The sequence below is a fragment of the Streptomyces sp. NPDC053076 genome (assembly GCF_044546845.1).
Classification (GTDB): domain Bacteria; phylum Actinomycetota; class Actinomycetes; order Streptomycetales; family Streptomycetaceae; genus Streptomyces.
On sequence record NZ_JBITZL010000007.1, the window covers coordinates 1 to 113,146 of the forward strand.

96 protein-coding genes, 11 tRNA genes, 1 other RNA gene, 1 pseudogene and 2 riboswitches (1 of these 111 cut by a window edge) are annotated in these 113,146 nt (G+C 71.4%); of the genes and pseudogenes, 49 read left to right on the top strand and 60 right to left on the bottom strand.

The window, feature by feature from the left end; genetic code table 11:
- Positions 1-503: 503 nt before the first annotated feature.
- Positions 504-1,052: a MarR family winged helix-turn-helix transcriptional regulator gene (locus tag ACIGYR_RS26275; RefSeq protein ID WP_391845622.1), complete on the bottom strand. Its 549-nt coding sequence runs from the start codon at positions 1,050-1,052 to the stop codon at positions 504-506.
- A 134-nt stretch (positions 1,053-1,186) separates the two neighbouring features.
- On the opposite strand from ACIGYR_RS26275, the gene ACIGYR_RS26280 reads away from it, so the two are divergent.
- The gene (locus ACIGYR_RS26280) at positions 1,187-2,452 is read left to right on the top strand and encodes an MFS transporter (protein ID WP_399604158.1); all 1,266 of its coding nucleotides are present in this window, start codon (positions 1,187-1,189) and stop codon (positions 2,450-2,452) included.
- 74 nt (positions 2,453-2,526) lie between these two features.
- Here ACIGYR_RS26280 and ACIGYR_RS26285 read toward each other — a convergent pair whose 3' ends face one another.
- Both ACIGYR_RS26285 and ACIGYR_RS26290 read right to left on the bottom strand, forming a co-directional pair.
- The gene (locus tag ACIGYR_RS26285) at positions 2,527-4,173 is read right to left on the bottom strand and encodes a SpoIIE family protein phosphatase (protein WP_399604108.1); all 1,647 of its coding nucleotides are present in this window, start codon (positions 4,171-4,173) and stop codon (positions 2,527-2,529) included.
- A gap of 131 nt (positions 4,174-4,304) precedes the next feature.
- Complete coding sequence (locus tag ACIGYR_RS26290) at positions 4,305-5,684, bottom strand: NAD(P)/FAD-dependent oxidoreductase (protein ID WP_399604106.1); 1,380 nt, start codon at positions 5,682-5,684, stop codon at positions 4,305-4,307.
- A 375-nt stretch (positions 5,685-6,059) separates the two neighbouring features.
- Between ACIGYR_RS26290 and ACIGYR_RS26295 the strand changes: the two genes are divergently transcribed.
- Both ACIGYR_RS26295 and ACIGYR_RS26300 read left to right on the top strand, forming a co-directional pair.
- Positions 6,060-6,836 (top strand): TetR/AcrR family transcriptional regulator, encoded by a 777-nt coding sequence (locus ACIGYR_RS26295; RefSeq protein ID WP_399604103.1) that lies wholly within the window; start codon positions 6,060-6,062, stop codon positions 6,834-6,836.
- A 186-nt stretch (positions 6,837-7,022) separates the two neighbouring features.
- Positions 7,023-8,915 carry a sigma-70 family RNA polymerase sigma factor gene (locus tag ACIGYR_RS26300; protein WP_399604100.1) on the top strand — a complete coding sequence of 631 codons (1,893 nt, stop codon included), beginning with the start codon at positions 7,023-7,025 and terminating at the stop codon, positions 8,913-8,915.
- On the opposite strand, the gene ACIGYR_RS26305 is transcribed toward ACIGYR_RS26300, so the two are convergent.
- Both ACIGYR_RS26305 and ACIGYR_RS26310 read right to left on the bottom strand, forming a co-directional pair.
- On the bottom strand, positions 8,902-12,705 hold the full coding sequence (locus ACIGYR_RS26305) for a BTAD domain-containing putative transcriptional regulator (protein WP_399604097.1): 3,804 nt from the start codon (positions 12,703-12,705) through the stop codon (positions 8,902-8,904). The genes ACIGYR_RS26300 and ACIGYR_RS26305 overlap by 14 nt on opposite strands.
- 140 nt (positions 12,706-12,845) lie before the next feature.
- Positions 12,846-14,921: an asparagine synthase-related protein gene (locus ACIGYR_RS26310; RefSeq protein WP_391845634.1), complete on the bottom strand. Its 2,076-nt coding sequence runs from the start codon at positions 14,919-14,921 to the stop codon at positions 12,846-12,848.
- A gap of 724 nt (positions 14,922-15,645) precedes the next feature.
- On the opposite strand from ACIGYR_RS26310, the gene ACIGYR_RS26315 reads away from it, so the two are divergent.
- The 4 genes from ACIGYR_RS26315 to ACIGYR_RS26330 all read left to right on the top strand — a co-directional run bounded on the left by ACIGYR_RS26315 (position 15,646) and on the right by ACIGYR_RS26330 (position 20,680).
- The gene (locus ACIGYR_RS26315) at positions 15,646-17,073 is read left to right on the top strand and encodes an MFS transporter (RefSeq protein WP_391845636.1); all 1,428 of its coding nucleotides are present in this window, start codon (positions 15,646-15,648) and stop codon (positions 17,071-17,073) included.
- 169 nt (positions 17,074-17,242) lie between these two features.
- On the top strand, positions 17,243-18,460 hold the full coding sequence (gene lhgO, locus ACIGYR_RS26320; protein WP_399604155.1) for an L-2-hydroxyglutarate oxidase: 1,218 nt from the start codon (positions 17,243-17,245) through the stop codon (positions 18,458-18,460).
- Between the two features lie 34 nt (positions 18,461-18,494).
- Entirely contained in the window at positions 18,495-19,322 is an 828-nt protein-coding gene (gene trmB, locus ACIGYR_RS26325) for a tRNA (guanosine(46)-N7)-methyltransferase TrmB (protein ID WP_399604094.1), read from the top strand.
- Positions 19,323-19,363: 41 nt separating this feature from the next.
- Positions 19,364-20,680, top strand: coding sequence for a PrsW family intramembrane metalloprotease (locus tag ACIGYR_RS26330; RefSeq protein WP_399604092.1), 1,317 nt, complete (start codon positions 19,364-19,366; stop codon positions 20,678-20,680).
- 178 nt (positions 20,681-20,858) lie between these two features.
- Here ACIGYR_RS26330 and ACIGYR_RS26335 read toward each other — a convergent pair whose 3' ends face one another.
- Both ACIGYR_RS26335 and ACIGYR_RS26340 read right to left on the bottom strand, forming a co-directional pair.
- On the bottom strand, positions 20,859-21,803 hold the full coding sequence (locus tag ACIGYR_RS26335; RefSeq protein WP_399604088.1) for an aldo/keto reductase: 945 nt from the start codon (positions 21,801-21,803) through the stop codon (positions 20,859-20,861).
- A gap of 111 nt (positions 21,804-21,914) precedes the next feature.
- A complete protein-coding gene (locus ACIGYR_RS26340; RefSeq protein ID WP_399604085.1) occupies positions 21,915-22,949 on the bottom strand; it encodes a M23 family metallopeptidase in 1,035 nt (344 codons plus the stop codon).
- Between the two features lie 7 nt (positions 22,950-22,956).
- Positions 22,957-23,126, bottom strand: a riboswitch (cyclic di-AMP (ydaO/yuaA leader).
- A 308-nt stretch (positions 23,127-23,434) separates the two neighbouring features.
- Between ACIGYR_RS26340 and ACIGYR_RS26345 the strand changes: the two genes are divergently transcribed.
- A tRNA-Met gene (locus ACIGYR_RS26345) sits at positions 23,435-23,508 on the top strand.
- A gap of 149 nt (positions 23,509-23,657) precedes the next feature.
- On the opposite strand, the gene ACIGYR_RS26350 is transcribed toward ACIGYR_RS26345, so the two are convergent.
- Entirely contained in the window at positions 23,658-24,791 is a 1,134-nt protein-coding gene (locus tag ACIGYR_RS26350) for a dihydrofolate reductase family protein (protein WP_399604083.1), read from the bottom strand.
- 79 nt (positions 24,792-24,870) lie between these two features.
- On the opposite strand from ACIGYR_RS26350, the gene ACIGYR_RS26355 reads away from it, so the two are divergent.
- Together ACIGYR_RS26355 and ribA are read left to right on the top strand one after the other, a co-directional pair.
- Positions 24,871-25,404: a MarR family winged helix-turn-helix transcriptional regulator gene (locus ACIGYR_RS26355; RefSeq protein WP_399604080.1), complete on the top strand. Its 534-nt coding sequence runs from the start codon at positions 24,871-24,873 to the stop codon at positions 25,402-25,404.
- 99 nt (positions 25,405-25,503) lie between these two features.
- On the top strand, positions 25,504-26,184 hold the full coding sequence (ribA, locus tag ACIGYR_RS26360; protein ID WP_399604077.1) for a GTP cyclohydrolase II: 681 nt from the start codon (positions 25,504-25,506) through the stop codon (positions 26,182-26,184).
- 23 nt (positions 26,185-26,207) lie between these two features.
- Here the strand turns inward: ribA and ACIGYR_RS26365 are convergent, their stop codons facing one another.
- Together ACIGYR_RS26365 and ACIGYR_RS26370 are read right to left on the bottom strand one after the other, a co-directional pair.
- Entirely contained in the window at positions 26,208-27,638 is a 1,431-nt protein-coding gene (locus ACIGYR_RS26365) for a DHA2 family efflux MFS transporter permease subunit (RefSeq protein ID WP_399604074.1), read from the bottom strand.
- 9 nt (positions 27,639-27,647) lie between these two features.
- Positions 27,648-28,280: an NADPH-dependent FMN reductase gene (locus ACIGYR_RS26370; protein WP_399604071.1), complete on the bottom strand. Its 633-nt coding sequence runs from the start codon at positions 28,278-28,280 to the stop codon at positions 27,648-27,650.
- A gap of 203 nt (positions 28,281-28,483) precedes the next feature.
- Between ACIGYR_RS26370 and ACIGYR_RS26375 the strand changes: the two genes are divergently transcribed.
- The 3 genes from ACIGYR_RS26375 (at position 28,484) to ACIGYR_RS26385 (ending at position 30,418) form a co-directional block, all read left to right on the top strand.
- Positions 28,484-29,170: a TetR/AcrR family transcriptional regulator gene (locus ACIGYR_RS26375; protein ID WP_399604069.1), complete on the top strand. Its 687-nt coding sequence runs from the start codon at positions 28,484-28,486 to the stop codon at positions 29,168-29,170.
- A gap of 134 nt (positions 29,171-29,304) precedes the next feature.
- Complete coding sequence (locus ACIGYR_RS26380; protein WP_399604067.1) at positions 29,305-29,757, top strand: DUF3237 domain-containing protein; 453 nt, start codon at positions 29,305-29,307, stop codon at positions 29,755-29,757.
- 82 nt (positions 29,758-29,839) lie between these two features.
- A complete protein-coding gene (locus tag ACIGYR_RS26385; RefSeq protein WP_391845658.1) occupies positions 29,840-30,418 on the top strand; it encodes a TetR/AcrR family transcriptional regulator in 579 nt (192 codons plus the stop codon).
- Positions 30,419-30,620: 202 nt separating this feature from the next.
- Here ACIGYR_RS26385 and ACIGYR_RS26390 read toward each other — a convergent pair whose 3' ends face one another.
- The 6 genes from ACIGYR_RS26390 to ACIGYR_RS26415 all read right to left on the bottom strand — a co-directional run bounded on the left by ACIGYR_RS26390 (position 30,621) and on the right by ACIGYR_RS26415 (position 37,385).
- Positions 30,621-31,571, bottom strand: coding sequence for an STAS domain-containing protein (locus ACIGYR_RS26390; protein WP_399604065.1), 951 nt, complete (start codon positions 31,569-31,571; stop codon positions 30,621-30,623).
- Positions 31,572-31,963: 392 nt separating this feature from the next.
- Positions 31,964-32,036 (bottom strand) — tRNA-Lys (locus ACIGYR_RS26395).
- Positions 32,037-32,135: 99 nt separating this feature from the next.
- Positions 32,136-33,659 carry an amino acid permease gene (locus tag ACIGYR_RS26400; protein WP_399604062.1) on the bottom strand — a complete coding sequence of 508 codons (1,524 nt, stop codon included), beginning with the start codon at positions 33,657-33,659 and terminating at the stop codon, positions 32,136-32,138.
- A gap of 146 nt (positions 33,660-33,805) precedes the next feature.
- Entirely contained in the window at positions 33,806-35,971 is a 2,166-nt protein-coding gene (locus tag ACIGYR_RS26405) for a DEAD/DEAH box helicase (protein WP_399604060.1), read from the bottom strand.
- Positions 35,972-36,257: 286 nt separating this feature from the next.
- On the bottom strand, positions 36,258-36,794 hold the full coding sequence (locus tag ACIGYR_RS26410) for a hypothetical protein (protein WP_399604058.1): 537 nt from the start codon (positions 36,792-36,794) through the stop codon (positions 36,258-36,260).
- Between the two features lie 240 nt (positions 36,795-37,034).
- Positions 37,035-37,385, bottom strand: a complete 351-nt coding sequence (locus ACIGYR_RS26415; protein WP_391845668.1) for a metallopeptidase family protein — start codon at positions 37,383-37,385, stop codon at positions 37,035-37,037.
- A gap of 84 nt (positions 37,386-37,469) precedes the next feature.
- On the opposite strand from ACIGYR_RS26415, the gene ACIGYR_RS26420 reads away from it, so the two are divergent.
- The 6 genes from ACIGYR_RS26420 to ACIGYR_RS26445 all read left to right on the top strand — a co-directional run bounded on the left by ACIGYR_RS26420 (position 37,470) and on the right by ACIGYR_RS26445 (position 40,663).
- Positions 37,470-39,059, top strand: a complete 1,590-nt coding sequence (locus tag ACIGYR_RS26420) for a metallophosphoesterase (protein ID WP_399604057.1) — start codon at positions 37,470-37,472, stop codon at positions 39,057-39,059.
- A gap of 80 nt (positions 39,060-39,139) precedes the next feature.
- Positions 39,140-39,212 (top strand) — tRNA-Glu (locus ACIGYR_RS26425).
- Between the two features lie 36 nt (positions 39,213-39,248).
- A tRNA-Asp gene (locus ACIGYR_RS26430) sits at positions 39,249-39,323 on the top strand.
- Positions 39,324-39,347: 24 nt separating this feature from the next.
- Positions 39,348-39,421: transfer RNA gene (locus ACIGYR_RS26435), tRNA-Phe, on the top strand.
- A 97-nt stretch (positions 39,422-39,518) separates the two neighbouring features.
- Positions 39,519-40,205: a histone deacetylase gene (locus ACIGYR_RS26440; RefSeq protein WP_399604054.1), complete on the top strand. Its 687-nt coding sequence runs from the start codon at positions 39,519-39,521 to the stop codon at positions 40,203-40,205.
- A 137-nt stretch (positions 40,206-40,342) separates the two neighbouring features.
- Positions 40,343-40,663: a hypothetical protein gene (locus ACIGYR_RS26445; protein ID WP_391845672.1), complete on the top strand. Its 321-nt coding sequence runs from the start codon at positions 40,343-40,345 to the stop codon at positions 40,661-40,663.
- Here the strand turns inward: ACIGYR_RS26445 and ACIGYR_RS26450 are convergent.
- Complete coding sequence (locus tag ACIGYR_RS26450) at positions 40,660-41,733, bottom strand: ABC transporter permease (protein ID WP_399604050.1); 1,074 nt, start codon at positions 41,731-41,733, stop codon at positions 40,660-40,662. The genes ACIGYR_RS26445 and ACIGYR_RS26450 overlap by 4 nt on opposite strands.
- Before the next feature lie 88 nt (positions 41,734-41,821).
- Here ACIGYR_RS26450 and hrpA point away from each other — a divergent pair, with 88 nt between their 5' ends.
- The 3 genes from hrpA to ACIGYR_RS26465 all read left to right on the top strand — a co-directional run bounded on the left by hrpA (position 41,822) and on the right by ACIGYR_RS26465 (position 46,708).
- The gene (gene hrpA / locus ACIGYR_RS26455) at positions 41,822-45,766 is read left to right on the top strand and encodes an ATP-dependent RNA helicase HrpA (protein WP_399604047.1); all 3,945 of its coding nucleotides are present in this window, start codon (positions 41,822-41,824) and stop codon (positions 45,764-45,766) included.
- 95 nt (positions 45,767-45,861) lie between these two features.
- Positions 45,862-45,936 (top strand) — tRNA-Asp (locus ACIGYR_RS26460).
- 580 nt (positions 45,937-46,516) lie between these two features.
- Positions 46,517-46,708 carry a DUF6274 family protein gene (locus ACIGYR_RS26465; RefSeq protein ID WP_391845678.1) on the top strand — a complete coding sequence of 64 codons (192 nt, stop codon included), beginning with the start codon at positions 46,517-46,519 and terminating at the stop codon, positions 46,706-46,708.
- A 459-nt stretch (positions 46,709-47,167) separates the two neighbouring features.
- Here ACIGYR_RS26465 and bldC read toward each other — a convergent pair whose 3' ends face one another.
- Positions 47,168-47,374 carry a developmental transcriptional regulator BldC gene (gene bldC, locus ACIGYR_RS26470; RefSeq protein ID WP_003949541.1) on the bottom strand — a complete coding sequence of 69 codons (207 nt, stop codon included), beginning with the start codon at positions 47,372-47,374 and terminating at the stop codon, positions 47,168-47,170.
- A gap of 518 nt (positions 47,375-47,892) precedes the next feature.
- Positions 47,893-48,735: a hypothetical protein gene (locus ACIGYR_RS26475; RefSeq protein WP_399604043.1), complete on the bottom strand. Its 843-nt coding sequence runs from the start codon at positions 48,733-48,735 to the stop codon at positions 47,893-47,895.
- 200 nt (positions 48,736-48,935) lie between these two features.
- Here ACIGYR_RS26475 and ACIGYR_RS26480 point away from each other — a divergent pair, with 200 nt between their 5' ends.
- Positions 48,936-50,042, top strand: coding sequence for a Leu/Phe/Val dehydrogenase (locus ACIGYR_RS26480; RefSeq protein WP_391845682.1), 1,107 nt, complete (start codon positions 48,936-48,938; stop codon positions 50,040-50,042).
- Positions 50,043-50,332: 290 nt separating this feature from the next.
- Entirely contained in the window at positions 50,333-50,581 is a 249-nt protein-coding gene (locus ACIGYR_RS26485; protein WP_143640034.1) for a DUF3073 domain-containing protein, read from the top strand.
- Positions 50,582-50,647: 66 nt separating this feature from the next.
- Here the strand turns inward: ACIGYR_RS26485 and purM are convergent, their stop codons facing one another.
- The 5 genes from purM to ACIGYR_RS26510 form a co-directional block, all read right to left on the bottom strand.
- Positions 50,648-51,718: a phosphoribosylformylglycinamidine cyclo-ligase gene (gene purM, locus ACIGYR_RS26490; protein WP_399604039.1), complete on the bottom strand. Its 1,071-nt coding sequence runs from the start codon at positions 51,716-51,718 to the stop codon at positions 50,648-50,650.
- A 42-nt stretch (positions 51,719-51,760) separates the two neighbouring features.
- On the bottom strand, positions 51,761-53,290 hold the full coding sequence (purF, locus tag ACIGYR_RS26495) for an amidophosphoribosyltransferase (RefSeq protein ID WP_391845686.1): 1,530 nt from the start codon (positions 53,288-53,290) through the stop codon (positions 51,761-51,763).
- 201 nt (positions 53,291-53,491) lie between these two features.
- The gene (locus ACIGYR_RS26500; RefSeq protein WP_399604037.1) at positions 53,492-53,926 is read right to left on the bottom strand and encodes an META domain-containing protein; all 435 of its coding nucleotides are present in this window, start codon (positions 53,924-53,926) and stop codon (positions 53,492-53,494) included.
- Between the two features lie 56 nt (positions 53,927-53,982).
- On the bottom strand, positions 53,983-54,780 hold the full coding sequence (locus ACIGYR_RS26505) for a sterol carrier family protein (RefSeq protein ID WP_399604035.1): 798 nt from the start codon (positions 54,778-54,780) through the stop codon (positions 53,983-53,985).
- Between the two features lie 10 nt (positions 54,781-54,790).
- On the bottom strand, positions 54,791-55,429 hold the full coding sequence (locus tag ACIGYR_RS26510; protein ID WP_391845692.1) for a TetR/AcrR family transcriptional regulator: 639 nt from the start codon (positions 55,427-55,429) through the stop codon (positions 54,791-54,793).
- A 96-nt stretch (positions 55,430-55,525) separates the two neighbouring features.
- Here ACIGYR_RS26510 and ACIGYR_RS26515 point away from each other — a divergent pair, with 96 nt between their 5' ends.
- Complete coding sequence (locus ACIGYR_RS26515; RefSeq protein ID WP_399604033.1) at positions 55,526-56,983, top strand: MFS transporter; 1,458 nt, start codon at positions 55,526-55,528, stop codon at positions 56,981-56,983.
- Positions 56,984-57,172: 189 nt separating this feature from the next.
- On the opposite strand, the gene purL is transcribed toward ACIGYR_RS26515, so the two are convergent.
- From purL to purS, 3 genes are read right to left on the bottom strand one after another with little or no spacing between them, the layout of a single operon-like run.
- Positions 57,173-59,431, bottom strand: a complete 2,259-nt coding sequence (gene purL, locus ACIGYR_RS26520; RefSeq protein ID WP_391845694.1) for a phosphoribosylformylglycinamidine synthase subunit PurL — start codon at positions 59,429-59,431, stop codon at positions 57,173-57,175.
- On the bottom strand, positions 59,428-60,132 hold the full coding sequence (purQ, locus tag ACIGYR_RS26525) for a phosphoribosylformylglycinamidine synthase subunit PurQ (RefSeq protein WP_399604030.1): 705 nt from the start codon (positions 60,130-60,132) through the stop codon (positions 59,428-59,430). The genes purL and purQ overlap by 4 nt, the downstream gene beginning before the upstream one ends.
- Positions 60,129-60,392, bottom strand: coding sequence for a phosphoribosylformylglycinamidine synthase subunit PurS (gene purS, locus ACIGYR_RS26530; protein WP_014673609.1), 264 nt, complete (start codon positions 60,390-60,392; stop codon positions 60,129-60,131). The genes purQ and purS overlap by 4 nt, the downstream gene beginning before the upstream one ends.
- Before the next feature lie 311 nt (positions 60,393-60,703).
- On the opposite strand from purS, the gene ACIGYR_RS26535 reads away from it, so the two are divergent.
- The 8 genes from ACIGYR_RS26535 (at position 60,704) to ACIGYR_RS26570 (ending at position 65,227) form a co-directional block, all read left to right on the top strand.
- Positions 60,704-61,021, top strand: coding sequence for an Lsr2 family protein (locus ACIGYR_RS26535; protein WP_391845697.1), 318 nt, complete (start codon positions 60,704-60,706; stop codon positions 61,019-61,021).
- Between the two features lie 167 nt (positions 61,022-61,188).
- Positions 61,189-61,260 (top strand) — tRNA-Gly (locus ACIGYR_RS26540).
- An 80-nt stretch (positions 61,261-61,340) separates the two neighbouring features.
- Positions 61,341-61,413, top strand: a tRNA-Gly gene (locus tag ACIGYR_RS26545).
- A gap of 127 nt (positions 61,414-61,540) precedes the next feature.
- Positions 61,541-62,479 (top strand): ABC transporter ATP-binding protein, encoded by a 939-nt coding sequence (locus ACIGYR_RS26550; RefSeq protein WP_399604027.1) that lies wholly within the window; start codon positions 61,541-61,543, stop codon positions 62,477-62,479.
- Positions 62,476-63,255 carry an ABC transporter permease gene (locus ACIGYR_RS26555; protein ID WP_399604025.1) on the top strand — a complete coding sequence of 260 codons (780 nt, stop codon included), beginning with the start codon at positions 62,476-62,478 and terminating at the stop codon, positions 63,253-63,255. The genes ACIGYR_RS26550 and ACIGYR_RS26555 overlap by 4 nt, the downstream gene beginning before the upstream one ends.
- A gap of 17 nt (positions 63,256-63,272) precedes the next feature.
- Positions 63,273-64,517, top strand: a complete 1,245-nt coding sequence (locus tag ACIGYR_RS26560) for a sensor histidine kinase (RefSeq protein ID WP_399604022.1) — start codon at positions 63,273-63,275, stop codon at positions 64,515-64,517.
- Positions 64,514-65,128 (top strand): response regulator, encoded by a 615-nt coding sequence (locus ACIGYR_RS26565; RefSeq protein ID WP_399604020.1) that lies wholly within the window; start codon positions 64,514-64,516, stop codon positions 65,126-65,128. Before ACIGYR_RS26560 ends, ACIGYR_RS26565 begins: the two co-directional genes overlap by 4 nt.
- Positions 65,129-65,151: 23 nt before the next feature.
- Positions 65,152-65,227 (top strand) — tRNA-Gly (locus ACIGYR_RS26570).
- Between the two features lie 389 nt (positions 65,228-65,616).
- Here the strand turns inward: ACIGYR_RS26570 and ACIGYR_RS26575 are convergent.
- The 6 genes from ACIGYR_RS26575 to ffs form a co-directional block, all read right to left on the bottom strand.
- On the bottom strand, positions 65,617-66,516 hold the full coding sequence (locus ACIGYR_RS26575; RefSeq protein ID WP_399604017.1) for a phosphoribosylaminoimidazolesuccinocarboxamide synthase: 900 nt from the start codon (positions 66,514-66,516) through the stop codon (positions 65,617-65,619).
- Positions 66,517-66,588: 72 nt separating this feature from the next.
- On the bottom strand, positions 66,589-68,085 hold the full coding sequence (locus ACIGYR_RS26580; protein ID WP_399604014.1) for a N,N-dimethylformamidase beta subunit family domain-containing protein: 1,497 nt from the start codon (positions 68,083-68,085) through the stop codon (positions 66,589-66,591).
- Between the two features lie 226 nt (positions 68,086-68,311).
- On the bottom strand, positions 68,312-70,336 hold the full coding sequence (locus ACIGYR_RS26585; RefSeq protein ID WP_399604011.1) for a hypothetical protein: 2,025 nt from the start codon (positions 70,334-70,336) through the stop codon (positions 68,312-68,314).
- Positions 70,337-70,642: 306 nt separating this feature from the next.
- Positions 70,643-71,926, bottom strand: coding sequence for a phosphoribosylamine--glycine ligase (gene purD, locus ACIGYR_RS26590; RefSeq protein ID WP_399604008.1), 1,284 nt, complete (start codon positions 71,924-71,926; stop codon positions 70,643-70,645).
- Between the two features lie 89 nt (positions 71,927-72,015).
- Positions 72,016-74,400, bottom strand: a complete 2,385-nt coding sequence (locus ACIGYR_RS26595; RefSeq protein ID WP_399604005.1) for a DNA polymerase III subunit gamma and tau — start codon at positions 74,398-74,400, stop codon at positions 72,016-72,018.
- 53 nt (positions 74,401-74,453) lie between these two features.
- Positions 74,454-74,552: signal recognition particle sRNA small type (gene ffs / locus ACIGYR_RS26600), an RNA gene on the bottom strand.
- 120 nt (positions 74,553-74,672) lie between these two features.
- Between ffs and ACIGYR_RS26605 the strand changes: the two genes are divergently transcribed.
- A tRNA-Ser gene (locus tag ACIGYR_RS26605) sits at positions 74,673-74,760 on the top strand.
- Positions 74,761-74,822: 62 nt separating this feature from the next.
- On the opposite strand, the gene ACIGYR_RS26610 is transcribed toward ACIGYR_RS26605, so the two are convergent.
- From ACIGYR_RS26610 to ACIGYR_RS26670, 13 genes are all read right to left on the bottom strand, one after another.
- Positions 74,823-76,103, bottom strand: coding sequence for a tyrosine-type recombinase/integrase (locus tag ACIGYR_RS26610; protein WP_399604003.1), 1,281 nt, complete (start codon positions 76,101-76,103; stop codon positions 74,823-74,825).
- A gap of 78 nt (positions 76,104-76,181) precedes the next feature.
- Positions 76,182-76,400, bottom strand: a complete 219-nt coding sequence (locus ACIGYR_RS26615; RefSeq protein ID WP_043382239.1) for an excisionase family DNA-binding protein — start codon at positions 76,398-76,400, stop codon at positions 76,182-76,184.
- Between the two features lie 199 nt (positions 76,401-76,599).
- Positions 76,600-77,835, bottom strand: coding sequence for a DUF3631 domain-containing protein (locus ACIGYR_RS26620; RefSeq protein ID WP_399603999.1), 1,236 nt, complete (start codon positions 77,833-77,835; stop codon positions 76,600-76,602).
- On the bottom strand, positions 77,832-78,251 hold the full coding sequence (locus ACIGYR_RS26625) for a hypothetical protein (protein ID WP_399603996.1): 420 nt from the start codon (positions 78,249-78,251) through the stop codon (positions 77,832-77,834). Before ACIGYR_RS26625 ends, ACIGYR_RS26620 begins: the two co-directional genes overlap by 4 nt.
- On the bottom strand, positions 78,248-79,174 hold the full coding sequence (locus ACIGYR_RS26630) for a bifunctional DNA primase/polymerase (RefSeq protein WP_399603993.1): 927 nt from the start codon (positions 79,172-79,174) through the stop codon (positions 78,248-78,250). The genes ACIGYR_RS26625 and ACIGYR_RS26630 overlap by 4 nt, the downstream gene beginning before the upstream one ends.
- Before the next feature lie 90 nt (positions 79,175-79,264).
- The gene (locus tag ACIGYR_RS26635; protein WP_399603990.1) at positions 79,265-79,576 is read right to left on the bottom strand and encodes a hypothetical protein; all 312 of its coding nucleotides are present in this window, start codon (positions 79,574-79,576) and stop codon (positions 79,265-79,267) included.
- 219 nt (positions 79,577-79,795) lie between these two features.
- Entirely contained in the window at positions 79,796-81,910 is a 2,115-nt protein-coding gene (locus tag ACIGYR_RS26640; protein WP_399603987.1) for a hypothetical protein, read from the bottom strand.
- Between the two features lie 2 nt (positions 81,911-81,912).
- Positions 81,913-83,541: a hypothetical protein gene (locus ACIGYR_RS26645; RefSeq protein ID WP_399603985.1), complete on the bottom strand. Its 1,629-nt coding sequence runs from the start codon at positions 83,539-83,541 to the stop codon at positions 81,913-81,915.
- Positions 83,542-83,612: 71 nt separating this feature from the next.
- Positions 83,613-83,915: a hypothetical protein gene (locus tag ACIGYR_RS26650; protein ID WP_399603982.1), complete on the bottom strand. Its 303-nt coding sequence runs from the start codon at positions 83,913-83,915 to the stop codon at positions 83,613-83,615.
- A gap of 27 nt (positions 83,916-83,942) precedes the next feature.
- A complete protein-coding gene (locus ACIGYR_RS26655) occupies positions 83,943-84,281 on the bottom strand; it encodes an RRQRL motif-containing zinc-binding protein (protein WP_399603979.1) in 339 nt (112 codons plus the stop codon).
- The gene (locus tag ACIGYR_RS26660) at positions 84,281-85,288 is read right to left on the bottom strand and encodes a DUF2637 domain-containing protein (RefSeq protein ID WP_399603976.1); all 1,008 of its coding nucleotides are present in this window, start codon (positions 85,286-85,288) and stop codon (positions 84,281-84,283) included. The genes ACIGYR_RS26655 and ACIGYR_RS26660 overlap by 1 nt, the downstream gene beginning before the upstream one ends.
- A complete protein-coding gene (locus ACIGYR_RS26665; protein ID WP_399603974.1) occupies positions 85,285-85,818 on the bottom strand; it encodes a hypothetical protein in 534 nt (177 codons plus the stop codon). Before ACIGYR_RS26665 ends, ACIGYR_RS26660 begins: the two co-directional genes overlap by 4 nt.
- Positions 85,815-86,072: a DUF6284 family protein gene (locus ACIGYR_RS26670; RefSeq protein WP_399603972.1), complete on the bottom strand. Its 258-nt coding sequence runs from the start codon at positions 86,070-86,072 to the stop codon at positions 85,815-85,817. Before ACIGYR_RS26670 ends, ACIGYR_RS26665 begins: the two co-directional genes overlap by 4 nt.
- 645 nt (positions 86,073-86,717) lie before the next feature.
- Between ACIGYR_RS26670 and ACIGYR_RS26675 the strand changes: the two genes are divergently transcribed.
- Positions 86,718-88,100, top strand: a complete 1,383-nt coding sequence (locus ACIGYR_RS26675; protein WP_399603970.1) for a hypothetical protein — start codon at positions 86,718-86,720, stop codon at positions 88,098-88,100.
- Here ACIGYR_RS26675 and ACIGYR_RS26680 read toward each other — a convergent pair.
- Entirely contained in the window at positions 88,097-88,999 is a 903-nt protein-coding gene (locus ACIGYR_RS26680) for a phosphotransferase enzyme family protein (protein ID WP_399603968.1), read from the bottom strand. The genes ACIGYR_RS26675 and ACIGYR_RS26680 overlap by 4 nt on opposite strands.
- Positions 88,996-89,448 carry a GntR family transcriptional regulator gene (locus tag ACIGYR_RS26685; RefSeq protein WP_399603965.1) on the bottom strand — a complete coding sequence of 151 codons (453 nt, stop codon included), beginning with the start codon at positions 89,446-89,448 and terminating at the stop codon, positions 88,996-88,998. The genes ACIGYR_RS26680 and ACIGYR_RS26685 overlap by 4 nt, the downstream gene beginning before the upstream one ends.
- 503 nt (positions 89,449-89,951) lie before the next feature.
- Positions 89,952-90,133: riboswitch (cyclic di-AMP (ydaO/yuaA leader) on the top strand.
- A 7-nt stretch (positions 90,134-90,140) separates the two neighbouring features.
- On the opposite strand from ACIGYR_RS26685, the gene ACIGYR_RS26690 reads away from it, so the two are divergent.
- From ACIGYR_RS26690 to ACIGYR_RS26705, 4 genes are all read left to right on the top strand, one after another.
- A complete protein-coding gene (locus ACIGYR_RS26690) occupies positions 90,141-90,413 on the top strand; it encodes a hypothetical protein (RefSeq protein WP_399603963.1) in 273 nt (90 codons plus the stop codon).
- Positions 90,414-91,221: 808 nt separating this feature from the next.
- Positions 91,222-91,863, top strand: a complete 642-nt coding sequence (locus ACIGYR_RS26695) for a hypothetical protein (protein ID WP_399603960.1) — start codon at positions 91,222-91,224, stop codon at positions 91,861-91,863.
- Positions 91,826-92,995 (top strand): helix-turn-helix domain-containing protein, encoded by a 1,170-nt coding sequence (locus ACIGYR_RS26700; RefSeq protein WP_399603958.1) that lies wholly within the window; start codon positions 91,826-91,828, stop codon positions 92,993-92,995. Before ACIGYR_RS26695 ends, ACIGYR_RS26700 begins: the two co-directional genes overlap by 38 nt.
- A gap of 242 nt (positions 92,996-93,237) precedes the next feature.
- A complete protein-coding gene (locus tag ACIGYR_RS26705) occupies positions 93,238-93,957 on the top strand; it encodes a DUF3800 domain-containing protein (RefSeq protein ID WP_399603956.1) in 720 nt (239 codons plus the stop codon).
- A gap of 774 nt (positions 93,958-94,731) precedes the next feature.
- Here ACIGYR_RS26705 and ACIGYR_RS26710 read toward each other — a convergent pair.
- A pseudogene (locus tag ACIGYR_RS26710) lies at positions 94,732-95,145 on the bottom strand (hypothetical protein); the annotation flags it as partial.
- 116 nt (positions 95,146-95,261) lie between these two features.
- On the opposite strand from ACIGYR_RS26710, the gene ACIGYR_RS26715 reads away from it, so the two are divergent.
- Positions 95,262-96,359: a DUF1152 domain-containing protein gene (locus tag ACIGYR_RS26715; RefSeq protein ID WP_399603954.1), complete on the top strand. Its 1,098-nt coding sequence runs from the start codon at positions 95,262-95,264 to the stop codon at positions 96,357-96,359.
- Positions 96,360-96,474: 115 nt separating this feature from the next.
- Here ACIGYR_RS26715 and ACIGYR_RS26720 read toward each other — a convergent pair whose 3' ends face one another.
- The 6 genes from ACIGYR_RS26720 to ACIGYR_RS26745 all read right to left on the bottom strand — a co-directional run bounded on the left by ACIGYR_RS26720 (position 96,475) and on the right by ACIGYR_RS26745 (position 104,327).
- The gene (locus ACIGYR_RS26720; RefSeq protein WP_399603951.1) at positions 96,475-97,065 is read right to left on the bottom strand and encodes a hypothetical protein; all 591 of its coding nucleotides are present in this window, start codon (positions 97,063-97,065) and stop codon (positions 96,475-96,477) included.
- Positions 97,066-97,536: 471 nt separating this feature from the next.
- On the bottom strand, positions 97,537-97,890 hold the full coding sequence (locus tag ACIGYR_RS26725; protein WP_399603950.1) for a hypothetical protein: 354 nt from the start codon (positions 97,888-97,890) through the stop codon (positions 97,537-97,539).
- Between the two features lie 35 nt (positions 97,891-97,925).
- Positions 97,926-98,801, bottom strand: a complete 876-nt coding sequence (locus ACIGYR_RS26730; protein ID WP_399603947.1) for a hypothetical protein — start codon at positions 98,799-98,801, stop codon at positions 97,926-97,928.
- A gap of 237 nt (positions 98,802-99,038) precedes the next feature.
- The gene (locus ACIGYR_RS26735; RefSeq protein ID WP_399604153.1) at positions 99,039-100,820 is read right to left on the bottom strand and encodes a copper resistance CopC/CopD family protein; all 1,782 of its coding nucleotides are present in this window, start codon (positions 100,818-100,820) and stop codon (positions 99,039-99,041) included.
- Positions 100,821-101,122: 302 nt separating this feature from the next.
- Complete coding sequence (locus tag ACIGYR_RS26740) at positions 101,123-101,710, bottom strand: GNAT family N-acetyltransferase (RefSeq protein WP_399603945.1); 588 nt, start codon at positions 101,708-101,710, stop codon at positions 101,123-101,125.
- Complete coding sequence (locus ACIGYR_RS26745; protein ID WP_399603942.1) at positions 101,703-104,327, bottom strand: penicillin acylase family protein; 2,625 nt, start codon at positions 104,325-104,327, stop codon at positions 101,703-101,705. Before ACIGYR_RS26745 ends, ACIGYR_RS26740 begins: the two co-directional genes overlap by 8 nt.
- 254 nt (positions 104,328-104,581) lie before the next feature.
- Between ACIGYR_RS26745 and ACIGYR_RS26750 the strand changes: the two genes are divergently transcribed.
- Together ACIGYR_RS26750 and ACIGYR_RS26755 are read left to right on the top strand one after the other, a co-directional pair.
- Entirely contained in the window at positions 104,582-105,169 is a 588-nt protein-coding gene (locus ACIGYR_RS26750; protein ID WP_391845724.1) for an HhH-GPD-type base excision DNA repair protein, read from the top strand.
- Positions 105,170-105,251: 82 nt separating this feature from the next.
- Positions 105,252-105,977, top strand: a complete 726-nt coding sequence (locus tag ACIGYR_RS26755; protein WP_399603938.1) for an HdeD family acid-resistance protein — start codon at positions 105,252-105,254, stop codon at positions 105,975-105,977.
- Between the two features lie 133 nt (positions 105,978-106,110).
- Here the strand turns inward: ACIGYR_RS26755 and ACIGYR_RS26760 are convergent, their stop codons facing one another.
- Positions 106,111-106,446 carry a hypothetical protein gene (locus tag ACIGYR_RS26760; protein WP_399603936.1) on the bottom strand — a complete coding sequence of 112 codons (336 nt, stop codon included), beginning with the start codon at positions 106,444-106,446 and terminating at the stop codon, positions 106,111-106,113.
- Between ACIGYR_RS26760 and ACIGYR_RS26765 the strand changes: the two genes are divergently transcribed.
- The gene (locus ACIGYR_RS26765; RefSeq protein ID WP_399603934.1) at positions 106,445-106,570 is read left to right on the top strand and encodes a hypothetical protein; all 126 of its coding nucleotides are present in this window, start codon (positions 106,445-106,447) and stop codon (positions 106,568-106,570) included. The genes ACIGYR_RS26760 and ACIGYR_RS26765 overlap by 2 nt on opposite strands.
- A 21-nt stretch (positions 106,571-106,591) precedes the next feature.
- Here the strand turns inward: ACIGYR_RS26765 and ACIGYR_RS26770 are convergent, their stop codons facing one another.
- Positions 106,592-108,172 carry a helicase HerA-like domain-containing protein gene (locus ACIGYR_RS26770; RefSeq protein WP_399603932.1) on the bottom strand — a complete coding sequence of 527 codons (1,581 nt, stop codon included), beginning with the start codon at positions 108,170-108,172 and terminating at the stop codon, positions 106,592-106,594.
- A gap of 113 nt (positions 108,173-108,285) precedes the next feature.
- On the opposite strand from ACIGYR_RS26770, the gene ACIGYR_RS26775 reads away from it, so the two are divergent.
- On the top strand, positions 108,286-108,582 hold the full coding sequence (locus ACIGYR_RS26775) for a type II toxin-antitoxin system VapB family antitoxin (RefSeq protein ID WP_004943146.1): 297 nt from the start codon (positions 108,286-108,288) through the stop codon (positions 108,580-108,582).
- A gap of 97 nt (positions 108,583-108,679) precedes the next feature.
- Entirely contained in the window at positions 108,680-109,315 is a 636-nt protein-coding gene (locus ACIGYR_RS26780; protein ID WP_399603928.1) for a LytR C-terminal domain-containing protein, read from the top strand.
- Between the two features lie 178 nt (positions 109,316-109,493).
- Here the strand turns inward: ACIGYR_RS26780 and upp are convergent, their stop codons facing one another.
- On the bottom strand, positions 109,494-110,129 hold the full coding sequence (gene upp / locus ACIGYR_RS26785; protein WP_399603924.1) for a uracil phosphoribosyltransferase: 636 nt from the start codon (positions 110,127-110,129) through the stop codon (positions 109,494-109,496).
- A 95-nt stretch (positions 110,130-110,224) separates the two neighbouring features.
- On the opposite strand from upp, the gene ACIGYR_RS26790 reads away from it, so the two are divergent.
- The 4 genes from ACIGYR_RS26790 to ACIGYR_RS26805 all read left to right on the top strand — a co-directional run bounded on the left by ACIGYR_RS26790 (position 110,225) and on the right by ACIGYR_RS26805 (position 112,171).
- Positions 110,225-110,470, top strand: a complete 246-nt coding sequence (locus ACIGYR_RS26790; RefSeq protein WP_391845737.1) for a hypothetical protein — start codon at positions 110,225-110,227, stop codon at positions 110,468-110,470.
- 304 nt (positions 110,471-110,774) lie between these two features.
- On the top strand, positions 110,775-111,302 hold the full coding sequence (locus tag ACIGYR_RS26795; protein WP_391846278.1) for a hypothetical protein: 528 nt from the start codon (positions 110,775-110,777) through the stop codon (positions 111,300-111,302).
- Positions 111,303-111,361: 59 nt separating this feature from the next.
- A complete protein-coding gene (locus tag ACIGYR_RS26800) occupies positions 111,362-111,874 on the top strand; it encodes a nucleoside deaminase (RefSeq protein WP_399603922.1) in 513 nt (170 codons plus the stop codon).
- A gap of 212 nt (positions 111,875-112,086) precedes the next feature.
- A tRNA-Ser gene (locus ACIGYR_RS26805) sits at positions 112,087-112,171 on the top strand.
- Positions 112,172-112,260: 89 nt separating this feature from the next.
- Here the strand turns inward: ACIGYR_RS26805 and ACIGYR_RS26810 are convergent.
- Complete coding sequence (locus ACIGYR_RS26810) at positions 112,261-112,848, bottom strand: hypothetical protein (RefSeq protein ID WP_399603917.1); 588 nt, start codon at positions 112,846-112,848, stop codon at positions 112,261-112,263.
- An 85-nt stretch (positions 112,849-112,933) separates the two neighbouring features.
- Positions 112,934-113,146, bottom strand: the 3' end of a protein-coding gene (locus ACIGYR_RS26815; RefSeq protein ID WP_399603915.1) for a tyrosine-type recombinase/integrase. 1,065 nt of this gene lie beyond the right edge of the window; 213 of the gene's 1,278 nt are visible here — the last part of the coding sequence; the start codon falls outside the window, past its right edge; it ends in the stop codon at positions 112,934-112,936.

The following is a 113,146-nucleotide window of genomic DNA, read 5'->3' on the forward strand; positions in this document are numbered from 1 at the left end:
TCTGGCGTTGATTTTTGGCACGCTGTTGAGTTCTCAAGGAACGGTCGCTTCCTTTGTACTCACCCTCTCGGGCTTTCCTCCGGGCTTCCCTTCGGCGTTTCCGACTCTATCAGATCTTTTCTCGATCCGATTTCCTCGGTGCTTTCCAGGTTCCCGCTTTCGCGTTTCCCTTTCCGGCGGTTCCGACTCTATCAGATCCTTTCGGCGTCTGACTCCCAGTCAGGGGGGCTTGTCTTCCCGGCCCTTGGGCCGTTCCGACGTCTCAAACCTTAGCGGATCCGCTCGGCGATTCCCAATCGGGCCCACCGGGCTTCCATTCGAATTGAATTCGGGCAACGCCGAATACAACCCGTCCGGGAGATCGTGCTGATGGTGTGAGGGGTGCCGCTCGAGGCGGCTGAGGTGCTACCGGAGAACCGTTACGGCTCCGCGGCAACCCGAAGAACTCTACGGAACGGACAGGGGCGTGTCAACACCCTCCTGTCAACATCTTTTGTGCGGGCTCAGTCCAGGTCGCTGAGCCGGCCACCGGCGTCCGGCTGGGCGTGCTCCACCCTGCGCAGGAGGCGGGTCAGTACCTCGCCGAGCACCGCGCGCTCGGCGGGTGTGAGGTCCTGGAGGAGGTCCTCCTCGAAGACCGTCGCCAGGCGCATGGCCTCCAGCCACTTCTCGCGTCCCTCAGGGGTCAGCTCCACGATCACCCGGACGCGGTTGGACTCGTCCCGCTCCCGGGTGACCAGCCCCTCGGCGACCATGCGGTCGATCCGGTGGGTCATCGCGGCCGGAGTGAGGCCGAGCCGCTTGGCCAGCTCGCTGGGGCCCATGCGGTACGGCGCGCCGGAGAGGACCAGTGCCTTGAGGACCTCCCACTCGGCGTTGCTGATGCCGAGGTCGGCGGTCTGGCGGCCGTACGCGACGTTCATCCGGCGGTTCAGCCGGGACAGCGCCGACACGATCTTCTCGACCTGGGGGTCCAGGTCCTGGAACTCGCGCTGGTAGGCGGCGATCTGTTCTTCGAGTGTCGGCTCCGGGACGCCGCGGGTGTCGGCCATGGGCGCAGTATGGCACGCGACCCCTTTGCCTCGAAGTCCTTCACTGTGTACTCTTTAGCTTCGAACTTTAGCTTCGAAGTCTTCAGGTCTAACTAGTGAGAGAGGTGAACGTGACCAGGGCGAGGGGCGCGGCGATGCGCCGGATCCACGTGGGTAACGCACTCAGCGCGTTCGGACTGGGCTTCACCGTCCCCTACCTGTACGTCTACGTGGCGCAGGTGAGGGGTCTGGGGTCCATGACGGCGGGGCTCGTCCTCGCCGTCTTCGCCGTGGCCGCGTTGATCGTGCTGCCGTTCGCCGGCCGGGCGATCGTGCGGCGCGGCCCCCTGCCGGTCCTGCTCGCCGCCCTGGTGACCGCCGCTCTGGGCGCGCTGAGCCTCGGTCTGGCGGGCGGTGCCGCGACCGTGCTGCTGTCCGCGGCGGCGCTCGGTGCCGGGCAGGCCGTGATGCAGCCGGCGCTGGCGACGATGATCGTGGACTGCTCCACGGCGGACACCCGCTCGCGTGCGTTCGCCATGCAGTTCTTCCTGCAGAACCTGGGCCTCGGTGTCGGTGGCCTCATAGGCGGCCATCTCGTCGACACCACCCGCGTGTCCTCGTTCACCCTGTTGTTCGCGATCGAGGCGGCGATGTTCCTGCTGCTGGTCGTGGTGATGGCGACCGTGCGGATGCCGCACTCGCCCCGTATGGAGGACGCGCCCGCGGCCTCGGCGAAGGGCAGCTGGAAGCGGCTGCTCGGCAACCGGGCGATGGTGCAGCTGTGCGTGCTGGGCTTCGTGCTCTTCTTCGCCTGCTACGGCCAGTTCGAGTCGGGGCTGAGCGCGTACGGCGTCGAGGCCGCCGGGATCTCCACCTCCGCCCTCGGGACGGCGCTGGCCGCGAACACGCTGATGATCGTGGTCGCCCAGTTCGCCGTGCTGAAGCTCGTGGAGCGGCGTCGGCGGTCCCGGGTCATCGCCGCGGTCGGACTGATCTGGGCCGTGGCCTGGCTGGCCGCCGGGTACGCGGGGCTCGGGCACGGCAGCCAGGAGATGGCCACGGCCGCCTTCGTGTCGACGTACGCGCTGTTCGGACTGGGCGAGGCGATGCTGTCGCCGACGGTCGCCCCGCTGGTCGCCGATCTGGCGCCAGAGGGCATGGCCGGGCAGTACAACTCGGCCTTCGCGCTGGTCAAGCAGTTGGCGCTGGCGGTCGGACCGGCGGTGGGCGGTCCCCTGGGTGCCTCACTGCACGGACCGTACGTCGTGACCTTCCTGCTGTTCTCGCTGGGGATCACCTTCCTGGCGCTGCGACTGGGGCGACAGCTCACCGCGGTGCAGGACCGGCCGTGGCTGGCGCGTGGGACCCGGGTGGTCACGCGCGGCGGCGCGGCTGCGGAGCCGGTGACCGCGGAGGCGTAGCGCACCCGGTACGAGGCGGGCTGGGGGTGGGTATCGCTTGCCCGCCCCGGCCACGGACCGCGCCCCGACGGCGCCTACCCCTTCGGCAACACGAACTCGCACCACACCGCCTTGCCGCCGCCGGGGGTGCGGCGGCTGCCCCAGCTGGAGGCGATCGTCGCCACGATCGCGATGCCCCGGCCCGACTCGTCGCCGGGCTCGGCGCGGCGGCGTCTCGGCAGGTGGTCGTCGCCGTCGGTGACCTCGACGATGAGGCGGCGGTCGGTGCGGCGGAGTCTGAGGCGCATGGGCGGGGTGCCGTGCTGGAGGCTGTTGGCGACCAGTTCGCTGGTGGCGAGGACGCCGAGGTCGTGCAGTTCGACGGGGAAGCGCCAGCTGGTGAGGACGCCGGAGGCGAAGGCACGCGCGCGGGGAGCCGCCTCGACGCCGCCGAGGAGTTCCAGGGCCGCGTTGCGGAAGAGATCGCCGTCGGGGCCCGTACGCGCCGGGTGCTGGAGGACGAGGACGGCCACGTCGTCGTCGTGGTCGGCGGTGACGCCGGCCGAGCGGACCAGGCGGTCGCAGACGACCTGTGGGGTGCCGGTGGCGCCGGCGAGGGCGCCTTCGAGCTTGGCGATGCCCTCGTCCAGGTCGGCGTCGCGGCGCTCGACCAGACCGTCGGTGTAGAGGACGGCGGTGGCGCCGGGGCCGAGGGCGACGGAGCCGGAGGCGTGGATCCAGCCGCCGGTGCCGAGCGGCGGGCCGGTGGGTTCGTCGGCGCGGGCGACCGTGCCGTTCTCGTCGCGGACCAGGATCGGCAGATGGCCGGCGGACGCGTACACCAGGCGGCCCTCGTTCGGGTCGTGGACGGCGTAGACACAGGTGGCGATCTGGTTGGCGTCGATCTCGCCGGCGAGGCCGTCGAGCAGCTGGAGCACCTCGTGCGGGGGCAGGTCGAGACGGGCGTAGGCGCGGACGGCCGTGCGGAGCTGGCCCATGACGGCCGCCGCGCGGACGCCCCGTCCCATGACGTCGCCGATGACGAGGGCGGTCCGGCCGCCGCCGAGGGTGATCACGTCGTACCAGTCGCCGCCGACCGCCGCCTCGGTGCCGCCGGGCTGGTAGGTGGCGGCGATACGCAGGTCGTCGGGCTGCTCCAGCTCCTGCGGGAGCAGGGAACGCTGGAGGGTGACGGCCGTCTCGCGCTGGCGGCGCTCGCTGGCGCGCAGGCGCTCGGCGGCCTCGGCGTGGTCGGTGACGTCCGTGGCGAAGACCAGCACCCCGGCGTCGCGGTCGTCGTCCTCGGCGACGGGGGTGCAGGTGAAGGTGTACGAGCGGCCGTCGACGGCCTTGCGGGACTTCAGGGTGCGGGGCTTGCCGCTGCGCAGCACCTGGTCGAGGAGCGGCAGCAGGCCCAGTGCGACGAGTTCGGGCAGCGCGTCACGGGCGGGTGCGCCGGTGGGCCGGACGCCGAAGGCCGCTGTGTAGGCGTCGTTGACGTAGGTGATGCGGTGGTCGGGGCCGTGGACGAGGGCGACGAGGGCCGGGACGCGGTCCAGGACGACACGCGCGGGTAGTTCGTCGACGGCGGGCACCGGGGTCTTCTCGTCGGCGGACTGTTCGGCGCGGGCCGCGGGCACGGAGCCTTCCCGCCGCCGGTCCGGGGGGACCGGGGTCTCGGTCCGTGCGGCGGCGCGGCGCTGCGTTCCGGGGAGACGGGCGCTCCAGCGCGTGAAGTTCACTGTGGGGAAAGCCTCGTGGGTGCGGTGGGCGGGCGGGCGGCCCGTCCGAGGATGTGGGGCAGTCTGGCAGGGTGCGGGCCGCGGCGACATCCGTCAGACGCCTGGGCGGTCCGCGTAGTTCCTGGGTCCGGTCAGGACGACCCCTTCGGGTCGTCGGAGGGGCTGTGAGGAGGCTTTCCACCGGCCGCCAGTTCGAACTCCGCGCGGGGATGTTCGAGCGAACCGAGCGAGACGATCTCCCTTTTGAAGAGCCCGGCGAGAGTCCATTCGGCGAGCACCCGGGCCTTGCGGTTGACGGTGGGCACCCTGCTGAGGTGGTACACGCGGTGCATGAACCAGGCAGGGTAGCCCTTCAGCTTGCGTCCGTAGACCTGCGCGACACCTTTGTGCAGGCCGAGGGAGGCGACGGAGCCGACGTACTTGTGCGCGTACGTCCGCAGGGGCTCGCCGCGCAGGGCGTGGACGATGTTGTCGCCGAGGACCTGGGCCTGGCGGACCGCGTGCTGGGCGTTGGGGGCCGTCTCCGTGCCGGGTTCGGCGGCCGTGACGTCGGGTACGGCGGCGGCGTCGCCCGCGCCCCAGGCGTGTTCCGTGCCGTCGACGGTCAGCTGGGCCGTGCAGCGGAGCCGGCCGCGCTCGGTGCGCGGCAGGTCGGTCGCGTCGAGCAGCGGGTGCGGTTTGACCCCGGCGGTCCACACGACCGTACGGGTCGGGAAGCGCTGGCCGTCGCTGAGTACGGCGACACGGTCGGCGCAGGACTCCAGGCGGGTGTCGAGCAGCACCTGGATGTTGCGGCGGCGCAGCTGGGTGACGGTGTAGCGGCCCATCGCCGCGCCGACCTCCGGGAGGATGCGGTCGGTGGCCTCCACGAGGATCCATTTCATGTCCTCGGGCCGGACGTTGTGGTAGTACCGCGCGGCGTAGCGGGCCATGTCCTCCAGTTCGCCGAGGGCCTCGACGCCCGCGTAGCCGCCGCCGACGAAGACGAAGGTGAGGGCGGCGTCGCGGAGGGCGGGGTCCCGGGTGGAGGACGCGATGTCCATCTGTTCGATGACGTGGTTGCGCAGACCGATGGCCTCCTCGACGGTCTTGAACCCGATGCCGTACTCGGCGAGGCCGGGGATGGGCAGGGTGCGGGAGACCGAGCCGGGGGCGAACACGAGTTCGTCGTAGCCGAGGAGTTCGGCGGACCTGCCCTCCTCGGCGGTGGCGAGCGTGGTGACGGCCGCGGTGCGCACCGCGTGGTCGATGGACGTCACCTCACCGATGACGACGTGACAGCGGTCCAGGACGCGGCGCAGGGGTACGACGACATGGCGCGGGGAGATCGAGCCCGCGGCGGCCTCGGGAAGGAAGGGCTGGTACGTCATGTAGGGGTCGGGAGTGACGACGGTGATGTCGACCTCTCCCCTCCTCAGCTCGGCCTTCAGCTTCCGCTGGAGACGCAGGGCCGTGTACATCCCGACGTAGCCGCCGCCGACAACCAGAATGCGCGCACGTTCCTTCACCATCCCATGACGCACCCGGCGCTGTTGTTTGTCCACAGCCCCGGCAATTTGTGTGACCGGCGGCCGGGTGCGCGCACGGCCGGCCCCGGTGTTCTTGCAGGACGAAAGGGGGCAGGTCAGCAGGGGCGGACGACAAGGTGAGAAGGGAGGGAATCGGGACGTACACACCGCGTACTCCGATCGGGGGGCGCACTGTACGGAACCTGCCCCTTCTGAATTGACTTCCTCTCAACTATGTTCGTGTGTCGACGGGGTGTAGGGGATGTGGTCGGCCGGGTCCGCGACGGGCGGGTTCGGTCGGGACCGTGGCCAGTTCCGCGCACTTCGAAATCAGTGGCGGGGAGTCTCCGGGGGGAGACGTCATTACCGGGGGAACACATGCATGTTCAGGACACGCATTGGGCATCTGCAGCCGCCATCGCGCACGGTGGCAAAGCGATGGGCGCGGCGGGCGGCAACGGACGTGCCGACGGGGCGCGTACGGCTCCGCTGCGGGTGGACGCACAGCGCAATCTGGAGCACGTGCTGCGCGCGGCGCGTGAGGTGTTCGGCGAGCTGGGGTACGGCGCGCCGATGGAGGACGTGGCGCGCCGCGCCCGGGTCGGGGTGGGGACCGTGTACCGGCGCTTCCCCAGCAAGGACGTGCTGGTCCGGCGGATCGCGGAGGAGGAGACGGCGCGGCTGACCGAGCAGGCGCGGACGGCGCTCGGGCAGGAGGACGAGCCGTGGTCGGCGCTGTCGCGGTTCCTGCGGACGTCCGTGGCGTCGGGGGCGGGGCGGTTGTTGCCGCCGCAAGTGCTGCGGGTCGGCTCCACCGGTTCGGACGAGGAGGGCTTTGCCGGGGCCGCCGAGGCCGCCGAGGAGATTCGGGTGCCTCAGCAGCGGGTGCAGCCGGGCGACGGTGAGCTGCGGCTGGTGGCGGACGGGGCCGCGGTGGCCGACGACGCCGGGGCCGGGGCGCTGCTCGAAGTGGTCGGGCAGTTGGTGGAAAGGGCTCGGGCGGCCGGTGCGCTGCGGGCGGACGTGTCCGTGGGGGATGTGCTGCTGGTGATCGCCACGGCGGCGCCGTCCCTGCCGGATGCGGCGCAGCAGGCGGCGGCGTCCACGCGGCTGCTGGACATCCTGCTGGAGGGGCTTCGGTCCCGGCCGGCGTAGGTCCCAGCCGGCGTAGCTCGCGGCCCGCAGTGGTGCGCTCGGGACGTTCGACGGCGTTCGAGGCGCGTCGGGGCAAGTCCGCTCGGATGAGTGGATGCGGTGTGCAAGGGGGCTTTCACCGAAAGCCGTTGTGGCACGCTGAGCCGGTGACGGGTTGGGCTGGGCCGGTGTCGGGGGCTGTCCGCGATGAAGGTTGACGGGTGGGACGGGCCACGCGATGACGAGGGGAACCAGGAGACTCGCGAACTGACGTCGCCCCAGGTACCGAAACAAGGCGGGCGCCCGGCGTCCTCCGGCCCCGCCGGGAGCGTGCCGGCCCAGCGCGAGGGAAGCGTGCTGCCACCGCCCCGGGAGATGCCGCCCGCCGACGGTGAGCTGATCGCACGGATGCGCGCCGGTGACGACTCGGCCTACGAGGAGCTGTACCGGCGGCACGCCGACGCGGTACGGCGCTATGCGCGGACGTGCTGCCGGGACGGTCACACCGCCGACGACCTCACCGCCGAGGTGTTCGCCCGCATGCTGCAGGCGGTGCGCGGCGGGTCCGGGCCCGAACACGCCGTACGGGCCTATCTGCTGACCTCCGTACGGCGCGTCGCCGCGCACTGGACCAAGTCGGCCCGGCGGGAGCAACTCGTCGACGACTTCGCCCTCTTCGCCCAGCAGGCCACGCGGGCCACGGAGGCGTCCGACGACGACTCGCTCGGTCTCGGCGCCGACGTGCGCGCCCTGCACGAGGCCGAGCAGTCCATGGCCCTGCGGGCCTTCCGCTCGCTGCCCGAACGCTGGCAGGCCGTGCTGTGGCACACCGAGGTGGAGGACGAGTCCCCGAGCGAGGTGGCCGTCCTGTTCGGGCTGGACGCCAACGGCACCCGGGTGCTCGCCAGCCGCGCGCGCGAAGGGCTGAAGCAGGCGTACCTCCAGGCCCACGTCAGCGACAGCCTCGCGCACGACGAGGAGTGCGCCCGGTACGCCGACCAGCTGGGCACCTACGCCCGCCGCAAACTGCGCATCCGGGCCGAGCGGGGCCTGCGCAAGCACCTGGAGGAGTGCGCCAGGTGCCGGCTGGCGGCGGCACAGATCGAAGAGGTCGCGAGCGGCATCCCCGGCGTCGTCCCGGTCGCGGTCATCGGCTGGTTCGGTGCCGCCGGATACGCCAAGGCGCTCGGGATCGTGGCCGGCGGCGCCGGCGCGGGGGCCGCCGCCGCGGCCGGCGGGTCGTCCGGCGGCACGGGAGGCGCGGGCGGGGCCGCGGCCTCCGAGGGGCTCGGCGCGCCGGTGAAGGCCGGCATCGCCGCCGGCGTCGTCGCGGTGGCCGCCACCGCGGTCGCCCTGGCCCTGGTGAACGACGGCCATCCGCCGAAGGCGGTCGCCAAGCCGTCGCCTTCCGCGCCGGTGGTGCGGCCCGAGACACCGCCGCCATCACCACCGCGGCACCAAACTTCGCCGGCGCCCGTGGTCCACGCCCCCGAACCGGCATCGGCCCCGAAGCCCGTCCCCACCCCGACACCCACGCCGACGTCCGAGCCGAAGCCGCCGCCCAAGGCCACGCCGACGCCGCCCCCGGCGCCCACACCCACTCCGAAACCGGCACCCAGACCGAAGCCGACGCCCACTCCGACGCCCACTCCGCCGCCCGCACCCGCCGTCTACGAACTGAGCGACTTGCGCTTCGACGCCGACGGCGACGGCACCGAGCCCGAGATCGTCCTGCGCGGGAGCAGCTGGGTGTGGCAGCGGTACGGCATGTCGATCGGCGGCAAGCAGTACGTGCGCGGGGCCACCGTCGACGGCGAGTCCTCCGTCACCATCTCCCTCAACCGGCAGTGCACCGCGTACGACGCACTGGCCGGCGTGGACGACATGTCGCTCGGCCTCGGCAAGGTCTCCTTCGCCGTCTACGCCGACGAGGTCCCGCTGTGGCGGTCCGGCACGGTCAGGGGCCACGACCAGGCCGTCCCCGTCCATGTGAACCTCACCGGCCGCAGGACCGTACGGCTCGTGGCGGAACCGCACGGCGACGCCTTCGACCGGGCGGCACCGGCGGACTGGGCGGAGTCCCGGTTCACCTGCCGGTAGACGGCCGCTGCTCACCCGCCGGCGGTCGGTCCCGGCCGGTCTCGGCGGCCGCCGTCGTGGCGCTCAGCTCCCGCAGGACGTCCGCCACGCCGAGGGAGGCGCCCCGGGCGCGCTCGGCGGCGTACCGGTCGGCCGGGAGGGCCGCGCGGGCGCCGGCCTGCACCCGGGCGGCCTCGCCGCGCTCCGGCTCGGACCTCCCGCGGCCCTCGCGCCAGTGGTCCGCGGCGGCGTAGAGCCGGATCGCGCCCGGCAGGTCACCGAGCCGGGCCAGCAGACCGGCCGCCACGTCCACCAGACCGGCCGTGATCGACTCGGCGCACCTGTGGGCCACGGCTTCACGCAGGGCCCCCGCCAAGACCGGTATCCCGTGCGCCGGGCCCGACTCGTCGGCCGCGAGCAGCCCCTCGACCATCCGCTGGAGCGCCACGAACTGCGGGGGCGGGGTACCGTCCCCGATCACCGCTCGGGACGCCTTGCTCAGCTCGCGGGCGCGGGCGGTCTGCCCGTCGTGCAGGGCGATGAGAGCGCGCAGCAGCAGCACGAAGGCCCGTGACTCCGGTACCGCGTGCCGGTCGGCGGCCGTCTCCGCCTCGTCCAGGGTGACCAGCGCGGCCTCCCGGTCCCCGCGGCGGTAGGAGATCTCGGCGAGCCGGGCGAGCAGGAACGGCGCCTCGGCGCTCGCCCCCACCTCGTGGGCGAGGCGCAGCGCTTCCTCGTACTCGCCGCGCGCCTCGTCGAACCGGCCGCGCGCCATGGCCGCCTCTCCGGCGGCGCTGCACACCTGCGCCCGCATCCAGCGGTCGCCGACGCGTCGGCTGAGCATCCGCAGCTCGGCCAGGTCCTCGTCCACGCCCTGGAGGTTGCCGGGCGAGTCGACGGTCACGTGGGTGCGGTACATGAGGGCGACGGCGACCTCCCAGTCACCGCCGTATCCGCGGGCGTTGACGACGGCCTTCGCCATGGCCGGGAGGACGTCCACCGGGCCGCCCAGATAGTAGGTGGTCAGCGGCCAGACGATGCCCGGGAGCCGAGCGGCCGGGGGTCCGCCGCGCTCGTACGCGGCCCGCACGCGCGCGATGTACTCCGGTGCCCTGTCGTCGGCCGCGAGACTGTCCGCGCTCGACTCGGAGGTCAGGAACAGGTCGAGCATGCGCAGGTCCATCCGCAGCTCGGACAGCGGATGCCCGGCCTGGCCGTCGGGGTCGGCGAGAAAGGCGCCCACCGGGTCGGCGGAACTCACCGCGGCCATCAGGTCAGCGACCATCAGACCGGCGGCCGGCGGGACGGTGGCCGGCAGATCGGTGGCCGGCGGGACGGTGGCCGGCAGATCGGTGATCGACGGGACGGCGGCCGGCAGGTCAGCAGTCGGCACGTCCGCGGGCGGGGCATCCGCAGGCAAGGCATCCGCAGGCAGGGTGTCCACCGGCAGGGTGTCCACCGGCGGAGCATCCGCGGGCGAGGCACCCGCGGGCAGGTCGGCTGTCACCGCGGCCACCGGCGGAGCATCCGTGGGCGAGGCACCCGCGGGCAGGCTGTCCAGGGCGGTGCCCAGGCGGAGCACCAGCCGTACCCAGGCCACCGCCTCCTGGCGGTGGTTGCGCAGCCACCAGAACCAGCCGATGGCCAGGACGACCGCGCCCGCTTCCGCCTCGTCGCCCGCGCGCACCGCGCGGTCCAGGGCCGCGCGGATGTTGTCCAGCTCCGTCTCCAGGCGGGAGAACCACGGAAGCTGGGCCGCGGACCGCAGCTGTGGTTCGGCCTCCTCCACCAGCGACCGCACCCACGCGCGGTGGCGTCGCTCGGTCGCCGCGCGCAGTCCGGGGATCTCGGCCGCGCGCTCGGTGGCGTACTCGTGGATGGTCTCCAGCATGCGGTAACGCATACCGGTGCCGGAGCCGAACCCGGACCCGGTGCCGAACCCGGACCCGGTGCCGGAGTCGGAGCCGAACCCGGAGTCGAACCCAGGGGCGGCGCGGTTACCTGAGTCGGTGCCGGTGTTGGTGCCGCCCGTGTCGTGTGGGGCGGCGACCACGAGGGACTTGTCGACCAGCGCGCCGATCAGATCCGCCGCGGGGCCGGTGCACACGGCCTCGGCCGCCGCGAGGTCCCAGCCGCCGGCGAACACCGACACCTCGCGCAGCACCGTCCGCTCCCGCTCGTCCAGCAGGTCCCAGGACCAGTCGACGACCGCGCGCAGGGTCTGCTGGCGGGGCAGGACCGTGCGGCTTCCGGAGGTGAGCAGGCGGAAGCGGTCGTCGAGGCGGTCGGCGATCTGCCGTGGCGTCAGCAGCCTGAGCCGTGCCGCGGCCAGTTCGATGGCGAGCGGCAGACCGTCCAGGCGGCGGCAGATCTCCGCCACGGCCGCGGTGTCGCCGAGCACCGCGTCGGCGTCGGGGCGGACGGCCCGCGCGCGTTCGGCGAAGAGGCGGTGCGCCTGCTCCGGGACGAGGGGCTCGACCGGGCGCACCGACTCACCGGGGACGCCCAGGGGTTCACGGCTGGTCGCGAGGATCGTGAGGCCGGGGCAGCGGGTGAGGAGCGTCTCGGCGAGGGCGGCTGCCGCACCGATGACGTGCTCGCAGTTGTCAAGGATCAGCAGTTGGCTGCGCGGTGCGCAGTACTCGATCAGCAGGGCCGTGGGATCGGCCTGCGGGGTCGCCAGCTCGTTGGTCAGGAGCACGGTCTCGCGCAGACCGAGCGCGCTGACCACCGCGCCGGGGACCGCCTCCGGCCGGTCGAGCGGGGCCAGCTCGACCAGCCAGGCCGAGGGGAGCGCCGCGGCGGCCTCCTCGGCGAGGCGGGTCTTTCCTGAACCGCCCGGTCCGGTGAGCGTGACCAGGCGGCCCCTGTGCAAATCGGAACGGATGGCCCTGAGTTCTGGTTCCCGGCCGACGAAGGACGTCAGACGGGGGCGGAGGTTTCCGGTGCGCTCGGAGCGTGGCGCCGGGGGCGGCCATGCCGGGTGGGCGGGGCGCGCCGGGTGCGCCGGGTGCGCCGGGTGCGCCGGGTGCGCCGGGTGCGCCGGGTGCGCGGTATGCGCCAGGTGCACCGGGAGCCCGGAGCGCCCGGGACTCTCCTGCTTCAGCAACGACGTGTGCAGGGTCCGGAGTTCCGGGCCGGGGTCGGTGCCCAGGGTGTCGGCGAGGGTGCGGCGGGCGGACTCGTAGGCGGCGAGGGCGTCGGCCGGGCGGCCCGTGTCGCGCAGGGCGCGGATGAGGAGGACGTGCAGGGGCTCGTCGTACGGGTGGGCCGCGGTCAGTTCGCGCAGTTCCGGTACGGCCTCCTGGGCGCGGCCGAGGTCGAGGGCGGCGGCGGCGCGGGCGCGGGCCGCCTCCAGGCGCAGGGCCTCGGCGCGGGTGGCCGCGGTGCGGTCGGGGAGGTCGGCGAGGGCCGGCCCGTACCAGAGGGACAGGGCCTGGGTGAGGGTGCGGTGGGCGGTGGCCGGGTCGCCGGTGGCGAGGGCGGTGGTACCGGTGCGGGTGAGCCGTTCGAAGACATGGAGGTCCACGTCCTCCTCGGTGGCTTCGAGGCGATAGCCGCCCGGGGTCGAGGTGACGGCGTGTCGGCCGAGGGTGCGGCGGAGGCGGCCGACGAGGGCCTGGAGGGCGGCGAGGGCGTCCTGGGGCGGATCGTCCGCCCAGACCTCGTCGATGAGGGTGTCGGGTGTGGTGGTGCGGCCGGGGCGGAGGGCCAGGGCGGCGAGGAGCGTACGGAGGCGTTGGCCGCTGATGGGTACGGGGGTGCCCTGGTCGTCAGCTGCTTGGGCTATACCCAGGATGGTGTACCGCACCTGGTCATTGTCGCCGGGAGTGGGCGATGACGGCACGGGGGTTTTCCGAGCAGGCCGTTCGGAAGAGAGCCGCATGGCCGGGCTGAGCTGTCCGGACCCGGCCGCCCCCAGGGCACCCCGGCTCATTCGGCGGGGCAGGCTCACGCCCCCGGGGTCAGGGCGCTTCTTCTCGGTTGGATGCCGGAGGGGACCGCGCGGGAGCGGGTGGGGGTGCCCGTCCAGCAGGTGCCTCGGCGGGAGAGGAGGCGGCGGAGCCAGAGTTCCAGGGAGACGAGGTCGGCCAGCCCGTCCAGGGGCAGGGGCTCGCCGGCCGCGGCGGACCGTACGGCCTTGCGGATGACGCGGGCCTCCACCAGGCCGGCGTCGGCCAGCAGCGGCGTGGCGAAGAGGTCCAGGAGCGGGTCGGCCGCGACGCGCAGGCCCGCGCGCGCGGCTGCCGCCGACGAGCCGTGGGAGGGGGCGCCCCAGCCGGGCGGGAGGTCGGTGACGCCGGCCCCCTCCAGGACCCTGCGGAGGATGGCGGCGCGGGCGCCGGGCTGGACGCGCAGGGCCTCGGGCAGGTCACGGCAGGCGCGGACGACCTGGTTGTCGAGGAACGGCGCGTGCAGGCGCTGGGAGCGGATCTCCGCGGCCTGCTCCAGGACGCGGAGGTCGGCCGCGTGCCGGGCGAGTGCCGCACGCGCGCGATAGTCGCCGGGGCGCCGCACGCCGGTGCCGGAGCGGTCGGCCTCCATCTGGAGCAGAACCGATACTTCTGCCAGTGCCTCACCCGTCAGCCAGCGGGCGGCGGGCCCGGGTCTGGCCCAGGTCAGCGCGGCGAGGGACGCGCCGACCGCCCCCTTGGGCTCGTCGAAACGGCGCCGCATCAGCCGCTCGGCCAGCGCCTCCAGGCCCGTCCGGTAAGGGGTGCGGGCGAGGCGCCGGGCCGCGCCGTACACGCGCGTGGGGACCATCACCGAGCCGTCGGCGCGGGCGAGCGCGGCGACCGGCCGGACCAGATGACGGCGCTGGCGGTCCACCAGGAGGTCGGCGAGCCGGGCGGGATGGGCGTCCAGGGCCTGACGGGCGCCGTGGCCGGTGAAGTGGTCGGCGCTGCCGGCGGCGAGCCGCGCCCGGTGCCGGGCCGCCTGGACCAGTGAGGGGCCCGGCTCGTCGGTCAGGGGACCGTCGAGGTCGGCGTACGGCAGGGTCTCCTCGCCGCCGGTGACCACGACGTGGTGCAGGCGGGGGCCCGCGGCCAGGGCGCCCGCGCGTTCGAGTTCGGCCTCACGGCCGGCCACGGCCAGGTCGTTGAAGGTGACGGCGAGGAGGCGCTCCCCGGCGCCCGTGCCATGGCCGAGGAGTGTGCCGGGTCGGCCGGGCAGCCCGGCGGCCAGCAGCGCGAGGGTGCCGGAGGCGGGTCCGCCGGACAGGTCGGCGCCGATGCCGGGGACCGGCATCCCGCGCGCGGCCCGCCGCTCGGCCGGCCCCATGCCGGGCACCGGTCCGGGATCCAGGTCGGGCACATGCCGGGGCGCCGACAGCCGGGTGCGGACCGCCTCCACGAGGGCGTCCCGTACGGCGTCCACGGCGCGGCCGGGTTCGGCCGGGGGCGCGGCCACAGCGAGGGAGGCGACCGGCTCGTACCCGGCGATCTCGCGCACCCCGGCGCGCAGCACCAGCGCATGCCCCGGCGGGATGCGCCGTACGCCGTCGTACGGGGTGGTGTCGCGCAGCGCCGCCGGTACGTCCGGGGCGGCGAGCAGGGCGGCGAGGTGGGTGAAGTCGAGGTTGGCCTCGATCAGGTCGGCGAGGGGCAGCGCGGCGGTGGCGTAGGCCGTGCCGCCGGCCCAGGGGGTGTGGAACACCGGCCGGGCGCCCGCGAGGTCGCCGCAGACGGTGATGCGGCGGCCGGCCTGGACGACGGCCGTGTAGCTGCCGGGCCAGGTGGTCAGATGGCGCACCGCGCCCCCGCGCGCGGTGAACAGCCCGCGCCGCAGTTCCTCGTCGGTGGCGCCGCAGATGCCGAGGACGGCGATCCGGTGCTCCGCGTCGGCGTGCACCACGCGCACCTCGTCCGGACGCCAGTCGCCGACGGCCCACAGCGGGTCCGGGTCGCCCCACAGGAGTTGGGAGCCGACCGGATGCAGGGTCTCGCCGTCGTACCCGATCGCGCCCGCGGAGCCGATCCCGGCGGCGCCCGCGGCGGTGCTGCTCCACCCCACCAACCACCGCATGGACGCCTCCACAGGCTGTGGACAACCAGTGCACCGTACGAACCGGACCCCATGCTGCCATGAAGGGCACGCCGGAGAGGCGCGGTGGCACCGCCTTCGATCGAGGGAAGTTCGCGGGGCGGCGCCGGGGAGTTGACGGGTGGCCGACGCGTGCCGGGTGGGCGCCGCGGGGATGAGACCTGAGGGGCGCGGCGCGAATGCGCCCCCAATGCGCTCCCCCAAAACTCCCTTTGCGCCCTGGAGTTGCATGGTCGGAACGGCAATCCACCGCATCCGACAGGGGTCGATTTTTGGCCAAATCAGCGGCGAGACGCCGGAGATGAGCACGCTCCGTACAGGCCCGCGAAGAGTGCGACGGCTCACACACACGCACAGTCCGGGAGGCGGATGACGCCTCCCGGACCGGTCCGCCACCCGCGGGGATGAAGGTGGCGGTGTCCCCCAGCCCACTGGATCCAGTACAGCGGGCCGACCCACGCACGAGCCATGGAACCGCTCCCCCGATGGCCGGAGAAGAGCGCACGCACGGGCGCACGGCCACACGCACGGGGGCACGTGGCGACAGTCCGTGCACGGTGCGTACAGGGCGACACTTCCGTACGGACCACAATCCCGCCAACCGGAACAATGCCCCTTAACGCTTGGGATGCGGCGAACTACGCTGGGTTTACGAATGCCGCGTGGTTATGCCAGCGCGGCAGCCGTCTTTGTCGAGGGGTGGCTCATGTCCAGGGAGCAACGCGGGCCGAACGAAAAGCTCGGCGCCGTTCTCGCCCTCGCGGGAATCAGCAACGCGGGACTCGCCCGCCGCGTCAACGACCTAGGCGCCCAACGCGGGTTGACGCTTCGCTACGACAAGACGTCCGTGGCGCGCTGGGTGTCGAAGGGCATGGTGCCGCAGGGTGCCGCGCCGCACCTCATCGCCGCCGCCATCGGCCAGAAGCTCGGCCGTCCGGTGCCGCTCCACGAGATCGGCCTGGCGGACGCGGATCCCGCGCCCGAAGTGGGTCTCGCCTTCCCCAGGGACGTAGGACAGGCGGTCAAGTCGGCGACGGAGCTCTACCGCCTCGACTTCGCGGGCCGCCGGGCCGGCTCCGGCGGCATCTGGCAGTCCCTCGCCGGATCGTTCGCAGTGAGCGCATACGCAACGCCTGCCTCACGATGGCTGATAACCCCCGCCGACACCTCGGTCGCGCGGGAGGCGGGCTCCGCCGAGGGGTCCGGCGCACCGATCAAAGTCGGCCACAGCGATGTGCAGAAGCTGCGGGAGGCCGCCGAGGACGCCAGACGGTGGGACTCCAAGTACGGGGGCGGTGACTGGCGCTCGTCGATGGTCCCGGAGTGTCTGCGGGTGGAGGCGGCCCCGCTGCTGCTCGGCGCCTACTCCGACGAGGTCGGCCGCGCCCTGTTCGGGGCCTCGGCGGAACTCACCCGGCTCGCCGGCTGGATGGCCTTCGACACCGGACAGCAGGAGGCCGCGCAGCGGTACTACATCCAGGCGCTGCGGCTCGCCCGCGCGGCGGCGGACGTCCCGCTCGGCGGCTATGTGCTGGCCTCCATGTCGTTGCAGGCGACGTACCGGGGGTTCGGGGACGAGGGCGTCGATCTCGCCCAGGCCGCGCTGGAGCGGAACCGGGGGCTGGCGACCGCCCGCACCATGAGCTTCTTCCGGCTGGTCGAGGCACGGGCACACGCGCGTGCGGGAGACGCGCAGGCCGCGGGCGGGGCGCTGAAGGCGGCCGAGGGTTGGCTGGAGCGCTCACGCGAGGGGGACAACGACCCCTCCTGGCTCGGTTTCTACGGATACGACCGGTTCGCCGCCGACGCGGCCGAGTGCTACCGGGACCTGAAGGCACCACGGCAGGTGCGCCGGTTCACCGAGCAGGCGTTGTCGAAGCCGACGGAGGAGTTCGTGCGCTCGCACGGGCTGCGGTTGGTCGTCTCCGCCGTCGCCGAGCTGGAGTCCGGGAATCTGGATGCGGCGTGCGAGCAAGGGGTGCGGGCGGTGGAGGTCGCGGGGCGGATCTCGTCCGCGCGGACCACGGAGTACGTGAAGGATCTGCTGCACCGGCTGGAGCCGTACGGGGACGAGCCGCGGGTGGTGGAACTTCGGGAGAGGGCTCGGCCGCTGCTGATGGCCGCTCCGGCGTAGGCCCCGAGCGTCCACCGGGCCGCCGCGTTCTCCCGTCGGCGGGACGCCCGCCGTCGCTCGCGGCCCCCGGCGGAGCCGCATGGCGACACGGCCGCGCCCCGGACGGGCGCCGGCACTCCCCGGCGTTTGAAGCCACTGTCAGTGGCGCAGTGCACTATCGATGGCGGAGGTGGTGCAGGTGCGGGCCGGGGCGTACGACTGTGATGTGCTCGTGATCGGCGGCGGGATCGTCGGGCTGTCCACGGCGTATGCGATCACCCGGGCCGCGCCGGGCACGCGCGTGACCGTGCTGGAGAAGGAGCCCGGGCCGGCCCGGCACCAGACGGGGCGCAACAGCGGGGTCATCCACAGCGGGATCTACTACCGCCCGGACTCGCTCAAGGCGCGGTACGCGGTGCGGGGCGCCGCCGAGATGGTGAAGTTCTGCGCCGAGTACGGCATCGCGCACGCCGTCACCGGCAAGCTGATCGTCGCCACCGAGCGGGAGGAGCTGCCGCGACTGCACGCGCTGGTGCAGCGGGGCCGCGAGAACGGCATTCCGGTGCGGGAACTGGGGCCCGCGCAGATCACCGAGTACGAACCGGAGGTGCGGGGCCTCGCCGCCATACACGTCGGTACGACCGGGGTGTGCGACTTCGTGGGGGTCGCCCGGGAGCTGGCACGGGCGTCCGGCGCGGAGATCCGGTACGGCGCGCGGGTCGTACGGGTGGACCGGCGCCCGGACCGGGGCGTGGCCGTGCTCACCGCGGCCGGGGACGTGGTCCGCGGCCGGGTGCTGGTGAACTGCGCCGGGCTGTACTGCGACGAGGTGGCACGGCTGACCGGCGACGAACCCGGGGTGCGGATCGTGCCGTTCCGGGGGGAGTACTACGAGCTGGCGCGGCCCGAGCTGGTGCGCGGTCTGGTGTATCCGGTGCCGGACCCGGCGTTCCCGTTCCTCGGGGTGCATCTGACACGCGGGATCGACGGGGGCGTGCACATCGGCCCCAACGCGGTGCCGGCGCTGGCCCGCGAGGGGTACGGCTGGGGGGTCGTACGGCCCCGGGAGCTGGCCGGGACGGTGGCGTGGCCGGGATCGTGGGCCATCGCCCGGCGGCACTGGCGGTACGGGGCGGGGGAGCTGCACCGCTCGGTGTCGAAGGGCGCGTTCCTGGAGGCGGTGCGAAGACTGCTGCCCGGGGTGGAGGCCGCGGATCTGGTGCGGGCCCCGGCCGGGGTGCGGGCGCAGGCGGTGCTGCGCGACGGGACGCTGGTGGACGACTTCCTGATCCGGGAGGGAGCGCGGGCCGTGCACGTGCTCAACGCGCCCTCGCCCGCGGCCACCGCCTCGCTGCCGATCGGGCGGGAGATCGGGCGCCGGGCGCTGGAGATGCTGGGGTCGCTGTAGGGACCTGGCCGGACCTCCTAAAATTGGGCTTACTGTGTCTGACTCCCTGAACACCCCCGACGCCCCGTCCGCGGCGACCCACGCCCCCGGTGACTCCTTCCGGCACACCCGGGCCAAGGGGGAGCCGCGCTTCCCGGACGGGCCCAGGGCCGATCCCGCCGGGTCGCACTTCGAGCGGCGGATCCGCAGCTTCCAGCCTCGGCGCAGCCGGGTGACGGCCGGGCAGGCGGACGCGTTGCAGCGGCTGTGGCCCAAGTGGGGGCTGGACATCGACGGGCAGCAGGTGATCGACCTCGGCGAGCTGTTCGGCAACGACCGGCCCGTGGTCCTGGAGATCGGGTTCGGGATGGGCGAGGCCACCGCGACGATGGCCGCGGGCGACCCGGACACCAACATCCTGGCCGTCGATGTGCACACCCCCGGCCAGGGCAACCTGCTCAACCTGGCCGACCGGAACGGCCTGTCCAACGTCAGGGTGGGCAACGGCGACGCGATCATCCTGCTCCGGGAGATGCTCCGCCCGGACTCGCTGGACGGACTGCGCGTCTACTTCCCCGACCCGTGGCCCAAGAAGCGGCACCACAAGCGACGGCTGATCCAGCCCGAGTTCCTGAGCCTCGCCGCGACCCGGCTGAAGCCCGGCGCGATCCTGCACTGCGCGACCGACTGGGAGCCGTACGCCGAGCAGATGCTGGACGTGCTCACCGCGCACCCCGGTTTCGAGAACACCCAGGCGGGCGGCGGTTACGCGCCACGTCCGGAGTTCCGGCCGCTGACCCGTTTCGAGGGACAGGGACTGGACAAGGGTCATGTGGTGAACGACCTGCTGTTCCGGCGCGCGCCGCACAGCCAAAACCGATAGACCGATCAGCCCCTCGCGCCGTCACCGTTAGGGTCGATGCCGTGGCCACCAGTCCTCCGTTTCCGACGTACACCCCGAGCCCCGGCGACGGTGCGCTCCGCCACCCGCACTGGTGGCAGCGCAGGTGGGTGCGGTACGGCGCGCTGACCTCACTGCTGGCGCTGTCCGGTCTGGTCATCCTCGCGCTGGTGCGGCGGCAGACCGGCACGGAGGGTTTCCTGGTCGGGCTCGGGCTGGCCGTGCTGCCGGTGCCCTGGCTGATAGCCGCGTTCCGGTGGCTGGACCGGGTGGAGCCGGGACCCTGGCGGAACCTGGTCTTCTCCTTCGCCTGGGGGGCCTGCGCGGCGGCGCTGATAGCGATCGTGGCCAACAGCTTCGCGACCAAGTGGATCGCCACCTCCACCGCGGATCCGGCCAGTGCGGACACGCTCGGCGCCACGGTGATAGCGCCGATCGTGGAGGAGTCCGCCAAGGCCGCCGCCGTGCTGCTGGTGTTCCTCTTCCGCAGGCGTCACTTCACCGGGATCGTGGACGGGGTGGTGATAGCGGGGGTCACCGCCACCGGCTTCGCGTTCACCGAGAACATCCTCTACCTCGGTACGGCCTTCGGAACCGACCAGCTCACCGGCGACCGCGGCATCGCCTCCGTCACCGCCGCCACCTTCTTCGTGCGCATCGTGATGTCCCCGTTCGCGCACCCCCTGTTCACCGTCCTCACCGGCATCGGCTTCGGTGTCGCCGCGCTGTCCGCCGAGCGGCAGCACATCCGGCGCTTCCTGCTGCCGGTCGGCGGACTGCTGCTCGCGATGGGCATGCACGCCTTGTGGAACGGCTCCGCCACCTTCGGCGAGTACGGCTTCTTCGCCGTCTACGCCGCCTTCATGGTGCCCGCGTTCGCGCTGCTGACATGGCTCGCTGTCTGGACCCGGCAGCGCGAGCTGCGGATCGTGCGGGCGGAACTGCCCGCGTACGTGCTGGCCGGGTGGCTGGGGCCGGCCGAGCCGTTCGCGCTCGGGTCGATGCGGGCGCGACGGATGGCCCGGGACTACGCCCGGCACCACCACGGCCGCACGGCGGCACGGGAGGTGGCGCGGTACGAGGGATACGCCACCTCGCTGGCGTTCCTGCGGCAGCGGGGGCGCAAGGGGAAGGCGGGGACCGACTTCGTCGTACGGGAGCGGGAGCTGCTGGACGAGCTGTGGAAACGGAGGGACGCGGCCCGTCCGGCCCTGGAGTACGCGGCGAGGACGGCCACCCCGGCCCGGCCGGTGTACGCGGGGCCGGGACCCACGGCGCACTGGCCGGCGTACGGCTACCCGGCGGCGCCGTACGCCCCGTACAACCCGTACCGCTCGTAGCCGTCCCGGGCGGACGGCAGGACAGCCCGGTACCCCCGGAACCGCCCGTCGTCGGGCACCGCCGGTCCCCAGTGGGCGCCGGGCCAGCCCGGCACCCCGGAACCGCCCGTCGTGGTCGGGCACCGTCGCGACGGAGAGGTCGCCGCGGGCCCCGGTCCCGGGAGGCGCGGGCCGGTGTCTAGGCCGATGCCTCCGTCAGCCTGGCCACCTCGGGCTCGGTCAGCCTCAGGTCCGCCACGCCCAGCAGCGCCGGAAGCTGTTCCACCGTCCTCGCCGAGGCGATCGGCGCGGTGACCGTCGGCTGGGCGGCCAGCCAGGCCAGGGCGACCGTGGCGACCGGGGCGTCGTGGGCCGCGGCGATCTCGTCCAGGGCCGTCAGGACCTTCTGGCCGCGCTCGGACTCCGCGTGCTTGCGGGCCCCGTCGGCGCGGGCGCTGTCGACGGTCGTGCCGGGCCGGTACTTGCCGGTGAGGAAGCCCGAGGCGAGCGCGAAGTACGGGACGGCGGACAGGCCCGCGCGGGCGGCGAGGTCCTGGAGCGGGCCCTCGTAGGTGTCGCGGGAGACCAGGTTGTAGTGCGGCTGGAGGGCGACATAGCGGGCGAGGCCCTCGCGGTCGGAGAAGTCGAGGGACGCCTGAAGGCGCTCGGCGGTGATGTTGGAGGCGCCGATGTGCCGGACCTTGCCGGCCTTCACCAGCTCGTCCAGCGCGCCGACGATCTCCTCGACCGGCACCTCGGGCTGGTCGAAATGGGTGTAGTAGAGGTCGATGTAATCGGTGCCCAGGCGGCGCAGGGAGGCGTCGGCGGCGGCCTTGAGGTTGGCGGCGGACAGCCCCTGGAACTGCGGATGCTGGCTGACCTTGGTCGCGATGACGACATCGGATCGGTTGCCGCGCGCCGTGACCCACTTGCCGATGATCGTCTCGGATTCGCCGCCCTGGTTGCCCTCGATCCAGGCGGAGTAGGAGTCGGCGGTGTCGATGAAGTTGCCGCCGGCCGCCGTGTAGGCGTCGAGGACGGCGAAGGAGGTCTGCTCGTCGGCGGTCCAGCCGAAGACGTTGCCACCGAGCGAGAGCGGGAAGACCTCGAGGTCGGAAGAGCCGAGTTTACGAAGTGACGTCATACGTCATGCCAACACCGGCGGGGGACGATCGCATCCCGCCCCGCCGGCGCCGAGTTCCCGCGAAGGCGTCCCGCCACGACGCCCGCGAGGCTTCCCGCTGAGGGCGGCCCGTCAGGGGTTGACGCCCTTGTCCCGCAGCCACGCCATCGGGTCGATCCCGGTGGCCTGACCGCCGGGGTGGACCTCCAGGTGCAGGTGCGGTCCGGTGACGTTGCCGGTGGCGCCGACGCGGCCGATGACCTGACCGGTGGAGACCTTCTGGCCGACGGAGACGTTGATCGAGGACTGGTGGCAGAACCACAGCTCGGTGCCGTCGTCCAGGGTGAGGATCGTGCGGTAGCCGTAGGAGCCGGCGTAGCCCGCCTCGGTGATCGTGCCGCTGTGGACGGCCTTGATCAGGGAGCCGGTGGGGGCGGCGAAGTCCAGACCGGTGTGGTAGCCGGAGGACCACATCGAGCCGGCCTGGCCGAACGTCGAGGTGATCGTGTAGGAGGAGGTCGGCAGCGTGTACTGCTTGGCCAGCTCGGCCAGCCGCTTCTCCTCGGCCGCCTTCTTGGCGTCCGCCTCCGCCTTCTCCTTGGCCTCGGCGGCCTTGGCGGCGGCCTCCTTCTCGGCCTTGGCGGCGGCCTCGGCGCTCCGCTTCTCGGCGGCGGCGAGCGCGACGGCGGTGGCCTTGGTCTCGGCCTGGCCCTGCTGCTGCTCGGCCTGGGCCATGATCCGGCTGCGCAGCACCTCGCCCGCGTCCGTGGAGTCCTCGCCCTCGGCGGAGGACACGCCGACGCTGCTCAGCGTCGCGGTGGCCTGCGCCGGCTGGGGGTCCGCGGAGCCGTCGTCGAAGAGGGAGCCGACGGAGGGCAGGTCCGGCATGGAGATGGAGACCGGCGGCTTGCCGGTGTTGGCGCTGGCCATGCCGCCCGCGCCGACCGCGGCGATGACGCCGACGCCGAGGACGGTGGAGCTGCGCGCGAAGCCGCCGCGCTGCTTGGCGACGCGGTGCCGGCCGCGGACCGGGGTGACGGAGTCCTCAGTGGGGTTCCACTCCTCCCAGGGCCCCTCCTCGGCGCGGTAGGCGCCGTACCCGAAGGTCTCGGTCTCGCGCTGTGCCGGTATGGACGGGGCTTCGGGGACAGACCGGTTGGACGCCACGCGGGCGTGCTCCTTTCCTTCCTCCGCCTACCGGGTTAGCTGACGGGTTCGGAGCAGGAAGGTCTCCTACGCGCGTATACCGATCGTGGACTCCCATGAGTTCACGGCGATATCCGCGTGATTCACCCCAAAGTGGTGGTTCCCCGGTTCCCTCGCGGGATTCGGCGCGTGCGCACGGAGCCGTCTCTTGTGACGGCTGGGACGACCGCGCTGCGTTATCGAACGTTAATAGACCTGCCAGTCACTTTCCAAGCTGTTCGACTTGATCATTAACGTTCTCGGCGACGGAGTTATCGCCCAGTAACCCGTCAAACCGGGCGAGTTGACCTAAGGGCCAGAAGCGTTCAGTAGTCACTGGCAGTTTTGATGGTGACTCAGTCGTCACCGCACGGCGGTCGCCCGGTCACCTTGGGTGACGGTCGGCAGGCGGGACGGGAAGCGTGTGCAAAGCACCCCAGGGATGACGTATGCTGGTGACACAACGACGCGGGGTGGAGCAGCTCGGTAGCTCGCTGGGCTCATAACCCAGAGGTCGCAGGTTCAAATCCTGTCCCCGCTACTGAACACTCAGGGCCCGGAATCCATCGGATTCCGGGCCCTGAGTGTTTTCGGCGCGCGACAGCGCCCCCGAAGGGGCACGGCGACCGTGCGCGACCGACCACGACGACCCGGCGGTCACGCACGGAAACCGTCGCCGACCGGTGGCACTCAGCCCGGCAGGTGCGCGTTCGGCGCCTTGGCGAGACCCTCCAGCTCCGGGAGTACGACGACCCGGGCGCCCGCGGCGGTCAGGAGACCCGTGCCGTCGGCGCCGGTGACGAACGTGTCGGGTTCGCGCCAGGCGGTGACCACCCGCCGCACCCCGGCCCGCAGGATCAGCTCGGCGCAGGGAGCCGGCCGGGAGGCGCGGCGGGCGCAGGGCTCCAGGCTGCTGTAGACCGTGGCGCCGGGCAGCCGCGGGTCGGCGGCGTCGGTCTTCGCGAGCGCCGCCTCCTCCGCGTGGGCCACCGGGTCGGTGCCCTCACGCGAGTGGGCACGGGCCAGCTCCGTGCCGTCGGCGGCGACCACCACCGCGCCGACGCTGAACGCCGTCTCCGAGGGCGGACACAGGGCCGCGAGTTCACAGGCGGCACGCAGCCAGTGGCGGTCGGCCGCGGTGGGGACCGGGCCGGTGCCGGGGGCGGTGGGTGCGTAGCGCATGAGGACGACGTCCTCGATCCGGCGGGTGTCGAGCAGGCGCAGGCGCCCGCCCTGGTAGCCGCCGGTCCCGAACAGCCGCGGGGCCGCCGGGTCCCCGACGAACAGCGGGGCGAGGACCAGCTGGAGTTCGTCGGCCAGGCCCTGCTGGAGGAGCTGGGTGTGGACCGTGCCGCCGCCCTCGACCATCAGGCGCCCGACTCCGCGCACGTCGTGCAGATGCTCCAGCAGTGCCCGCCAGTCCAGGGCGCGGCCGAGCGGGACGACGTCCGCGGTGCGGCCGAGGAGACGGGCGGCCCGTTCCGCGCCCTCGTCGGTGGTGTAGACGAGCTTCTCGCCGCCGGTGTGCCAGAAGTTGGCGTCCGGGTCGAGGTCGCCGGAGCCGGTGACGGTGACCTTCAGCGGGTACTCCGGCCGGCCCGTCGCGCCGCGGGCCGCGCGCCGCCGGGCGGAGTTGACCAGCAGGCGGGGGTTGTCGGCGCGGATCGTGCCGGCGCCGACGAGGATGGCGTCGACGGAGGCCCGTACCTCGTCGACCCGGTCGAAGTCGGCCGGGCTGGACAGCAGGAGCCGTTCGGGGCCGGTGTCGTCCAGGTAGCCGTCGAGGGAGACGGCGGCGGACAGCAGCACGTACGGCAGGGGCATCGACGCCCTCTCTTCCGGAGGCGGACGGTGGACAGACGGACCGCTTGGTTCAAGTTTGAAACAAACCTACACTGGCGGCATGACGACCCGCTGGCTCAGCCCCGAGGAGCAGCGCGCCTGGCGCGCCTACATCGCCGCCTCCCGCCTCCTGGAGGACGCGATCGACCGGCAGCTCCAGCAGGAGGGCGGCATGCCGCACCTGTTCTACTCGGTGCTGGCCAACCTCTCCGACGCACCCGGCCGGCGACTGCGCATGACCGATCTCGCCGAGACGCTGAAGATCACCCGCAGCCGGCTGACGTACGCGGTGACCCGGCTGGAACGGGACGGCCTGGTGCGCCGGGAGAACTGCGACCAGGACAAGCGCGGCTCGGTCGCGGTGCTGACCGACGAGGGGACGGCCGTACTGGAGCGTACGGCACCCGGGCACGTCGAGACGGTCCGCGCCCTGCTGTTCGACCGGATCACCCCGGAACAGGTGGGGCAGCTGGCGGAGATCTGCACGGGGATCGCGCGCGGCCTCCAGGGCGACGACGACGCCCGCTCCGGCGCCGACGGTGTCCCCTGGCTGCGCCGTTCGCCCTGCCCGTCGACGCCGCCCGCGGGCTCCTGAGCCACACCCCGGAGCGATTGCTTCAACTTTTAAGTATGGGGTAGGGTCCACGCGAAAACACTGCTTCAAATATGAAGCAGCTTCCTGGGAGGGACCCGCATGCCCGACATCCCCGCCGCCACCCCGCGCGCTCGCGTCCGGGTACCGCTGCGCTTCGCCGACGGCTACCGGGCCGACGCGGAACTCGTCACCTTCCACGGCCTCTCCGACGGCCAGGAGCACGTCGCGGTCGTCCTCGGCGACCCCGGCCCGGTCCCGCTGGTGCGCCTGCACTCCGAGTGCCTGACCGGTGACGTCTTCGGCTCGGCCCGCTGCGACTGCGGCCCGCAGCTGCGCGAGGCGGTCGAACGCATCGCCGACCGCGGCGGCGTCCTGCTCTACCTCCGGCAGGAAGGCCGGGGCATCGGCCTCTACAACAAGCTCGACGCGTACGCCCTCCAGGACGAGGGCCTCGACACCTACGCCGCGAACGCCGCCCTCGGCCTCCCCGAGGACGCCCGCGACTACACGGCCGCCGCGCAGATGCTCGGCGCCCTCGGCATCACGGAGCTGGACCTGCTGTCCAACAACCCCGACAAGGCGGGGCAGTTGGGCGCGCTGGGAATCGCCGTACGGGACCGGGTGCCGACCGGCGTCTTCACCACGGCCCACAACGTGCGCTACCTGCGCGCCAAGGTGCTCCAGACCCAGCACACGCTGCCGCTGGCCGAACTGCCGGAGCTGGCCGAACTGCCAGAACTGCCGAAGCTGACGGAACTGACGGAACTGACGGCGGGCTGACACGGCAGGAGGGCCGGGAGGGCTCAGCCCTGGCGCCGTGCCGGGAGCCGGAGCGCCGAGAGGACGCCGAGGGCGAGCAGCGCCGCCGCCACGGCGTAGGTGAGCCGGAAACCGGCCGGGCCCGGACCCGCCGCGCCGAGCACCACCGACAGCAGGGCCGTACCGACCGACGCGGCGAGCTGGGCGTTGATGCTCAGCGCGGTGCTCGCCCCGGGCAGCCGGTCGGCGGGCAGATCGCGGGTCGCGGTGGTCATCGTCGGCATCAGCGTCATCCCGGCGCCGACGCCCATCACCATGCCCGCGACGACGATCCGCCAGGACGCGACCCCCGCCACCCCTGTCTGCCAGGCCAGCAGACCCATGCCCAGGGCGCCCACCGCGCACCCCGCCGCGATCATCCGGCGCGGTGCGACCCGGTCGATGCGCCGTGCCGCGATCTGCATCGTCGTACCGACCACGAGCCCCACCGGCGCCCCGAGCAGCCCCGCCGCCGTCGCGCCCAGACCCCGCTCCTGCTGCCAGTACAGCGGCCCGAGCAGCATCGATCCGAAGTAGCCGCAGGTGAACGGGGCGAGCGTGCCGACTCCGGCGGCGAAGGTACGGTCCCGCAGCAGCCGCAGGTCCAGCAGCGGCGCGCGGACGGCGAGCGCCCGCCGCACGAAGGCCGCCACGAGCACGGCACCCGCGAGCACCGGCACCAGCGCGCCGGGGGCCGTGAAGTCGCCGCGCTCGCCGCCGCGGGCCAGGCCGAACAGGAGCAGGGCCAGGCCGGGCGAGAGCATCAGCAGACCCGGCACGTCCAGCCGGGGCCGGTCGGCGCCGCGGGCGTCGGGGGTGTCCGTCGGCAGCAGGCGGGCCGCGAGGAACAGCGCCAGGGCGCCCACGGGCAGGTTGATCAGGAAAATCCAGTGCCAGGAGGCGGCGTCGACCAGCCAGCCACCGAGCACCGGGCCGGCGACCGGGCCGACCAGGATGGGCAGCCCCAGCAGGGCCATCGCCCGGCCGAGCCGGGCCCGGTCCGCGACCCGCATGCCCATCGCCATACCGACCGGCTGCAACAGCCCGCCGCCCAGCCCCTGCACGGCCCGGAAGGCGATCAGGCTGCCCGCGTCCCAGGCGCAGGCGGCGAGCAGGGAGCCCAGGGTGAACAGGGCGAGCGCGAGCACATAGGTGCGCTTGGCGCCGATCCGGCCCATCGCCCAGGCGGCGGCCGGGATGACCGCGGCGAGCGCGAGCGTGTAGGCGGTCGCGGTCCACTGGATGGTCTCCAGCGGGGCGCCGAAGGACTGCGAGAGGTGGCGCAGCGCGACGTTGACGATCGTCATGTCGAGCACGGACATGATCGTTCCGAGCACCACGACGGTGACGACGCGGTGGAGAGCGGTCGAGGGGGCGGGCCCCGCGTCGCCGGCCGGCGGAGCCGACGCGGTACCGGGCGGCCGGAGGGTGCTCATCGCCCGCCCTCAGCCCGCGTAGGGACGCTCGGCGCGCGCGGTCCGCAGCGCCCGTCCCCACCAGGTGAGCTGGCCGAGCATGCCCTTGGCGGCGCCGGCGCACACCTCGGCGTCCCGCGGGACGCCGTCCTCGCCGAGACCGGACCAGGGACCGTGCAGGCTGACCGAGTCGCGCACGGTCACGGCGTGCAGTTCGGCGAGGACCAGCCGGAGCTGCTCGACCGCGCGCAGACCGCCGCCGAGACCGCCGTAGGACACGAATCCGACCGGCTTGGCCTGCCACTCGCGCAGGTGCCAGTCGAGGAGGTTCTTCAGGGCCGCCGGGAAGCTGTGGTTGTACTCGGGCGTGACGACCACGAACGCGTCGGCGGCGGCGAGTCGCGGTGAGACGTCCCGCAGCGCGGCGGCGGCCCCGGGGCTCGGCGTGCCGCCCCAGCCGGGCAGCACCAGCGGCAGGTCCACCTCGGCGAGGTCGATGACGTCGAACAGTAGGCCCGGGTCGGTCTCCGCGGCGGTGGCGAGGAACCAGTCGGTGACGGCCCGGCCCCGGCGCCCCTCGCGCACACTGCCGACGATGACGGCGACGCGGAGCGGAAGGTCCTCGGCGGTACGGGCACCGGTGACGGGATCGGTAACGGACATGGCTGTCCCCCTCGTTGACGGAACGTCTGGCGGATCGCTTCGGTGGATCTCCGGTGGATCGCTTCGGACGCGGTCGTGGGCGATCCGTGAGCGGGCGGCCCCCGTCGCCGGCGGTCGCTCACCACAAACTACAACGCTCGTTGTAAAAATTACAACGGGCGTTGTAGTTCGGTTAGGGTTGCCCGGTCGGCAAGGAGGCAGACGTGGGCGAGACGAACGAGTCCCGGGTGGAGCGCGCGCGGCGCGAGGTGTCACCGCGCAAGCTGCAGAAGCAGATGGCCATCGCGAGCGCGGTGTGCACGGTCTTCGGCCGCGAGGGCTACGCGCGCGCTTCGGTCGACGCGCTCGCCGCCGCGGCCGGCGTCTCCACGCGCACGCTCTACAACCACTTCCCCGGCGGCAAGGCGCAGCTCTTCCAGACGGTCGTGACCTGGACGTCGAGCGAGGTCCGGGACGCCCAACTGGCCCGTCTGCGCGCCGTCCTGGATCCGGAGCGCCCGCCCCACCCGGACGACCTCGAACGCGACCTGGTCTCCTTGGCCCGCGCCTTCACCGGGCTCATGACCGACTACGCGAACCACTTCGCCCTGGTCCGCCACATCCACGCGGAGGCCGACCACGTACCGCCCGAGGTGCTCAGGGCCTGGCTCGAGGCCGGCCCGGGACCGGTCGGCCGGGCCCTCACCCAGGCGATGACCCAGCTCGAGGACGCCGGTCTGCTGAACCTCCACGGCGACCCGGCGCTGGCCGCGAGCCACTTCTCGGCCCTGACCGCGCACCAGATCGTCCAGACCACCCATTACGGCGTCATGCCCCTGCCGGCAGATCAGACGGACCGCCTGATCACCGGTGCGGTGGCCGCGTTCCTCCGGGCCTACGGCGCCCGGTGACGGGCATCGCGCCGGCGGACTGATCCCGGCCGGCTCCGAGCCGCACCTGCGGCTCGGGGGGTCGGTCTCCTTCGCCGAGGAGGCCCTCCACCACGCGCCGCGCCTTTCCGGCCGCGTCCGGGTCACCGAGCCGCATGGCGGTGTTGGCCGCGTTGAGGACGGCGTCGACCTGGAAGGCCGCCAACTCCGCGTCCCGCCCGGCGTTACCGTTCGGCGCCCGGGCCCGGCGGCGGGTCGCCCGGCGCGTCCTCTTCGGAGCGGCCGGCGGCGCCTTCCACGGAGCCCGGCTGCGTGGCGAGGTCGTTCCCGGAGGCGGCGACTGGGCCCTCTTCGGCCCGGCCGGCACCATGCGCCTGGACGTACGGCTGACCCTGCGCACCCACGACGACGCCCTGATCCGCATGACGTACACCGGCCGCCGCACCGCCCCGGGGGATCCTGCCGCCACGACCGAGTCCTACTTCCGCACCACCCCGCTCTTCGAGACCGGCGCCGGGCCCTACACCTGGCTCAACGACATCGTCTGCGTCGGTTCGGGCTACCTCGTGGACGGCGGGGTGGCCTACCGGGTGGCGCAGGTGCTGTGACCCCTGACGGCCGCCACCACTCCATCCGCAGTACTCTGCCCGCAGTGACGAACGATCCCTGCCACCCCCGGAGTCGCGGCCCATGGTGAGACGGAACGACCAGCGGCGGGCGGCACTCGTCGACGCCGCGATCGAGGTGCTGGCCCGGGAGGGCGCGCGGGGCCTGACCTTCCGGGCGGTGGACGCCGAGGCCGCCGTACCCACCGGAACGGCGTCCAACTACTTCACCAGCCGCGACGACCTGCTCACCCAGGCCGGCGCCCGTGTCTACGAGCGGCTGCGGCCCGACGAGGCGGTCGTCGAACGCCAGCGCACGGCCGCCCGGGACCGGGACACGTACGCCCAGCTGATGCGCGAACTCGTCGGCCGCGTCGCCGCCTTCCGCACCGGTTACCTCGCCCTCCTGGAACTCCGCCTGGAGGCCACCCGCCGTCCGGACCTGCGTACGGTCCTCACCGAACGCGTCCGTGCCGACCTCGCCGCCAACGTCGCGTACCACGAGTCCACGGGCCTGCCCGGCGACGCCACCGCGGTCAAACTCCTCTATCTCGCGCTGAACTGGCTGATCGTCGAACAGCTCACCCTCCCGGAGGCCCTCACGGAGCGGGAACGGGACGCCCTGGTGACGGCGGCGGTGGAACGGATCGTCGGGGGCAGCTGAACAGACTCGCGCGTGGCGAGCCTCCGCCGGCCGGGCGAACCCGGCGGCCGCCGATCCCTGGAACGCCGCAGGGCCGGACGGCACCGCCATGGCGGCGGGCGGACGGTGCCGGGGCGATGGGGATCTGCGGACGGTGGGGCCGAGGACGGCGCTCCGGCGCCACCCTGGTCCTGCGCCCGACAGGTTCTCGGTCTGCCGCAGGCTACGCCCGGCCGGGACCGGCGGCCCGAGGCGCGGGTACCGGGCCGCTTTCCCGCAGGACCAGCACACAGGGGGCACCCCGGCCGGGCAGCCCCACCATCTCCCCGCAGTTGCGCCAGCCCCAGGACTCGAAGGCGGCCTGCCCCTCACGGTCCGCCCGATGGAGCAGGGCGACGCCGAGTGCGGTGTGCCCGTCGGCCAGCAGCCGCTGTTGCAGACGGCGGCCGATGTCGCGGTGCTGGTCGTGGTGATGCGCCACGACCAGGGTGAGGAGCAGGAACCGGGCACAGCCGGTGAGCCTCTGGACGCTCTCCTGCAATCCACGCTCGGAGCGGGTATCGGGGCCCACCGGGAATCCGAAGGCGCACCCCACCAGCACCGTCGTTTCGGCGACCAGCAGCGTGAAGCCGGGCCGTCGGGCGCTCACGGCGAGCCGCCCCAGGAATGCGCCCCGTTCCCCGTACGGGTCCGCCGACAGACCCGCGACGGGCTCCGCGGCCAGGTCGGCGATGTCCTCGCCCATGCTCTCCGCCTGCCAGCGGCTCAGGCGGCGGAGCCGGATTCCGTCCTTGACGACCGGCGCACAGACGCGGGCGCCGCCGCCCGGCTGTCCGTCGGCCGACGCAGACGCACCCGGCAAGGCACCGAGTGAGAGGGCGGAACCGGTGACGGCGAGGAGCCGGGTGATCTGCGCGCACGCATGGTGCAGCCGCAGGGAAGCGTGCACCCGGTCTGCGCGCCGCGACGCCGTCAGGAAGACGTCCAGGCCCTTGGAGTCGCAGGATCCGACCGTGGCGAGATCGACGTCGATGACCCTCACACCGTCGCGCAGGCACTGCTCCAGCGCGGTCCGCAGCAGGGGAGCCGTGGCCGGCCCGATCGCGCCGACGAGCGTGACGAGGGCCCGCTCCCCCCGGTCACGCCGGTGAATGTCCAGCCGCTGCACGACCATCACGTCACCCCGCGGCAGGACAGCGCAAGGACCCGGAGGAAACCCGAAGTTGCTGTGATCGCGGCGAGCATGATGCCGACCCGTCTCCGCACCGTCCGCTCAGGCGGCCCGGGGTTCGTCTCTCGCCGAGGACGATCCGGCAGGACAGCCGGAGTGCGTGATGCCCTCGGTACCTTCACCGTACGTCGCCGGCCACCCCGAACGCGGCGCCGGACGCCCGCACCCGAACCGGACGCACCACCGGCCCCACCGGCCCGCGCCCGGACACGTTCCGCGGGCCATGTGCACATCCGCTCACGCAGGTGCCCGAAACGAGGCAGCGTCCGAGCCGACCGAAGTCGGCCCGGACGCTGCGTAGCAGGTCAGGGGGTGTGTCGCCCGCCTGCCGTCCGTAGGCCCTGTGGGACTCGAACCCACAACCAATGGATTAAAAGTCCACTGCTCTGCCAATTGAGCTAAGGGCCCAGGCGATGTTGCCTGTCCGAGCATAGCGGGACGAGGCCGTGTCGCCGATCGGGTATCGGCGTCGCGGCCACGTCGGAGTCGGCCGGAGCGGGGGGATGGTCACTTTTCTGCCGGTACCGGCGTGGCCGTGGGGGTGCGGCTGAGGAACCAGTGACGGGCCGAGGCCAGCCACCAGGTGGTGGCGAAGCCCAGGACGACCAGCACGGCGACCGGGGCGTAGTTGAAGGTCTTCCAGGTGATCGGGGAGACCTGGGGGAGCATGAAGAGGATCGTGATCACCACCACCCAGGTCACCGAGACGACCCCGATCGCGCCCGACCAGCGGCCCAGGTGCCAGGGGCCCGGTTCGAAGTCGGCGCCCCTGCGGACGCGGAGGAAGGTCGGGATGACGTACGCGATGTAGAGGCCGATGACCGCGATCGACGTCACCGCCGCGTAGGCCGTCGTGTTGATCAGATACGGCAGGCCGAGGACCAGCGCGCCGAGCGCGGCCAGCCAGACCGCCGCCACGGGGGTACGGGTGCGCGGGCTGACCGTGTGCCAGACGCGGGAGAAGGGCAGCGCGCCGTCCCGTGAAAAGGCGTAGATCATGCGGCTGTTGGCGGTCACCGAGGCCATGCCGCAGAAGAGCTGAGCACCTATCACGACCAGCAACAGCAACTTTCCGGTCGTCGCTCCCAGCGCGTCCAGGAGGATCTGGGCGGGAGGCGCGCCGGTCGGGGAGGCCAGTTCCTTGTCGTACGACTGGATCGCGAAGGTGAAGCCGAGGAGGAGGACGAAGCCCGCGATCCAGGACGTCCAGATCGAGCGGACGATGCCCTTCGGGCCCGCCGTGGCCGCGTCGTGGGTCTCCTCGGTCATGTGGGCGGAGGCGTCGTAGCCGGTGAAGGTGTACTGGGCCATGAGGAGGCCGAGGAGAACGACGTACGGGCCGCTGCCCCAGCCCGTCTCGTTGACGAAGTGCGTGAAGACGAAGGACGCCGACTGGTGGTGGTCGGGGACCAGTGCCAGCGCGCCGACGATCACCGCCACGCCGAGGACGTGCCACCACACGCTCACGCTGTTCAGGAACGCGACGATCCGGACGCCGAAGGTGTTCAGCAGACCGTGCAGCAGGAGGATCGCGGCGAAGAGCAGGACGGTGCGGCCCGGGGTCACCTGGAAATCGAACTGGAGGTTCAGATAGGCGCCCAGGAAGGAGGCCGCGCCGAAGTCGATGCCCGCGGTCACCGCGACCTGGCCGAGCACGTTGAACCAGCCCGTGAACCATGCCCAGGCCGCCGCCGAACGCGGGGGCGCCAGCCGGTGGGCCCAGAAGTACAGGCCGGCCGAGGTCGGGTACGCAGAGCAGATTTCGGCCATCGACAGGCCGACGAACAGCGTCATGAGGCCCACCGCCACCCAGCCCCAGGTGATCACCGCGGGGCCGCCGGTGGTCATGCCGAAGAGATAGAGGGTCAGGCAGCCGGAGAGCACCGAGATGATCGTGAAGGACACGGCGTAGTTGGAGAACGCCGACATACGGCGGGCGAGGACCTGCGTGTAGCCGAGTTGGGCCAGCCGTTCCTCGTCCGACGGACCGGGCGCTTCCCGCTGTCCGCTCGCTCGCGTGTCATCTGTCATGCCCCCAGCAATTCCCTCACCGGGGGCGTGACATGCGTCACTCAGAGACTCGATGTGGCCAAAAATTGCCCTCGGCCCGCTCCCCCGGAATGCCGGAAGGGCCCGTACGACCGGAGTCGTACGGGCCCTTCTCAGCTCAGCAGGCGTCAGCCGTTGCGCTTCCAGCGCGGCTTGTCGTCGCGGCGGCCGAAGGAGCCGGTGCCACGGTGGTCGTCACGACGGCCGTTGGGGCGCTCGTGGCCGCCGGTGCGGAAGCCGGGACGGTCGTCGCGGCGGTCGCGGTTGAAGGGACGGTCGCTGCCCCGGTGCCCGCCACGCTCGTCACGGCGGAAGCCACCGCGCTCCTCGCGGCGGAAGCCGCCACGGTCGTCACGGCGGTCGTCACGGCGCTCGTCACGACGCTCGAAGGTACGGCCACCGCGGTCGTCACGACGGTCGCGGTCGAAGGGACGGCGCTCGCCACGGTCGTCACGACGCTCGAAGGTACGGCCACCACGGTCGTCACGGCGGTCGTCACGACGCTCGAAGGTACGGCCACCGCGGTCGTCACGACGGTCGAACCCGCGGTCACGGTCACGGTCGAACGGACGGCGGTCACCACGGTCGTCACGACGCTCGAAGGTACGGCCACCACGGTCGTCGCGGCGCTCGGAACCGCGGTCGCGGTCGAAGGGACGGCGCTCGCCACGGTCGTCACGACGCTCGAAGGTACGGCCACCACGGTCGTCACGGCGCTCGAAGCCGCGCCGCTCGCGACGCTCGTACGGGGCCGCAGCCGCCGGACGCTCCTCGCGCTCGGGCGCGCGCTCCGCCGGCTCCTCGGCCACGGCCAGCTCCTCCGCGGCCGTCACCTGGGCCTCGGCCACCGCGGCCTCCGGGTCCTCGCCACGCTCGCGGGCGACGCGGGCCACCAGCCGGTCGGCCTCCTCGCGCAGCTCGGTCGCGCGGCGCTGGGCGCGCTCCAGCTCCTTGGTGAGCTGGGCGACCTCGCGCTCGGCCTGCTGGGCGGCGTTGGCGGCGGACTCGGACTGGACCTCGGTCATGGAGCGGGCGCCGGTGATCTCGGCGACCTCCGGGTCGAAGGCGCCGGCGCCCTGGATGATGTGGCGGGCCGCGTCGACGCCGGCGTCCTCCATGAGGCGGAAGATCTGGCGCCGCTGGTGCGGCAGCGACAGGGAGACGACCGTGCCGGTGCGGCCCGCGCGGGCGGTACGGCCGGCGCGGTGCAGGTAGTCCTTGTGGTCGCCGGCCGGGTCCACGTTCAGGACCAGGTCGATGCCGTCGACGTGGATACCGCGCGCGGCGACGTCGGTGGCGACCAGGACGTTGACGTAGCCGTCCTTGAAGTCGGCCAGCGTGCGGGTACGGGCGCCCTGGGTCATACCGCCGTGCAGCGCGTCGGCCTTCACGCCGGCCTCGCACAGCTGCTCGGCGACGCGGTCGGCGCCCAGCTGGGTGCGGACGAAGATGATCGTGCGGCCCTTGCGGGAGGCGATCGCGGCGGTGACCGGCGCCTTGTCCTTGGGCTTCACGATGAGGATGTGGTGCGACATGGTCGTCACCGCGCCCTGGGCCGCGTCCACCTCGTGCAGGACGGGCTTGGTCAGGTAGCGGTCGACGAGGGTCTTGATCTCGTTCTCCATCGTGGCGGAGAAGAGCATGCGCTGGCCGCCGGCCGGGACCTGGTCGAGCAGCTCGGTGACCTCGGGCAGGAAGCCCAGGTCGGACATCTGGTCGGCCTCGTCCAGGACGGTGATCTGGACGTCCTCGAGCGAGCAGGCGCCGCGGTTGATGATGTCGCGCAGGCGGCCCGGGGTGGCGACGAGGATGTCGACGCCGCGCTCCAGGGCGTAGATCTGGTTGCCCATGGAGGTGCCGCCGCAGACGACCTTCATCTTCAGGCCGACGACGTCGCCGTACGGCTGGAGGGCGTCCGCGACCTGCATGGCCAGCTCACGGGTCGGGGTGAGGATGACGGCACGGGGCCGCTTCTTCTCGGTGCGGCCGCCGGCCAGCTGGGCCAGGGTCGGCAGACCGAAGGAGAGGGTCTTGCCGGAGCCGGTGCGGCCACGGCCGAGGATGTCCTTGCCGACCAGGGCGTCCGGGATGGTCGCGGCCTGGATCGGGAAGGGGGTCGTCACGCCGTTCTGTGCGAGCTTGCGCACAACGCCCTCGGGGAGTCCGAGGTCGGCGAAGGTGGTCTGGGGGGTGGTGTCAGCGGCCTCGGGGGCCTCGGCGACCTCGGTCGTCACGTCTACGAGCTCGTTCTCGTTCTCGGACACGACGATCTGATCAGTACTGGACACGGACATGCGAATGCGAAACCTTCCGGAGTCTCTTCGGCACGCGCCCGTCAACTCCGTGATTCGCTCACGACCGCCTCAATGCGGTCCGCCACGGCAAAGGAGAGTACGCGCCACACGGCGCGCTCTGTGATGGCGCCGGGCAAATGGGATCAAACGATCTACCACCATACGCACCTACCCCCCACAAAGGCAAACCGAGCACCATAGGCCCAGCTCAGCGACCACCTCGTCGCCGTACCGGCGCCCCAGCCGCGACCGCGCGGTCCCGCCGCGCCTTCCGCGCTCCGGGAACTCACACCGCCACGCCCGCCGCGGGCGCCGGCTCCCGCTGGACCAGCTGCGGTCCCGTCTCCTCGTGCGCCGACGAGGACGGCTCGGCCGACGGCGGCTCCGAGACGGGCGGCGGCGGGGTGGAGGCCGGCGGCTCGGGCGGGGCGGAGCTGGCCGGGGGCGTCGGCTGCGCCTTGGTCGGCGCCGGGTCCCCGGGCTGGTCGGTCATCCCCGGATCACCCGGTTTCCCCGGCTTTCCCGGCTTCGCCGGTGCCCCCGACGCGCTGCCCGTGCCGGACGGGGTGGCCGACGCCGAGGCGGACTCCCCGGGTTTGCTCTTGCCGCCGTGGCCGTGTTTCCCGTCACTGCCCGCGCGTTCCTCGACGAGGCCGCCCGCGCCGTCCACCGGGCCTCCGTCGGGGGCCTCACCGCCGTGCTGCCCCGCCGAGTGGGCGGGGCGGGCCCGGCCCGCGTCGTCGCCCACGTTCACACAGCCGGCGGCGGTCGTGACGGCCAGGACCGTGACGGCGAGACGGACGGGTACGTACAAGGGGCGCACGGCGGCCACCTCCGGGGGCAAGGAAAGAGTCAACCTCCCCAACTCCCGCCGCCCGCAAGAGGACACGCGCCCCGCGCGCATCGACGCTCGGCCGTACGCGCCGCCACCTCAGCCGTACGCGCCACGACGCTCAGCTGTACACACCGACACGCTCAGCCGTACGCGCCGCCCCACCTGTGCCGTACGCGCCGCCACCCCGGCTCTGCGCACCACCACCCTCAGCCGTACGCGCCGCCGCCCTCAGCCGTAGCCGAGGGCGTGCAGCCGGGCGTCGTCGATGCCGAAGTGGTGGGCGATCTCGTGGACCACGGTCACCTCGGTCTCCGCGACGACGTCCTCCCGGCTCTCGCACATCCTGAGCGTCGGCCCGCGGTAAATGGTGATCCGGTCCGGCAGGACACCCGCGTACCACTCGCCCCGGTCGGTCAGCGGTGTCCCCTCGTAGAGGCCGAGCAGCTCGGGGTCGTCGGCGGGCGGTTCGTCCTCGACGAACACCGCGACGTTGTCCATCAGCCCTGTCAGCTCCGGCGGAATCCGGTCGAGCGCCTCGGCGACCAGTTCCTCGAACTCCTCGCGCGTCATCTCCAGCACATGGTCATTGTCCGGTACGGACGGCCCGGTGCGAGAGTGCCGAACCGTCGCATATCCGCGCCGCGGCGTGGGCATACGGGTCCAATGGCCCGCGTCCCCGTCGCAGCCCTGCGCAGCATGCTGAACCGGACCTCGAACCGAACACGATCCCCCCGCACCCGCAACCGCCCGCTCCCCCGTCTCGAACCCGCCACCCGTCCGCGCCCCTGGCTGCGTGGGCTCGGGCTCGCGGCGGTCGTCCTCGTCGGCGCCTGGCTGGGCCTGCTGATCGTCGGCGACGTCCGGGCCCCGGTCGGCCCGATGGACACGACGATGGCGCTGCGCCCCTCCGTCACCGGTGGCACGAAGATCAACGTCTCTCCGCTGGGCGCGCTCAGCCTGGACAGTCACGTGGCCCCGGTCCGGCTGGACGTGAACGTCGACCAACTGGACCCGGAGCGCTCCCAGGCCCTGGTCGACCACCCCGAGCGGCTTTCGGGGCTCCAGGACGAGGTCGCCCGGGACGTCGAACACGGCACGCTGGACCTGGCCGTACGGTCCGGCGTGGCCGTGGTCTCCGGGGCCACGGCCCTCGGCCTCGCCGTCTACCGCCGGCCGCGCCGGGCCCTGGCCGCCGGCGGGCTGGCCCTGGCCCTGCTGGCCGCCTGCGGCGCGTCGGCGTACGCGACCTGGAACCCGAAGTCGGTCCTGGAACCGAGATTCTCGGGCCTGCTCAGCTCGGCGCCGTCCGTGGTGGGCAACGCACGCAGCATCGTCACCGAATTCGACGTCTACCAGAAAGAGTTGGCGCGCCTGGTGACGAACGTGACGAAGCTCTACGACGTCACGTCCACCCTCCCGGCCTACCGGCCGGATCCCTCGACCATCCGGGTGCTGCACGTGTCGGACATCCACCTCAACCCGGCGGGCTGGAAGATCATCGGCTCGCTGGTGGAGCAGTACCAGGTGAACGTGATCGTCGACTCCGGGGACACCATGGACCACGGCGCGGCGGCGGAGAACGGCTTCCTGGACCCGGTCCGGGACCTGGGCGTGCCGTATGTGTGGGTGCGCGGCAACCACGACTCCAGGGCCACCCAGCACTATCTGCAGCGGATGAAGAACGTCCGCGTCCTGGACGACGGCCGCGCGGAGACGGTGGCGGGCCTGCGGTTCGCGGGCATCGGTGATCCGCAGTTCACCCCCGACCGCTCGGTGGTGCCCGGGAGTGAGGCGTCCGAGGAACTGGCGGGCGCCCGGCTGGCCAGTGCCCTGCGCGACCAGCAGGCGGCCGGCGCCCCGGTGGACGTGGCGGTCGCGCACGAGCCGTCCGCCGCCCGGGAGACGGACGGCGAGGTGCCGCTGGTGCTCTGCGGGCATCTGCACCACGAGGGGACGGAGATGCTGCCGTACGGCACACGGCTGCGCATGGAGGGCTCGACCGGCGGCAGCGGGCTGCGTGCCGTGGAACACAAGTACCCCGCCCCGATCGAGGCGTCGATCCTCTACTTCGACCGGGACAGCCGCAGGTTGCAGGCATGGGACGCGATCAAACTGGGGGGACTTGGTCTGACGACGGCCGAGGTCAGCCGCCATCTGGCGGACGAGAACCGGCCCGGTGCCACCGGTGCCACGCGCGCGCCCTCCCCCTCCTCTCCCGCCCCCTCCTCCGGCGCTGCGACGACCTCGCCGTAAACCGTTTTGGCGATACCCCCCGCCATCCCATATGCTTCTCACGTCCCCGACGCGCTGAGAAGCGCCCAGGCGGGCCGATAGCCCTCATCGTCTAGCGGCCTAGGACGCCGCCCTTTCAAGGCGGTAGCACGGGTTCGAATCCCGTTGGGGGCACGCAAGATCGTGTGCGACACTGTTGCACACAAGCTTGGTCCTGTGGAGCAGTTTGGAGTGCTCGCCACCCTGTCAAGGTGGAGGCCGCGGGTTCAAATCCCGTCAGGACCGCTGGTGTTTCACGTGAAACACCGTGGCTGGGTAGCTCAGTTGGTACGAGCGTCCGCCTGAAAAGCGGAAGGTCGCCGGTTCGACCCCGGCCCCAGCCACAGCCGCCCTGAACAGGGCCTGAGCCCCTCTCCAACATCACTGGAGAGGGGCTCTTTCGTACCCTTCCAGCCCACCGGTACGCCGACGGAGCAGACCATGGCGAAGGCCCTACCGAGCATCGATCCGGCACTGCCGCTCGATCGGCACCCCGAACAGGTCTGGTACACGTCCTACGGCTCCAACACGCACCTGGATCGGCTCGCCGCCTACATCAAGGGCGGGCGACCACCCGGCGCGGCCAGGGAGTACCCGGGATGCCGCGACCCCGCCATGCCGGCCCGGTCGATCCCGGTGGAGCTGACCGGCGCCATGTACTTCGCCACGGAGTCACCCGTGTGGGGCGGGGGGCGGGCCTTCTACGACCCACAGCCGAGCGGCCGGGTACTTGCCAGAGCGCACTTGGTGACGAGCGGCCAGTTCACCGACATCGCGGCACAGGAGATGTACCGGACGCCGGAGCAGGATCTGGACCTGGACCTGGAGGAGGTCCTCACCCGGCGGCGCGCCGTGCTCGGCGAAGGGCGCTACGAAACGCTCGTGTGCGCCGGTCAGGTGGAGGGCCTGCCCGTGCTGACCTTCACGGCGCCGTGGGGGATGAACGACGTGCGGTGGGTTCCCCCCTCCGCCGCCTACGTCCGGTACCTGGCCGCGGGCCTGCTGGCCACCGGCGCATGGGACACGGAGGCGGTCGCTTCGTACGTCGCGGCCTGCCCCGGCGCGACCGGCCACTGGTCGGCGGAGGACGTCTCCGTTCTCCTCGGCACCGGCCCGGATCAGCACTGACTCGTACGACCGGGCCACGCCCGACCCGACCGGCTCCACGACGACAGGTCACCGCGGGGTTCCGTGCCGCCTTGGCACCACGCCCGGCCGGCGCTACGTTCAGGCTGATCGCGCGTGCGCCGGGGGGCGGGGGAGACATGAGCCGGGACGAGGGCAGAGCCGTTCGGGACACCGAGCTGGAGAAGGACCGGGCGCGTTACGGGCTGCTCGCGGTCGTCGTCAGCAATCTCGCGATCGCCGGGGTCGCGATCTTCGGCGTGTGGCAGCTCGACGGGGACAAGGCGGTGATCGTCGGCATCCTCACCGCCGCGTTCACCGCCGTCAGCAGCACGACGACCGCCTACCTGGGCATCAAGGCCGTCTCCAACACCGCGAGGGCGATCGCCCTCGGGGAGGGTCCGGTCCGCAGGCACCCCGAAGCCGCCCCGCCGGCCCCGCCCGCCCAGCGCACCCCCTAGTCCCGCTGGTCCCGGGACGCGTGGGCCGGTCGGGTCGGCCGGCCGCCCGGATGGCGCTCGCGCCAGATCAGGAAGACCGCGCAGGAGACGACCGCCCAACCCGCCAGGACCAGGAAGGGGAAAGCGTGCTGGTGGCCCCGGAAGTACACCGCGGTGTGCTGGGCGTTCACCGAGGCGCCGGGCGGCAGCCAGCGCCCGATCGTGCCGAGCGGGGACGGCAGCAGCGGCCAGGAGACGGCACCGCCGGACGAGGGATTGCCCAGCAGCACCATCAGCCCCCACGTCGGCAGCATGGCCCAGCGTCCGACGAGGGTGTTGAACATCGTGAACACCATGCCGGACGTGAACATCGTCAGGGCGAGGATGAACCACGACTCGGCGAACGGCAGCCTCAGCGCGCCCAGCCACCAGTCCACCACGGCGGCGATCGTGAACCCGCCGAGCAGGGCGTAGGCGACGATGAAGACGATGCGCTCCAGCGGGTTCAGCTCCTTGGCGTGCACGCTGAGCTGAATGGCTCCGATGAATCCCATGATCACGGCGGCGAGCGAGATGTAGAAGATCGCGAGCCCTCTCGGGTCGCCCCGCTGCAACGGATTCAGGTCGTGGACCACCACGGAGGTACCCGTGGCCCTGCTCACCTTCACCGCCGATTCCGCGAGCACCTGCGCGACCGTCGCCCCGGACGCGCCGGACACGTGCAGGGTGAGGGTCCGGCTGCCGGCGGGTGCCTCGAACAGGGCGAACACCTTCTGCTCCTCGACCGCCTGCACCGCCGCCTCCCGGCTGTCGTACGCGTGCAGCCTCAGGGAGGCGCCCAGGGAGTCCTCCATGCCGTCGATGAACCGACGGGCCGCCGGCTCGTCGTAGCCGCCGGTCACCGCCGTCGGGATGCTGTGCGGGGTTGGCGCGGCCATGGCGTACGTGTAGGAACCGGCGAAGAGGCCGGCCGCGGCGGCGACGATCAGGAGGATGACCGTGGCGGGCAGGAAGGGCGACTCCCGGAACGCCGCCCAATGCTCCGCGCGCGTCCGGGGACGGCCGTGCTCTCCGTGCGGTGACTCCGGCATACCGAATAAATTAGGGCAATCGATACATCATCGCGCCCCGTCAAATCGTTCGCGTGATTTTTGGCCGGGGTGAGATCCTGGATGCCGTATGTCTACGCACCCCGCCCCCGCCCTCGGCACCCTCGCCCCCCGTCTGACCGAGCTGTCGCTGCGCGACGCGCACCGGCTCGGCCGACGGCTGGAGGGCGCGCGCAAGATCCGTAAGCCCGAGGCCCGCGCCGCCGTCCTCACCGAGATCGAGACCGAGATCGGCCACGCCGAGGACCGTATGGCCGCGCGGCGCTCCCGCATGCCCGCCGTCACCTACCCCGAGCAGCTGCCGGTCAGCCAGAAGAAGACCGAGATCGCGGACGCCATCCGTGATCATCAGGTGGTCATCGTGGCCGGTGAGACCGGGTCCGGCAAGACCACGCAGATCCCCAAGATCTGCATGGAGCTGGGCCGGGGCGTGCGCGGCATGATCGGGCACACCCAGCCGAGGAGGATCGCGGCCCGGACCGTCGCCGAGCGCGTGGCGGAGGAGCTGAAGACCCCGCTCGGCGAGACCGTCGGCTGGAAGGTCCGCTTCACCGACCAGGTGAACCCGGAGGCCACCTTCGTCAAGCTGATGACGGACGGCATCCTGCTCGCCGAGATCCAGACCGACCGCGAGCTGCGCGCCTACGACACGATCATCATCGACGAGGCCCACGAGCGGTCCCTCAACATCGACTTCCTGCTCGGCTATCTGGCCCAGCTCCTGCCGAAGCGGCCCGATCTCAAGGTCGTCATCACTTCCGCGACCATCGACCCCGAACGCTTCTCGCAGCACTTCGGCGACGCCCCGATCATCGAGGTCAGCGGCCGGACGTACCCGGTGGAGGTCCGCTACCGGCCGCTCCTCGAAGAGGACTCGGACGACGCCGACCGCGACCAGATCACCGCGATCACGGACGCCGTCGAGGAGCTGATGGCGGAGGGCAAGGGCGACATCCTCGTCTTCCTCTCCGGCGAGCGGGAGATCCGCGACACGGCGGACGCCCTGGAGAAGAAGAAGTACGGATTCACCGAGGTCCTCCCCCTGTACGCCCGGCTCTCCCACGCCGAGCAGCACCGGGTCTTCCAGCCGCACACCGGACGCAGGATCGTTCTGGCGACCAACGTCGCCGAGACCTCCCTCACCGTGCCCGGGATCAAGTACGTCATCGACCCCGGATTCGCCCGGATCAGCCGCTACAGCCACCGCACCAAAGTGCAGCGGCTGCCCATCGAGCCGATCTCGCAGGCGAGCGCCAACCAGCGCAAGGGCCGCTGCGGCCGTACGTCCGACGGCATCTGCATCCGCCTGTACTCCGAGGACGACTTCCTCACCCGCCCGGAGTTCACGGACGCGGAGATCCTCCGTACGAACCTCGCCTCCGTCATCCTCCAGATGACCGCGGCCGGCCTCGGCGACATCGAGAAGTTCCCCTTCATCGACCCGCCGGACCACCGCAACATCCGCGACGGCGTGCAGCTGCTCCAGGAGCTGGGCGCGCTGGACCCGGCCCAGCAGGACGCCCGCAAACGGCTCACGGACACCGGCCGCAAACTGGCCCAGCTGCCCGTCGACCCGCGCCTGGCCCGAATGGTCCTGGAGGCCGACCGCAACGGCTGTGTCCGCGAGGTCATGGTCATCGCCGCCGCGCTGTCCATCCAGGACCCGCGCGAGCGCCCGGCCGACAAGCAGGCCCAGGCCGACCAGCAGCACGCCCGTTTCAAGGACGAGACCAGCGACTTCCTCGCCTATCTGAACCTGTGGCGCTACGTCCGCGAGCAGCAGCGTGAGCGCGGCTCGTCGTCCTTCCGCCGGATGTGCAAGCAGGAGTACCTGAACTTCCTGCGCATCCGTGAATGGCAGGACATCTACACACAGCTGCGCACGGTCGCCAAGCAGATGGGCATCCATCTGAACGAGGAGGACGCCCCGGCCGACCGCGTCCATCTCTCCCTCCTCGCCGGTCTTCTCTCCCACATCGGGATGAAGGACGTGAAGGACGGCAACAAGAACGAGTACCTGGGCGCCCGCAGCGCCAAGTTCGCGATCTTCCCGGGCTCGGCGCTGTTCAAGAAGCAGCCGCGGTTCCTGATGTCGGCCGAGCTGGTCGAGACGAGCCGCCTGTGGGCGCGCGTGAACGCCAAGATCGAGCCGGAGTGGGTCGAGCCGCTGGCCGAGCACCTGCTGAAGCGGACGTACAGCGAACCGCACTGGGAGAAGGACCAGGCGGCCGTGATGGCGTACGAGAGGGTCACGCTGTACGGCGTCCCGATCGTCGCCCAGCGGAAGGTGAACTACGGCCGGATCGACCCCGAGGTCTCGCGCGAACTGTTCATCCGCAACGCGCTGGTGGAAGGCGACTGGCGCACCCACCACAAGTTCTTCGCCGACAACCGCAGGCTCCTCAGCGAGGTCGAGGAGCTGGAGCACCGTGCCCGGCGCCGGGACATCGTCGTGGACGACGACACCCTCTTCGACTTCTACGACCAGCGCGTGCCCGAACACGTGGTCTCCGGCGCCCACTTCGACTCCTGGTGGAAGCGGAAGCGGCAGGAGCGGCCGGACTTCCTGGACTTCGAGCGGGAGATGCTCATCCGGGAGTCGGCGGAGGCGGTCACCAAGGCCGATTACCCGGACAGCTGGCACCAGGGGAACCTGAAGTTCCGGGTCACCTACCAGTTCGAGCCGGGCGCGGACGCCGACGGCGTGACGGTGCACGTCCCGCTCCAGGTCCTCAACCAGGTCACGGACGAGGGCTTCGACTGGCAGATCCCGGGCCTGCGCGAGGAGGTCGTGACGGAGCTGATCCGCTCCCTGCCGAAGCCGATCCGCCGCCACTACGTACCGGCGCCGAACTACGCGAAGGCGTTCCTGGAGAAGGCGGTGCCGCTCCAGGAGCCGCTCACCGTCACGATGGCCCGTGAACTGAAGCGGATGGTCGGCGTTCCCTTCGAGGCGGAGGACTTCGACCTGGCACGGCTCCCCGATCACCTGAAGATCACGTTCCGGATCGTCGACGAGCGGCGCCGCAAGCTCGCCGAGGACAAGGACCTGGAGGCGCTCAAGCTGCGCCTGAAGCCGAAGGCGCGCAAGGCCCTGTCCCAGGCCGCCGCGGCGACCGCGTCCCGGGAGGGCGGCGAGTCCCTGGAGCGCACGGGCCTGACGGACTGGACGATCGGGGCCCTCACCCGGGTCTTCGAGACGCGCCGGGCCGGACAGCCGGTCAAGGCGTACCCGGCGCTGGTGGACGACGGCGACACGGTCTCCGTGCGGCTCTTCGACACGGAGGCCGAGCAGGCCGAGGCGATGTGGAAGGGCACCCGTCGGCTGATCCTGCGCAACATCCCGGTGAACCCGGCGAAGTTCGCCTCCGAGAAGCTGACGAACGCCCAGAAGCTGGCTCTCTCCGCCAACCCGCACGGCTCGATCCAGGCCCTGTTCGACGACTGCGCGATGGCCGCGGCGGACAAGCTCGTCGCGGACTTCGGGGGGCCGGTGTGGGACGAGGAGTCGTACCGGAAGCTGTACGACAAGGTGCGCGCGGAGATCGTGGACACCACGGTCCGTACGGTCGCCCAGGTGCAGCAGGTGCTCGCGGCGTGGCAGGCGTGTGAGCGCCGCCTGAAGGCCGTCAGAAGCCCGGCCCTGCTCGCGAACCTCACGGACGTCCGCAAGCAGTTGGACGCCCTGATGAAGCCCGGTTTCGTCACCTGGGCGGGGATACGACGCCTCCCCGACCTGATGCGCTACATGGTGGCCGCCGATCGCCGCCTCCAGCAGATGCCGACGGGTGTGCAGCGGGACACCACGCGCATGGAGAAGGTCCACGAGATGCAGGACGAGTACGCCTGGCTCCTGGAACAGCTCCCGCAGGGCCGCCCGGTGCCCTCCTCCGTCCTGGACATCCGCTGGATGATCGAGGAGCTGCGGGTCAGCTACTTCGCCCACGCGCTGGGCACGGCGTACCCCGTCTCGGACAAGCGGATCGTGAAGGCGATCGACGCCGCCGCACCGTAGCCATCCCTGCACGGAGGGTGAGTTCGACCAGGGCCCTCGCCCTCCTGTACAGTCTCTTCTCGCAGCGCAGTGCACGAACAAGCGCCGCGAAACCTGGTCCTGTGGAGCAGTTTGGAGTGCTCGCCACCCTGTCAAGGTGGAGGCCGCGGGTTCAAATCCCGTCAGGACCGCATAGCAGGTGAGGCCCGCGCCCGTAAGGGAGCGGGCCTCACTCGTGTCCGCACCCCTGCGGCCACCCGACCAAGCCGGAGGCCGCGCCCGCGGCGAAGCCGCAATCGAACACAGCAAATCCCGTCAGGACCACACGAAGAACAAGGCCCGCCCCCGCAAGGCAGCGGGCCTCACTCGTGCCCGCACCCCTACGGCCACCCGACCAAGCCGGGGGCCGCGCCCGCGGCGAAGCCGCAATCGAACACAGCAAATCCCGTCAGGACCGCACGAAGAACAAGGCCCGCCCCCGCAAGGCAGCGGGCCTCACTCGTGCCCGCACCCCTGCGGCCACCCGACCAAGCCGGAGGCCGGCGTCAGGGACAGCGGGCCCCGTCGTGTCCGCGCCCCTCCCGCCGCTCGTCGCCCTTGGAGCACAGCGGCCCCAGAAGGCGGCTCGCCGGCGCTCCAAGGCGAGAGGGGGGCAGGGGCCGAGCGCGGTTAGCGGCCGTGGCGGCGGAGTGCGCGGTCTTGACGGCGTCACATTCGCTCGGTACCCAGAGAGCAGGACTCGTTCCTCCTGTACGGCCCCGGAGGTGGCGTATGGCGGCGTCGGTCAGGCACGAGACACGGGCGCTCCTGAGGGCCCACCTGTCGGCCGCCTCCTCCTACCGGCATCTCACCCGCCACTGCCCCGTCTGCCGGCACCTGCTGCGGCTGGCGATGGACGCCGGCCCGGGCGGCCAGGAGACCGAGCCGGAAGCCACCGAGGACGAAAGCCCTCGTCCCGCGTGACCCCTGTCGGGCCCAACCCCCGTATGGGCGTGGGACTCTGGGGCAGACGCTCCCTCTAACGCATGCGGCGTGCGCCCAGCAAGCGCGCTGTCGTGTGACGGGAGTCACCGCATGAGTTTTTGAAACCGTGGCACTTACCGCCGTCATACAACGGGTCGATTTAATATGTGCAATTGCACCCTACTCAGGGGCCGCGCACAGCCGTTCCGACACGCCTCCCCAGACTCCGACAAGGACGCTCACAAGCGCCGCTCCCACCCCCGCCTGCACACAAAAAAATCGCGCTGGACCCGGCGGAGTCCAGCGCGATCGACGACGCACCCTGTGGCGCTTGCCTACAACGTTCTCTTCGGCGTGGGCGAGGGGCCTGTTGGGGCAGGACCCGCGTCGCTTGTAGCTAGGGTTTCGGGCACCTCGGCCGGTTGGGGGACCGTCCGTCTTGCCCGGTTATGGAGTTGTTCAGGCCTCGCTGCGCTGCTGCGGGATGCCCGCCAGCAGGGCGCGGACCTCAGCCTCGCGGTAACGGCGGTGTCCGCCGAGCGTGCGAATGGACGTGAGCTTGCCGGCCTTCGCCCACCGCGTGACCGTCTTGGGGTCGACACGGAACATGGTGGCGACCTCAGCCGGGGTCAGCAGCGGCTCGGCATCAGGGGTGCGAGCGGTCATGAGCGGCCTCCTCGGGAGAACCGAACCTTCTCGGTTCTTTCCTCTAAATTCTGCACCTTGACCCGCGTTGCCCGAAATGGCGGACGCGAGTCGAGTCGGTTATAGGACGAACGGCTTGTCCTCGGCACTACAACTACACCATCTGTCCAGCCGCGTCGGCCAAACCGATGGAATTGCCCTCCCAGGTGTTCATCAGCGACGGAAGCCGATGGACCATGCCATAGCGGACAGTCACGCCACTGTGACGATCAGTCACAGGGCGATCAGGAGTCACCAGACCCCCCAAAGCGTGCAATGCTGAGAATCCGCCCACAGTGGAGCATAGTTGGGCGGACGGAGCCCTCCCCGGACTCCTTGTCCTATTTTGGCATGAGGGGTGGCAACTAGAGCAAGAGCCAGGTAAGTGCCGTCCGTCACCCTTGGGACAAAAGTCCAGATCGGGACCAACGTCCCGTCAGGTCGTCTAAGCGAATAGAACGTACGTCGTCCGGCACCGATTTGACCGTGACGTACGTCACTCAGTTCGCGGAACGCCGGTCCCGCACCGCCCGCCACCGCTCCACCAGCCGCCCGTACGCCTCGCCGGCGGCCGCCCCGTCACCCCGGCGCAGTGCCTCGATGCCGGCCGCCACGTCCGCCGCCGAGCGGTCGTCCTCCAGCTCGCCCGCCGGCAGCACGTGCACCAGCCCGCCGTAGTCCAGCTCCACCAGCGAGCGCGGATGGAACTCCTCCAGCCAGCGGCCGACGTCCACCAGGCCGTCGATCAGCGGGCCCTCCTCGACGGTCTCCTTCAGCGCGCGCAGCGCCCGCGCCACCCGGCGCCGGGCCTGCACCATGGGTGTGCGGTAGCGCAGCACCGGGGGCACGTCGGCGGTCCCCTCGTCGTACCGCCGCTCCTCGTCCGAGACCAGCACGAACCAGTTCAGCGGTACCTGCCAGGTCGCCGTACGGATCCACGGGCGGGCGTCGGGGTTGCGGGCGAGCCAGCGCTCGTAGTCCTGGGTGGCCTGGCGGCGCACCACCGGGGGCAGCACCGCGTCCAGCACCGGCGGCGGCAGCTCCTCGGCCAGGTCGCCCAGGGCCTGCCAGCCGCGCAGCCGGGTCCGCCAGGGGCACACGCAGACCACCCCGTCGACCTCCAGGACGAAGGCGTCACCGCTCTCGTGCACCGGCACCGCGATCGGCGGAGTGGGCAGCAAGTCGACCAGGGAGCGCCGCAGTTCGTCCTGATAGGACGGGCGCTCCGAGCGGCGGGCGTATCGCTCCCAGTGGCGGCGCTCCGGCTCCGGGAAGGCGCCCAGCGGCTCGTACACGCGCAGGTAAGCGGCATAGGGGACGACTACGGAGGACACCTTGGGCACGCCTGCTCCCTCCCCATCGGGCCCGGCTCGAAACCACGGCAAATCGCGCCACGGTCATGCGTGCGCGGCGGCCCTGGGAGGGTGATCCTGAACACTGCGCGGATGGTGAGTGGGCCGAGGCTCTACGCTCATGCCACGGCTCTCCGCCACCCGTACGGGGACCGCACCCCACTCGCCGCTAGTACACAGGAGTCACCACAGTGACCGACGTAACCGGCGCGCCTGCTGATGTCCTGCACACCCTGTTCCACTCGGACCAGGGCGGCCATGAGCAGGTCGTGCTCTGCCAGGACCGCGCCAGCGGCCTCAAGGCCGTGATCGCCATCCACTCCACCGCCCTGGGCCCCGCCCTCGGCGGCACGCGCTTCTACCCGTACGCGACCGAGGCCGAGGCCGTCGCCGACGCCCTCAACCTCGCGCGCGGGATGTCGTACAAGAACGCCATGGCCGGTCTCGACCACGGCGGGGGCAAGGCCGTGATCATCGGCGACCCCGAGCGCGACAAGACCGAGGAGCTGCTCCTCGCCTACGGCCGTATGGTCGCCTCGCTAGGCGGGCGCTACGTCACCGCCTGCGACGTCGGCACGTACGTCGCGGACATGGACGTCGTCGCCCGTGAGTGCCGCTGGACCACGGGCCGGTCCCCCGTGCACGGCGGCGCCGGCGACTCCTCCGTGCTCACCGCCTTCGGTGTCTACCAGGGCATGCGCGCCTCCGCCCAGCACCTGTGGGGCGACCCCTCGCTGCGCGGTCGCAAGGTCGGTGTCGCCGGCGTCGGCAAGGTCGGCCACCACCTGGTGCGGCACCTGCTCGACGAGGGTGCCGAGGTCGTGATCACGGACGTGCGCCCGGACGCCGTCCAGCGGGTCCTCGACCAGCACCCCGCCAAAGTGACGGCCGTCGTCGACACCGAGGCGCTGATCCGGGTCGAGGGGCTCGACATCTACGCCCCGTGCGCCCTCGGCGGCGCCCTGAACGACCTCTCCGTCCCGGTGCTCACCGCCAAGGTGGTGTGCGGTGCGGCCAACAACCAGCTGGCCCACCCGGGTGTGGAGAAGGACCTCGCCGACCGCGGGATCCTCTACGCGCCGGACTACGTGGTGAACGCCGGCGGGGTCATCCAGGTGGCCGACGAGCTGCACGGGTTCGACTTCGAACGGTGCAAGGCGAAGGCGGCGAAGATCTTCGACACCACGCTGGCCATATTCGCACGTGCGAAGGAAGACGGGATCCCGCCGGCCGCGGCGGCCGACCGGATCGCCGAGCAGCGGATGGCCGACGCCCGCGCCGGCCGCGCCGCGCTCTAGCTCAGTCGCACAGATGAGCGGTACCCGTCGGCGGGAACTTGGAGAGAACTCTCACTTCCCCCGGCGGGTCGTTCCCCGATAAGTGGTTAAAATCGCCACTGACCAGCGAGGACAGGGCGCCTCGAAGGTCCAGGGCACACGCGCGTGCTGCGGGCGACGTACCGTATGGGCGCGGGCTCAGGTACCGTGGAAGCCCTACGGACCGGCCTCTCTACGGAGGGTCCGTTCCGGATCATGAACGCGTGTCAGACTCTGGGGCCGTTGAGCCCCGTCACCGAGGGGGTCGAGCCATGGGGCGCGGCCGGGCCAAGGCCAAGCAGACAAAGGTCGCCCGCCAGCTGAAGTACAACAGCGGTGGGACTGACCTGTCACGTCTGGCCAGTGAACTGGGCGCATCGACTTCGAGCCAGCCGCCGAACGGCGAGCCGTTCGAGGACGATGAAGACGACGAGGACGATCTCTACTCTCGCTACGCCGACCTCTATGAGGACGACGAGGACGAGGACGAGGGCCCCTCACAACACCGTCGCGGCGCTTGACCTTGCATTGAGCACTCACCCGGTCGGTGGCACTGCCACCGACCGGGTTCTGTGCTGTCCGCACGATCAGACGGCGTAGTCCCCGACCAGCTCGGCGCCGGTCGTCTTCTCGCCGCGCCCGGTGATCTCGCCGGCGACCCAGGCGTCGACTCCTCGGTCCGCCAGTGTCGCGAGGGCGACATCGGTGGACTCCTCGGGGACGATGGCCATCATGCCGACGCCCATGTTGAGGGTCTTCTCCAGCTCCAGGCGCTCGACGTTGCCGGTCTTCCCGACCAGGTCGAAGATCGTTCCCGGAGCCCAGGTGGAGCGGTCGACCACGGCGTGCAGACCGTCCGGGATCACCCGGGCCAGGTTGGCCGCGAGCCCGCCGCCCGTGATGTGGCTGAAGGCGTGCACATCGGCGGTGCGGGTCAGCGCCAGGCAGTCCAGCGAGTAGATCTTCGTGGGCTCCAGCAGCTCCTCGCCGAGGGTGCGGCCCAGCTCCGCCACCTCGGCCTCCAGGGCCAGGTTCGCGCGGTCCAGCAGGACGTGACGGACCAGGGAGTACCCGTTGGAGTGAAGCCCGGAGGACGCCATGGCGATCACGGTGTCACCCGTGCGGATACGATCCGCGCCCAGCAGCCGGTCGGCCTCCACGACGCCCGTACCGGCGCCGGCGACGTCGAAGTCGTCCTCGCCCAGCAGACCCGGGTGCTCGGCCGTCTCGCCGCCCACCAGGGCGCAGCCGGCCAGCACACAGCCCTCGGCGATGCCCTTCACGATGGCCGCGACCCGCTCGGGGTGGACCTTGCCGACGCAGATGTAGTCGGTCATGAACAGCGGCTCGGCACCGCACACCACGATGTCGTCCATGACCATGGCGACCAGGTCGTGGCCGATGGTGTCGTAGACGCCCATGCGGCGCGCGATGTCGACCTTCGTGCCGACGCCGTCCGTGGCGGAGGCCAGCAGAGGGCGCTCGTAGCCCTTGAGGGCGGAGGCGTCGAAGAGCCCGGCGAAGCCGCCGAGGCCGCCCAGGACCTCGGGGCGCCGGGTCTTCTTCACCCACTCCTTCATCAGCTCGACGGCGCGGTCGCCCGCCTCGATGTCGACGCCCGCGCTCGCGTAGCTGGCACCGGTGGTCTCGGAAGACATGATCTTGAGAACTTTCGTGTTGTGCCGCGTGAAAAAGCGGGCTTACGGGCGACGGATCGCGTCGGCGGCGGCCGTGGCCGCGGGCCCGGCGGCCAGCTCGGTCTCCAGCAGCTGCTTTCCGAGCAGCTCCGGGTCCGGCAGCTCCATCGGGTACTCGCCGTCGAAACAGGCGCGGCACAGGTTCGGCTTGGCGATCGTGGTCGCCTCGATCATGCCGTCGATGGAGATGTAGGCGAGGGAGTCGGCGCCGAGGCTGGTGCCGATCTCCTCGATGGTCATGCCGTTGGCGATCAGCTCCGCGCGGGTGGCGAAGTCGATGCCGAAGAAGCAGGGCCACTTCACGGGCGGGGAGGAGATCCGGATGTGGACCTCGGCGGCGCCGGCCTCGCGGAGCATGCGGACCAGGGCCCGCTGGGTGTTGCCGCGCACGATCGAGTCGTCGACGACGACCAGGCGCTTGCCCTTGATGACTTCCTTCAGCGGGTTCAGCTTCAGGCGGATGCCCAGCTGACGGATGGTCTGCGAGGGCTGGATGAAGGTCCGGCCGACGTAGGCGTTCTTCACCAGGCCAGCGCCGAAGGGGATGCCGGACGCCTCCGCGTAGCCGATGGCGGCCGGGGTGCCGGACTCCGGGGTCGCTATGACCAGGTCGGCCTCGACGGGGGCTTCCTTGGCGAGCCGGCGGCCCATCTCCACGCGGGAGAGGTACACGTTCCGGCCGGCGATGTCGGTGTCCGGGCGGGCCAGGTACACGTACTCGAAGACACAGCCCTTGGGCTTCGCTTCTGCGAATCGCGAACTGCGCAGGCCGTTCTCGTCGATGGCGACGAACTCGCCCGGCTCGATCTCGCGCACATAGCTCGCGCCGCAGATGTCGAGGGCGGCGGACTCGGAGGCGACCACCCAGCCGCGCTCCAGGCGGCCGAGGACCAGCGGGCGGATGCCCTGCGGGTCACGGGCGGCGTAGAGGGTTCCCTCGTCCATGAAGACCAGGGAGAAGGCGCCCTTGACCTTCGGGAGCACCGCGTGCGCGGCCTCCTCGATGGTCAGCGGCTTGCCGTCCTCGTCGACCTGGGCGGCCAGCAGGGCCGTCAGCAGGTCGGTGTCGTTGGTGGCCGCGACCCGGGTGGAGCGGCTGTTGTTGTCGTTCGGCAGGTCGGCGACCATCTCGGCGAGCTGCGCCGTGTTGACCAGGTTGCCGTTGTGGCCGAGCGCGATCGAACCGTGCGCGGTGGCGCGGAACGTCGGCTGGGCGTTCTCCCACACGGAGGCGCCGGTGGTCGAGTAGCGGGCGTGTCCGACCGCGATATGACCCTGGAGCGAACCGAGCGAGGTTTCGTCGAAGACCTGGGAGACCAGGCCCATGTCCTTGAAGACGAGGATCTGGGAGCCGTTGCTTACCGCGATTCCCGCGGATTCCTGACCCCGGTGCTGGAGGGCGTAGAGCCCGAAGTACGTGAGCTTTGCGACCTCTTCACCCGGAGCCCAGACGCCGAAGACGCCGCAAGCGTCCTGGGGGCCCTTTTCGCCGGGAAGCAGATCGTGATTGAGTCGACCGTCACCACGTGGCACACCACCGAGTGTAGGCGAGGTCGACCACTGGTCCGAATTGGGGATACGCGCCCTCGCCGGACCGCCCGGTGTCGATCACCTTGGGTGTTTCTACGTTTGCGCTGGTCGAGGCGGTATGTCAGTGCTTACCGGGCGGTACGGGCGGGCGGTGGGGCACGGTCGCCGGGGCCTTTGCCGGATACGTGAGTGAGGCGTCGCACATCACGCGGGAGCGCCGCGGCTGAGCTGGACCCGGTCGCCGTCGCCGTCGGTGAGCGTCAGCTTCGCGTCGTCGGCCTTGGCGACGAGCGTGCCGGTGGTCAGGGCGCGGGCGAGGGCCCGCTCGAAGTCCATGCGGGTCTTCTCGCAGGCCATGCGGGTGGTGCGCAGGTTCCCGAAGGTGATCCGGTCGCCGTTCACGGTGGCCCGGGCGCTGAACTGGTTGCAGCCCAGGTTGCCCGCCGCCTTGCCGTCCTCGTCGATGCGGAGGCGGGCGGTGGCGGGCGCCTGCCGGGTCGTCCCGCCGACGGTGAGGCTGTCGACCCGCCAGTCGATTCCGGTCACGGGCTGCTGGACGCTCACGGCACCACTGTCCCCTTTCGCGCTGCCGCAGGCCACCATGAGCGGCACGAACAGGGCGGTCGCCGTCAGGGTCATGCGCTGCTTGTAGCGGTTCATGGTGATTCGACGGGCGCGCGGTACGACCGGTTCCGCTAGGCCATGACCGGCAGCAGCCCCGCGATGTCCGCCCGCTCCCCGCTCGCACTGACCTTCGCCTCGCTGACCGCGTCCTTCCAGCTGATGCGGCCGGTCGCGAGCCGGATCCAGGTCAGCGGGTCGGTCTCCACGACGCTCGGCGGGGTGCCTCGGGTGTGCCGGGGCCCCTCGACGCACTGCACGACGGCGTAGGGCGGCACCCGGACCTCGGTGGAGCCGCCGGGTGCCTTCACGGCGAGTGCGTCGGCGAGCAGCCGGGTGGCGGCGGCCAGGGCCTGCCGGTCGTGGGGCACCTCGAGGCCCGGGACGGCGGCGTTCAGGTCGTCGGTGTGGACGACGAGTTCGACGGTGCGGGTGACCAGGTAGTCGTCCAGGGGCAGGGCGCCCGCGTTGGTCTCCAGCAGGCGGCTGCCGCTGTGCTCGTCGAGCACGGCGCGCAGCGAGGAGTCGACGTCCGCGAGGTAGGCGTCCAGGTCCGGGTGGTCCGCGGCGAGGTTGCGGGTGAAGTCGGCGATGGCCGCGGCGTTCGCGGAGGTGGCGAAGGGCCACCGGACGACCGTCACGTCCTGCTTGGGCGGGGCGGGCCGGTCGAGGGCGCGGTGCACGGCGGTGACCGCCATGCCGATGTGCGCGATCAGGTCCCGTACGGTCCACTCGCCGAGCCGGGTGGGCAGGGCGAGCTGCTCGGGAGTGAGGCCGTGGGCGGCCTCCCGCACGTGGGCGAGCTGGGCGAAAACCGCGGCTCGGGTCCTGGCGGGGTCGTAGCTGCGGGCGCGCTTCCTGGCCGGTGGCATGGCGGTGAGCCTATGCCTTGACCGCGTAGCCCTTCAGCCCCTTTTCGACCAGGCCGAAGGCGCGCCGTGCACGGTCGGCGGCGTCGGCGGCCACCTGCTCGACGCTCTCGCCGGCGTCGATCCGGCGGTGGTGCTCCTCGATGAGGGCGCTGCGGGCGGTGGCGAGCGTGGCGGCGGCGATGAGCGCGAGGGTCGCGTCGCCCGTCTCCTCGGTGAGCAGCTCGGCGAGTTCGCGGACGCCTTTCTCGGACTCGACGTAGGCGCGTTCGCGCAGGACCGGCGTTGCCATGATGACCGCGCGGATCCGGCGGGCGAACGGTTCGCCGTGCAGTCCGATCGAGGGGTCGCGCCGCTCCACCATCTCCAGGAACTGCCGGCGCACGGCCCCCACCGCGGACTCTCCGGGCACTCGCTCGCGCACGGCCCGGGCGGCGTCGGAGAAGTGCTCCACCATCGGCTTGAAGACCAGCTCCTCCTTCGTGCCGAAGTAGTTGAAGACGGTCATCTTGGACACCTCGGCGGCGTCGGCGATCTCCTGCACGGAGACCTCGTCGAAGCCCCGCTCGGCGAACAGCTCGATCGCCACCCGGTAGATCAGCATCCCCGTCTGCAGCTTCTTGCGCTCGCGCAGCCCCATCGCCTCAGCCATGTCCATATCTTACCAAGCCGAAGTTTTGCCTTGGATGAAATCTCGCCTCAGATAAAATATTGACCCAGTACATGATCTCAGGGCATGGTGCTGCCCATGACCGACAGACAGCGCAAACTCGGCTTCCTCGTCTGCCTCGTGACGATCGTCCTGGCCGTCCTGGACACCCAGATCGTGTCCGCGGCCACCGTGCCGATCGTCAAGGACCTCGATCCCGAGCACGGCATCGAGACGATTCCCTGGCTGGTCAGCGCCTTCTCGCTGGCCTCGGCCGCGATGCTGCCGCTGTACGGCAGGCTCTGCGACACCCTCGGTGCCAAGCCCGTCTTCCTCGGCGCGCTCGGCGCCTTCCTGAGCGGCTCGGCGCTGTGCGGCGCGGCTGACTCGATGAGCTGGCTGATCGCCTCACGGGCCGTACAGGGCATCGGCGCGGGGGGACTGATGAGCGTGACGATGGTCGTCATCGCCCAGCTCGCGGGACCGGGAGCGAAGAGGAACAAGGGCGCCGGTACCGGCGGGATCGTCGCCGGCGGCGGCATAGCCGTGGGTCCCTGGGCCGGCGGTTTCCTCGCCGACCACGCGAGCTGGCGCTGGGCGTTCTACGTCAACCTGCCGCTCGGCGTCGCCGCCCTGGCCACCGCCGTCATCGTGCTGAAACTCCCCCGCCCCGCCACGCGCCACTCGATCGACTTCGCCGGTGCCGCGCTCGCCGCCGCCTTCTCCACCGCGCTGCTGCTCGTCACCGAGTGGGGCGGCAAGCAGTACGCCTGGACGTCCCCGCAGGTCATCGGGGCGGCCCTGGCAGCGGCCGGTGCGCTCGCCCTCTTCCTGCGGCGCCAGTCCACGGCCGCCGAACCGATTCTGCCGCCGTCCCTGTTCCGCGTCTCCGAGCTGCGTCTCGGCTTCACGATCCAGGGCCTGATGGGCGCGGCCATGACCGGCGCGATCTACTACGTGCTGGTCTATCTCCAGCTCGCCCGGGGCATCACCAGCTCCTCCGCCGGCCTGTATCTGATCCCGATGGCGGTGGGCATCGTGACCGTCGGCATCGCCACCGGGCGGCTCACGGAACTCGGCTGGTCCGAGCGGACGTTCGTGATCAGCGGTTCCGTCGTCGGCACGGCCGCCTTCCTGCTGCTGGCCACCACCGACACGCACACCTCCCTGTGGCAGCTGCGGGCGGCCATGCTGCTCGTCGGGCTCGGCTTCGGCCAGTTGCTGGGTCAGCTGATCCAGCTCGTGCAGCAGGCGGCACCCCACCACCAGCTCGGCGTCGCCACCACCGCCGTCCGCTTCTTCCAGACCCTCGGCACGGCCCTCGGCGCGGCCCTCTTCGGCACACTGCTCGCCCGCCTGTACGACGGCCCCGGCGATGTCGGCTCCCTGGCCGCGCTGCGGGGAGCGGCCCACCGCCAGGGTGTGGCGGCGTACACCTCCGCGCTGGACACGGTGTTCCTGTGCGCGGCCGGCGTGATGGCGCTGTGCCTGCTGCTGGCCCTGCGCCTGCCCAAGGGCGCACCGGCGCCGGCCACGGAGGAGAGCGTCGCCGCATGAGGAGACCGTCGCCGCATGGAGGAACCCGTGACCGTGTGCGGACCCTGTGACCGCATGACGAACCCGTGAGGGCACTGAGCACCCCATGGCCGCATGAGCAACCCGTGACCGTGAGGAACCCCGGCCCGTGGCCGTATGGCGAAGGCCCGCCCCCTTGCCGGGGGCGGGCCTTCGCCGTCGTACGGCCGGTTACGCCAGCAGCGCCGGGATCGTTCCCTCGTGGTCCTCGCGCAGTTCGGCGAGAGTCAGGGAGAACTCGCCCTGGACCTCCACCGCGTCCCCGTCCACGACACCGATGCGGGTGGCCGGCAGGCCGCGCGCACCGCACATGTCGTTGAACCGGACCTCCTCCGACCGCGGCACGGCGACGACGGCGCGGCCGGCCGACTCGGAGAACAGGAAGGTGAAGGCGTCCAGGCCATCGGGCACGACCAGGCGCGCGCCCTTGCCGCCGAGCAGGGCGGACTCGACCACGGCCTGGACCAGACCGCCGTCGGACAGGTCGTGCGCGGAGTCGATCATGCCGTCGCGGGACGCGGAGATCAGGATCTCGGCCAGCAGGCGCTCCCGCTCCAGGTCCACGGCCGGGGGCAGGCCGCCCAGGTGGTCATGGATCACCTGGGACCAGGCCGAGCCGCCGAACTCCTCGCGGGTGTCGCCGAGGAGGTAGAGCAGCTGGCCGTCCTCCTGGAAGGCGACCGGCGTGCGGCGGGCGACATCGTCGATCACGCCGAGCACGGCCACCACCGGGGTCGGGTGGATGGCGACCTCGCCGGTCTGGTTGTAGAGCGAGACGTTGCCGCCGGTCACCGGGGTGCCCAGCTGCTGACAGCCGTCGGCGAGACCGCGCACCGCCTCGGCGAACTGCCACATCACCGCCGGGTCCTCGGGTGAGCCGAAGTTCAGGCAGTCCGAGACGGCCAGCGGCTTGGCACCGGTCGTGGCGACGTTCCGGTACGCCTCGGCCAGCGCCAGCTGCGCGCCCGTGTAGGGGTCGAGCTTGGCGTAGCGGCCGTTGCCGTCCGTGGCGATGGCGACGCCGAGGCCGGTCTTGTCGTCCACGCGGATCATGCCGGAGTCCTCCGGCTGGGCGAGGACGGTGTTGCCCTGCACGAAGTGGTCGTACTGCTGGGTGATCCACTTCTTCGACGCCTGGTTCGGCGAGGCCACCAGCTTCCGGACCTGGTCCCTCAGCTCCTCGCTCGTCCCCGGGCGCGGCAGCTTGTTCGCGTCGTCCGCCTGGAGGGCGTCCTGCCACTCGGGACGGGCGTACGGGCGCTCGTAGACCGGACCCTCGTGCGCGACCGTGCGCGGGTTGACGTCGACGATCTTCTCGCCGTGCCAGAAGATCTCCAGCCGGTCACCGTCGGTCACCTCACCGATGACGGTGGCGATGACGTCCCACTTCTCGCAGATCTCCAGGAAGCGGTCGACCTTGGCCGGCTCGACGACCGCGCACATGCGCTCCTGCGACTCGCTCATGAGGATTTCCTCGGGAGAGAGGGTCGAGTCGCGCAGCGGGACGTCGTCCAGGGTCACGCGCATGCCGCCGGAGCCGTTCGACGCCAGCTCGGAGGTGGCGCAGGACAGACCGGCGGCACCGAGGTCCTGGATGCCGACGACCAGCTTCTCCCTGAACGCCTCCAGAGTGCACTCGATGAGGAGCTTCTCCTGGAAGGGGTCGCCGACCTGGACCGCCGGACGCTTCGACGGCTTCGCGTCGTCGAAGGTCTCACTCGCCAGGATCGAGGCACCGCCGATGCCGTCGCCGCCGGTCCGGGCGCCGTACAGGATGACCTTGTTGCCCGCGCCGGAAGCCTTCGCGAGGTGGATGTCCTCGTGCCGCATCACACCGATCGCACCGGCGTTGACCAGCGGATTGCCCTGGTAGCAGGCGTCGAAGACGACCTCGCCGCCGATGTTGGGCAGGCCCAGGCAGTTGCCGTAGCCGCCGATGCCCGCGACCACGCCCGGCAGGACGCGCTTGGTGTCGGGGTGGTCGGCGGCACCGAAGCGCAGCGGGTCCACGACGGCCACCGGGCGGGCGCCCATCGCGATGATGTCGCGGACGATGCCGCCGACACCCGTGGCCGCGCCCTGGTAGGGCTCCACGTAGGAGGGGTGGTTGTGCGACTCGACCTTGAAGGTGACCGCGTAGCCCTGGCCGACGTCGACGACACCGGCGTTCTCGCCGATGCCGACGAGGAGGGCGTCCGACTGGGGGGCCTTCTCGCCGAACTGGCGCAGATGGACCTTGGAGGACTTGTACGAGCAGTGCTCGGACCACATGACCGAGTACATGGCGAGCTCGGCGCCGGTCGGGCGGCGGCCGAGGATCTCCACCACCCGCTCGTACTCGTCCTTCTTCAGACCGAGTTCGGCCCAGGGCAGCTCGACGTCGGGGGTCGCGGTCGCGTGCTCGACCGTGTCCAGAGGCGTCCGGCTCATGCGTTGACCAGCTTCTTGAGGATCGAGGTGAAGAAGGGCAGGCCGTCGGTACGGCCCGTACCGATCAGCGGCTCGACGGCGTGCTCGGGGTGCGGCATGAGGCCGACGACGTTCCCGGCCTCGTTGGTGATGCCGGCGATGTCGCGCAGCGAACCGTTCGGGTTTCCGTATCCGTCAGCGGCTTCACCGCCGACGAGGTAGCGGAAGGCGACCCGCCCCTCGGCCTCCAGCTTGTCGAGCGTGTAGTCGTCGGCGACGTACCGGCCGTCCATGTTCTTCAGCGGGATGCTGATCTCCTGACCGGCCCGGTAGTCGCTGGTCCAGGCGGTCTCCGCGTTCTCCACCCGCAGCTTCTGGTCGCGGCAGATGAAGTGGAGGTGGTCGTTGCCGAGCATCGCGCCCGGGAGGAGGTGGGCCTCGGTGAGGATCTGGAAGCCGTTGCAGATGCCGAGGACCGGCAGTCCGGCCTTCGCCTGCTCGATGAGGGGCTCCATCAGCGGCGAGAAGCGGGCGATGGCGCCGGCCCGCAGGTAGTCGCCGTAGGAGAAACCGCCGCACAGGACCACCGCGTCGACCTGCTTGAGGTCCTTGTCCTTGTGCCAGAGGGCGACCGGCTCGGCGCCCGCGAGGCGGACCGCGCGCTGGGTGTCCCGGTCGTCAAGGCTGCCGGGAAAAGTGACCACGCCAATACGAGCGGTCACTTCGCCGCCTCCGCGACTTCATCGACCCGGACCGTGAAGTCCTCGATCACGGTGTTGGCGAGGAAGGATTCCGCAAGATCGCGGATCCGGGCGAGCGCGGCCTCGTCAACCGGCCCGTCAACTTCCAGTTCGAAACGCTTTCCCTGACGTACGTCCGAGATCCCTTCGAATCCCAGGCGCGGCAGCGCACGCTGGACCGCCTGGCCCTGGGGGTCGAGGATCTCCGGCTTGAGCATGACGTCGACTACGACGCGTGCCACTGGCACTCCCGGTGTGTGGTGCTGAGCTGGTTCCTTCAGACTACCCGCACAAAATTTCTACGCGGGTAGAGTTGGAGGAAAGTACGTGAGGCGCATCACGATCGGGTGTCGAAGCCACGCACCCGTGAAAAGTTCTGGGAAAGTTCCACAGTCCGTCCGCCGCCCCCTATTGCACCCGGACACGCGGACGGATTTAGTCGGGCTTCACTTTGCTTTGCCGGGCACTGTACAAATGAATTGGCAATAGCCGATACTCGGCATGTCGTCGGCGTTGAGCTGTAACGACGTGCCGCACGAAGGGACCGATATTCGTGGCGCAAAAGGTCGTGGTCACTCTCTTTGACGACATCGACGGCTCGGAAGCGGCGGAGACGATCGCCTTCGGCCTCGACGGCAAGTCGTACGAGATCGACCTGAACGAAACCAACGCCGGGAAACTGCGCAAGGCGCTCGCGCCCTACGTCGAGGCCGGCCGTAAACGGTCGCGGTCCGGCAAGGCGTTCCGGCAGACGGAGGTCGCCCCCGACCCGGCGGCCGTCCGCGCCTGGGCCCAGGCCAACAAGATGGACGTCCCCGCGCGCGGACGCATCCCGAAGAAGGTCTACGAGGCGTTCAGCGCCGCGCAGTGAGCCCGCGAAGGGGCGAGCCCTCAGGGTCCGTCAGAGGACCCTGAGGCCCGTGCACTTGGGGCAAACGGGACCCGAAGGGGAACCGACTTGCGCTACCCCCCTGCTGATCAGCTAATGTCTGGCACACGCCGAGGGGCGAGGCCGGAAGGCCGGATCCCGAGGACCGTGCGGGTGTAGTTCAGTAGTAGAACATCCCCCTTCCAGGGGGAAGGCGCAGTGTGCGATTCCTGTCACCCGCTCTGCATCGCCGTCACGACCACTGCTGTGGATCGGGTAGGCTGGTGCCCGCACCGATCGGTGGGAGCCGATCGGCAGCAATGCGGACGTAGCTCAGTTGGTAGAGCGCAACCTTGCCAAGGTTGAGGTCGCGAGTTCGAGCCTCGTCGTCCGCTCGGGAAGGAAACCCCGGTCCATCGGACCGGGGTTTCTTCATTGTCCGGGACCGGCCCTGACATTTGTCATGCTCAGTGATGACACCGCGCACTGCCGAGGTGGACGCACCGCCGGGACGCTGGTGCCATGAACGACAACGGGCACGAGCGCGTGATCGAGGTCAGCGACCTCAGGCGCGTCTACGGGGGCGGGTTCGAGGCCGTACGCGGAATCACCTTCTCCGTGACGCGCGGGGAGATCTTCGCCCTGCTGGGCACCAACGGCGCCGGGAAGACGTCGACGGTCGAGCTGCTGGAAGGGCTCACGGCGCCGGCCGGCGGCCGGGTCCGGGTGCTGGGCCACGATCCCTACCGCGAACGGGCCGCCGTGCGGTCCCGCACCGGTGTGATGCTCCAGGAAGGCGGCTTCCCCGCCGAACTGACCGTCGCGGAGACCGCCCGGATGTGGGCCGGGTGCACCAGCGGGGCCCGGCCGGCCGCCGAGGTGCTGGAGCTGGTGGGACTCGCGGACAAGCACGGGGTGCGGGTCAAGCAACTGTCCGGTGGTGAACGGCGGCGCCTGGACCTGGCACTCGCGCTGCTCGGCGATCCCGAGGTGCTGTTCCTCGACGAGCCGACGACCGGGCTCGACGCGGAGGGCCGCCGGGACACCTGGGCACTGGTGCGCGAGCTGCGCGCCGCGGGCACGACCGTGCTGCTCACCACGCACTACCTGGAGGAGGCCGAGGGCCTCGCCGACCAGCTCGCCATCCTGCACGAGGGCCGGATCGCCGTCTCCGGGACCCCGGCCGAGGTCACCGCCGGCCGCCCCTCCCGGATGTCCTTCGAACTGCCCGACGGCTACTTCCTCGGTGATCTGCCGCCCCTCGCCGACCTCGGCGTCTGCGGGCACGAGAGCGACGGACGGGTCGTCCTGCTGCGCACGACACAACTCCAGCGCACCGCCACCGGGGTGCTCGCCTGGGCCGACCGGGCCGGTGTCGAACTGCGCGGGCTGGACGTCCGCTCGGCCTCGCTGGAGGAGGCGTTCCTCGGGATCGCGCGGGAGCAGGGGGTGGCGGCATGAGCCAGAACTCCTGGGCGCCGACCGGCCGGCGGCTGCACGCGCTGGGCCGGGCCGAACTCGCCCTGCTCGGCCGCAACCGGGGCGTGCTGTTCACCGCGCTGGTGGTGCCGCTCGCCCTGCCGTTCAGCCTGCGGCCGGCCCTCGACCAGCTCGACCTGGAGCAACAGGGCCTGACCGTCGGCACGACCCTGCTGACGGCCGCGATCGGCTTCTCCTTCCTCTACGCCGTTTACACGTCCCTGGTCAGCGCCTACGTCACCCGTCGCGAGGAACTCGTCCTCAAGCGGCTGCGCACCGGTGAGCTGTCCGACACCGAGATCCTCACCGGCACCGCCCTGCCCGCGCTCCTGCTCGGCCTCGCCCAGGCTCTCGTCCTGTGCGCCGCCTGCGCCGCGCTGCTGCACATCGGGGCGCCCAGGGCGCCGTACCTGCTGCTGCCCGGGCTGGTCGCCGGGCTCGTGGTGAGCGCCGCGCTCGGCGCGCTGACCGCGGCCTGGACCCGGACCGCCGAGAGCACCCAGGTGACCGCGCTGCCGATGGTGTTCGTCTCCATGGCGGGCTCCGGGATCGCGGTCCCCACCGAGGTCATGCCCGAACGGCTCGCCTCCGTCTGCGAACTCCTCCCGCTCTCCCCGGCGATCCGCCTGATCCGCGGCGGCTGGACCGGCCAGTTGAGTGCCTACGAAGCGCTGGGCGCCTTCGCTACCGCGTTGGCCTGGACGGTCCTGGCGGTGTTTGCTGTACGGCGGTGGTTCCGGTGGGAACCCCGGCGCTGAGCAACGGGGGGGCGCACATGGTGGGACGGGTACGGCGGTGGCAGCAGCGGCACTGGCGTGAGCGCAGCAAGGCCGAACGGGTCGAGCTGTACACGGTCGTCACCTGGTACGTGACGATCTGGTTCTTCTCACTCGGCTGGCTGCTGCTGCCCCTGGCGGGCGGACTCGACCACCGGCCCGTGGCTTACGTCCTCGGCGTCCCGCTCCTCGCCGTGGCCGCCCTGCAGTGCGCGGCCTCGAACCGGCTCACCCGGCCCGCGCTCGACCACTACCTGGGTCGAGCCCGGCTGCCGGCCGGCGCACACCGTGTCCCGGCCGCTCTGCTGGGGCTGGCGCTCGCGCTGCTCGTGGCGCTCGCCGCGCTGGACGCGGCCGACCCGATGACGATCCGGCTGGCGGCCGGGGCCTGTCTGCTGCCGTTCGGACTGCTCTACGGACTCACCGTCCCGGTAACGGTGTTCCTGCGCCGGTCGGCGGCCCTGGCGGTCCTGCTCATGGGCGCCGTCTGGCTCGCCGACCACGACGGGGTGGGTCTCCTCGCGACCGGCCTGATGGCCGCCTTCCAGTCGGCGTTCTCACTGCTCGCCTGCCGGTGCGGCGCCTGGACCCTGGCCGTGCTCTGGGAAGCGGAGCGAGCCCGTGAGGTCGAGGCACGGCTCGCGGTCGCCGAGGAACGGCTGCGGTTCGGGCGGGACCTGCACGACGTGCTGGGGCGGAACCTCTCCGTCATCTCCCTGAAGAGCGAGCTGGCCGTCCAACTGGCCCGGCGGGGACGGCCGGAGGCGGTGGAGCAGATGATCGAGGTGCAGCGCATCGCCCAGGACTCCCAGCGGGAGGTACGGGCCGTCGTACGCGGCTACCGCGAGGCCGACCTCGGGGCCGAACTCGCCGGAGCACAGGGGGTGTTGTCGGCGGCGGGCATCGCGTGCGAGGTCCGGGCGGAGCCCGTCGGGCTGCCCGCCGAGGTGCAGTCCGCGCTCGGCTGGGTGGTGCGCGAGGCGGCCACCAACGTGCTGCGGCACGGCGACGCGGCCCGATGCGAGGTGGGGCTCAGGGTGCTGGAGGGACATGTGGTGCTGACAGTGGAGAACGACGGTGCGGTGCCACCGGGCGAGGGCGGCGGGTCGGGCCTCGCCGGACTGCGTGAGCGGCTCGCCGCCGTGGGCGGGACCTTGGAGGCGGGAATCGTCGGCGCCGGCCGGGACCGGTTCCGGCTGGTGGCGGACGTACCCATGGCGGCTGTGGAAGGAGTCACCGCGTGAGCGCTCCGGTACGGCTGTTGCTCGCCGACGACGAGCATCTGATCCGGGGCGCGCTGGCCGCGCTGCTCTCGCTGGAGGACGATCTGCTGGTCGTCGCGGAAGCCGCGACCGGGCCCGAGGCGCTGGCGATGGCACGGGCGCACGAACCCGATGTGGCCGTCCTGGACCTCCAGATGCCGGGCGCCGACGGTGTGAAGGTCGCCACATCCCTGCGTGCCGAACTGCCGGGCTGCCAGGTGCTGATCGTCACCGGTCATGGGCGGCCCGGACATCTGAAACGAGCCCTGACGGCCGGTGTGCGCGGATTCGTCCCGAAGACCGTCAGCGCCCAGCGGCTCGCCGAGATCATCCGGACCGTGCACGCCGGGAACCGCTACGTCGACCCGGAGTTGGCCGCCGACGCGATCTCCGCCGGGGACTCGCCGCTGACCGCGCGGGAGGCGGAGGTGCTGGAGCTGGCCGCCGACGGGGCACCGGTCGCGGAGATCGCCGAGCGGGCCGCGCTGTCGCCCGGGACCGTGCGGAACTACCTCTCCTCGGCCGTCACGAAACTCGGCGCCGAGAACCGTCATGCGGCAGTGCGTCTCGCACGCGAGCGAGGTTGGGTATAGTTGCTCTCGCGCCACGGCGCAGTGCGGACGTAGCTCAGTTGGTAGAGCGCAACCTTGCCAAGGTTGAGGTCGCGAGTTCGAGCCTCGTCGTCCGCTCCATGGAGAAGCCCCCGGTTCCGGCCGGGGGCTTCTCGCGTGTGTCCTTATCGCCTCCGACCCCGGCGTCCGCCGGGGGCTCTGCCGTCGCCCAGGGTCTTTCGTCTGGATCAGGCCGGATCAGGGAGCGGGCTCTGGTGGTGGGGGCACCTCCCACGCCGAACCCAGAAGGCCCTCACCCGTGCAAGCACCCGGCACGCGTGTCACTAGTGCTGTGGCCGGAAAGGTTTGCCGGAAAGCTCGCGGCGTCCGGTGCGGTGCATCGCAAGGCGGAGCATCACCCGCGTACTGGATGTACTCGGGTGATGCGACAACGCGGCGAGGTGCCGTGCCGGGCGCCGCGAGCCGGTGAACCTTTCCGGTCACAGCACTAGCGTCCCGGGGCAGCACGCCTAGGCCCAGCTGGTGCCGGTCAGGTGCTCGTACGCCTCCACGTACTTCGCCCGGGTCGCCTCCACGACCTGTTCCGGCAGCGGCGGCGGGGGCTGCTCGCTCTTGCGGTCCCAGCCGGACTCCGGCGAGGTCAGCCAGTCCCGCACGAACTGCTTGTCGTACGACGGCTGGGCGCGGCCCGGCTGCCACCGGTCGGCCGGCCAGAAGCGGGAGGAGTCCGGGGTGAGGACCTCGTCGGCGAGGACGAGGGTGTCGCCCTCGAAGCCGAACTCGAACTTGGTGTCGGCCAGGATGATCCCCCGGTCCCGGGCGATGTCCCGGGCGCGCGAGTACACCGCGAGCGTGGCCTGGCGCAGCTGGGCGGCGGTCTCCGCGCCGACCTGGCGGGCCACCTCCTCGTAGGAGACGTTCTCGTCGTGCTCGCCGACCTCGGCCTTGGTGGCCGGGGTGAAGATCGGGCCGGGGAGTTCGGAGCCGTCCACGAGACCCTCGGGCAGCGCCAGGCCGCAGACGGTCCGGGACTCCTGGTACTCCACCAGGCCCGAGCCGGTGAGGTAGCCACGGGCCACGCACTCCACCGGAACCATCTTCAGGGACTTGCAGACCAGCGTGCGGCCCGCCCAGTTGGCCGGGGCGCCCTCGGGCAGGTCGGTGCCGATCACATGGTTCGGGGCCAGGTCGCGCAGCTGGTCGAACCACCACAGGGAGAGCTGGGTGAGGACGCGGCCCTTGTCGGGGATCTCGGTGGGCAGCACCCAGTCGTAGGCGGACATGCGGTCAGTGGCGACCATCACGAGGTCGCCCGCCTCGTTCCGGTACAGCTCGCGCACCTTGCCGGTGTGCAGGTGCACCAGGCCCGGAACCTCGATGGGCTCAGGCTTTTCTACGAATCCGGACACGGTTCCTCCCCGTGGCTCTGTCCAAGTGCCTCGATTCTCCCGTATGCCGGTGATCGGGGTGTGGCCAGGGGGTCAGTCCCGTTTGCAGATGCGGTCCAGCAGGTTCGCCGTGGCCCGCTGGATACGGGGGTCCACATGGCCGGGGCGGTCCAGGGACGGGCACCAGGCGAAGGTGCCGGAGGCGAACACCCAGGCGCCGGAGGGGGCTCGGTAGAGCGAGGTCTCCTGGTGGCGCAGGGCGCCGTCGTTGTCGGTGTAGGGGGAGTGGGCGAGCAGGATGCGCTCGTCGTGCTCGGGCAGCGCGGTGCGCGGGAAGTACCGGTCCGCCTCGCCGGCGACCAGGCCCTCGATGTCGTCGCCCTCGTGCGCGCCGGTCGCCTCCCACAGCCAGTGGCCGCCGTTGCGGACGATCAGCGGGTGCGGCTCGGGCACCCGGCCCGCGTACTGGATGCCGACCAGCTGCTGCTCGGGCCGGTCGATCTCCCGCCAGAGCACGGGCCGGCCCGGGCCCTTGCGTTTGCGGCAGGTCAGCAGCCGGTTCGGGACACCGGACGGGGACGGGCCCAGCTCCACCTGCCAGTACATGGTGTTGGCGGAGAGGAAGACCAGCGAGGTGCCGCGGTCGCGGGCGTTCTCGACGGCCCGGCGCATCGGCCCCGACCAGTACTCGTCGTGGCCGGGGAAGACAAGGCCCCGGTAGCGGGCGGGATCGACGCGGCCCGCGTGCAGGTCGCGGGCGTCGGCGTAGGCGAGGTCGTAGCCGTAGCGCTCGGCCCAGCGGATGAAGTCGTAGGCGTGGCCGACGTGCAGGGGCAGGCCCGCGCCCGCGTACGGCCGGTCGAAGGAGACCGTGGTCGCCGCCTCGGCCTCGCCGAGCAGCCGGCCCCTCTCGTCCCAGGCGTGGTAGAGGCTGGCGCCGGTGTGGCCGTCCTCCGGGTAGAGGTTGTACGCCTGCCAGGTGATGTCGGGCAGCAGCAGGAGCAGGTCGGCGGGGTGGTCGTCGCGGACCGTGAAGGGCACGTGGGAGCGGTAGCCGTCGACGGTGGTGAGGACGGCCACGTAGGCGCCGATGCTCCAGTAGGAGGGCACCTGGAGGCGCCAGGACAGCCACCAGTGGTGGCAGGAGACCGTCCGGTCGGCGGTCAGCGGCGAGGGCTGGACGATGCCGGACAGCCGGGGGCTGGTGGTGATCTTGGCGGCTCCGTCGCCGCCGTAGTGGCCGATGCGGTAGATGTCGACGCTGAACTCCTGCGGCGGGTCGACCGTGATGTGGAAGTCGATCGCCTCGCCGGGCGTGACCGCGCCGGTGGAGGTGAAGCCCTTGATCTGGCGGTGCACGTCGTCGGCCGAGCGCGGGCCGGCGGCGGCTCGCGGTGCGGGGACGCGTGCGCCGGCGCCTCCGGCGAACTGCTGCGGGCTGGGATCGACATACCAGGGCACGACGTGGCCCGTGTCGTCGAAGTACGTCTCACTGCCGCGCAGCCAGGGCACCGGGCCCAGGCCGAAGGGATCCGTGACGGCGTGCGCGAGTGCTCCGGACTCCCAGCGGCGAATGTGGTCCGAGGCCATGGTCGCTCCCCTCCCTCATGCCCCCGTGGCTGTCTCGGTGGTGCTCGCTCTTCTCGCTGTGCTCGCTGTGCTCGGCCGCGCTGTCGTATGTCGCGTGCCTTTGCCAAAGGCGTGGTCGATCCCAGCACATCACATAACGCACGGGCTCGGTCACTAGTCGTTGCGAATTGACCTGAAGTGGAAGTCGTCTTTCCGTTACGGCGGTGACGAAGACGCTACGGCGCGGTCACACCAGCCGCACGGGCTTCTCCGGGCGTATCCCGGACGAGACCAGCCAGTCGCGCAGCGGGCCCGGGTCCCCTTCCTCGATCAGGCTGAGGACCTTCGGCGTCAGATCGGCGGCCCGCTCACCGCCCAGCAGCAGGGACGGGCCGTCCAGCCAGTCCAGTGCGGGGACCGCGCCGGCGGTGTCGACGGCCGCGCAGCACACCATCGCCGTGACGTGGTCGGCGAGCAGTTCGCGGGCGGTGCGCTGGGGCTGCAGCGGGAAGGGCGGCAGCACCCCGTCGCAGGCGGCCCACAGGGCGTTCTCGGGGCCCGGGCGCGCCGCGCCGCCGCCGTCCGGTACGGCGGCGGCCTCCTCCCGGGCCAGCTCGGCGCTCAGTCCGGCGGCCAGTGCGGCACTGCGCTCAGTGGCGCGATCGGCGTCCTCTTCGTCGTCGTACGGAGGGCGGAGGACGGGCTCGTCGTCGTGCGGGGGACGGGGGCCGAGGGCGTCGTCCCGCGGGAGGCGAGGGCCGGGCTCGGTGGTGTGCGGTCCATGGGGGTCGGTGGCGTGCGGCCCCTGGGAGGCGGTGGCGTGCGGCCCCTGGGAGGCGGGCTCGGCGGCTGCGAGAGAGGTGTCCGTGGTGGCCGGCGCGGGGCCGTCGTCGGCCTGGGCGGCCGGGGCGTCCGCGGCCGGGGCGTCGTCCGGGGCGTCCGGGTCGCGCGGGCCGGTGTCGGCGGTGCGGCCGGGCCCGGCGGTTTGCGTCGCGGTCGGCTCCGCGAGGTGGTCCAGGACGCGGGCCAGGGTGGGGCCGCCGGGGTCCGGGACTCCGGGGTGGGGGGAGGGGCGGACGCCGAGGGAGTCCAGGACGCGGTGCAGACGGGCCGCGTCGGCACGCCACGTGCGGTCCACGACCTCCTCCGGATACGCCTGCCAGTCCACCGGGGTCCAGCCGTTGCGGGACTCGGCGGGGCCGCCGTGGAAGAGGTGGGCGGCGAGCAGCGAGGTCGCCTCGTCCACCGTGCCGGGCTCCTCCAGCAGATCACAGGCCGGCCGCTCGCCGAGCCGGGAGGTGAAGCCCTCGGCGAGCCGGTCGCGGCGGGCCAGCTCGGTGAGCGCCGCCACCACGCCCGCGTCCAGCCGGGACGGCCAGCGGCCCATGCGCCAGGCGGGCAGGGCGACCCTGGTCAGCAGCCGGTCCCAGCCGGCGTAGGCGAGCCCGACCTGCTCCTGGGCCACGATCCGCAGGCCGTAATCGACCGCCTGGGCGCGCTCGGCCGCCGCCGCCGCGACCCCGCGCTCCATCTGCATCGCGTGCTCCCGGCAGCCGCGCAGCATCAGCCGGGCCACCCAGCCGAGGGCCGCGCACACCCCGCGGGTCAGCGCGCAGCGGCCGGGGGTCGCGGCGACGGCCACGGCCGCGTCCAGCCCGCGGACGAAGCGGCGGGCGGCGGCTATGTCCGGGTGCGCCGAGGGGCCCGTGCCCGCGATGACCGGGGCGAGGACCGCGCGCAGCTCACCGACGCGCATCCACCACAGGAACGGGGAGCCGATGACGAGGACCGGTGCGACCGGGGTCCGGCGGCGGCCCGGGCCCGCTATCTCGTCGGGCGCCGGACGCGGGGGCGGCCCGTGCGCCGAATGGGTACGGTCCTCCAGCCAGCTGTCGCAGTCCGGGGTGAGCGCTATGGCCGACGGGGCCGGCACGTCCAGACGTTCGGCGAGGTCGCGCACCATCCGGTACAGGTCCGGGGCGGACTTCTCCGGGATCGGCACCGTCGGAGTCGTGGCGGGGCGGGCCCGGGCCAGGACCAGGGCGACGCCGGCCGCGGCCAGCAGCACCAGCACCGCGAGCACGCCGACGACCCACCGGGCGGTGTTCCAGCCCGGGCCGACGAGATGGCCGGTGGAGGCACCGGTCAGCAGGATCACCGCGGCGCCCGCCGGCAGCAGGGCCACGGCCAGCGCCCGGCCCCGGACCCGCAGCACGGCGAGGGCCCGGGAGCGCGCGGCCTGTGCGCCCGCCTCCACACCGATTCCGGTCACGTGCTGACCTCGCCCCCTCTCTGCCGATCGCGTGCTGCCCTGGACTTGTTCACTCCCCCACTGTGGCACCCGCCACTGACATCGCAATGCCGGTGGGCCAAGTGCCGGAATGCTTGCGCGGCACCCTAGTTGGGGCCCGGGCGCAAGTCAGCCGGATAGGCGATTGCTCACTCGATGGAATGGCTTTGGTCAGAGCTGGGTGACAGACAGCAAAGATCAGGCCCCGGATTCCGTCCGGGGCCCGATGGGGTGCGAGGGTGCGCGCGAGCGGTTCGTCGACCTGCGCTGTCGGCGGTCGGCCGCCGACTACGCCTGCGCCGACCCGGCCGCCTTCGCCGCGATGTCGGTGCGGTGCTGCGAGCCGTCCAGGCCGATCCGGCCCACCGCCCGGTACGCCCGCTCGCGTGCCTCGGCCAGGTCCTTGCCGGTGGCCGTGACGGACAGCACGCGTCCGCCCGCGCTGACGACCGCGTCGCCGTCCCGCTCGGTGCCGGCGTGCAGCACGTACGCGTGCGGGGCGTCCTCGGCGGCCACCGCGTCCAGGCCGGTGATCGGGTCGCCGGTGCGCGGGGAGCCCGGGTAGTTGTGCGAGGCGACGACGACGGTGACGGCCGCGTCCTCGCTCCAGCGCAGCGGCGCCAGGTCGGCGAGGTTGCCGGTGGCCGCGGCCATCAGGACACCGGCCAGCGGCGTCTTCAGCCGGGCCAGCACGACCTGGGTCTCCGGGTCGCCGAAGCGGGCGTTGAACTCGATGACCCGCACCCCGCGCGAGGTGATCGCGAGGCCGGCGTAGAGGAGCCCGGAGAAGCTCGTGCCCCGGCGGCGCAGCTCGTCCACCGTCGGCTGCAGCACGGTCTGAAGCACCTCGTCGACCAGCTTCGGGTCGGCCCACGGCAGCGGCGAGTACGCGCCCATGCCGCCGGTGTTCGGGCCCTCGTCGCCGTCCAGGGCGCGCTTGAAGTCCTGGGCGGGCTGGAGCGGGACGACGGTCTCGCCGTCCGTCACCGCGAACAGGGACACCTCCGGGCCGTCGAGGAACTCCTCGATCACCACCCTCCCCCGCTTCGCGGAAGGTCCGCCCAGGCATCCGGCGGCGTGCGCCTTGGCCGTCTCGATGTCGGAGGTGACGACGACGCCCTTGCCGGCGGCGAGACCGTCGTCCTTGACGACGTAGGGGGCACCGAAGGCGTCCAGCGCCTCCGCGACCTCCTCGGCGGTGGTGCAGACGTAGGAGCGGGCGGTCGGCACCGCGGCCGCCGCCATGACGTCCTTGGCGAAAGCCTTGGACCCCTCGAGCTGCGCGGCCTCCCCGGAGGGGCCGAACGCCGGGATGCCCGCCGCGCGGACGGCGTCGGCCACACCGGCGACCAGCGGGGCCTCCGGGCCGACGACGACCAGTTCGGCACCGAGGCGGGTGGCCAGCCCGGCCACCGCGGCGCCGTCGAGCGCATCGACCTGGTGCAGCTCGGCGACCTCGGCGATGCCGGCGTTGCCGGGGGCGCAGTACAGCGCGGTGACGTCGGGGTCGAGGGACAGGGAGCGGCACAGGGCGTGTTCGCGGGCGCCGCTGCCGATGACGAGGACCTTCACGGGGGTCAGCCTACTGGCAAGGTCGCCGAAGACCGGGGCCCGGGCCGTTCGGGCTTTCCTCCAAAGACGCCGGGCGCGGTCGCCGCCGGTCACTCGTTGGAGAACTCCTCCACGACCGTCGCCCCCAGCTCCCGCACGATCAGCTCGTGACCGGACAGGGCCGACTCGTCCAGATCCGGGTCGTCGTCCTCGGGGATGTCGTCCTCGGGCGCGACCGGCTGCGGCTCGGGGGCGGCGGCCGGCCGGGACCCCTGGGCGGGCCCCGCCTGGGCCCCGCCGTGGCCGCCGGCGGGCCCCTGCGGGGCCGGCTGGGCAGCCGTGGGGCGGGGAGCGGCCGGGGCGCCGTAGCCGGCGCTCGGGGCGCCGCCGTGGCCGCCTGCGGGAGAGCCGCCGTAGCCACCGCCTCCGCCGTAGCCGGGTGAGCCGCCCGGGGCCGGCGGGGCCGAGCCGCCGCCGGACGGGTCGACGACCGCCTCGATCTTCCACTGCACGTTGAACTGCTCGGCCAGCGCCTGGCGCAGCACGTCCTCGCTGCCGCTGCCGGCGAAGTTGTCGCGGGCGCCGGCGTTGACGAAGCCGAGCTGGAGGGTGGTGCCGTCGAAGCCGGTCACCTGGGCGTTCTGGCTGAGCAGGATCCAGGTGAAACGACGGCGGTTCTTGACGGACTCCAGGATGTTCGGCCACAGGACGCGGGGGTCGAGACCGCCGGCGGGGGCGGCCTGGGTGGCCGTCGGGACCTGGGCCGCGGGAGCGGGGGCCGTGGGCGCGGGGGCGGACCGGCCCGGCTGCGACTCCGGCTGACCGGGGCCCTGCCCCTCCCGGCCGCTCGCCGGAGCGGCGGCCGTGGGCCAGCCACCGGGACGCCGTCCACCGCCGGCGGAGGCGGCAGTGGGCCAGGCACCGGGGGCGGGAGCGGGCGGGGCCGAAGGCTGAGCGGCAGGAGGCTGGGCGGCAGAAGGCTGAGCGGCAGGAGCGGAGGCCGCGGGGGCGGGGGCGGGGGCAGGTGCCGTGGGCGCGGGGGTGGGAGCAGGTGCCGTGGGCGTCGGGGCGACGGGGGGAGCCGTCGGCTCGACCGGGGCACCGGGCGCGGCCGGGGTGCCGGGGCGGGCCGGCATGCCCGGACCGCCCGGCGTGCCCGGACCGCCCGCGGTACGGAAGGCCGCTCGGGCGGCGGCGGGGCCCCCGCCGGGCGGCACGGACACCGCGTCCGCACCCGGTCCCGCGCCGGTGCCGACGCCCGGGGCGAGGGCGCCGCCGTGGGCCTCGGGACCGGGGACGTAGCCCATGGCGGGCGCGCCGGCGCCGGCCGAGAAGGCGACGCCGCGCTCCAGGCGGTCGAGACGGGCCATCACGGACCGCTCGTCGCCGTAGGCGGCCGGGAGCATGACGCGGGCGCAGATCAGTTCCAGCTGGAGGCGGGGCGAGGTGGCGCCGCGCATCTCGGTCAGCCCCGCGTTGACCAGGTCGGCGGCGCGGCTCAGCTCGGCGGCGCCGAACGTCTCGGCCTGCGCCTGCATCCGCTCCAGGACGTCGGCCGGGGCGTCGAAAAGCCCCTTCTCCACGGCGTCCGGCACGGCGGCGAGGATCACCAGGTCCCGCAGCCGCTCCAGCAGATCCGCGACGAAGCGCCGCGGGTCGTTGCCCCCCTCGATGATCCGGTCGACGACCTCGAAGGCGGCGGCGCCGTCGCCGGTGGCGAAAGCCTCCACGACGGAGTCGAGCAGGGACCCGTCGGTGTAACCGAGGAGGGAGGTCGCCATGGCGTATGTCACACCCGCCTCGCCGGCACCGGCGAGGAGCTGGTCCATGACGGACATGGAGTCACGGACAGACCCCGCGCCGGCGCGCACGACGAGCGGCAGCACGCCGTCGTCCACCGGGATGCCCTCCGTCTGGCACACCTCGCCGAGGTACTCCCGCAGGGTGCCCGGGGGCACGAGCCGGAAGGGGTAGTGGTGGGTCCGCGACCGGATCGTGCCGATGACCTTCTCGGGCTCGGTCGTGGCGAAGATGAACTTGAGGTGCTCGGGCGGCTCCTCGACGACCTTGAGCAGCGCGTTGAAGCCGGCCGACGTGACCATGTGGGCCTCGTCGATGATGTAGATCTTGTACCGGCTGCTCGCGGGTCCGAAGAAAGCCTTCTCGCGCAGCTCACGGGCGTCGTCCACACCGCCGTGGGAGGCCGCGTCGATCTCGATGACGTCGATGGAACCCGGTCCGTTGCGGGCGAGGTCGCTGCACGACTGGCACTCCCCGCAGGGGGTCGGCGTGGGACCCTGCTCACAGTTCAGGCAGCGGGCCAGGATGCGCGCGCTGGTCGTCTTGCCGCAGCCGCGCGGCCCGCTGAACAGGTACGCGTGATTGACCCGGTTGTTCCGCAGCGCCTGCTGCAGCGGGTCGGTGACATGCTCCTGCCCGATGACCTCGGCAAAGGTCTCCGGGCGATAGCGGCGGTACAGCGCGAGGGACGACACGCATACGAGGTTAATGGCGCCCACTGACAACCGGCTCCGCCCACGGATCCCGGAACGCAAGCGCCCCCCACGCACCCGCCAGAGCCGACCTACCCTTGCTGCCTTCCGGCCCTGGGGGAGTTCAGTCAGATAGCGCCGCGTGAGGGGCTGTGCCCCACAGTACCCGATGCCGGCCCGCGGGCTGTACCCGATCGCGACCCGGGACCACCCCCGGTGGCGGCCTGCGGGAACGGGTTCGCGAGCACTCCCCTCGGTCATGTAATGTTTCCGGCGGAGGATTCGCCTAGAGGCCTAGGGCGCACGCTTGGAAAGCGTGTTGGGGGCAACCCCTCACGAGTTCGAATCTCGTATCCTCCGCCAGTGCCTCACCGGGCACGATGTCGAAGGGCCCCACCGCAAGGTGGGGCCCTTCGTCGTTGTCCTCACGCCTCGTTGTCCTGGTCTTTGTCCACATGGAGGTTTTCCGGGGCGCCCCAGATGGCGTGCTCGATCTTCCGGGCCGCTTCCTTGAGCATGGGATCGGTCACATGCAGGTACCGGGCCCGCATCCGGGCGGCGCCGCCCGGCTCCCACCCCATGATCTGGTCAATGACTCGGTCCGGGACCCCGAGCAGCATCAGCACGGTGCCCGCGGTGTGCCGTGCGTCGTGCAGACGCCCGTCCCGGACGCCGGTGTCTCCCAGCAGCCGCTTCCAGTCGTGATAGTCCGTGTTCGGGCTGAGCGGGCCGCCCAACGGCTTGGTGAACACGTACTCGGACTTGGTCCACAGGTTCCCAGCCGCCACGCGCTCCCGTGCCTGCGCCTCCCTGTGGGATCGGAGCATCACGACCAGCGGTCCCGGGAGGGGCACGGCGCGACGGCCGGCGCGTGACTTCGTGTTCTTCGTCTCGCGCCGCACCTGCATCCGGGCCGGGCAGTAGCCGGCCTTCCGCCCGCAGGGCGCCGCCTCGCCACACCCGTGCTCGTACTTCGGCCGCAAACGGTTCCGGCGAAGCTTCAGGTACTCGTTGGCCAGGTCCACGTCGGACCACCGCAGTCCGAGTGTCTCTCCCTGCCGCAGTCCGAGCGCCAAGGCCAGCATCCAGCGGGCACTGTTCCGGCGCTTGTTCACTGCGAGCAGGAGACGCTGCACCTCATCGACCGAGTAGGGCTCCACCTCCGTCTCGTCCTCTTCCATCCGTGGAGGCTTCGCCAGCGCGGCGGCGTTCTTCGCCGCGTGGCCGCGCCGCACCGCTTCACCCAGAGCCGTACGGGCGGTCCGGTGCGCCTGGTGAGCGGTGCCCGCCTTGCTGCCGGCACTCTGCATCCGGCGATACAGGCTCTCTAGGTGCTCCGGCTCCAAGCGGTCGATGCGGTGCCGACCGATGCCCGGCACCAGGTGCACCCGGACTGCCACCTCGTACCCGTCGTACGTGTTCTCGCTCACGACGGGCTTGGCGATGTTCTCGACCCAGTGCTCAAGCCACTTCGCTACCGTCCACGGCTTTCCGGGCTGGCGCGCGGATCCCTCGTCGCGCTGCTTCTCCAGGCGCCGGACCTCGTCCACCAGGTCTTTGCGCGTGGGGCGCGTCAGGTGCCGGCGGTAGGGCGTGCCGTCGTCCTTGTAGCCCATGGGTACACGAGCGTGCCAGCGTTCGTCCTTGCCCAGGTAGATGGCCGATTCGCCGTTGGCTCGGCGAGTGCGCTTTTTCTCCTCTGCCACTGGCAGTTCCTCCGGTCGGTGCAAGGCAGGTAGGCACGGAGCGCCGCCCAATGTCTGGGCGGCGCTCCGAACGGGGGATCAGGCGGCGCGCTGCTCAGCGCGTCGGCGGGCCACGTACGCGGCGGGGGCGTCGGCAGGGACGCGGCGCAGGCTGCCGACCGGGATGGATTCCAACTCTCCGGACCGAATGAGCTGATAGCAGGTGGTGCGGCCGATGCAGAGGCGTCGGGCGGCCTCCTCAACGGTCAGAAGAACAAGGGTGGAGTCCGCGGCTTCAGGGAGCTGGGACGTGTCCATGGATGGGGCACTCCTTGTCTGACTGTGATGCCGGATGGATTGGGCGATGCCTCGCTGCCTCTTCCGGGGGATCCGCCACGTCCGCCACGCCGCCACACCGCAGGTCAGAGCGTTGATCGTGTGGCGGGTAGCGGTGTTGTGGCGGATAGGTGCCGCCACACCCCGCGCAGGATGCGGCGGCACCGAGGCGCTTGTTCGGTCAGTGGGTGAGGGTGGGCTGTGTGGCGGTTTCCGCAGACATGTGGCGGATGGGTGTGGCGGTATCAGCCACGGATGCACCCTTGTTGACCTGCGGTGTGGCGGACGTGGCGGACGTGGCGGATTCCTCGGGGGGCGGAGGGCAGTACCGCGTCCAAGCGTCCGTGAGGTCGTCCGCGTAGTAGCCCTTGGGGAAGCCCGAGGGGGTGCGGATGCCACGAGGCTTGATCGGCTTGTTGGCCGGGGTGACGTACTGGCCGAGCAGGCGGGCAAGGGAGCGGGAGTTGATCGGCTTGTCGTCCAGGTCGCCCCAGGGGGCGTCGTCCATGCGCAGCAGGCATTCGATGATGGCGGCTGTCGGCATCCGGTCGGCGCCGCAAAACACCTTGTCGCGCAGGTCGGTCAGCAGCCGTACTCCGAGGGACGCCTCGTCGTTGTCGTGGGCGGCGCTGATCAGTTCCAAGCAGGCGGCGCGGGCCCGGCCGGGCCAATCGCAGCCGATCGCGTCCGCGACCGCGAGCAGGGGTTCCCACACGTCGGCGGGCCGGTCGGAGACTCCGTCGGGCATGACCGGCCAGGCTTGGGCGACCTGTTCGCGGACGGTGTCCGCCCATTTGGCGAGCCGGTTGCGCAGGGCGTGGCCCTGCTTTTCGTGGATGCGCTGGCGGTAGGGCTCGACCTTTTCGTTGGGTGCGCGCTTGCGCATGCGGATGATGACTGACCTGGTCAGGACGGTGTCGGGCAGTGAGCCGAGTCCGGCCATGGCGACTGCGCAGTAGGAGTTGAAGACCTGAGCGTTCTGGTTGGAGCCTTCCCCGACGCAGCGCAGGGCGCCGCCGATGCGTCGGTAGCCGGCGTTCAGGAAGCCGCGTAGTGCTTCGTCGGCCCCGGCCTTGGGGCCGAAGATGGTGTCTACCTCGTCGAACAGCACGGTGGGCAGGCCCTCGGCGGAGTCGACCAGCCGGTAGAGGGCGTTGGCGGACGCGGACACCGTGGCGACCGGGCGGGGCGTGAGCAGTTCCACGATCTCCAGCGCGCGGGACTTGCCCGATCCCGGCTCCGGGGACAGGAACGCAAGCCGCGGGGTGGTCTCGAAGCAGTCGATGAGGTGGGCGTGGGCGTCCCACAGGGCAACGGCGACGTAGGCGGCTTCGGTGGGGAAGACGTTGAAGCGGCGGTGGAAGGCTTCCACCTCATCGAGCAGCGCGGCGCCGTCGATGGCGTTCGGGGCGGTCATGCGGCGTTCCTCCCTTCGGCGGGCGCGGCGGGCGCCCCGGTGCAGGCGGGCTTGTGGGCGTCGTACTCGGCGACCAGCTCAGCCACGTTCTTGGGGCCGGTGGCGGTGCCGGTCTGCCCGCAGGCGCAGGCGTAGGCGGCGGTGGGCAGGGCGCCGTGCCGGGTGGACCAGCGGGCGCCGTCGTAGTGGTGTCGGTAGGTAGGTGGGGCGAAGATCCGGATTCCGAGGGCGTCCGGTGTGGGGTCGACGCTCGGCCGGACCTGGGGGCGGTTCGAGCGAAGGGCAGTGACGACGCCCTGTCGGGCGGCGCCTTTCGGCTCGCCTACGCCCGCCACGTCCACGGGCCGTAGAGCGGCGTCCGGGCCGGTGGTCCGGCTGGTGGGGCAATCCAGGTGGGGGGAGTGGGGGCCGGTCATGAGGCTGCCTGCCGTGGTGTGACGTGGGTGATGACCCAGTCCATGGCGCTGCGGATGGTCGTGCGGCACTCGGCCGGCGGCAGGCCCGTGGACTCCCCCGCCCCCTGGATTGCCTGCTCCGCCACGTCCCGGGGGAGGTCACCCCACGCGACGAACCGGGCAACCTTGCAGGCGCTACGGTGCAGGGTGTTGTTGCGCCCGCCGTCGGTCGTGGCAGCGATGACCGCGCACTCCCGCTCCAGCGCCGTGCGGGCGGCCCGTGTGCCGTCCCGCACCGGGGCCACGGGGACGACGGCAGACCGGTCCGGCTCGGTGAGCCGTTCGGCCAGCCACCCCGGCAGTGGCGCGACGGGGGCGTCGTCGGTCACCTCGTAGGCGCCGTCGGGGGTGGTGCTGCCGGGGGCGACGACGTAGCCGCCCCAGGCACGGGTGTCGACGTGCGGCCCGAGACGGTTCGCGCTGCACTTCAGCCGCACCCCGGCCGGGGCGGCGAAGTACAGGTGCTCCCCACCGCGCGCGGTCCGCACCCGGTAGGTGGCGGGGAGGACCTGGGCGGCGCGCTCGCAGAGCGCTTGCAACGAAGTGGCGCCGTCAGGCGCTCCCTCTGGTTCTTCGGGCTTGCACACGTCCAGGTCGACGACCAGCAGCCCGGCGGGGCCGGTCGCGATCCCTACGTTGTACGGGCGCGCCGCCCACGTCGCGTGGATCAGGTCGGGGTTGGTGGTGGCGCGCTGTTCGGGCTTGCGGTGCCCGCCCGCGCACCGCCCCGTTCCGGGGCAGTCTCGTTCGGCGTGGCCGGCGGGGCGCTTGGCGCGCGGGTGCAAGGGGATGACGGGCCAACCGCGCTCCGCTGCGGTGAGCGCGGAGGCCAGTAACGGCAGGCAGTCCAGAGCGGCAGTGACGGTGCAGGGAGGTTCGGGCATGCTGGAGGTCTCCAGTTCTCTTCGATGGGTGCTGGTTGGCAAGGGCGGCCCCGTGTTCTTGGCGGAATCGGGGGGCCGCCCTTGGCGTAGCTAGGTGTTCTTGGTCCGGGCGAGCTTGAAGGTGATGCCGCCGATGCCGATGGGTCCGGCGGCACCCGCGATGACGGTGGCGGTGTGGGCCGCGGCGTCGAGCAGGAGGCAGAGGCAGGCGACCAGTCCCCAGCCGCCGGCGACGACGGCGCCGGCGATGGCGAACGGGATCAGGACCCGGGGCCAGGCCATGCCGGCCGGGTGGGTGTCGTGGACGACGATGACGACGGGTTGTCCGGTGGCCTGCGCGCGCTGCCAGTCTGCGGCGGATATGTGCGGGGCGATGTTTCCCGGCGGGGTGCGGTGGTCCATTACGGGCTCCTCGGGTGAGCCGCGGGCCCGCACCATCAGGTGGTGCGGGCCCGCTCGGATGGGTGGTGGTGCTTGTCGCGTGGCTTGTCGTCTTCCTTGTCGCGTGCTTGTCGCTTGTCTTGTCTTGTCGCTTGTCGCCTTGCAGATCACAAGCCGTTTCCGGGCGTCTGGGGCCCGGTGGGCGGCATGTGCTCCGGCGGGGCGACAAGCGACAAGAGGTCAGCTCTCCGGGGGCTGTTCGGGGGCGTGCTGGCGGTGGACGTAGCGGACTTTGGTGCCCTCGCCGACACGGACGGCGGTGCCGTCCTTCACCCAGTCCCGCAGCCATCCCACGACCGTCTGACGGGACGTGCCGTGGTCCGCGGAGAGCGCGCGGGCGATCGCGGACGCTCCGGTGCCCTCCCGGCCGGCCGCGAGCAGCAACGCCAGCGCCGCCTGTTGTGCGGGACTGTCCTGCTCGCCCCGCAGCGCCGACAGGTTCAGCCCGCCCGCAGCCGGTGGCCCGTCGCTCCCTGCCGGGGCCTGCGGTTCGGGGGCGGTGCCGAACTGCGCGTCGATCTGCTCGCGGAAGCGGCGCAGCATCTCGTCTTCCGGCGAGAGCGGCGCCCGCTCCGAACCGCTGAGCGCGGACAGCCGCAGGCCCGTGCCGGCGGCGACGCTGTCGTCGGTGGCGGCCTGGTCGTCGGTGGTGGCCTGGTCACGCATCCAGGCGGTGCGGTCGGTGTCCCAGCGGCGGGCGTAGGCGGGCCCGGCGGCCTTGGCGGACACCGGGTCCAGGACGGGGTGCAGCTCGGACGTGGCGGCGATGATCTCGCGGATCTGGTTGGGCAGGATGCGCCAGGCTTTGAACAGGGCGGCCGGTGACTCGGGGGTGCCCATGAACCCGGCGCCCTTGTGCGGGGCCTGCTCGACGCGCAGCCCGCGAGAGCCGGGGAACATCTTCGACAGGTCCATGCCCTCGGTCTCCCCGCCGGTCAGGGCGACGCGGACCTTGGCTTCCCGGCGGATCATGAGGTTGCTCAGCACGCTCCCGGTGGCGCCGAGGGCGGTGAGCACGGTGCGGATGCCCATGGCGCGGGCGACCCGGATCACTTCCAGGATCTTCTCCCCGAGCTTGCGGACCTGCCGGTCGGGGCTGGCCAGGATCTCCGCACCCTCATCGATGACCAGCATGATCTGGGGAATCTTCGCGCTGATGGGCAGCAGATCCGTGTTCGCGCGGGCAAGCACGTCCTGATAGCCCATCTTGCGCTGCTTGGCGACCTTCACCGCTGCGTCCAGCATGGTCATGGCCTCGTCGTAGGTCCCGGCGAGCCAGTCGATGCCCGGCCGGACCGCGGTGCCGTCCGGGGCGTCGATCTCGCCGTTGAGGGCGGGCAGCACCCACGGCAGACCGGCCGATCCGGCGTTGAGGTCGATGACCCAGGTCAGGATGTCGTCGGCGCGGGCGAACCCGGCGAGGATCGAGTGGACCATGTTGGTCTTGCCCGATCCGGTCGGGCCGACGATGAGCGCGCACTGCTCGCGCAGGTAGGCGAGGACCTGTTCGGCGTTGGTGCGGTAGCCCCAGGGGATGCCGGTCAGGACGGACAGGGTCCCGTAGTCGGTGGGGTAGGTGCGTTCCTCGGCGAGCACGTTCGATGTGGTCACGTCGATGATGACGCGGCCCTGGTGGATGCCCGGGGAAGCGGTGGCGGTGCAGCCGTGCGGCAGCCGGGCGTCCGCGGACAGCCGCGCCGACTCAGCGGCGATCTTGGTGTAGGTGGCGCCGCCGGGCGGGAGTTCGGCGTCGATGGAGAATCCGGCCCCGGTCGCCCACATCTCCACCCCCACCACCCGCACGGTGATGGAGCAGACGCGTTGGATGCGGTCGACCCATTCCGCGGCGATGGCGCGGCGTTCGGCGGACAGCTCTCGTGCGATCTGCCGTTCGGCGGCGGCGATGGCCTCTTCCTCGCGTGCCTCTTCGTAGAGGTCGACCGAGCGGGCGGCGGCGCCGATACCGACGCCGATCGTGGCCAGGGAGCCGAGGGCGGTCCAGGTGAGGGGGCCGTGGGTCATGGCCCAGGTGGTCCAGCCGGCTCCGATGAGCCAGGACGCGGCGCGGGTGGCGAGGGTGCGGCCGGCGTTGCGCACGCGGAGCCCGGCGATGGTGTGGCCGAGGGCCCCGGCCGCGCCGACGGCGAGGGCCCAGCCGGGGGGCATGCCGGTGGCGGCGCCGGTGGTGGCGACGGCGAAGGCTCCGGTGGTGGCGGACAGGGCGCCGGTCACGGGTCCGTGACCAGCGCTCCAGTCCAGCACCGGGCCACTGTGCTGCTCGGTGGTGGTGGCCATGGTCAGACGTTCCAGCCCTTCTCGGCCTCGGTGCCGTTGCGGGGGTCCTCGTGCCGGGCGATGTCCTGGGCGTGGACCTGCCGGAACATCGGCCCCATGTCCTCAGCGACCGCGACGGCGCTGTGCAGGGCGCCGTAGATGTCGGTGAAGCCGTCGGCGACCTGCTTCTCCAGCGGGAACTCGGAGTCGGACCGCTCGGCGAGGATCTTCATCACGCCGGCGATGCATTCGAGCGCGGCCGGCAGTCCCTCGACCATGCGGAGGATCTCCATGCAGCCGTCCGGCTCGTAGGTGTTGGCCGCGGCCAGCATGTCGATGGCGTGGTCTTCGAACTTGAACCCGGAAACGAGGGCCATCTGCTCTCCTTCATTCACCTCAGGGGTGCTGCTGACAGGGATTTGTGATGCGGGCCGCTCCACGCCGTTGGCGATGCCGTCCGCCCCGTCCTGGGCGGCTTCGGCGTCGGCGGCGGCTTCCTGCTCGGCCAGTTGCTCGCGGATGGCGTCATCGCGGGAGGCGCGCTGCTCGGCCGCGACGCCGGCCAGGCGCTGGTAGAGGCGGCGGCCGGGGTGCATCAGCCACCCGATGCCGAGCTTGCGGCCGATTGGTGTGCTGATCAGCCCGAGCAGGCCGACGGGCAGGGCGAGCAGGGCGGCCAGCAGACGCCGGCCGTGGAACCGGGCCGCAGAGCGGCGTAGGGCCTGCCGTGCGGTCCGGCGGGCGGGAGCCTTGCGGACCGCGGCGCGCTGGGCGGCCAACGTGCCATCGGTCTTCGCGTCACGCTTGGCGCGGTTCTTGGTGACCGCGGCGTCCCGGGCGGCGCGGGCCTTGCGGACCGCACCACCCAGCAGACGCCCGGCGGCGCTGCTGCTCTTTCCGGGCCGGTGGGTGCCGGCTGCTGCTTTGGCGTTGCGACGGGCGTCGGCGACCGCCCGGCGTGCGGCGGTGGTCTGCGCACGCCGCTCGGCCCGCGACCCGCCGACCACGGCCTGCTGCGCTCGCAGGGCCTTGATCTGACCGGCCCGGTTCACGGCCTTGCCCGCGCCACCACCGGCCAGGTGCTTAGCCAATCCCTGACCGGCTTTGTTACTGGTCCTCCCGCCGTTGGTGGCGGTGTTGCGGCGGGTGGCCGGTCCAGTGGAGCGGCGACGCCGGTTCGGGACAGTGCCCGAACGGCTCCCCGACAGACCGCGATTCGAGCCGCCGGAGCGCCCGCCGCGCGAGCCGGACGACAGGCCGCCACCGGGCCGGCCGCCAGCTCCCGTACCGGCACGGTGGAGACCGGTGTTGCGGGCAGCGGTTCGGCCGGCGGTGCGGGCCGCATTGCGTCGGGCGTCGCGGCGGGGGTTGGGGGTGCGGGAGCGAACGGTGGCGACCGTGCCCAGGACTACCGCGCCGGTCGCGGCGACCATGGCGGCGATGGGTCCGCCGGCCAGGGAGGCGGCGGCGACCATGCCCGCGGTCGTGTTCGCCCCGGACAGGGCGAGGGGGACGACCGGCCAGCCACCGGGCGTGTGCTCTATCTCCGCCTCGCTCGGGGCCGACGTCTTCTCGGTCGGTGCGGGGACGGTGGGGGGTAGTGCGGGCGGGGCCGGTTCGACGGCTACCGGCTCGGTGCTGAGTTCCGTCATGCTGTGAGCACTCCTTGCGGGGAGTAGGGCCCGGCCGGGGCCGTAGGAAGTTGCCGGCCGGGCCTGCCGGATCAGGTGTGGTGCGGGTGGCGTGCGGCGACTGCCTGCCAGCGCCGGTTCTGCGTGCTGTCCGCGCGGGCGAGGCTCACGCGGAAGTCGCAGCCGGGTCGCGGACAGCGGTGGGTGGTCGTCACCCACGCGCCGATCAGGCGGAAGAACAGGCCGGAGAACGAGGCCAGGCAGGACAGACAGCAGGCCAGCAGCAGCGCCACGGGCACGCCGTAGCCGGACAGCCGCACCCCGATCGCCAGGGCCAGGGCCGCGCTGACGGCGACGGCGCCCGTGTTCAGGACACGATGACGTGTGACGTTCACTCCAACTCCTCGGTTCAGGCGGGGTGGTCAGGCGGCGCGCTGTTCCTCGGGGTCGAAGCAGGGGGTGCACATCCCCAGCTCAGCGGGGATGACGTAGCCGGCATCCCGCCCGCACTCCGGGCAGATACGCCGGGCGGTGTTGGCCCTGGCCAGGGCTGCCCACTTCGCGGGCGTCATCGGCCGGACCGGCTTGGCCAGCTCGATCGAGTAGAGATAGGCGACCAGCGGCCCCCGACGGCGCCGCGGACGCTCCACCTGGGCCGCCACGTCCTGCCCGCCGGGCCGCAGCCCTAGGGCGCGTAGCTGGCGGCGGGTGGCCAGACCGTCCGGGGCGAGGTGCCACCGGTAGGTGGGGATGGTGGCCATCAGTTGCTCGCGATGGCCAGCTCAGCCCCGCCCGCGCCCGGGTCACGATGCTCGGCGTAGCGGGCGGACACCCAACCGACCGACCAGCCGCACAGCTCCACAGCAGAGCGCACGGACAGCCCAGCGCCGAACGCGGCGGCCACGATTTGCCGGGCGTCGTCCTCAAGAAGCTTGCCGTTGGCCGGGCCGCGCGCCAGCAGGGCGGCGCGTTCACGCTCGGCCCGCTCCTCGCGCTCCTGGTGTTCACGGCGTTCACGCGCTTCGCGCTCGGCCCGCTCGCGGGTATGGCGTGCGGCGGCTTCCCGCTCGGCCCGTTCCCGCTCCTGTTCACGCTGTTCACGCTCGCGTTCACGGCGTTCACGCTCGGCCCGCGCCACGGCCTCCGCCCGCTCCCGCGCTTCCCGCTCCTCACGGCGCCGGCGTTCCTCCCGCTCGGCCTGCTCGCGGGCTAGGGCGGCTTCGTGTTCACGGCGTTCACGGTCCAACTGCGCGGCGTGCTCGCGCTCCTCACGGGCCTCTGCGCGGGCCTGCGCGGCCTGCTCGCGGGCCACCTGCTCGCGCCGCTCTTGCTCCGCCCGCTGCACTGCTTCCAGCGCGGCCACCGCTCGGGCGATGGCCCGCCGGTAGGCCAGGCTGGTCTCCGCGGTAACAATCAGCAGCAACGGCGCGACCGAGTGGACGGCCACGCCGACCAGGTCTTTCTTCAGTGCCGAGTCGGCGGTGTTGAGGGCAAGGGTCATGAGCCCGGTCATCCACCGCAGTACTACGGGCCAGCGTCCGCCGTGCCCACCGAGGCGGGCGAGCACGTCATCGAGCTTGACCACGATGACGACGGCGGCGTCCACTACGAGGGGCAGGATGGGCGCCGTCCAGTCCCACTGCTCGGCCGTGTGCGCGGCCATGAGCGGCGTCACGGTGAGGATGGAGTAGAGCATCGCCCCGCACACGATCAGCCACGTGCCACCCGACAGGGCGCGCTCTGCCGAACGGGTCTGAACAGTGTTCACGCCGCACCCCCTACCGGCTCCGGAGAGGGCATGAACGCCCGCCGGTAGCCGTTGCAGTTCCCGTCGTAGATGAACGCTGCAACGCACCATGTGGACGCGGACGCCGGGCGTTCATCGCAGGGCACCCAGCGGGTGCCGGCGGGCACGCCGTGCGTGGCCGTGTCCGTCAGCGCGTCCTCGCGGGTGGCGTAGACGGTGTGCGGCTCGCCGTAGTGCATCAGCACCGTCAGCGACCGCCCCACCAATAACCCGGACTCCAGCGCCTCGCGCAGCCGGCGGATCTCGATTTCCTTGAGCAGCAGCTCCTGCTGCGCCCCGGACAGCTCCGCCACCGCGCCGGCCAGCAGGGCACCCACCTCGGAGGTGGTGGCATCTGCTCGCTCAGCGCGGTCGGTGACGGCGTGGAGCTCCCGTACATGGCTTGCCCACGCGGCGTCCGCCTGCGCCTGTACGTCCCGCGCACGATTGCGGGCCTGGTCGGCTTCCTGCTCCAGCCGGGCCAGCCGGCCGGCGGTGACGATGCGGATCACGCCGCCTCCCCGCAGCCGGCACGGTTGGCCAGCACCACCCGCGTGGCCAGGGCCTTGCGCCGGGCCCGACGGGTCCGGCGGGCGTCCTGCTCGGCCGGCCGGGTCTCCAGCGCGACAATCTCCGCGTCGACCAGGTCGACGTCCGCGAGGATCGCGGGCATCTCCCGCTCGATCGCGTCCAGCTCCGCGTCCGTCGGCTCCATCCAATCGGCGAACGCGGTAACAGCTTCCTGAACAGTGACGATGTGGCTCATTGGGTCGTAGTCCTCTCAGCAGTGGAACGGCCCGAACGGCGGCCCCGGGTCTAGCCACCCGGGGCCGCGCGCCGTTGTGAGGTGATCAGCTACGCCAGACGCGCAGCACGGCCACATAAGTGGCCGGAGTGCCCCGGGCGAGATTCGGTCTCGCACCCTCACGGTTGGATGCCGGGGCGGTGTACGTGTCTCCTTCGGGGGTGCCGGGCCCGTATCAGGTAGCGCGGCATGACCCCGTTGTAGGCGTATGGAGACGTGACCTTTCGGTCTAAGCCCTCCCGAATGACCAGGGTCGGGTGCGCCCTCGGCCCGCTCTGTCCCGGGCCCCTTGAGGCCGTGTCCGGTGGACGTGGCCTCCATTAGTCGTGCTTCAGTGCCACACACCCCGCTATGCGTGGTGTGTATTACCTACCACTTACGCTGGCAGAAGGATTCCGCGCCGTCAACCCGTGGCTTTCGACTCGGTCCCGCCGGCCGGTCCCATGCGGTGGTAATTCAACTGTCCTCATCCGGCGGGCGGTTCGGGAGCGAGCACTGGGGGGTGCAGTCGTGCACTCCTAGGTGCGAACCCTCTGCACACCGGACCTGACCTGCGTAGAGTGACGATGAGTCAAGCTGGTACTACGGCCGCACTCTGGGGGTCCCATGGCAGACCGGAATGCCAGACTGGCCGCGCTCATGCAGGAAGGTGACTTCTCGCACAAGTCCCTCGCTCGCGCGGTGGTCGCCGCTGCCGCTCGGTCAGGTGAAGACATCACCTGCGATCACACGTACGTCTCGCGCTGGCTCAAGGGGGCAATCCCGCGCGGCAACATGCCGCAGTTCATCGCGGACGCCATCGGGCAGAAGGTCGGGCGCCGGCTCACCCTGGACGACATCGGCATGGGTGACGCGGCCGTGTCTTCCGTACAGCCCGACCTCGGACTTGAGTTCGCAGACAGGGCCGAGGTGGCGGCCAAGACCGTCGCAGACCTGTGGCGTGCCGACCTGGCTGAGGCAGAGGTACTGGTCAGGGCACAGCCGGACTCGGCTGCCTGGAACACGGCGTCCCTGCGCTGGATCGTCGCCCCGGCGGACGGGGAGCTGACGCGCGCGGGCAACCAGGCGATCGGCATGGTGGACGTGGAAATGATCCGCTCCACTGCCGACGCCTTCAGCATGCTCGATGGCAAGTTCGGCGGTGGCCACGCCCGACGCGCGCTGATCCAATATCTACACACAGATGTTCGGCCGATGCTGGACGGCAAGTACTCCGACGACGTGGGGAAACAGCTCTACTCGGCCGTGGCAGAAGCGCTCTTGCTCGCTGGGTGGATGTCTTACGACAGCGGCCTTCATGGCATCGCTCAGCGGTACTTCATCCAGGCGCTGCGCATGACTCAAGCGGCAGGGGACCGGCTTCTTGGCGGAAGCATCCTTTCCGCGATGAGCCACCAGGCCACGTTCCTCGGGCGCTACCAGGACGCGGCCACCCTCGCTCGGGCGGCCTACACGGGACCGGCCGGCGTGCTGGGCCCCACGATGTCCGCGCAGTTCCGCGCGATGGAGGCGCGGGCCCTGGCCCGCCTCGGCGACGAACGGGGATGCGACCTCGCCTTGGTAGAGGCAGAGCGCAAGCTAAGTCAGCGGACCCCGGACAGCGATCCGCTGTACATCGCTTATTTCGATGAAGTGGAGCTTGCAGCCGAGATCGGCCATTGCTTCCGAGATTTGGGCCGGTCCGCAGAAGCGGCAGAACGGGGCGCGGGGTCGATTTTCGGTGATGGCCTTAACAATCGAAGCGACTTTTTCGCGACGATGGTGCAAGCCGAAGCTTATATCAACCAAGGCGAGATCGGGCGCGGCTGTGAAATCGCCAAGACTGCGCTACAACTCGGGGAGGGGTTGAAGTCGGCGCGCTGCGTTCAGTACGTTCGAGAATTCCGCGAACGCATTTCCCCTATGATGCGAGGCGCTGTGGAATTACGCACCTTCATGGAAGAAGCCCGCACCTACCGCCTATGGCAGCAATGCAGCTTGACACCCTAGAAGGGCGCCCAATCTCGGCGTGATCCTCCTGACCGGAGAGTTGCCACCCGCTTCTCAACCTCGTCGGCAGCCCGAGGGTTCGCGCCCGCGTTCTGCGAGAGCCACGTGACCATCAGAAGTTCCCGCACACTGCGCAGCACGGCGTATCCCGCCCACTCACGCACGTCGAAACCGTAGCCAGCCACGAAGTCCGCATACTCTGCTTCCGTATGCCAACCAAAGCTGTCGTAATACATGGCTGTTTGCGTAAGGTCCCACTCGCGGGGGCCGGTGGCAAATCCATCCAGGTCAATTACACGCGGGTGGTCTGCCGCGTCGCGCAGGACGTTACCCACATTGAAGTCACCATGCAGATGCCCCGATGGAAGCGAGAATTCGAGGCACCCATACGCTGCCTCCAAATCCCTCGCCATCGAGCGGAGGAATGCGCGGGTACTCTCCGGAATCGCGGCACGCTCCAAGCGGCTGGCGACCTTATCGAAGGGTTGGAGTCGCGGCAACAAAAAAGGCGGCGACTCCAGTTCGTGGAGCCGCCGCAGTAGCACGCCCATTTCCCCCGTACTCGCATACGTGTCGCCGTCGGCGAGCCCTTCCCAGAAGGTGACGGGGTGATCTTCGATTACGATCGGCTGTTCAGCATCCGTGACGAGACGAGCGGCCGGGTAGCGCTGGTCCGCTAGCCACCGGGCCACGGCCACTTCTCGCCGCACCGAGGAAATGCGGTCGGCGCCCCGTCCCACCCGCGAGATGGTCCGGCCCCCGCCGATGCGGAACACGGCATGGTCGCCGAGCCGAAGGATCTCGATGCCGTCCGGGTCCAGGTCGGCAACCGCGCATGCCCGGCGCAGGATGGCCTCTGCCGCGTCCGCGTCGAAGTCTGTGCGTTCCGTCGTCGTCATGCCGACTGCGCCTCCCGTCCAGCCGGCAGGGCGAGGACTTCCCGCCCTCGCCCAGCCCCCTTGCCGATCAGCCCTTGACCTTCCATCTGCGCGATGGCGGAGCGCACGGCGGTCCGGGACGCGCCGAACCGCTCGCACAGCTCCTTCTCGGTGGGGAAGCGGTCGCCCACCTTCACCTCGCCGCCGCGCAATACGTCGGTCAGCCGCTCGACCAACGGCCGGCGGTCGCCGGTACCCGCCACGAACCATCCAGCGCCCTGCACCGACTCGATCACACCATCGGCCTTGAGTGCGGCAAGCGCCCGCTCGATAGTGCTGCGGCTCACGCCGTACTCGCTCACGAGTACCGACTGAGAAGGCAGTGCTTCAGTGATCTCGCGGTCTCTGATCTTCTCGCGGAGGGATTCCGAGACCTCCAGGTACGTACCTCGCGGACTGCCCTGCGGCACGTGGGCCCCCTTCCTCAACCTGGCCGGCGTCCTGGCGGACGCCTCGCAGTTTCAAGTTTTCCACGCCCCGCGCGACCGGCCGCTGGCCTTGCCTCCCCCACTCCCCGGATGCACCCCGTCAGTACTTGGGGGGCCCGAGCAAGCTAACGCCCGCTGCGCCAGCTCGACCTCACGGGGGCTCCTACGCCGGAGCGAGCGCCTCTGACAACCCCCCGCATGCCTGGAGCCGACCCACACCTTCTTGAGGCCTTGCACGATTTGGGTCTACGCGCGTGTACGGGCATCTACCTGGGACTCTCGCCGAGCCGCGCTGATAGACCGTCAACTTCCGGTTGACCAGCGGCGATTGATCACGATGATCACCGGAACAGGTGAGTGGTGAGTAACCCCACAAATACGGATTCTGATTCGCTCTACTCGGCAGTAACTGGCGATGATCCTCGCCACAGTCCTCGTCAACGGAGACGGGGCGATCCGTGCGTAAGCCGAGTCCTGCCGGCGTACGGATGACACCGTCGCAATTCATGGAGCGGCAGGAGTGGAGGACCCAGCACGACGGGTCGCCGGACCGATCGCACTACGACCGAGCCGAGCAGCCCTTGGGGTGAAGCCGTGACGACGGCCGGGCAACTTCGCAGGCCCGAACCCGACAGGTCATCCTTCACAGGCGACTGACGAAGGTCGACGGAGCCATGACGGCAACGCAACACGGTCCTCAGGTCTCGGGGGCTGGTTCCGGTTCCTCCAGTGGGAACGGGGACGATGACGGATCGAAGAAGATTCGGAAGTTCGAGGCTGTGATCATCGTATTGATGGGCGTGATCGCCGCGTTCGTCACCGGCATCACCGCACGGACGATGGACCGCATCTCGTACTTCGAGGCCATAGTTACGGGGGTCGCGGCCGGGTTCGCGCTTCCGGGTTTCATCATCATGATCATCGAGTACATCCGCAAGCAGACTTGATGACATAGCGCATGCGCAGCTTCACCCAGCCCCCGTAACTCCCATCTGGGGGCTCAAGGCCAGCGTTTCCTGCGGAGACCCCGTCGGAGAGGCTGAGGCAGACGACAAGACAGAGACCCTTGGGGAAACCCTGCCAAAGTCTCTCTCAAGGGCAGGACCCTGGCACCCAAGCCAGGGTCACTCCCTCCTCGATCATGTAGTCGCGGGTCGTCCGGAAGTAGATCATGTGGGTCACCGCCCAGGTCCCCGGATACAACGACCCGAGCTCTGACTTCTGAGATCAGGCCCCGCTGCCCTCGGGTTGCGGGGCCCACGCTCCGCACTCGCCCGGCGTGATCTTGCGATTCTCCGCGGCGAGGCGGCGCGCCCGCCAGACTCCCCACGGCGCCTCGGTTCGCCCCGTCGGTTGTCCTGTTCTTTGTCCAGTGCATCGACGGCCGCCGCCGTTCACCGCCGTACTGGCCCCCCTCCTGACCGGCCCGGTGAACCCTCCTGAACGCCCCTGTACAGCCACGCGGACAGTTGGAAGGACAACGAGGGGCTGCACGAGTACTACACGAGCGCCGGCTTCACCTTGATGCGCATCGTAGATCTCCCGCACCGCAGGTCAGGTGCCCTATTCCAGCGTGCTCCCGGTTGCACGCCTACTGGGGAGCACTGATCCGGCGCACCGGTTCCCGGGCATCAATCAGTAGGCCCAACAGCAGTGCCCCGTGGCCAACCCGACTCGCAACTCCTTCGGATGAAGCTGGATGCACCGTGCCCTGATCATTGATGACGTGCGTTAGGCGGTTATAAAATAACCGCCATGCTCACACCCGAGGATGCTGCCATCATCACCGCGGCCACTGAGGGCCTGGCGGACCCCCTCTACGAAGCACTCGATCACGGCTACACCGCTGCTCACGCTCACTACGACGAAGCTGGCATGACCGGCGAGGGCTACACCAAGGGTCGGACCGACCTGGCCCGTGACCACGCACGCCGCTTCATCGAACGCCGGCGGGGGGAGCATCTCGACCTTGGCGGCTGGGAGCCCATCAAGAACTCCAGTGGGCGCCTCCACCTGCGCAACGGGATGATGACCCTGCGGCTCCTACATGCGACGCCGTACGACATGATTCCGGCCCCGGGCCGGAACAAGGCACGGATCAGCTACTACTACAATCGAACAGTCGATCTATTCGGTGTGGAGGCCAGCAACCTCCTCGCTGTGTGGCTGTCCCCTCCCCCTGAGGGTGGCGAGATCTCAGTGCGTATCGTTCGTCCGATCGGTGAGTGGAAGCCTGGGCGCGCTCCGAAGTTCGACCTCGACTTCGAGCTGCCCAGGAACACTGAGTCGTTCACCGACTGGGAGTTCGTCCCCGACGACAGGGGCCTGGTACTGCCCTTCGAGTTCGAGGAAGATCAGCGTGAAGAGGGTGAAGGAAGTGGCACGGGATCCAGCTGAGCGAATCCGAACCTTGAGGCTCCTCATGGGGCTCACTCAGGGGGAGCTCGCGCAAGCTGCTGGCGTCTCACAGCCGCTGATCTCACAGATCCAGAAGGGCATCAAGCTCGTTACTGACGACGTGCTCGTGCGCATCGCTGAGGCGACTGGCACGCCGATGTCGTTCTTCGAGGTCGATCCCGCTGACCTTCCTGCCGACACGTTGATGTTCCGCAAGAAGGCCAGCGCGTCGGCCAAGGAGGTCGCCCGGGTGGAGGCGACGGTCAGGGAGGCGTATCGCGTTTCGGTACGCCTCATGGCCGAAACCAAGGTGCGTCGGACCGCGCTACCTCGTGCAGAGGGAGACATCACACTCGACGCGATCGAAGACCTTGCCGCACAGACTCGTGCCGCACTGGGCGTAGGCTCCGATGGTGTGATCGGGCACGTCATCCGAGCCTGCGAGCGCGCAGGCCTCCCTGTTGTCCCGCTCATGTTGGTTGACTCCCAAGGACAGGGCGAAGACATCCTGGTGGGACATTCCGGTGCCTCCTGCTGGCGAGGCACGGCCGAGCCATCCATGATCAGCTACTTCTCTGCGGGGAGCGGAGATAGGCAACGCTTCACAACAGCGCATGAACTAGGGCATCTGGTGCTGCATCCTGCGCGCCGTAACGGACTAGATGCAAAGCGTGCCGAGATCGAGGCTCATCGATTCGCCGGCGCCTTCCTGCTACCTAGGGAGCGGGCGCACGAGGCGTTCACGGGGCCGCTGATGTTGAGAGAGTTCGCCGCACTCAAGAAGCGTTGGGGCATGTCAATTCAGGCCCTCATCAACCGTGCTTACGATCTCGGACATATCGACCAGGCCCGTCGAGAGAGCCTCTACAAGCAACTCGGCGCCCGTGGGTGGAGGACCAACGAGCCTGTTGTGGTCCACGCAGAGCAGCCGACGTTGGTTAGAGCCATGCTGGGTCGAAAGTATGGCGAGCCGCCGTCTTTGCTTCAGGCATCGGAGGACTTGGGGCTCCATCCCGTGCTCATGCGATCACTAGCGCCGGATATTTCGGCGGACCCAGCGCCCCGCGCCGTAGCCGACGTCATTAGCCTTGGTGATCGACGTCTGCGGAGCTCCCGACTACAAGCTCTGTGATCAGCAACCGTGAGAAGCGTGAGTCACTTACACGTCAGTCGACTGCCAGGACTCCAGTTCCTGCCAGAGTGCCAGCCCGAGCGGCGTGAAACGTTTGACGCGACTCTCAGCAGAGCCAGCGGTTGCGCCCTACCCGCCTCCCTTGGCTGGGAGGTGGCCGAGCGCTTCAGGCGGCAGGGTCGGTTGCTCATCAGTTGATCGTCTCACCTCCACCGGAAGCCGTGGTCCGCTTTACTCGACACATGGCAAACCTGGTTTACATCGACGAGACCGGCTCGGTTGGAAAGGGCGCCAACAAGCAGAAGCTGCTGACGCTGGCTGCCGTACTCGTCCACGAAGACAAGGTGCAGTCCCTCGCTGAGAAGTTCCGGCAGGTAGCGAGGAAGCACTTGGGATGGGTGCCAGCCGATCTTGAGCTGCACGGCAACCAGATCTGGAACGGCACCGGCCCCTGGGCCTCTCTGACACCACCCGAGCTGATCGCCGTGTACGAGGACGCGATCGCGGTGATCAACGACCTCGACGTGGGTGTGTCCTGCGCCAGCATCCACAAGGAACGCCTGCACACTCGGTACGACGGTGACGCAGACGGGAACGCCTACCTCTTGGCCCTGCAGTTCCTTCTGGAGAAGATCGACAGCGGATATCCGGGTAACAAGATCCTCATTGCCGATGAGCAGAAGGAACATCAACTGCGGGCGGTCAGGATGGTCGCTGACCTCCAGGACTGGGGCGGAGGCGAAGTGCCTGGGACCAAGCTCAAGACCGTCATCGACTCCATACACTTCGTGAGCTCCCATGCAAGCCCGGGGGTGCAGTTGGCAGACCTCGTTGCCTATGCGCTACAGCGTCGATGGAACAACTGGGACAACCATCCGGATGCCAAGGCGGCTATCGGCAGGATCACCGATGAGATCAACCAGCACATGCGTACCTGGCGTGAGCCCTGGCCCTCAAGCTGACTACCAGGTCACGGTGGGCCGTGTCGCCCAGAGGCGGATGCAGCGTCCAAGTAACTGTCACAGTCCCACGGGTCACCCCTGGGGGCGAACGCTCGGGCATGGGCCTCACGTAGAGGCCAACCGCTTGATACGACATTGCGGTGAATGCTCTCTTCTCAGTTGACCAACCCCCGAGACCTTCATCGGATCTCGACGCTCGCGCGCGTATCGCTATCGGCGACGCGCTGCTCTGCGAGTTCCCTGACGCCACTGGTAGACAGTCCCCGGCCTTTCGGCGAGCAGCATCGCGCTTGGGCGTCACGGCTCAGGTGGGCCGTGACTGCGCGGCGCTAGCTAAGTGGCTCAGCAATCCGATGCGTGACCATGTCTTCGGCCTAGTCAGCGTCTCTTACTCCGTTCTTCGCGAGGCCGCGTTCGACTACTCACGGTCCGGGATGCCAGACCATCAGCGGTGGGACGTGCTTCGGACGATGATCGACTCAGCACTAAGCACCGCTCGCACCCGCGTCACCGCCGCCGAGTACCGCAAGGCGATCGGCGCCAGGCCGATCCCCAACCAGGCTGACGCCATGCCCCCAGAGGCAATCGTTCGACAGATCGACCGTGCCGATGTCTGGCCACTCGTAGTCGAGCACATTGCCTCTAGCCCGGCGAACCGTCGAGACGTGCTCATGCGACTGTCCGAGTGAGGGTTCGCAGCGCTGACCGTGGAGGGAGCCTCCGCGGGCCGCTGCCCTTTGTTGTCCTGATCTTTGTCCAGTACGTCGACGGACGTCAGCGTTCACCGTTGTACGCGGCCTCGTCTGAGCTGCCGTGCGAACGCCTGCGAACTGACCTGAACACGGACGCGGACAGTTGGAAAGCGTGTTGGGGGCAACCCCTCACGAGTTCGAATCTCGTATCCTCCGCCAGTGCCTCACCGGGCACGATGTCGAAGGGCCCCACCGCAAGGTGGGGCCCTTCGTCGTTGTCCGTCTCCGTTTCCGTCTCAGTGGGTTTTTCCTGGGCGTCGGCCGGCGCCCAGAGCGCGTCTCCCACTTGCCGGGCGACTTTCCGGAGCATGACTCCCGTCACATGCATGTACCGGGCGCGCATCCGTGCCGCTGCTCCAGGCTCCCACCCCATGATCGCGTCGATCACCACGTCCGGGACGCCGAGGATCAGGAGAACGGTCGCGGCGGTGTGGCGCCTTGGTCACTTCGGCCTTGGTCTTGCGCTCGATGTGGCGGCGGTCGGAAACGTGCCGTCATCGCGGACGCCGACCGTCACTCGTTTCGTGCCATTTGCCCCGTACGCTGGTTGCCATGACGCGGTTGATCGTCGCAGCAGGAGGAGGGGGCGACGCTGTCGCCGCCGCCATGCTTGACGCCGCCCTGTACGGCAATGAGGGCCCGGCCGTGATCCTCACGTACGCGTGGGATCGCTTGCTCATCGGTCCGGTACCGGGCCCGCGAGGACCCCACGCCTTCACCGGCCTCAGCCAGATCACCCCCGCGGTCTCCGCAGTGCCGGCCGAAGCCCGCCCGATCGCTCCGGCGGGGTCCACCCTCCCGCGACTCGCGGCAGAGCTCCCGCACACCTTCGCGCTGCTCGACCCTCACCAGGGCGTGGAGGGCGTCACGCGCCAGCTGGAAGAGTTGGTCGGCCACCTGAAGCCGGAGTCGATTGACCTCCTGGACGTCGGCGGCGACATCCTTGCGCGAGGCGACGAGCCGACGTTGAAGAGTCCGCTCGGCGATGCCCTCACCCTGGCTGCCGCCTGTCAGGTCAACGCGTCCATCCGCCTGTTGGTTGCCGGCCCGGGCCTGGACGGCGAACTTCCAGCAGATGACCTTCGCCCTGTGCTCGGCGCCGTCGTGCACACCCTCACGGCACAGGACGTGGAGCCGATCAGCGCGGTCCTGGAGTGGCATCCCTCCGAGGCGACGGCGATGCTCGCCGCAACAGCCCGAGGAGTGCGGGGTACCTGCGAGGTCCGAGATGCCGGCCTTCCCGTGCCGCTCACCGACGAAGGCCCGAGGGTGCACGAGGTCGACCTGGACGAAGCCCTGAGCCGCAACAGCCTGGCCCGCGCCATCATGACGACCGCCACCCTGGACGAAGTCGAGGCGTACAGCCGCGAAGTCTGCGGTTTCTCCGAAATCGACCACGAACGCGACAAGGCCGCGTGGCTGAAGGGCCAGCCGCCGGTCCAGCTCGACGCCGAAGCCGTGCTGCCTCGGCTCGACCGGTTCGAGACGGAGGCCCGCAACCGCGGAGTCACCCACACGACGTTCCGGCACATCACCGAGGCCCTGAACCTCAACGGCTCTCAGCGCGATGCCCTGCGCAGACTGCTCATCAGCAGCCGCCCGGAGCAGTACGACAGGCCCCTATGGCGCATGACGACGAAGCCTGAGTAACAGCTTTTTTCACGGGTTCAAGGCACCCGGCTCTGGCTGCGCCCGCGCTCCTGCCTTCGGCCCGCTCGGCGCTGCCGCACGCTGCAGAACGTCACGCGGACCCGTCGGACAGACCCTAGACCGTGGCTTCCTCCAGCAGCTTCTGGAAGGCGGGCGTGGCCAGCAACGCGGCGTTTGCCGGGTGCTCCAGCGCTGCCCGAAACTCGGGCGTGTCCAGCACCGCCTGGAACGCCTCGTTCACGCGCTGATCCTTCCAGACCTGCTGCACGGTCAGATCGGGATAGGAGCTGACGAAGACACCAGCAGGCGCCTGGTGGGCGACGAACCAGTCTTTCACTCCTGGATCGCTGATGCCGGGGAACCCTTCGTCATGCGAGAAGATCTTGTCGAAGTTCGACCCGATCGCAGTCTTGCCGAAGTCATCGATGTAGGTGTCCCAGGAACCGTCGAAGACGCTGGCGAACATGTGCCGGGTGTCCTCGTCGAAAATGACATGGCGCGCGTCATGCAGGGTGCCGATCTGGCGCAGCGCCCCACGCACCTCCTCGCCCCCCGACGCCCTGATGTTCTTGGCGAGATCCTCACGCATCGCATCAGCCTCGCCCGGCTTGATCTTGCACATTACGGTGAACTCGCTACACATCCCATCCGTCAGCCCCGGACGCTCGGGGTGAGCTTGCTGGGGTGCACCTGTCTCCGCGGTCATCGTGAATCTCCTCCCGCGATCGGTGCGAGGGTCACCACACACCAGGACATGAGGCGTCAGCGCCCTCACATGTCAATCCTCACTGCCGATGTCCTGCCTCGCATCTTCGCCCTCGGCCGTTGATCGATTACGCGGCCGCAGGTCAGAAGCCCGCCCCTTCACTTCTTCGGCTACTGACGAGCTGGACCCTGAGGTCCACGCGTGAACTGTTCGGCCGGCGCCCTTGGACCCTCGCAGTACAGCAGCGACGTCCAGCAACCGCAGCTCCCCTCCGTCTCGGTTTCCGTCTCATTCAGCGTTCGAATCTCTCCGTCCCTAGTCGGATTTTTTCCGGGCGCCGGGCGGGACCAGGACCTCAAGGAGCGGCGCGAGAGGCCCAGCGGTCTCTGTCTCGTCGGTGTCGGCTTGAGCCGAACGCCCTCTTGCGTGTCGCGGTCTCGCGTTCCGCGGCGGGAACGGGACCGGCAGGCGTCAGGGAGTGTCCGTCGGGCCGGCGGCGGGATCCTGCGGGTGCCCGGGTGTCTGTGCTCCGGTGTCTTCGTCGCTGTCTTCCGCCGTGTGCGTGCGCGCGGCGCGGTGTACGGCCTCCCGCAGGCTCCTGGGCGGCTGCTGCGCGAGCGCGGCCACGCGCCGCCGCAGCTCGTCCGCCTCGCGCCGGCGCTCCTGCTCCCTGACCGTGTCCGGCGTCCCGTCCTGGGCCATGACCTCGACGCGGTCCCCACCGGTGTCCCCACTGGTGTCGTTACCTGTGTCCTTACCGGTTTCGCTGCCGGTTTCATCGGCGGTTTCATCGGCGGTGTCGTCGCCGATGTCCTCGGGGTTCATCGTGTCCTCCTCTGGCCGGGCGGCAGAGGGCTCTGTCAGCCATTGTCCTCCTCGCCACCCTCCCAGGCACCGGCCAGCGGGTCGGTGGTCCTGAGCCGGTCGATCTGGCGTCGCCACGCCTCGGCGCGGGCCCGCGTGGACTCCTTGGCCTGCGCGACGAGCTCGAGCGCGGCGGTGAAGCGCTCGGTCTCCGGCGCGTCGCGGGCGATGCGGCTCACGGTCTTGGTCCTGGCGTCGACGGCCGCGCGGATCGAGGAGCCGGTAAGACGTCCGAGCTTGCGGAAGCTCGGCCGGTCGCCGGAGAACCAGGTCTGCTGCCACCACTCGTCGGTGACCGGATCACGCCAGGTGATGTAGCCGCCGCGCAGGATCTGCCGCGGTTGCCTGATGTGTCCGCCGAAGCTGTAGCGGACACCGTCGGCCGCGACAGGGTCGTAGAAGCGCGGGGTGAAGAAGTCGGAGACGAGCATGCTGTTGACGGTGTAGCCGAATGAGGCGGCTTCCGAGGGGTCGGCGACCTCGACAAGGAATTCGACCACGCCCTGGTCGGGGTGCGGGGACCTGCCCGCGATCAGGCGATTCCCGAGCGGGTCGGCGAGCATCTCGAGCATCTCGTGGCTCGCGGTCAGCGACCAGCTGTCGCTGAACTCGATCAGCGAGAAGGGCTGACCGTTCTCGTCCAGGTGGAACCCGGCGGCATCGGGGACGTCGTCCACCACGATCAAGGGCCAGTAACCGACGGGCACGTCCTCCAGGCGGTCGAAGGCGTCCACGGTCGCACTGACCTGCCACATGGGCCCGAAGTCACGGGTGGCCTGTTTCTGCAGCGCGGCGGCCACCCGGCTCAGTGCCGAGGCGCTGATCCGGGTGGCCTCGGTGAGGGAGAGGAGCGCGAGATGAATGATCAACATATCGGCACTGTGCCCTCCGCACCGCCGGGCCCGACGGCGGCGCTCCCGGCCCCACGGGCGCCTCACCCGGACGGCCCGCCGCCCGCCCCTGAGGGGCTTACGCGAGCTGGGTGTCGGACTTGGACGACACCCCGACACGCGGACCACCATGGCCGGGAGGGCGGCCGCCAGGCAGACCGCGGCGAGGGTGACCCACACCGTGTCGTGCGTGCCGAGGACGTCCGGCGAGTTGGCCGGCTACCGGGTCACCCGGACCGGCGCCGACACCGTCACCTGGTCCACGTCCGAGACCCGGACCGTCACCCTCAGGGTCCAGGTACCGGGCAGCGGGAGGATGAAGTCGTCGGCGGCCCAGTAGCCGCCGCGATCCGTGACCTTGGCGTCCAGGGGGCCGAGGCGCTGGGTCGGCAGGGTGAGGGCGAGGCGGAGTTCGGGGACCGTGGAGAAGCCGCCGTCGGGACCGTAGACCACCGCCTGGACGGAGTTCTCGCCGACCCGGCCCGGGTCCAGGGTGATCTGGACCCTGCCGTGGCCGCCGGGGGTGCCGACGTCGAAGGGGATCGTGGTGACGGAAGCCGTGGGGATGCCGACCGCCGCCGGGGCGGGACCGGGGGATGCGGTCTCCGTCGCCGCGCGGCCGGGCACGGTACTGGTCAGGAGGGTGGTCAGGGCCAGCACCAGCACGGCCGCCGCCGCCTCGGCCAGGACCGAGCGGCGCAGGAGGTGCGGATGGGTGACGGGCGCGGGACCGGGCGGGGGTTCCGGGGGGAGCGCGGGACCGGGCGGGGGTTCCGGGGGGAGCGGGGGGCCCATGGCCGGTTCCGGGACGCGGGCGCGGACCGGTGCGGCTGCCCGGGCCATGCGGGTGGTCCAGGTGCGGGAGCAGGCCGCCGCGAGGAGGAGCGCGGCGACCGCCGCGAGTTTGGCCAGCAGGGTGCGGCCGTACGTGGTGTCCGTCAGCGCCTGCCAGGAGCCAAGACCCCGCCAGGACTGGTAGACGCCGGTCACGACCAGGACCGTCACCGAGGCGAAGGCCAGGCGGGAGAAGCGGGCCGGGACCGAGGGCGGCAGGGCGACCGGTGCGGCGGTGCGGCGCAGCGTCCACAGGAGGGCGGCCAGTCCGCCCAGCCAGGCCGCCATGGCCAGCAGGTGCAGGGTGGCCGAGACGATCGCCACCGGGACCTGGATGCCCGCCGAGGCGTGATCGGACGCGGACCAGGTCAGGGACAGGGCGACGGCGAACACCGCGGCTGCCGCGAGGGTGGCGCGGCGCGGGAGCCGGATGCGGCGGGTCCTCAGCAGGGCCACGCCGGCCGCCGCCAGGAGCAGCAGCACCAGGCGGACCAGGAGCAGCAGGCCGGGGCGGGTCGTCGCCGGGTGGGTGAGGGAGGAGAGGCTGAGGGCCGCCGCCGGGGAGGTGCCCTCCTCGTACGGCGCCCGCAGCAGGTACAGGGCGGTCGTGGTGGCGAGGAGCGTGGCCGAGGCGGCCAGGACGGGGGTGCGCAGGTGGGCCGTCGTCGGCGGGCGGCAGTGGGCCACGAACGCGGCCGTGCCCAGCAGCAGGGCCAGGGAGAGGTAGGCGAGGTACCGCGCGATCGTGTGCAGCGCCGTGGTCACCGGGTTCTCGGTGCTCTCCGGGAGGGGAGCGGCGGGTGCGGCCGTGCGTTCGCCCACCGAGAAGGTGAGGGCGCCGGACACCGGATGGCTGTCGGCCGACACCACCCGCCAGGCGACCGTGTACGTGCCGGTGGCCAGCCGCTCCGGGAGGGTGACACGGGCGGTGTCCGAACGGCCCGCGTGACCGGCGGGGCCGGTGCGCACCCTGTGGTTGCCGGGGTCGTAGATCCGGAAGGAGTCGGTCAGCAGGCCGACCGACTCGGTGAAGGTGAGAGTGACCTGGCGCGGCGCGGAGCGCAGGACGGTTCCGTCGGCGGGGTCCGTCGCGCGCAGGACGGCATGGGCCGAGGCGGGGGCGGCCGTGCCGAGGAGGAGGCCGGACACGAGGGCGGGAAGGAGCAGGAGTACGGCCCTGAGAAGCCGTACGGGTCGGTGTGGCCCTCGCGGTCCTCGGTGTCCGTCGCGCAGCACCCTCAGCCTCCGTCCCCCTGTGCGCCCGTGCTCCGTGACAGAGCCTCCGTACAGGTACGCGCGGAACGGCCCGGATGCTCACCAGGCCGGCTAGGCCGTCATCCCGCCGGCCACCACCAGGCCGGCCGGGCCGTCATCCCGCCGCCTCCACCAGGTCGTGGCCGGTGATCCCGACGGGGTCCCCCGCGCGAGCGGAGCCGGGCCGGGGGGCCGCGATCAGCCTTCGGGCGTCGTCACTCGGGGAAGGCCACCGCCCGGTCGAGGAACGCGAGTTGGGCGCGCTTCTCCGGCAGGTACACATCGGGCAGGTCGATCTCGGGGAGCACGACGGCGGGGCCGCGGCGGAAGCCCTGGCGCGCGAAGCGGTCGATCGCCTTGACGTTGCGTACGTCCGGGTCGACGACGATCCGTCGGCGGTCCAGTCCCAGCAGCGCGTACGTCGTCAGCACCTTCAGCAGGGCGCGCGTCCAGCCGTGGTGCGGGCCGTCGGGGCCGGCGGGGGCGAGGAGGAGGTGGACGCCGAGGTCGCCGGGGCGGACGTCGTAGCACTCGCCGACCCGGTCGGCGGACGGCTCGTACGTCTGGAAGAGAGCGACCGGGACGTCGTCCTTGGTGACCAGGTGGGCATGGTGGGTGTCGAGCGTGGCCATATGGGCGTAGATCTCGGCGACCTGGGTTCTGGTGAGGCCGTTCATGCCCCAGAACGCGGCGCGCTCATCACTCACCCAGGCGTGGACCACGTCCGCGTCAGCCTCCGGGTCGAGGGGGCGTACGCGGACGGTGCCGTACCCGTCGATGTGCTGGACGTGCAGGTCAGTCACGGAACTCCTCGGCGGATTCGATGGTGGTCGGCTCGGTCAGGTCGGTCGGCCCGGTCGGCTCGGTCGGCTCGGTCAGGTCGGTCGGCCCGGTCGGCCCGGTCGGCCCGGTCGGCTCGGTCGGCCCGGTCAGGTCGGTCGGCCCGGTCAGGTCGGTCGGCCCGGTCAGGTCGGTCGGGTCGGGGGTGAGCAGGGTCCAGTCGGTGGTCACCGGGGCGAGTTCTCCGGTGAGCCACAGCCGGAGTTGGTCGCGGTGGTGGGCGGCGCCGGGTACGCCGTCGGCGCCGAAGGGCACCACCCAGCGACTGTTGTCGCGGTCGGCCAGGTCCCACACGTAACGGGCGGCCGGGCCGCGGGCCGCGCGGTCGGTGAGACCGGGGACGGCCGAGGTGCAGAGCACGCAGTCGTGGTCGCCGGCGAGCCCGGGTGCGGCCGTCTCGTGCTGCGCGGTGTGCGGCTCGTCCGGCAGCGCCTTCCAGGGGGCCAGGCGGTGGGTGGCGGCCCAGGAGCGGGCGGGCGGTGCGGCGGCCACCTCCTCCAGGGCGGTGCGGACGGCAGCCGCGCGGTCGATGCCGTACACGTCGTCGGCACGCAGGAGATGTTCGAGGGCGTAGCCGATGCGGGGGACGAGGGCCAGCCACGGCAACAGGACGTCCGGGTAGGCGGGGGGCTCGGTGAGAGGGGCGAAGACCGGGTGCGCGGCGAGGTGCCGTACGACCGCGCCGCGCACCGCCGCGTACGCCGCCGCTTCGGTGCTCTCCGCGTCCATGCGGCGGTCCCAGGCGAGCAGCCGGTCGCGGAGGTCCGACGCGGCGGGGGTGAGACCGGTGAGGGCGGCGAGATGGTCCAGGAGGGCGGCGGCGGAGCCGAGGTGGGTGTCGGTGTGGATCGCGGACATGCCGTCGGCGGTCCAGGTGCGGCGGGCGTCGAGCAGCTCGCGGATGCGGGCGGCGCGGTGGGGCGGGGCGAACTCGACGCCGAGGGGGGTGGCCAGGCCGCGGGCGTTGGCCATCACCGCGATGCCGTCGGCCGGTTCGGCGTACGGCGTCTCGTGCATGCCGTGCCAGTCGTGGCCGGGTTCCCAGGCGGGGACGGGGTGCAGGCGGTTCGACTCGGCGCGGACGGGGACCTTGCCGGCGACGCGGTGCAGGGTGCCTCCGGCGGTGTCGGCGGCCTGTACGACGTTGACCGGCTCGGTCCAGGCGTCCAGGGCACGGTCGAGGTCGGCGACACTTCGGGCGCGGAGGAGGGGGAGGAGGGCGCTGAAGCCGAGGTCTTCCGTCACCCGGGGCGGATAGCGGAGGGCAAGCGCCTCGGCTCCGCCGTCGGCACCGCCGCCCTTCCCACCCGCACCACCCGTGCGGCTCTCGTCGCCGGGTGCGGGTGGCCCCGGTGCCCCGTCCCCACCGCCGGCGGCCTCCGCTCCGTGCGCGGAAACCCCGACCACCAGCCCCTCCGGACCCCGCGCGGCGTTCGCCTTCAGTTCCTCCGAGCCCAGTTCCTCCGAGCCCCGCGCGCCGAAATCCTCCAAGCCCTCCGATCCCTGCTCAAAGTTCGACGCCGAGCACTCCAGGCCCCGCGCGGCGTTCACCGCCAACCCCTCCGGACCCCGCGCGGCGTTCACCGCCAGACCCTCCGGGTTCCCTTCCGTGAACGCCTCCAAGCCGTCCGGACCCCGTTCCGTGAACGCCTCCAAGCCGTCCGGGCCTCCGGCTATGACGGGGCCGCGGGGGGTTTCGATGATCTCTATCTCTGCCGGCGGTTCGCCTGCGATCTCCACGGTCTCCGTGTGGCGGGTGGCCCGGTGCCAGGTGCCGTCCGGGCCGAGGGCCTCGACGCCCGCGCCGGTGCGGCGCAACCGCTCCCGGTAGAGGTCCTGGTAGTCGGCCATGGCGTTGGTGATCGCCCAGGCGGCCGTGCCCGTGTGGCCGAAGTGGGCGATGCCGGGGACACCGGGTACGGCCAGGCCGACCACGTCGAACTCGGGGCAGGAGAGGCGGATCTGCTGGTAGACACCGGGGTCTTCGATGAAGCGGTGCGGGTCGCCGGCGATGAGGGCGTGGCCGGTGGCGGTGCGCTCGCCGGTGACGAGCCAGCCGTTGCTGCCGGCGGTGCCGGGGCCGTCGGTGGCGAACAGGGCGACCGCGTCGGGGCCGAGATGCCGTATCGCCCGCTCCCGCCAGAGCTTGGCCGGGAAGCCGGCGAAGAGGATGTGCGTGCCGAGCCAGACCCCGAGCGGCGTCCAGGGCTCCCAGCGGCCGGGAACCAGGCCGGTCCGGGCGAACTCGGGGGCGCGGCGGGCACCGGCGGCCAGGCCCTCGTTGACGCCGCCGACGTACGCCCGGACCCAGTCAGCCGTTTCGGGGTCCCGGCGTTCCAGCGACGCGAAGCAGCGGCGGGCGGTGTCGTCGATCCGTGCCCGGCGGGCGAAGACGTCCCAGGACAGGGCCTCGGCGCCGAGGAAGGCCGCGGAGGTGCCCTCGGCGCGGTGGCGCTCGACCTCCAGTTGCCAGGCCCGGTCGTGGGCGGTGACCCGGCCCTGTGCGCGGGCGAGTTCCCCGGCGTCGCACGCGCGAAGATGGGGGACTCCCCAGGCGTCACGGTAGATCTCGATGGTCACCGGGGACCCCCTTGCCACTTTAGGTAAGCCTTGCCTAAATTCTGTGCGGAATCGTACGCGACCGAGTGTGCGGCCCGGCGACGGAGCAGGCGCAGGGACCGGGCCGGCGTCCGGAGCAGGCGCAGGGACCGGGCCGGCGTCCGGAGCAGGCGTAGGGACCGGGCGGGCGTAAGGGATCACCGCTCCGACCAGGTGCGCGGACCGGCGCATGGACCGGGCGCGCGCAGCGGGCGGGTGAGCGGGATCATCGACGCATGGACGTCACCCTGCATCTCGCCCAGGACCCGTCGGCCGACGCGCTGCTCGGGCGCTCCCCGCTCGCCGCGCTGACCGGGATGCTGCTGGACCAGCAGATCCCGATGGAGTGGGCGTTCAAGGGCCCCCGCACCATCGCCGACCGGCTCGGCACGGAGGACCTGGACGCGCACGAGATCGCGGCGATGGACCCGGAGGCGTTCGCCGCGCTGCTCTCCGAGAAGCCCGCGGTGCACCGCTACCCCGGCTCGATGGCTAAGCGGATCCAGCAGCTGTGCCAGTACCTCGTCGAGCACTACGACGGGGACGCGGAAGCGGTCTGGCGGGGCGTCGGCAGCGGGACCGAGCTGCTGCGGCGGCTGGAGGACCTGCCGGGGTTCGGCAAGCAGAAGGCGCAGATCTTCCTGGCCCTGCTCGGCAAGCGGATCGGGATCGCCCCCTCGGGATGGCGGGAGGCCGCCGGGGCCTACGGCGAACCGGAGTCCTTCCGGTCGGTCGCCGACATCACCGGCCCCGAGTCGCTGGCCAAGGTACGCGCGCACAAGCAGGAGATGAAGGCGGCGGCGAAGGCGGCGAAGCAGAAGTAGCGCGCCCGCGGGGCGGGAGCGCGGGTCACCCTCTCGGCCCACCCCGGTGGTCCCCGCCGCGCGCCCGGTCCCAGCATGAGGCATGACCGACATACCGAGCAGCGGCCCGGACCGGGACCGTGCGTACGACGACCGGCACGTTCATGAGACGGAACCCCCTGGCGGTCACCCCGCGGCGCAACCACCCGGTGGGCCCCCGGCGGCGCCGCAACCGCCCGGCGCCCGGCATGATCCGGAGCCGCCGTTCGAAGGCCCTCTGCACGCCCTGTCCCGGGCCGCCTGGCAGATCGTCCTGCTCACCGGGATCGGTTCCCTGGTGCTCGGCATCCTGGTCCTGGTCTGGCCGGGCGCCTCCCTGCTCGCCGCCGGCGTGCTGTTCGGGCTCTACCTGGTGATCAGCGGGGTCTTCCAGCTGGTGTCCGCGTTCGGCACGCACCGGACGACCTCGCTGCGCATACTGGCCTTCATCAGCGGCGCGCTGTCGATCGTGCTGGGCCTGTTCTGCTTCCGCGGGCCCATGCAGTCGATCCTGCTGCTCGCCCTGTGGATCGGCATCGGCTGGCTGATCCGCGGCATCACCCAGACCCTGGCCGCCGTGCACGACTCTCACATGCCCGCCCGGGGCTGGCAGATCTTCCTCGGCGTCGTCACCTTCATCGCCGGGATCGTGCTCATCGACTCGCCGTTCGAGTCGGTCGCCGTGCTGACCCTCGTCGCCGGCACCTGGCTGGTCGTGGTGGGCGTCGTGGAGATCGTCACCTCGTTCCGGATCCGCAGCCGGGCGCGCCAGGTGCCGCAGACGGTGTGACCGCCGTCAACCGCACGCTCCGCGGGTACGCCGAGCGGGCGGATCTCGCACCCGGCATGCAGCCCTCCCCGGCCGCCCCGGGGAAACAGATGCCGTGAGCAGGAGCAGCAGCACACCCGGGAGCCGCGGCTGGCTACGGGTCCTCGCGCTGCTCCTCGCCCTGTGGGTGCCCGCCCATGTGCCGGCCCAGGCGCTGCCGGACCTGCCCGTGGCCGCGGAGACCGACGGGCACGACGTCCTCGACCCACCCCTCAGGCCGCCCGCCCGCGTCGTGCACCGGGCCGACGCGCCCGAGCGCCTCGCCCCCCTCCCCGGACCCGGCGCCCGCCCGGCCGGCGGGCCGCCCGTGCCCCGCCACGCCGCGGGTGCCGTACGCCCCGCCCCTGCTGCGCACGGTGGTCCTGCGCTGCTGACGGACCCGCGTCCCCCGCAAGGTCAGTCGGCTCGACGCAAGGAGCAGCACAGCCATGCCCAAGGATCCCTACGCCGTCCTGCGCGCCCTGCTGCGCGCGGAGGCCCGGCGCGGTACGGCGCCCCATCCGGACCAGCGGACACCGCAGCAGCAACGGACACCGGAGAACCGGGACCGCTGAGCGGACCCCGGCGGGGGCGGGCTACCGCCTCCGCCGGGCGGTGCCGAACAGTGAGCGGGTGATCTCCCGGCCCAGCTGGGTGCCGACCGAGCGGGCCAGGGACTTGAACATGCCGCTGCTCACCACCTGTTCGACCAGGGACGGCTCGTCCCTGGGCCCCGTCCCGCCCCTGGTCCACGTCTCGGGGCTCGGCACCGGTGCGGCTTCCGGCGGCCGGGCGGCGCTCAGCCTCTCGTACGCCGACTCCCGGTCCACAGCCTGTGCATAACGGCCGTGGAGCGAGGAGCCGCGCACCGCCCCCTCCAGTTCGGCGGTGTCGACCGGGCCCATGAGGGACACCGGGGCACGCAGCCGGGTGGCGGCGACCGGGGTCGGCGCGCCGGTCTCGCTGAGCACGGTCACCACGGCCTCGCCGGTGCCCAGACCGGTGAGCAGTTCCTCCAGGTCGTACGCCGACCGGGGGAAGGTCTGCACGGTCGCCTTCAGGGCCTTGTGGTCCTCCGGGGTGAAGGCGCGCAGGGCGTGCTGGACGCGGTTGCCGAGCTGGCCGAGGACCTCGCCGGGCACGTCCTTCGGGGTCTGGGTGACGAAGAAGACGCCGACCCCCTTGGAGCGGATCAGCCGGACCGTCTGCGTGATGGACTCGAGGAACGCCTTGGAGGCGTCGTCGAACAGCAGGTGCGCCTCGTCGAAGAAGAACACCAGCTTGGGCTTGTCGGCGTCGCCCACCTCGGGCAGGTCGTGGAAGAGGTCGGCGAGCAGCCACATCAGGAAGGTGGAGAACAGCAGCGGCCTGTCCTGCACCGCCGGGAGTTCGAGGACCGAGACGATCCCCCGGCCGCCCTCCGCCGTGCGCAGGAGGTCCGCCGTGTCGAACTCCGGTTCGCCGAAGAAGTCCGCCATCCCCTGCGCCTCGAAGGCCGTGAGCGAGCGCAGGATCACCCCGGCCGTGGCGGTGGACAGGCCGCCGATGTTCTTCAGCTCGGCCCTGCCCTCGTCGGACGTGAGGAAGGCGACCACCGCCCTGAGGTCCTTGAGGTCGATCAGCTCGAGGCCCTTGGTGTCGGCGTAGTGGAAGATCAGGCCGAGGGACTGCTCCTGGGTCGGGTTCAGCCGGAGCACCTTGGCCAGCAGCACCGGGCCGAAGCTGGTGACGGTGGCCCGCACGGGGATGCCGTGGCCGAGGCCGCCGAGCGCGAGGAACTCCGCCGGGAAGCCGGCCGGGGCCCACTCCTGGCCGACGTCGCCGGACCGCTCGCGTACCCGGTGGTTGTCCTGCCCCGGCCGCGCGATGCCGGACAGGTCGCCCTTGACGTCCGCGAGGAACACCGGCACACCCTGTGCCGACAGCTGCTCGGCGATCAGCTGGAGGGTCTTGGTCTTGCCGGTGCCGGTGGCGCCCGCGACCAGACCGTGCCGGTTGAGCACGGTCAGCGGGATGCGGACCGGCGCGTCCGCGTGGCACTGCCCGTCCCACAGGAGGGCGCCGAGGTCGAGCGCGGGGCCGGTGAAGGCGTAGCCGGCGGCGATCTTCTGGGCCGGCGCGGGTAGCCCGGACGCCCCCGCGGGGCCTGCGGGCGGCACGGTCTCGCTGTCGCTCATCTCCGGCCCCTGTTCCCGTAGTACCCCATATGCCCGTTTCACTCCATCTTTTCAAGCCTCGCACTGCGCCGCCATGGCTGCGCCCGGAACGTCTTGACCGGTAGGCTTTCCGTGTGATCTTCAAGCGCATCGGAAACGGCCGGCCGTACCCCGACCACGGCCGGGAAAGCACCCGGCAGTGGGCGGACGTCGCGCCGCGCCCGGTCCGCCTCGATCAGCTCGTCACCACCAAGCAGCAGCTCGACCTGGAGACCCTGCTGGCGGAGGACTCGACGTTCTACGGCGACCTCTTCGCGCACGTCGTGAAGTGGCAGGGCGACCTGTACCTGGAGGACGGCCTGCACCGCGCGGTCCGCGCCGCCCTCCAGCAGCGCCAGGTGCTGCACGCGCGCGTGCTCGAACTCGACTGACCCGGCCCGACACGGGCGTTGGCCCTTTCGGGTTCCGCGAGCGGCATCAGCTGATCATCTGATAGGCATCGCCGCTCGGGCGCACTACGCTGCGCTCATGAGCATGCTGACTCCCCCAGGCATGGGCGGCCAGTACCGGATCACGGGGGACAAATACCCTCGGATGCGTCCGCCCCGCCGACACGGCAGGCACGTGGCCGCCATAGCGGCGTCCGTCGCCGTACTGGGCCTGATCGGCTGGGGCACCCTGCAGCTCATCGACGTCTTCACGGGCGGCGACAACCCCACCGTGGCCGGCCCCGCGGCGGACTGCCGGACCAGGGCCTCGGCAGCCCCGGCGGCCCACACGGCGGCACTGCCCGAGCCGGGCCGGATCACCGTGAACGTCTACAACGCCACCAAGCGCGGCGGACTCGCCAAGAAGACCGCGGACGAGCTGAAGAAGCGCGGCTTCAAGATCGGTGACGTGGGCAACGCGTCCAAGGAGTACGACCAGAAGGTCAAGGGCACGGGGCTGCTCCTCGGCACTCCCGCCGCGCAGGACACCTCGCTGCGGGTGCTCGGCACACAGCTCGCCGGTGCGGACCGGCGCGCCGACGGCCGCAAGGGCACCGACCTCGACCTGATCATCGGGAACGGCTTCAAGGGCCTGACCGGTCAGCCGGCCGCCGATCAGGCGCTGACGAAGCTCAGCGCCCCCGAACCGGCGGCTTCCCCCAAGAAGAGCTGCTGAGGAGCGCCCCGGAAGGGGCGCGGGGAACGGCGCGAACGGCCACGAGGCAACCTCGCTCGCCGCCCGAGCCGCACCCCGGCGGGCGCACGGACCACTCGGCCGCACCCGCAGGGCCCGGGAACAACTCGGCCACGCGCGCAGGGTGCGGGAACTCGGCCGTACCCGCGGGGCGCCGGAACTACTCGGCCGACCCGTAGAGCCGGTCCCCCGCGTCCCCCAGCCCCGGCACGATGTACCCGAGGTCGTTGAGGTGGTCGTCGACGGCGGCCGTGACGACGGTGACCGGCGTCCCCGCCAGCTCCCGCTCCATCAGCTCGACACCCTCGGGCGCGGCGAGCAGCACCACGGCCGTCACGTCGTCCGCGCCGCGCTTGATCAGCTCCTGGATCGCCGCGACCAGGGTGCCGCCCGTGGCCAGCATCGGGTCCAGGACGTACACCTGACGGCCCGAGAGGTCCTCGGGCATGCGGGAGGCGTACGTGGACGCCTGCAGCGTCTCCTCGTTGCGGATCATGCCCAGGAAGCCCACCTCGGCGGTCGGCAGCAGCCGGACCATGCCGTCCAGCATGCCGAGGCCGGCGCGCAGGATCGGCACCACCAGCGGGCGGGGGCGGGCGAGCTTGACGCCCGTGGTCTGCGCGACCGGCGTCCGGATGTCGACGGCCTCGGTGCGCACGTCTCGCGTGGCCTCGTAGGCGAGCAGGGTGACCAGTTCGTCGGCGAGCCGCCGGAAGGTCGCGGAGTCGGTGCGCTGGTCGCGCAAGGTGGTGAGCTTGTGGGCGACCAGGGGGTGGTCGACGACATGGAGACGCATGTCCCTAACGGTACCTGCGTCCCGGGTCGCCACCACGCTGGCGTCAAACCCGCCGTCCGGGGGAAGGTGGGAAGGACGGACTGGGGTGGTGTGACGTGTCTGACCTGCCTGACCTCCCCGCGGACGCCTCCGGGCCCACCGCCGACACGGCCGGCCCCCGGGCGAGGGCCGCGGGGAAGAATCCCGACAAACCCGAGAGCGAAGCCGAGCGGCGCCGACGGCGCGCCCAGTTCCTGCGCGATCTCGCCGAGGCCCGGGAGCTGCGCGCCCGGGTCCAGCCCCGGCGTGCGAAGGCGGCCCGGCTGCGCCACGCGATGCGTATGCGGACGTTCCGCTGGTAGCTCCGTGGGACCGTTCCCGGCGCGGAAGATCCACGTCCGCACCGGTGTTGGCGCGGCGGGCGTGCGTGAGCGCGGGGAAAAGCCGCGTACGATCCGCAGGTGGCGGCAACGAGCGCGCCGGCTGAGCCGATCACGGATCCGCGATCGAAACAGCCGGACACAGGGAGCCGAAGACGTCCCCTGGACGCTTTGTTTCTGCCACGATTCCGAGTGGGTGGGGCTCGGAGCCCAGGCTCTCTCCGCCCACGTACCTCCGCCGGGGGGACCCCCAACCGGCACGCCTATGACCAGTGGGAGAGTCACGGTGTACTTCGCCGCACTGCTCGCGCGCACCGAAGACGGGTGGGAAGCGAGCGACACAGAGCTCGACGATGTGGAGACCCTGTCGGATCTGGCCGACCTGGCCCGGGAAGCCTCCCCCGACGAGGACACGGTGCTCGTCCTGATCGAGCAGGAGGACTCCTGGTTCGGTGTCGTCCGCGTGGACGGCGAGGAGGACCCTCGCATCTACGTCTCCGACGCCGCCGCCGCCCAGCGCAGCGCGTACGGGGAGCTGCTGCTCACCGACGAGCTGCTCGGCCGGGAACCCGGCTCGGACGACGTCCCGGACCTGGACTCCCTGGACCTCGACGGCACGGAGGACGGTGAGTCCGAGGACAGCGAGGAAGAGGGCGACGGCGACTCGGTGCCGCACAGCCCGGTGGGCGACAGCGAGATCCTCGACGACCTGGGCATCGGCGAGAAGGAACTGCGCGCCCTGGACGCCGACGACGCGCTGGGCACGATCGCCGAGGCGCTGGGCGCCTCGGAGGTGCTGGAGACCGTCCGCTGACCACGCCACGGGACCCGCAGGGCACACCGGACCCGGTACGGGACCGCTGGCGGGCCGCGATGCGGCTCGCCCTGGACCAGGCCGGGCAGGCCGTCCGGGGCGGGGACGTCCCCGTCGGCGCCGTCGTGCTGTCCCCGGACGGTACGACGGTGCTCGGTGCCGGGCACAACGAGCGCGAGGCCACCGGCGATCCCACGGCCCACGCGGAGGTCCTCGCGATCCGGCGTGCGGCGGCCACCCTGAACGAGGCCACCCTGAACGAGGCCACCCTGAACGAGGCCGCGCGAAACGCCTCCGGCGTGGGCGGCGGTGAGCGACGCGCGGGCGAATGGCGGCTGACCGGCTGCACGCTCGTCGTCACGCTGGAGCCGTGCACGATGTGCGCGGGCGCGCTCGTCCAGTCCCGGGTGGACCGGGTGGTCTACGGCGCCCGGGACGACAAGGCGGGCGCGGCCGGTTCCCTGTGGGACGTGGTGCGCGACCGGCGGCTCAACCACCGTCCGGAGGTCATCGAGGGCGTCCTCGCGGCGGAGTGCGCCCAGCTCCTCACCGACTTCTTCCGGGACCGCTGACGGGATCACCACCGGCCCCGCCCACGGACCACGGCCCCACCCACGGACCGCGCCCGGACCGCCCACGGACCGCCCACCGGACCGCCCACGGACCGCTGACGGACCGCGCCCGGACCGGTGCCGGAGCCGCCGACGGGTCGCCGACGGGTTCGCCCGACCGCTCCCGGATATCGATTTCGAACCATGCCCCGCTGTGCTGTAAGGTCTCCCTCGGTAGCGTGTCCGAGCGGCCGAAGGAGCTCGCCTCGAAAGCGAGTGTGGCGCAAGTCACCGAGGGTTCAAATCCCTCCGCTACCGCAGGTAGAAGGGGCGCCCGGTTCATCGAACCGGGCGCCCCTTCGGCTTCCGTCTCAGTTTCCGTCTCAATTGAGGGGAAACCATGTTGATCAAGCATCGGGCTGATGGGTGCTTATGATGCGGCTGACCCGCCTCAGAAAGACGTCGTAGGCGGTGCGCAACGCTGCGAGGGCCGCAGACAGCTCCGCCCTCTTCCGATCAACGCTGTCGTCAGCGACTCCACTTTCTATCAGTGACTTCAAGGCTGCTAGTTGTGTCAGGTGATCTTGGCAAGCGCGCCGAACGTTTCTGACTGCCTCTCTCACGGCGGCGGGTCCGACAAGTCGAATCTGCATGTGAATTTTCACGATGGCGCCGCGATACGGAACAAGGTCTTCAGGCTCTGCTTCCCTATCGCTTCCCGCCCCGTCGAACCACGCATGCCAAGCCATCGCTGTGTCGGCATAGCCTTCATAGGCAACAAGCATGCTCTTGTAGGCTTCCAGTCGTTGCTCCCTGAGCCAGTGCATGTGTGCGGCGAAAGCCTGATCCTGCACTTGCCTGGCTGTAGCCCTTGCGGCCGTTTCGGCTCCGATACGGGCTCCTCGTGCCGCCGCGAGTCCACCAATGGCCGCGCCGCCAACGGCGCCCACCAGTCCGACTCCCGCTGTGATGAGCGCAACGACTCCATCATCCATGCCAGCAGAATGCCGATCCATGTCACAGTGAAGTGGCTGTTCGCAGAATTGCTGAAGGGGGCCCACAAGGGGCCCCTTGACGAAGTCAGTTGACTCGCAGCAGCGCTCCAGCGTGGCCGTCGTCATCATCGTCTGATCCGTCTCCGCCCGGCCTCCAGATCAGCCCGTCGACCTGTCGGGCGACGTCGCTGCGAACGGAGTCGACCATGTGCTGGTACCGCGCGGCCATGGCCGTCGTGGACCACCCCATGAGCCCCATGACGGCCCGCTCCGAGACTCCGAGGATCAGGAGGACCGT

What these genes read in the sequence shown, in the direction of transcription:
- ACIGYR_RS26555 (WP_399604025.1), top strand. Translation starts at nt 62,476, where the DNA reads ATGAGCCAGAACTCCTGGGCGCCGACCGGCCGGCGGCTGCACGCGCTG.
- ACIGYR_RS26295 (WP_399604103.1), top strand. Translation starts at nt 6,060, where the DNA reads ATGCATGTTCAGGACACGCATTGGGCATCTGCAGCCGCCATCGCGCAC.
- ACIGYR_RS26335 (WP_399604088.1), bottom strand. Translation starts at nt 21,803, where the DNA reads ATGACGTCACTTCGTAAACTCGGCTCTTCCGACCTCGAGGTCTTCCCG.
- ACIGYR_RS26715 (WP_399603954.1), top strand. Translation starts at nt 95,262, where the DNA reads ATGACGCGGTTGATCGTCGCAGCAGGAGGAGGGGGCGACGCTGTCGCC.
- ACIGYR_RS26615 (WP_043382239.1), bottom strand. Translation starts at nt 76,400, where the DNA reads ATGGACACGTCCCAGCTCCCTGAAGCCGCGGACTCCACCCTTGTTCTT.
- purL (WP_391845694.1), bottom strand. Translation starts at nt 59,431, where the DNA reads ATGAGCCGGACGCCTCTGGACACGGTCGAGCACGCGACCGCGACCCCC.
- ACIGYR_RS26385 (WP_391845658.1), top strand. Translation starts at nt 29,840, where the DNA reads ATGGTGAGACGGAACGACCAGCGGCGGGCGGCACTCGTCGACGCCGCG.
- ACIGYR_RS26275 (WP_391845622.1), bottom strand. Translation starts at nt 1,052, where the DNA reads ATGGCCGACACCCGCGGCGTCCCGGAGCCGACACTCGAAGAACAGATC.
- ACIGYR_RS26705 (WP_399603956.1), top strand. Translation starts at nt 93,238, where the DNA reads ATGGCAAACCTGGTTTACATCGACGAGACCGGCTCGGTTGGAAAGGGC.
- ACIGYR_RS26635 (WP_399603990.1), bottom strand. Translation starts at nt 79,576, where the DNA reads ATGGACCACCGCACCCCGCCGGGAAACATCGCCCCGCACATATCCGCC.
- ACIGYR_RS26760 (WP_399603936.1), bottom strand. Translation starts at nt 106,446, where the DNA reads ATGGCTGTGCTGCTCCTTGCGTCGAGCCGACTGACCTTGCGGGGGACG.
- ACIGYR_RS26720 (WP_399603951.1), bottom strand. Translation starts at nt 97,065, where the DNA reads ATGACCGCGGAGACAGGTGCACCCCAGCAAGCTCACCCCGAGCGTCCG.
- hrpA (WP_399604047.1), top strand. Translation starts at nt 41,822, where the DNA reads ATGTCTACGCACCCCGCCCCCGCCCTCGGCACCCTCGCCCCCCGTCTG.
- ACIGYR_RS26365 (WP_399604074.1), bottom strand. Translation starts at nt 27,638, where the DNA reads ATGAGCACCCTCCGGCCGCCCGGTACCGCGTCGGCTCCGCCGGCCGGC.
- ACIGYR_RS26380 (WP_399604067.1), top strand. Translation starts at nt 29,305, where the DNA reads ATGGCGGTGTTGGCCGCGTTGAGGACGGCGTCGACCTGGAAGGCCGCC.
- ACIGYR_RS26560 (WP_399604022.1), top strand. Translation starts at nt 63,273, where the DNA reads ATGGTGGGACGGGTACGGCGGTGGCAGCAGCGGCACTGGCGTGAGCGC.
- purM (WP_399604039.1), bottom strand. Translation starts at nt 51,718, where the DNA reads ATGTCTTCCGAGACCACCGGTGCCAGCTACGCGAGCGCGGGCGTCGAC.
- upp (WP_399603924.1), bottom strand. Translation starts at nt 110,129, where the DNA reads ATGCGTCTCCATGTCGTCGACCACCCCCTGGTCGCCCACAAGCTCACC.
- ACIGYR_RS26500 (WP_399604037.1), bottom strand. Translation starts at nt 53,926, where the DNA reads ATGACCCTGACGGCGACCGCCCTGTTCGTGCCGCTCATGGTGGCCTGC.
- ACIGYR_RS26730 (WP_399603947.1), bottom strand. Translation starts at nt 98,801, where the DNA reads ATGTTGATCATTCATCTCGCGCTCCTCTCCCTCACCGAGGCCACCCGG.
- ACIGYR_RS26645 (WP_399603985.1), bottom strand. Translation starts at nt 83,541, where the DNA reads ATGACGGAACTCAGCACCGAGCCGGTAGCCGTCGAACCGGCCCCGCCC.
- ACIGYR_RS26485 (WP_143640034.1), top strand. Translation starts at nt 50,333, where the DNA reads ATGGGGCGCGGCCGGGCCAAGGCCAAGCAGACAAAGGTCGCCCGCCAG.
- ACIGYR_RS26390 (WP_399604065.1), bottom strand. Translation starts at nt 31,571, where the DNA reads ATGGTCGTGCAGCGGCTGGACATTCACCGGCGTGACCGGGGGGAGCGG.
- ACIGYR_RS26810 (WP_399603917.1), bottom strand. Translation starts at nt 112,848, where the DNA reads ATGGATGATGGAGTCGTTGCGCTCATCACAGCGGGAGTCGGACTGGTG.
- ACIGYR_RS26280 (WP_399604158.1), top strand. Translation starts at nt 1,187, where the DNA reads ATGCGCCGGATCCACGTGGGTAACGCACTCAGCGCGTTCGGACTGGGC.
- bldC (WP_003949541.1), bottom strand. Translation starts at nt 47,374, where the DNA reads ATGACCGCTCGCACCCCTGATGCCGAGCCGCTGCTGACCCCGGCTGAG.
- ACIGYR_RS26770 (WP_399603932.1), bottom strand. Translation starts at nt 108,172, where the DNA reads ATGAGCGACAGCGAGACCGTGCCGCCCGCAGGCCCCGCGGGGGCGTCC.
- ACIGYR_RS26670 (WP_399603972.1), bottom strand. Translation starts at nt 86,072, where the DNA reads ATGAGCCACATCGTCACTGTTCAGGAAGCTGTTACCGCGTTCGCCGAT.
- ACIGYR_RS26655 (WP_399603979.1), bottom strand. Translation starts at nt 84,281, where the DNA reads ATGGCCACCATCCCCACCTACCGGTGGCACCTCGCCCCGGACGGTCTG.
- ACIGYR_RS26580 (WP_399604014.1), bottom strand. Translation starts at nt 68,085, where the DNA reads ATGGCCTCGGACCACATTCGCCGCTGGGAGTCCGGAGCACTCGCGCAC.
- ACIGYR_RS26505 (WP_399604035.1), bottom strand. Translation starts at nt 54,780, where the DNA reads ATGCCACCGGCCAGGAAGCGCGCCCGCAGCTACGACCCCGCCAGGACC.
- ACIGYR_RS26440 (WP_399604054.1), top strand. Translation starts at nt 39,519, where the DNA reads ATGGCGAAGGCCCTACCGAGCATCGATCCGGCACTGCCGCTCGATCGG.
- ACIGYR_RS26725 (WP_399603950.1), bottom strand. Translation starts at nt 97,890, where the DNA reads ATGAACCCCGAGGACATCGGCGACGACACCGCCGATGAAACCGCCGAT.
- ACIGYR_RS26675 (WP_399603970.1), top strand. Translation starts at nt 86,718, where the DNA reads ATGGCAGACCGGAATGCCAGACTGGCCGCGCTCATGCAGGAAGGTGAC.
- ACIGYR_RS26620 (WP_399603999.1), bottom strand. Translation starts at nt 77,835, where the DNA reads ATGACCGCCCCGAACGCCATCGACGGCGCCGCGCTGCTCGATGAGGTG.
- ACIGYR_RS26405 (WP_399604060.1), bottom strand. Translation starts at nt 35,971, where the DNA reads ATGTCCGTGTCCAGTACTGATCAGATCGTCGTGTCCGAGAACGAGAAC.
- ACIGYR_RS26690 (WP_399603963.1), top strand. Translation starts at nt 90,141, where the DNA reads ATGACGGCAACGCAACACGGTCCTCAGGTCTCGGGGGCTGGTTCCGGT.
- ACIGYR_RS26695 (WP_399603960.1), top strand. Translation starts at nt 91,222, where the DNA reads ATGCTCACACCCGAGGATGCTGCCATCATCACCGCGGCCACTGAGGGC.
- ACIGYR_RS26550 (WP_399604027.1), top strand. Translation starts at nt 61,541, where the DNA reads ATGAACGACAACGGGCACGAGCGCGTGATCGAGGTCAGCGACCTCAGG.
- ACIGYR_RS26465 (WP_391845678.1), top strand. Translation starts at nt 46,517, where the DNA reads ATGGCGGCGTCGGTCAGGCACGAGACACGGGCGCTCCTGAGGGCCCAC.
- ACIGYR_RS26370 (WP_399604071.1), bottom strand. Translation starts at nt 28,280, where the DNA reads ATGTCCGTTACCGATCCCGTCACCGGTGCCCGTACCGCCGAGGACCTT.
- ACIGYR_RS26355 (WP_399604080.1), top strand. Translation starts at nt 24,871, where the DNA reads ATGACGACCCGCTGGCTCAGCCCCGAGGAGCAGCGCGCCTGGCGCGCC.
- ACIGYR_RS26400 (WP_399604062.1), bottom strand. Translation starts at nt 33,659, where the DNA reads ATGACAGATGACACGCGAGCGAGCGGACAGCGGGAAGCGCCCGGTCCG.
- ACIGYR_RS26780 (WP_399603928.1), top strand. Translation starts at nt 108,680, where the DNA reads ATGAGCATGCTGACTCCCCCAGGCATGGGCGGCCAGTACCGGATCACG.
- ACIGYR_RS26515 (WP_399604033.1), top strand. Translation starts at nt 55,526, where the DNA reads ATGACCGACAGACAGCGCAAACTCGGCTTCCTCGTCTGCCTCGTGACG.
- ACIGYR_RS26640 (WP_399603987.1), bottom strand. Translation starts at nt 81,910, where the DNA reads ATGGCCACCACCACCGAGCAGCACAGTGGCCCGGTGCTGGACTGGAGC.
- ACIGYR_RS26420 (WP_399604057.1), top strand. Translation starts at nt 37,470, where the DNA reads ATGGCCCGCGTCCCCGTCGCAGCCCTGCGCAGCATGCTGAACCGGACC.
- ACIGYR_RS26300 (WP_399604100.1), top strand. Translation starts at nt 7,023, where the DNA reads ATGAAGGTTGACGGGTGGGACGGGCCACGCGATGACGAGGGGAACCAG.
- ACIGYR_RS26315 (WP_391845636.1), top strand. Translation starts at nt 15,646, where the DNA reads ATGTCCAGGGAGCAACGCGGGCCGAACGAAAAGCTCGGCGCCGTTCTC.
- ACIGYR_RS26310 (WP_391845634.1), bottom strand. Translation starts at nt 14,921, where the DNA reads ATGCGGTGGTTGGTGGGGTGGAGCAGCACCGCCGCGGGCGCCGCCGGG.
- ACIGYR_RS26680 (WP_399603968.1), bottom strand. Translation starts at nt 88,999, where the DNA reads ATGACGACGACGGAACGCACAGACTTCGACGCGGACGCGGCAGAGGCC.
- ACIGYR_RS26630 (WP_399603993.1), bottom strand. Translation starts at nt 79,174, where the DNA reads ATGCCCGAACCTCCCTGCACCGTCACTGCCGCTCTGGACTGCCTGCCG.
- ACIGYR_RS26510 (WP_391845692.1), bottom strand. Translation starts at nt 55,429, where the DNA reads ATGGCTGAGGCGATGGGGCTGCGCGAGCGCAAGAAGCTGCAGACGGGG.
- ACIGYR_RS26800 (WP_399603922.1), top strand. Translation starts at nt 111,362, where the DNA reads ATGCGGCTCGCCCTGGACCAGGCCGGGCAGGCCGTCCGGGGCGGGGAC.
- ACIGYR_RS26350 (WP_399604083.1), bottom strand. Translation starts at nt 24,791, where the DNA reads ATGCCCCTGCCGTACGTGCTGCTGTCCGCCGCCGTCTCCCTCGACGGC.
- ACIGYR_RS26290 (WP_399604106.1), bottom strand. Translation starts at nt 5,684, where the DNA reads ATGGTGAAGGAACGTGCGCGCATTCTGGTTGTCGGCGGCGGCTACGTC.
- ACIGYR_RS26755 (WP_399603938.1), top strand. Translation starts at nt 105,252, where the DNA reads ATGACCGACATACCGAGCAGCGGCCCGGACCGGGACCGTGCGTACGAC.
- ACIGYR_RS26750 (WP_391845724.1), top strand. Translation starts at nt 104,582, where the DNA reads ATGGACGTCACCCTGCATCTCGCCCAGGACCCGTCGGCCGACGCGCTG.
- ribA (WP_399604077.1), top strand. Translation starts at nt 25,504, where the DNA reads ATGCCCGACATCCCCGCCGCCACCCCGCGCGCTCGCGTCCGGGTACCG.
- ACIGYR_RS26625 (WP_399603996.1), bottom strand. Translation starts at nt 78,251, where the DNA reads ATGACCGGCCCCCACTCCCCCCACCTGGATTGCCCCACCAGCCGGACC.
- ACIGYR_RS26450 (WP_399604050.1), bottom strand. Translation starts at nt 41,733, where the DNA reads ATGCCGGAGTCACCGCACGGAGAGCACGGCCGTCCCCGGACGCGCGCG.
- ACIGYR_RS26765 (WP_399603934.1), top strand. Translation starts at nt 106,445, where the DNA reads ATGCCCAAGGATCCCTACGCCGTCCTGCGCGCCCTGCTGCGCGCGGAG.
- ACIGYR_RS26445 (WP_391845672.1), top strand. Translation starts at nt 40,343, where the DNA reads ATGAGCCGGGACGAGGGCAGAGCCGTTCGGGACACCGAGCTGGAGAAG.